This is a genomic window from Kineothrix sp. IPX-CK, from assembly GCF_039134705.1.
In the GTDB taxonomy this organism is placed as follows: Bacteria; Bacillota; Clostridia; order Lachnospirales; family Lachnospiraceae; genus Kineothrix; species Kineothrix sedimenti.
This window is the reverse complement of the sequence record NZ_CP146256.1, coordinates 2,825,905-2,941,247: the sequence shown is the minus strand read 5'-3', so window position 1 is coordinate 2,941,247 and position 115,343 is coordinate 2,825,905. Positions and strand designations below refer to the sequence as shown.

Annotated in this window: 99 protein-coding genes, 1 other RNA gene and 1 other annotated feature (2 of these 101 only partly in view); of the genes, 83 read left to right on the top strand and 17 right to left on the bottom strand. The window is 44.3% G+C overall.

The window, feature by feature from the left end; all coding sequences use genetic code 11:
- Together V6984_RS14125 and V6984_RS14120 are read left to right on the top strand one after the other, a co-directional pair.
- Positions 1-1,002: the final stretch of a glycoside hydrolase family 2 TIM barrel-domain containing protein gene (locus tag V6984_RS14125; RefSeq protein WP_342756257.1), read on the top strand. It extends 1,749 nt beyond the left edge of the window; only the last 1,002 of its 2,751 coding nucleotides appear in the window; its start codon lies off the left edge, out of view; the stop codon is at positions 1,000-1,002.
- 89 nt (positions 1,003-1,091) lie between these two features.
- Positions 1,092-1,364 (top strand): peptide deformylase, encoded by a 273-nt coding sequence (locus V6984_RS14120; protein ID WP_342760014.1) that lies wholly within the window; start codon positions 1,092-1,094, stop codon positions 1,362-1,364.
- Between the two features lie 69 nt (positions 1,365-1,433).
- Here the strand turns inward: V6984_RS14120 and V6984_RS14115 are convergent, their stop codons facing one another.
- On the bottom strand, positions 1,434-1,619 hold the full coding sequence (locus V6984_RS14115; protein WP_342756256.1) for a hypothetical protein: 186 nt from the start codon (positions 1,617-1,619) through the stop codon (positions 1,434-1,436).
- 262 nt (positions 1,620-1,881) lie between these two features.
- On the opposite strand from V6984_RS14115, the gene V6984_RS14110 reads away from it, so the two are divergent.
- Positions 1,882-2,634, top strand: coding sequence for an AraC family transcriptional regulator (locus V6984_RS14110; protein WP_342756255.1), 753 nt, complete (start codon positions 1,882-1,884; stop codon positions 2,632-2,634).
- Between the two features lie 15 nt (positions 2,635-2,649).
- Here the strand turns inward: V6984_RS14110 and V6984_RS14105 are convergent, their stop codons facing one another.
- Together V6984_RS14105 and V6984_RS14100 are read right to left on the bottom strand one after the other, a co-directional pair.
- Positions 2,650-3,075, bottom strand: coding sequence for a hemerythrin (locus V6984_RS14105; protein WP_342756254.1), 426 nt, complete (start codon positions 3,073-3,075; stop codon positions 2,650-2,652).
- Between the two features lie 277 nt (positions 3,076-3,352).
- Complete coding sequence (locus V6984_RS14100; protein WP_342756253.1) at positions 3,353-3,553, bottom strand: cold-shock protein; 201 nt, start codon at positions 3,551-3,553, stop codon at positions 3,353-3,355.
- 432 nt (positions 3,554-3,985) lie between these two features.
- Between V6984_RS14100 and V6984_RS14095 the strand changes: the two genes are divergently transcribed.
- The 10 genes from V6984_RS14095 to V6984_RS14050 all read left to right on the top strand — a co-directional run bounded on the left by V6984_RS14095 (position 3,986) and on the right by V6984_RS14050 (position 12,848).
- Complete coding sequence (locus tag V6984_RS14095; RefSeq protein ID WP_342756252.1) at positions 3,986-4,438, top strand: MarR family transcriptional regulator; 453 nt, start codon at positions 3,986-3,988, stop codon at positions 4,436-4,438.
- Positions 4,439-5,866, top strand: a complete 1,428-nt coding sequence (locus V6984_RS14090; protein ID WP_342756251.1) for an MFS transporter — start codon at positions 4,439-4,441, stop codon at positions 5,864-5,866.
- Between the two features lie 323 nt (positions 5,867-6,189).
- Complete coding sequence (locus tag V6984_RS14085) at positions 6,190-6,633, top strand: GNAT family N-acetyltransferase (RefSeq protein ID WP_342756250.1); 444 nt, start codon at positions 6,190-6,192, stop codon at positions 6,631-6,633.
- Positions 6,634-6,702: 69 nt separating this feature from the next.
- Positions 6,703-6,936 (top strand): hypothetical protein, encoded by a 234-nt coding sequence (locus tag V6984_RS14080; RefSeq protein ID WP_342756249.1) that lies wholly within the window; start codon positions 6,703-6,705, stop codon positions 6,934-6,936.
- Positions 6,937-7,009: 73 nt separating this feature from the next.
- Positions 7,010-7,894: a GGDEF domain-containing protein gene (locus V6984_RS14075; RefSeq protein WP_342756248.1), complete on the top strand. Its 885-nt coding sequence runs from the start codon at positions 7,010-7,012 to the stop codon at positions 7,892-7,894.
- Between the two features lie 86 nt (positions 7,895-7,980).
- Positions 7,981-8,208, top strand: coding sequence for a hypothetical protein (locus tag V6984_RS14070; RefSeq protein ID WP_342756247.1), 228 nt, complete (start codon positions 7,981-7,983; stop codon positions 8,206-8,208).
- Positions 8,209-8,377: 169 nt separating this feature from the next.
- A complete protein-coding gene (locus V6984_RS14065) occupies positions 8,378-9,139 on the top strand; it encodes a tRNA threonylcarbamoyladenosine dehydratase (RefSeq protein WP_342756246.1) in 762 nt (253 codons plus the stop codon).
- 18 nt (positions 9,140-9,157) lie between these two features.
- Positions 9,158-10,327, top strand: coding sequence for a rhodanese-like domain-containing protein (locus tag V6984_RS14060; RefSeq protein WP_342760013.1), 1,170 nt, complete (start codon positions 9,158-9,160; stop codon positions 10,325-10,327).
- 30 nt (positions 10,328-10,357) lie between these two features.
- Positions 10,358-10,939 carry a TetR/AcrR family transcriptional regulator gene (locus tag V6984_RS14055; protein ID WP_342756245.1) on the top strand — a complete coding sequence of 194 codons (582 nt, stop codon included), beginning with the start codon at positions 10,358-10,360 and terminating at the stop codon, positions 10,937-10,939.
- A gap of 133 nt (positions 10,940-11,072) precedes the next feature.
- Positions 11,073-12,848, top strand: coding sequence for an oleate hydratase (locus V6984_RS14050; RefSeq protein WP_342756244.1), 1,776 nt, complete (start codon positions 11,073-11,075; stop codon positions 12,846-12,848).
- Positions 12,849-13,044: 196 nt separating this feature from the next.
- On the opposite strand, the gene V6984_RS14045 is transcribed toward V6984_RS14050, so the two are convergent.
- Positions 13,045-13,668 carry a TetR/AcrR family transcriptional regulator gene (locus tag V6984_RS14045; RefSeq protein WP_342756243.1) on the bottom strand — a complete coding sequence of 208 codons (624 nt, stop codon included), beginning with the start codon at positions 13,666-13,668 and terminating at the stop codon, positions 13,045-13,047.
- 187 nt (positions 13,669-13,855) lie between these two features.
- On the opposite strand from V6984_RS14045, the gene V6984_RS14040 reads away from it, so the two are divergent.
- Both V6984_RS14040 and V6984_RS14035 read left to right on the top strand, forming a co-directional pair.
- Positions 13,856-15,709, top strand: a complete 1,854-nt coding sequence (locus V6984_RS14040) for a sulfite exporter TauE/SafE family protein (protein WP_342756242.1) — start codon at positions 13,856-13,858, stop codon at positions 15,707-15,709.
- Between the two features lie 216 nt (positions 15,710-15,925).
- The gene (locus tag V6984_RS14035) at positions 15,926-16,555 is read left to right on the top strand and encodes a DUF2318 domain-containing protein (protein ID WP_342756241.1); all 630 of its coding nucleotides are present in this window, start codon (positions 15,926-15,928) and stop codon (positions 16,553-16,555) included.
- Positions 16,556-16,584: 29 nt separating this feature from the next.
- On the opposite strand, the gene V6984_RS14030 is transcribed toward V6984_RS14035, so the two are convergent.
- Positions 16,585-16,929, bottom strand: a complete 345-nt coding sequence (locus V6984_RS14030) for a helix-turn-helix domain-containing protein (RefSeq protein WP_342756240.1) — start codon at positions 16,927-16,929, stop codon at positions 16,585-16,587.
- A 291-nt stretch (positions 16,930-17,220) separates the two neighbouring features.
- Here V6984_RS14030 and V6984_RS14025 point away from each other — a divergent pair, with 291 nt between their 5' ends.
- The 9 genes from V6984_RS14025 (at position 17,221) to V6984_RS13985 (ending at position 26,229) form a co-directional block, all read left to right on the top strand.
- The gene (locus tag V6984_RS14025; protein ID WP_342756239.1) at positions 17,221-19,707 is read left to right on the top strand and encodes a heavy metal translocating P-type ATPase; all 2,487 of its coding nucleotides are present in this window, start codon (positions 17,221-17,223) and stop codon (positions 19,705-19,707) included.
- 1 nt (position 19,708) lies between these two features.
- A complete protein-coding gene (locus V6984_RS14020) occupies positions 19,709-20,434 on the top strand; it encodes a hypothetical protein (RefSeq protein WP_342756238.1) in 726 nt (241 codons plus the stop codon).
- Positions 20,435-20,497: 63 nt separating this feature from the next.
- The gene (gene copZ / locus V6984_RS14015; RefSeq protein WP_342756237.1) at positions 20,498-20,707 is read left to right on the top strand and encodes a copper chaperone CopZ; all 210 of its coding nucleotides are present in this window, start codon (positions 20,498-20,500) and stop codon (positions 20,705-20,707) included.
- Positions 20,708-20,730: 23 nt separating this feature from the next.
- Positions 20,731-21,432 (top strand): response regulator transcription factor, encoded by a 702-nt coding sequence (locus V6984_RS14010; RefSeq protein WP_342756236.1) that lies wholly within the window; start codon positions 20,731-20,733, stop codon positions 21,430-21,432.
- Between the two features lie 4 nt (positions 21,433-21,436).
- Entirely contained in the window at positions 21,437-22,819 is a 1,383-nt protein-coding gene (locus tag V6984_RS14005) for a HAMP domain-containing sensor histidine kinase (protein ID WP_342756235.1), read from the top strand.
- A 336-nt stretch (positions 22,820-23,155) separates the two neighbouring features.
- Entirely contained in the window at positions 23,156-23,833 is a 678-nt protein-coding gene (locus V6984_RS14000) for an amino acid ABC transporter permease (RefSeq protein WP_342756234.1), read from the top strand.
- Positions 23,796-24,473, top strand: coding sequence for an amino acid ABC transporter permease (locus V6984_RS13995; RefSeq protein WP_342756233.1), 678 nt, complete (start codon positions 23,796-23,798; stop codon positions 24,471-24,473). The genes V6984_RS14000 and V6984_RS13995 overlap by 38 nt, the downstream gene beginning before the upstream one ends.
- A gap of 16 nt (positions 24,474-24,489) precedes the next feature.
- The gene (locus tag V6984_RS13990; RefSeq protein ID WP_342756232.1) at positions 24,490-25,242 is read left to right on the top strand and encodes an amino acid ABC transporter ATP-binding protein; all 753 of its coding nucleotides are present in this window, start codon (positions 24,490-24,492) and stop codon (positions 25,240-25,242) included.
- A gap of 21 nt (positions 25,243-25,263) precedes the next feature.
- Entirely contained in the window at positions 25,264-26,229 is a 966-nt protein-coding gene (locus V6984_RS13985; protein ID WP_342756231.1) for a cysteine ABC transporter substrate-binding protein, read from the top strand.
- 35 nt (positions 26,230-26,264) lie between these two features.
- On the opposite strand, the gene V6984_RS13980 is transcribed toward V6984_RS13985, so the two are convergent.
- Positions 26,265-30,494 carry an acyl-CoA dehydratase activase-related protein gene (locus V6984_RS13980; protein WP_342756230.1) on the bottom strand — a complete coding sequence of 1,410 codons (4,230 nt, stop codon included), beginning with the start codon at positions 30,492-30,494 and terminating at the stop codon, positions 26,265-26,267.
- A gap of 302 nt (positions 30,495-30,796) precedes the next feature.
- Here V6984_RS13980 and V6984_RS13975 point away from each other — a divergent pair, with 302 nt between their 5' ends.
- From V6984_RS13975 to V6984_RS13910, 14 genes are all read left to right on the top strand, one after another.
- Positions 30,797-31,657, top strand: a complete 861-nt coding sequence (locus V6984_RS13975; RefSeq protein WP_342756229.1) for a hypothetical protein — start codon at positions 30,797-30,799, stop codon at positions 31,655-31,657.
- A 29-nt stretch (positions 31,658-31,686) separates the two neighbouring features.
- Entirely contained in the window at positions 31,687-32,436 is a 750-nt protein-coding gene (locus V6984_RS13970; RefSeq protein WP_342756228.1) for an RNA polymerase sigma factor region1.1 domain-containing protein, read from the top strand.
- A gap of 205 nt (positions 32,437-32,641) precedes the next feature.
- On the top strand, positions 32,642-35,587 hold the full coding sequence (locus tag V6984_RS13965) for an insulinase family protein (RefSeq protein WP_342756227.1): 2,946 nt from the start codon (positions 32,642-32,644) through the stop codon (positions 35,585-35,587).
- 36 nt (positions 35,588-35,623) lie between these two features.
- On the top strand, positions 35,624-36,676 hold the full coding sequence (locus tag V6984_RS13960) for a DUF4349 domain-containing protein (RefSeq protein WP_342756226.1): 1,053 nt from the start codon (positions 35,624-35,626) through the stop codon (positions 36,674-36,676).
- 3 nt (positions 36,677-36,679) lie between these two features.
- A complete protein-coding gene (era, locus tag V6984_RS13955; protein ID WP_342756225.1) occupies positions 36,680-37,594 on the top strand; it encodes a GTPase Era in 915 nt (304 codons plus the stop codon).
- A gap of 88 nt (positions 37,595-37,682) precedes the next feature.
- Positions 37,683-37,898 (top strand): hypothetical protein, encoded by a 216-nt coding sequence (locus tag V6984_RS13950; protein WP_342756224.1) that lies wholly within the window; start codon positions 37,683-37,685, stop codon positions 37,896-37,898.
- Positions 37,834-38,487 carry a DNA repair protein RecO gene (recO, locus tag V6984_RS13945; RefSeq protein WP_342756223.1) on the top strand — a complete coding sequence of 218 codons (654 nt, stop codon included), beginning with the start codon at positions 37,834-37,836 and terminating at the stop codon, positions 38,485-38,487. Before V6984_RS13950 ends, recO begins: the two co-directional genes overlap by 65 nt.
- A gap of 124 nt (positions 38,488-38,611) precedes the next feature.
- The gene (locus tag V6984_RS13940) at positions 38,612-39,250 is read left to right on the top strand and encodes a hypothetical protein (RefSeq protein WP_342756222.1); all 639 of its coding nucleotides are present in this window, start codon (positions 38,612-38,614) and stop codon (positions 39,248-39,250) included.
- Between the two features lie 35 nt (positions 39,251-39,285).
- On the top strand, positions 39,286-40,674 hold the full coding sequence (locus tag V6984_RS13935) for a glycine--tRNA ligase (RefSeq protein ID WP_342756221.1): 1,389 nt from the start codon (positions 39,286-39,288) through the stop codon (positions 40,672-40,674).
- Positions 40,675-40,697: 23 nt separating this feature from the next.
- Entirely contained in the window at positions 40,698-43,337 is a 2,640-nt protein-coding gene (gene alaS / locus V6984_RS13930; protein WP_342760012.1) for an alanine--tRNA ligase, read from the top strand.
- Between the two features lie 139 nt (positions 43,338-43,476).
- On the top strand, positions 43,477-43,653 hold the full coding sequence (rpsU, locus tag V6984_RS13925; protein WP_016290398.1) for a 30S ribosomal protein S21: 177 nt from the start codon (positions 43,477-43,479) through the stop codon (positions 43,651-43,653).
- Positions 43,654-43,885: 232 nt separating this feature from the next.
- On the top strand, positions 43,886-44,479 hold the full coding sequence (locus tag V6984_RS13920; protein ID WP_342756220.1) for a putative ABC transporter permease: 594 nt from the start codon (positions 43,886-43,888) through the stop codon (positions 44,477-44,479).
- 68 nt (positions 44,480-44,547) lie between these two features.
- Positions 44,548-45,711: a D-alanyl-D-alanine carboxypeptidase family protein gene (locus tag V6984_RS13915; RefSeq protein ID WP_342756219.1), complete on the top strand. Its 1,164-nt coding sequence runs from the start codon at positions 44,548-44,550 to the stop codon at positions 45,709-45,711.
- 77 nt (positions 45,712-45,788) lie between these two features.
- A complete protein-coding gene (locus tag V6984_RS13910) occupies positions 45,789-46,658 on the top strand; it encodes a metallophosphoesterase (RefSeq protein WP_342756218.1) in 870 nt (289 codons plus the stop codon).
- A 231-nt stretch (positions 46,659-46,889) separates the two neighbouring features.
- Here the strand turns inward: V6984_RS13910 and V6984_RS13905 are convergent, their stop codons facing one another.
- Positions 46,890-48,113, bottom strand: a complete 1,224-nt coding sequence (locus V6984_RS13905) for a transposase (protein ID WP_342756217.1) — start codon at positions 48,111-48,113, stop codon at positions 46,890-46,892.
- A gap of 309 nt (positions 48,114-48,422) precedes the next feature.
- Between V6984_RS13905 and V6984_RS13900 the strand changes: the two genes are divergently transcribed.
- From V6984_RS13900 to V6984_RS13835, 14 genes are all read left to right on the top strand, one after another.
- Positions 48,423-49,181 carry a segregation and condensation protein A gene (locus tag V6984_RS13900; RefSeq protein ID WP_342756216.1) on the top strand — a complete coding sequence of 253 codons (759 nt, stop codon included), beginning with the start codon at positions 48,423-48,425 and terminating at the stop codon, positions 49,179-49,181.
- Between the two features lie 62 nt (positions 49,182-49,243).
- A complete protein-coding gene (gene scpB / locus V6984_RS13895; RefSeq protein WP_342756215.1) occupies positions 49,244-49,813 on the top strand; it encodes an SMC-Scp complex subunit ScpB in 570 nt (189 codons plus the stop codon).
- A gap of 64 nt (positions 49,814-49,877) precedes the next feature.
- Positions 49,878-51,140 (top strand): D-alanyl-D-alanine carboxypeptidase family protein, encoded by a 1,263-nt coding sequence (locus V6984_RS13890; RefSeq protein ID WP_342756214.1) that lies wholly within the window; start codon positions 49,878-49,880, stop codon positions 51,138-51,140.
- A 134-nt stretch (positions 51,141-51,274) separates the two neighbouring features.
- The gene (locus V6984_RS13885; RefSeq protein ID WP_342756213.1) at positions 51,275-52,705 is read left to right on the top strand and encodes an acyl-CoA carboxylase subunit beta; all 1,431 of its coding nucleotides are present in this window, start codon (positions 51,275-51,277) and stop codon (positions 52,703-52,705) included.
- A gap of 17 nt (positions 52,706-52,722) precedes the next feature.
- Positions 52,723-53,436, top strand: a complete 714-nt coding sequence (locus tag V6984_RS13880; protein ID WP_342756212.1) for an OadG family transporter subunit — start codon at positions 52,723-52,725, stop codon at positions 53,434-53,436.
- Positions 53,437-53,490: 54 nt separating this feature from the next.
- Positions 53,491-53,925, top strand: a complete 435-nt coding sequence (locus tag V6984_RS13875; RefSeq protein WP_342756211.1) for an acetyl-CoA carboxylase biotin carboxyl carrier protein subunit — start codon at positions 53,491-53,493, stop codon at positions 53,923-53,925.
- Between the two features lie 48 nt (positions 53,926-53,973).
- Complete coding sequence (locus V6984_RS13870) at positions 53,974-55,401, top strand: oxaloacetate decarboxylase subunit alpha (protein ID WP_342756210.1); 1,428 nt, start codon at positions 53,974-53,976, stop codon at positions 55,399-55,401.
- 141 nt (positions 55,402-55,542) lie between these two features.
- Positions 55,543-56,091: a helix-turn-helix domain-containing protein gene (locus tag V6984_RS13865; RefSeq protein ID WP_342756209.1), complete on the top strand. Its 549-nt coding sequence runs from the start codon at positions 55,543-55,545 to the stop codon at positions 56,089-56,091.
- A 46-nt stretch (positions 56,092-56,137) separates the two neighbouring features.
- Positions 56,138-57,079, top strand: coding sequence for a MurR/RpiR family transcriptional regulator (locus tag V6984_RS13860; RefSeq protein ID WP_342756208.1), 942 nt, complete (start codon positions 56,138-56,140; stop codon positions 57,077-57,079).
- A 22-nt stretch (positions 57,080-57,101) separates the two neighbouring features.
- Positions 57,102-58,340 carry an NAD(P)/FAD-dependent oxidoreductase gene (locus tag V6984_RS13855; RefSeq protein WP_342756207.1) on the top strand — a complete coding sequence of 413 codons (1,239 nt, stop codon included), beginning with the start codon at positions 57,102-57,104 and terminating at the stop codon, positions 58,338-58,340.
- A gap of 21 nt (positions 58,341-58,361) precedes the next feature.
- On the top strand, positions 58,362-59,057 hold the full coding sequence (gene cmk / locus V6984_RS13850) for a (d)CMP kinase (RefSeq protein ID WP_342756206.1): 696 nt from the start codon (positions 58,362-58,364) through the stop codon (positions 59,055-59,057).
- Between the two features lie 93 nt (positions 59,058-59,150).
- The gene (gene ispH, locus V6984_RS13845; protein ID WP_342760011.1) at positions 59,151-60,017 is read left to right on the top strand and encodes a 4-hydroxy-3-methylbut-2-enyl diphosphate reductase; all 867 of its coding nucleotides are present in this window, start codon (positions 59,151-59,153) and stop codon (positions 60,015-60,017) included.
- The gene (gene rpsA / locus V6984_RS13840; RefSeq protein WP_342756205.1) at positions 59,998-61,149 is read left to right on the top strand and encodes a 30S ribosomal protein S1; all 1,152 of its coding nucleotides are present in this window, start codon (positions 59,998-60,000) and stop codon (positions 61,147-61,149) included. The genes ispH and rpsA overlap by 20 nt, the downstream gene beginning before the upstream one ends.
- A 26-nt stretch (positions 61,150-61,175) precedes the next feature.
- Positions 61,176-61,952 carry a protein-glutamate O-methyltransferase CheR gene (locus V6984_RS13835; RefSeq protein WP_342756204.1) on the top strand — a complete coding sequence of 259 codons (777 nt, stop codon included), beginning with the start codon at positions 61,176-61,178 and terminating at the stop codon, positions 61,950-61,952.
- A gap of 113 nt (positions 61,953-62,065) precedes the next feature.
- On the opposite strand, the gene V6984_RS13830 is transcribed toward V6984_RS13835, so the two are convergent.
- Positions 62,066-63,169: a ribonuclease H-like domain-containing protein gene (locus tag V6984_RS13830; protein WP_342756203.1), complete on the bottom strand. Its 1,104-nt coding sequence runs from the start codon at positions 63,167-63,169 to the stop codon at positions 62,066-62,068.
- A 169-nt stretch (positions 63,170-63,338) separates the two neighbouring features.
- Between V6984_RS13830 and rsxC the strand changes: the two genes are divergently transcribed.
- The 7 genes from rsxC (at position 63,339) to V6984_RS13795 (ending at position 69,827) form a co-directional block, all read left to right on the top strand.
- Positions 63,339-64,691 (top strand): electron transport complex subunit RsxC, encoded by a 1,353-nt coding sequence (rsxC, locus tag V6984_RS13825; RefSeq protein ID WP_342756202.1) that lies wholly within the window; start codon positions 63,339-63,341, stop codon positions 64,689-64,691.
- On the top strand, positions 64,692-65,630 hold the full coding sequence (locus V6984_RS13820) for an RnfABCDGE type electron transport complex subunit D (protein ID WP_342756201.1): 939 nt from the start codon (positions 64,692-64,694) through the stop codon (positions 65,628-65,630). It begins immediately after the preceding gene.
- Positions 65,623-66,267 (top strand): RnfABCDGE type electron transport complex subunit G, encoded by a 645-nt coding sequence (locus V6984_RS13815; protein ID WP_342756200.1) that lies wholly within the window; start codon positions 65,623-65,625, stop codon positions 66,265-66,267. Before V6984_RS13820 ends, V6984_RS13815 begins: the two co-directional genes overlap by 8 nt.
- Positions 66,260-67,045 carry an electron transport complex subunit E gene (locus tag V6984_RS13810; protein ID WP_342756199.1) on the top strand — a complete coding sequence of 262 codons (786 nt, stop codon included), beginning with the start codon at positions 66,260-66,262 and terminating at the stop codon, positions 67,043-67,045. Before V6984_RS13815 ends, V6984_RS13810 begins: the two co-directional genes overlap by 8 nt.
- 7 nt (positions 67,046-67,052) lie before the next feature.
- Positions 67,053-67,628 carry an electron transport complex subunit RsxA gene (gene rsxA, locus V6984_RS13805; RefSeq protein ID WP_342760010.1) on the top strand — a complete coding sequence of 192 codons (576 nt, stop codon included), beginning with the start codon at positions 67,053-67,055 and terminating at the stop codon, positions 67,626-67,628.
- Between the two features lie 12 nt (positions 67,629-67,640).
- A complete protein-coding gene (locus V6984_RS13800; RefSeq protein WP_342756198.1) occupies positions 67,641-68,441 on the top strand; it encodes an RnfABCDGE type electron transport complex subunit B in 801 nt (266 codons plus the stop codon).
- 96 nt (positions 68,442-68,537) lie between these two features.
- A complete protein-coding gene (locus V6984_RS13795) occupies positions 68,538-69,827 on the top strand; it encodes a glycoside hydrolase family 25 protein (protein ID WP_342760009.1) in 1,290 nt (429 codons plus the stop codon).
- On the opposite strand, the gene V6984_RS13790 is transcribed toward V6984_RS13795, so the two are convergent.
- Positions 69,805-70,632 (bottom strand): hypothetical protein, encoded by an 828-nt coding sequence (locus V6984_RS13790; RefSeq protein ID WP_342756197.1) that lies wholly within the window; start codon positions 70,630-70,632, stop codon positions 69,805-69,807. The genes V6984_RS13795 and V6984_RS13790 overlap by 23 nt on opposite strands.
- A 219-nt stretch (positions 70,633-70,851) precedes the next feature.
- On the opposite strand from V6984_RS13790, the gene V6984_RS13785 reads away from it, so the two are divergent.
- From V6984_RS13785 to V6984_RS13775, 3 genes are all read left to right on the top strand, one after another.
- Positions 70,852-71,478 carry a cell wall hydrolase gene (locus tag V6984_RS13785; protein WP_342756196.1) on the top strand — a complete coding sequence of 209 codons (627 nt, stop codon included), beginning with the start codon at positions 70,852-70,854 and terminating at the stop codon, positions 71,476-71,478.
- A gap of 100 nt (positions 71,479-71,578) precedes the next feature.
- Positions 71,579-73,069 carry a threonine synthase gene (thrC, locus tag V6984_RS13780; protein ID WP_342756195.1) on the top strand — a complete coding sequence of 497 codons (1,491 nt, stop codon included), beginning with the start codon at positions 71,579-71,581 and terminating at the stop codon, positions 73,067-73,069.
- Between the two features lie 13 nt (positions 73,070-73,082).
- Positions 73,083-73,448 carry a hypothetical protein gene (locus tag V6984_RS13775; RefSeq protein WP_342756194.1) on the top strand — a complete coding sequence of 122 codons (366 nt, stop codon included), beginning with the start codon at positions 73,083-73,085 and terminating at the stop codon, positions 73,446-73,448.
- Between the two features lie 54 nt (positions 73,449-73,502).
- On the opposite strand, the gene V6984_RS13770 is transcribed toward V6984_RS13775, so the two are convergent.
- Entirely contained in the window at positions 73,503-74,879 is a 1,377-nt protein-coding gene (locus V6984_RS13770) for a citrate/2-methylcitrate synthase (RefSeq protein ID WP_342756193.1), read from the bottom strand.
- 248 nt (positions 74,880-75,127) lie between these two features.
- On the opposite strand from V6984_RS13770, the gene deoC reads away from it, so the two are divergent.
- From deoC to V6984_RS13700, 14 genes are all read left to right on the top strand, one after another.
- Entirely contained in the window at positions 75,128-75,793 is a 666-nt protein-coding gene (deoC, locus tag V6984_RS13765; RefSeq protein ID WP_342756192.1) for a deoxyribose-phosphate aldolase, read from the top strand.
- Positions 75,793-77,586: an aminopeptidase P family protein gene (locus V6984_RS13760; RefSeq protein ID WP_342756191.1), complete on the top strand. Its 1,794-nt coding sequence runs from the start codon at positions 75,793-75,795 to the stop codon at positions 77,584-77,586. The genes deoC and V6984_RS13760 overlap by 1 nt, the downstream gene beginning before the upstream one ends.
- 289 nt (positions 77,587-77,875) lie before the next feature.
- Positions 77,876-78,970 carry a siderophore ABC transporter substrate-binding protein gene (locus V6984_RS13755; RefSeq protein WP_342756190.1) on the top strand — a complete coding sequence of 365 codons (1,095 nt, stop codon included), beginning with the start codon at positions 77,876-77,878 and terminating at the stop codon, positions 78,968-78,970.
- A gap of 19 nt (positions 78,971-78,989) precedes the next feature.
- The gene (locus V6984_RS13750; RefSeq protein ID WP_342756189.1) at positions 78,990-80,003 is read left to right on the top strand and encodes an ABC transporter permease; all 1,014 of its coding nucleotides are present in this window, start codon (positions 78,990-78,992) and stop codon (positions 80,001-80,003) included.
- The gene (locus V6984_RS13745; protein ID WP_342756188.1) at positions 80,000-81,025 is read left to right on the top strand and encodes an iron chelate uptake ABC transporter family permease subunit; all 1,026 of its coding nucleotides are present in this window, start codon (positions 80,000-80,002) and stop codon (positions 81,023-81,025) included. Before V6984_RS13750 ends, V6984_RS13745 begins: the two co-directional genes overlap by 4 nt.
- Positions 81,022-81,774 carry an ABC transporter ATP-binding protein gene (locus V6984_RS13740; RefSeq protein ID WP_342756187.1) on the top strand — a complete coding sequence of 251 codons (753 nt, stop codon included), beginning with the start codon at positions 81,022-81,024 and terminating at the stop codon, positions 81,772-81,774. The genes V6984_RS13745 and V6984_RS13740 overlap by 4 nt, the downstream gene beginning before the upstream one ends.
- Positions 81,775-81,872: 98 nt before the next feature.
- Positions 81,873-82,064, top strand: a non-coding RNA gene (gene ssrS, locus V6984_RS13735) — 6S RNA.
- Positions 82,065-82,187: 123 nt separating this feature from the next.
- The gene (locus tag V6984_RS13730; protein WP_342756186.1) at positions 82,188-84,503 is read left to right on the top strand and encodes a SpoIID/LytB domain-containing protein; all 2,316 of its coding nucleotides are present in this window, start codon (positions 82,188-82,190) and stop codon (positions 84,501-84,503) included.
- A gap of 21 nt (positions 84,504-84,524) precedes the next feature.
- Positions 84,525-85,370, top strand: a complete 846-nt coding sequence (locus V6984_RS13725; RefSeq protein WP_342756185.1) for a YihY/virulence factor BrkB family protein — start codon at positions 84,525-84,527, stop codon at positions 85,368-85,370.
- An 86-nt stretch (positions 85,371-85,456) separates the two neighbouring features.
- Positions 85,457-85,710, top strand: a binding site (T-box leader).
- An 89-nt stretch (positions 85,711-85,799) separates the two neighbouring features.
- Positions 85,800-86,819 (top strand): phenylalanine--tRNA ligase subunit alpha, encoded by a 1,020-nt coding sequence (gene pheS, locus V6984_RS13720; RefSeq protein ID WP_342756184.1) that lies wholly within the window; start codon positions 85,800-85,802, stop codon positions 86,817-86,819.
- Between the two features lie 66 nt (positions 86,820-86,885).
- Positions 86,886-89,306 carry a phenylalanine--tRNA ligase subunit beta gene (gene pheT / locus V6984_RS13715; RefSeq protein ID WP_342756183.1) on the top strand — a complete coding sequence of 807 codons (2,421 nt, stop codon included), beginning with the start codon at positions 86,886-86,888 and terminating at the stop codon, positions 89,304-89,306.
- A 44-nt stretch (positions 89,307-89,350) separates the two neighbouring features.
- The gene (locus V6984_RS13710) at positions 89,351-90,775 is read left to right on the top strand and encodes an aminopeptidase (protein ID WP_342760008.1); all 1,425 of its coding nucleotides are present in this window, start codon (positions 89,351-89,353) and stop codon (positions 90,773-90,775) included.
- Between the two features lie 40 nt (positions 90,776-90,815).
- Positions 90,816-91,871: a tRNA preQ1(34) S-adenosylmethionine ribosyltransferase-isomerase QueA gene (gene queA, locus V6984_RS13705; protein ID WP_342756182.1), complete on the top strand. Its 1,056-nt coding sequence runs from the start codon at positions 90,816-90,818 to the stop codon at positions 91,869-91,871.
- A gap of 108 nt (positions 91,872-91,979) precedes the next feature.
- Entirely contained in the window at positions 91,980-92,327 is a 348-nt protein-coding gene (locus tag V6984_RS13700) for a PilZ domain-containing protein (protein ID WP_342756181.1), read from the top strand.
- Between the two features lie 98 nt (positions 92,328-92,425).
- On the opposite strand, the gene V6984_RS13695 is transcribed toward V6984_RS13700, so the two are convergent.
- The 4 genes from V6984_RS13695 to aroF form a co-directional block, all read right to left on the bottom strand.
- Positions 92,426-94,531 carry a methyl-accepting chemotaxis protein gene (locus V6984_RS13695; protein ID WP_342756180.1) on the bottom strand — a complete coding sequence of 702 codons (2,106 nt, stop codon included), beginning with the start codon at positions 94,529-94,531 and terminating at the stop codon, positions 92,426-92,428.
- 168 nt (positions 94,532-94,699) lie between these two features.
- Positions 94,700-95,974 (bottom strand): 3-phosphoshikimate 1-carboxyvinyltransferase, encoded by a 1,275-nt coding sequence (gene aroA, locus V6984_RS13690; protein ID WP_342756179.1) that lies wholly within the window; start codon positions 95,972-95,974, stop codon positions 94,700-94,702.
- Positions 95,975-95,988: 14 nt separating this feature from the next.
- The gene (locus V6984_RS13685) at positions 95,989-97,089 is read right to left on the bottom strand and encodes a prephenate dehydrogenase (RefSeq protein WP_342756178.1); all 1,101 of its coding nucleotides are present in this window, start codon (positions 97,087-97,089) and stop codon (positions 95,989-95,991) included.
- Complete coding sequence (gene aroF / locus V6984_RS13680; protein ID WP_342756177.1) at positions 97,086-98,114, bottom strand: 3-deoxy-7-phosphoheptulonate synthase; 1,029 nt, start codon at positions 98,112-98,114, stop codon at positions 97,086-97,088. The genes V6984_RS13685 and aroF overlap by 4 nt, the downstream gene beginning before the upstream one ends.
- A gap of 331 nt (positions 98,115-98,445) precedes the next feature.
- Between aroF and V6984_RS13675 the strand changes: the two genes are divergently transcribed.
- Both V6984_RS13675 and leuS read left to right on the top strand, forming a co-directional pair.
- The gene (locus tag V6984_RS13675) at positions 98,446-100,533 is read left to right on the top strand and encodes an elongation factor G (RefSeq protein ID WP_342756176.1); all 2,088 of its coding nucleotides are present in this window, start codon (positions 98,446-98,448) and stop codon (positions 100,531-100,533) included.
- Between the two features lie 203 nt (positions 100,534-100,736).
- A complete protein-coding gene (gene leuS, locus V6984_RS13670) occupies positions 100,737-103,154 on the top strand; it encodes a leucine--tRNA ligase (protein WP_342756175.1) in 2,418 nt (805 codons plus the stop codon).
- A 107-nt stretch (positions 103,155-103,261) separates the two neighbouring features.
- Here leuS and V6984_RS13665 read toward each other — a convergent pair whose 3' ends face one another.
- The 3 genes from V6984_RS13665 to V6984_RS13655 all read right to left on the bottom strand — a co-directional run bounded on the left by V6984_RS13665 (position 103,262) and on the right by V6984_RS13655 (position 104,555).
- Positions 103,262-103,534, bottom strand: coding sequence for a hypothetical protein (locus tag V6984_RS13665; RefSeq protein ID WP_342756174.1), 273 nt, complete (start codon positions 103,532-103,534; stop codon positions 103,262-103,264).
- Positions 103,509-104,063 carry a hypothetical protein gene (locus V6984_RS13660; protein ID WP_342756173.1) on the bottom strand — a complete coding sequence of 185 codons (555 nt, stop codon included), beginning with the start codon at positions 104,061-104,063 and terminating at the stop codon, positions 103,509-103,511. The genes V6984_RS13665 and V6984_RS13660 overlap by 26 nt, the downstream gene beginning before the upstream one ends.
- Positions 104,064-104,330: 267 nt before the next feature.
- Positions 104,331-104,555: a chorion class high-cysteine HCB protein 13 gene (locus tag V6984_RS13655; RefSeq protein ID WP_342756172.1), complete on the bottom strand. Its 225-nt coding sequence runs from the start codon at positions 104,553-104,555 to the stop codon at positions 104,331-104,333.
- 232 nt (positions 104,556-104,787) lie between these two features.
- On the opposite strand from V6984_RS13655, the gene srtB reads away from it, so the two are divergent.
- From srtB to V6984_RS13630, 5 genes are all read left to right on the top strand, one after another.
- Positions 104,788-105,951 (top strand): class B sortase, encoded by a 1,164-nt coding sequence (gene srtB / locus V6984_RS13650; protein ID WP_342756171.1) that lies wholly within the window; start codon positions 104,788-104,790, stop codon positions 105,949-105,951.
- 28 nt (positions 105,952-105,979) lie between these two features.
- Positions 105,980-110,881, top strand: coding sequence for a leucine-rich repeat protein (locus tag V6984_RS13645; RefSeq protein WP_342756170.1), 4,902 nt, complete (start codon positions 105,980-105,982; stop codon positions 110,879-110,881).
- 14 nt (positions 110,882-110,895) lie between these two features.
- Positions 110,896-113,463, top strand: coding sequence for a leucine-rich repeat domain-containing protein (locus V6984_RS13640; protein ID WP_342756169.1), 2,568 nt, complete (start codon positions 110,896-110,898; stop codon positions 113,461-113,463).
- 125 nt (positions 113,464-113,588) lie between these two features.
- A complete protein-coding gene (locus tag V6984_RS13635; RefSeq protein ID WP_342756168.1) occupies positions 113,589-114,521 on the top strand; it encodes a S8 family peptidase in 933 nt (310 codons plus the stop codon).
- Between the two features lie 102 nt (positions 114,522-114,623).
- On the top strand, positions 114,624-115,343 hold the 5' portion of the coding sequence (locus tag V6984_RS13630; protein WP_342756167.1) for a 2-isopropylmalate synthase. The gene runs 693 nt beyond the window's last position; 720 of the gene's 1,413 nt are visible here — the first part of the coding sequence; it begins with the start codon at positions 114,624-114,626; its stop codon lies beyond the right edge, outside the window.

The window sequence follows — 115,343 nt, the reverse complement described above, 5'->3', positions numbered from 1 at the left end:
GAGACGGCACTTCGCAGTAAGGAACTGGCAGGATTTCAGATTTTGGATCTTCAGGATTTTACTGGTCAGGGAACAGCGTGCATCGGTATCTTGAATGCTTTTATGGAGAGTAAAGGAATCATCACACCTAAAGAGTGGCGGCAATTCTGCTCGGAGCGGGTAATTCTGGCCATGCTGCCGGGACTGGTATATGAAGGGGGCGAGCAGATTGATTTAGGGATAACGCTAGCGATATTTCATCCACAGCCGGTTGTGGACCCTCAGGTGGAGCTTTGCATTTACAAAGAAGAAAAAAGCCTTGTCTCACGGAAAGAGGTCTCGTGGGGCGAATTTTTAAACGGAGTGTATGAGCTGGGCCGCATGACTGTTACCTTGCCGGAACTTGCGCAGCCGGAGAAATGGTCGATTCATATACGGCTGGCGGGAACAGAGATTGAGAACCGGTATGATATATGGGTCTACCCCAAGGAAGTACCGGCGCTTTCCGATAAAAAAGGGGATTCGGCTGTCATCGTTACAGGGAGTACAGAGGAAGCAAAACAGTATTTTGAGCAGGGACGAAAGGTTCTTTTATATCCGGAACATCTGGACGATACTAATTCCGTGTCCGGCACCTATTGCACAGATTTTTGGTGTTATCCGATGTTCCGCTCCATATCGGAAAGCATGGGCAAGCCGTTACCCGTTGGAACACATGGCCTTTATATCGAGAAAGACCATAAGGTATTTCAGTATTTTCCTACGGAATTCTATACAACGCCCCAATGGTATGACATGGTGTCTCATTCCCGGGCGCTGATACTGGATGCCAGTCCCGTGGAACCGATTGTGTGGACCATTGATAATTCCACAAGAAACCACAAGCTGGGCAATATGTTTGAACGGAAGGCAGGAGAGGGAAGACTGTTCGTATGTACCTGGGATTTGCGCAGGCAAAGAGACAGTGCTCCTGCCAGATGGCTGGAATACAGTATTATGAACTATATGGCAGGTACTGATTAATTTTCGAAGAAAGTGAGTGAAAATCCCGTGCAGATATCAGCAGGAGGTATGCATATGGCTATCAGAGAGATTAGAATGTTTGATGATTAATTTTACACAAAATAAGCAAACCGGTTGATAAGGTCGATGATCATATCAGAGAAATCCTTAATGATATGGCGGAGACAATGTATAGTACAGAAAATGGAGGCGGATTAGCCGCGTGTCAAGTTGGAATATTGCGTCGTTTAGTTGTTGCTAATATGGGACAGGGGTTATTAAAGTTGATAAATCCTCAAATTGTTGAATCCGAAGGAGAAGAACTTGTTATTGAGGGCTGCCTAAGCTATCCTGGTATATGGGGCAAAGTGTCTTTGTCATGAAACTGACCATTTAGATGGGATATTGTTTAGGGATAAAATAATTGAGTATGTGGATTATGTACCGGGAGATTAATCTTCTCCCGGTCTGTCTTTTTGAAGGGATTCGGGCCCTGGCAATGGTTCGGCAGGATAACCGTTGTTTTGCAGATCGGTTGTTAAAGATCCTGGGTTTTTAATATTTTGTTTGGATGGTGTGGCCTCCCAGATGCCGTGAGGTATGGTAGAGATGGATTTATCTTTATCAGTTGCTTTCATTTGAGTGACCTCCTGTTTTCTTGTTAGTATGTGCGGGAAAAGAAAAATTATGAGCATTTGAAACCCGTTATTATCCGCAACAAAAATATCAGGAAATTAATTGGAAACTTAGATATGATTATTCTGGAAGGAGGAATTAAGGATGAATGTATTGACTCAATTTAATGAAGCTATGGGGTATATTGAAAGGAATTTGATGTGTAATATTGAGTTAAATCAGATTTAGCACATTGCCGGTTGTTCAGAATACCATTTTCGCAGAATGTTTTCTTTTCTTGCAGGAATGCCGTTAGGGGAATATATTCGCCGCAGACGCCTGTCAGTAGCGGGGATATTATTGCAAACTGAACCGGTAAAAGTCATTGATTTAGCGTTACAACTTGGCTATGAATCACCTGAAGCTTTTAGTAAAGCCTTTCAAGCGATGCATGGAGTAACACCATCTCAGGCAAAAAACAAAAATATCGTCCTTAAAGTCTTGCCCCCAATGACTTTCCAATTAACAATTAAAGGAGGAATTGAAATGAATTATCGTATTGTCGAAAAGAACGCATTTTATATTGTAGGGTTTAAAAAGAGGATTACAATACAATTCAAAGGTATCAATCCGCATATGAACTCGCTGATACAGAAACTGACCCCACAAATTATTGCTGATCTGAAAAGCTTATGTGACATGGAGCCAAAAGGTATACTTAGCGTTTCTGCAAATTTTCAAGAGCGTACCGCAGAAGGCTCCGAGCTTGACCAGTATATTGGAGTTGCAACTTCCAAAACCGCTTCAAACGACTTTGACATCCTGCATGTCGAAGCCTCCACCTGGGCAGTATTCAAAGTGGTTGGTACTTTTCTGGATGCTATTCAGGATACATGGGCAAAAATATACGCCGAATGGTTCCCGACATCAGGATATGAATTGACAGGGGGACCTGAATTATTGTGGAACGAAAGTCCTGATACAAGCAGACCGGATTATAAAAGCGAGATATGGATTCCTGTTTGTAGAATGAATTGAGAAGTAAAGTTTCTTTTAATGTACACCGCATGAATTTAGATATCTGCCAAATTCACTTGATTCAATTAAAATATGATTAAACAGAAATGTTTGCAAATCTTCTTTCAGCCTGGTAAGAGCTATTTGCGGTGTTCTTCCAAGTTCATTTATGTCAATGGAAAGAATGCTTTCCTGTAAAGTATACAAAGATTTACGTTGGATATATGTTTTGGGATATCTGTATTCTTTCATCAATGCTTCTTTAGTGTATATCTGATAAGAAGCATAGTCTCTTAATGAACACACAATATTTAAAAGCTGGCTATCGGAGACATTAATACACTCATTCATTAATAATTGCTCTATGTCTCTGCCAATATGAAAAAACTCACGGTGCAACGCATCGATAATTTCAACCCCGCACTCAACTTCCTTGCTCCAATCAAATTTAAAATCGAACATTTCCTCTCCCATATTTTATGTATAACTAAAGTAACAGCATAATTATATATTACTAAAGTACTAGGAACAATAGTAAAAACGTAGAAGTTTAAGATAAATAAAGCGATAAAATTTATCAATACAGCATTTTGATAAAAATTGGGTCACATTATATCAGGAGCGAACATGGTTAACATAATATAATAATTGGAAGCGGAATAAGCTTTCAAAGTTAGATGAGGGCGTAATAAATGGAACAAAAAAAGACCACTTAGAAAGTGATCTTTTAGGATACTACTTATGCAATGACAACATTGATAGCTTGTAATCCGCGTGCACCTTTTGTAACATCAAATGTTACAGACTGTCCTTCGTCTAATGTTTTATATCCATCCATTGCAAGACCTGAGTAATGTACGAATACATCATCACCCTGCTCATCAGAGATGAACCCAAAACCTTTTTGTCCGTTGAACCATTTTACTGTACCTTTATTCATAAAAGATACCTCCTTTAATTTAATTATATTTTAAATAAAAAATCACATATCTTTTGTAAATCATCAATACAATAATGACTTACAAAAAATATGTGAAATCAAAACTTTATCAAAATACTATTATAATATAACACACTAGAGTTTAAATGTCAAATGATTTATTTTATATATTTAAACAATCACATGCATAAGAAAAAAGAGATAAAAGAAAATTATGGATTATATTATTTTATGGGAAAATCTTAATTTGCTTACCCAACCTCAATGGAATAAGGTTGACATGTCAACTAATTTGATTTAATATTTAGCTATTCTCAATATGTAATAAAAAAACATAGAGGAGAGCAAAATGATAATTAAGAAGAAAAACCCAAGGCCGTGAGTTTTGATCAAATGATGGAATGCATTAAGGAAAAATGAAAAGGAGTTAACATGCAGAAAGCAAGAATTCCTATTACGAAATTAACGGGAGGTATATATCGTAATACTTTGGAATACACCAATGAAGTTTTTAAAAAATATTCGCTGGGCAGCGGTACTTATCCCTATCTGATGATTCTATATAATAAAGAAGGAATCAGTCAGAATCAGATCAGTAAAGAGCTGGCAGTAGATAAAGCTCTATCGGCAAGAGTTATAAAAAAGCTAATTGATTTAGGTTATGTAAGAAAAGAAACCAATTCAAAAGATTCCAGGGCTTACTGTCTTTATTTAACGGACAAAGCAAAACTTATTATTCCTTCCATGAAGGAAGAATTAGCTAAATGGAATGGGATTATGACACAGAACCTTACGGAAGAAGAAAAAGATGATATTACAGATCTTTTGAGCAAGGTTTTGGGAAATATAAAAATATACAGATTAGAAAACGAGGAAAGTGACTAAATGGATCAGGCATACGATAAAGTTTATATGAAAAGAAATGTTATTTTATTTAATATTGCATTAATGACTTTTATGGCAACGTTAGATGGCAGTATCGTTAACGTTGCATTACCTACTATGGCAAAAAAAATGTCTATAAGTACGGAAGCAATTTCCTGGGTAGTTTCTATTTATCTGCTGGTAATTGCAGGTACCATATTAATTTTCGGCAGACTGGGCGATATCATAGGAAAAACCAAGATTTTTAACTTTGGTATTATAATTTTTACCATGGGCTCACTTATCTGCGGTATTGCAGGATCTTTTCCTTTTCTGCTCTTCGCAAGAGTCGTACAGGCTATCGGTGCCGCTGGAACCATGTCTGCTAATCAGGGTATTATAACACAGGTATTCCCTCCTCAGGAAAGGGGAAGGGCCCTTGGTATTAACGGCACCTTTGTAGCACTTGGTTCTTTGGCAGGTCCGCCTATAGGAGGTTTCATCGTAGGTTCTCTGGATTGGAATTATATCTTTTTGATTAATGTTCCTATCGGTATCATTGTATATTTCCTCTCATTCCGATTGCTTCCTAAATCAGTTGAAAATTCGGATGAAAAACTGGATATTAAAGGTGCAATACTCTTTGCCGTTGCCATCGTATCCTTATTCGGGTCCCTGTTAATAGGTGAAGATTATGGTTATAGACATCCATATATCATTGGCGGATTTATTTTATTTGTGTTATCATTTGTTACATTCATTATTGTTGAGAATAGGATGGAAGTACCTCTTTTGCAACTAAAACTGTTTCAGAATAAGCTATTTTCTCTCAGTATATTCTGCGGCTTTATATCCTTTATCGCCATCAACAGTTTAACGATTATTCAGCCCTTTTATCTTCAAAATACCCTGAAATTTTCACCCAGTTTTACCGGACTGATTATGATGGTATTTCCGGTAGTATTGGCTGTAGTGGCTCCTTTAAGCGGAGCATTATCTGATAAAATAGGTTCGGAAATTTTAACCTTTATAGGATTGTTGATAAACAGTGTCGGTTTATTTTTAATGTCTACTTTAACGGAACACACCAGTTTGTATATTCTGATTATTTATATTGTTATTATGTCCATTGGAAACGGCTTGTTTCAATCTCCTAATAATTCCTTGATTTTATCCAATGCTCCAAAGAACATGCTGGGTATTGTAGGCAGTGTAAATGCGCTGGTTAGAAATCTTGGAATGATTACTGGCATTGCCATGGCTATTCTTATTCTCTATGGCAGAATGAGCAGTATAATCGGTTATGATGTCTCAACTTATATTGAAGGCAGGGATGATGTATTTATCTATGGTATGAAAGGTGCTTATATTGCAGCTGCGAGTGTTTGTGCCGTTGGTGCTGTTCTAACAGCCATTCGCTTAGTCAAAAGGAAAAATGAAAAAAAATAAGCACTCTGTTAGAATGGCGGTCTGACAGAGTACTTATTTAATACAAACATGGAGTAATGGATAAACCAAATTACATACTTATTATATCAATCTAAAGTGGTCTGTTCAAGCCGGTTATTCTATAAAAAATATCAATAAAACTGCTTATGTTAATAATACTATATTCGGAAGGTTATACTCCTTTGAAAGAAGGGTTGTATTAATGTAAAAATATTGATTGAACCTAGTATCCCATAAATACCTCCAGATATGATTTCGTGCAAATATTATTGTTAATATGTTATATTTATGAATTCAAATAAATGAACGGAAGGGACTCCCATATGGTATCATTAAAAGAAATAAACGAAAATAATTTTAGAATAGTCGTGGGGATGAAAGTAAATGAAGAACAAAGTAAGTATGTAGCCTCTAATGTATATTCGTTAGCGCAGGCTTGGCTTTATCCTGAGGAAGCAAAACCGTATGCCATATATAACGATGAAGACATCATAGGGTTTATGATGTTTGATTGGAATGAAAAAGAACGAGAATGTGGCATATGGCGATTTATGATAGCTAGTAATCAACAAGGTAAGGGGTATGGCAGAAAAGCTTTGGCGTACGCTCTTAAGTTAATCAAAGAAACTGGTAAGTTTGACTATGTATCTTTAGATTATGTTCCTGATAATGTTGTTGGAAAGCATTTATACGAAAGTATGGGTTTTATAGAAACAGGAGAAATTGAAGATGGTGAAATTATTATGAAGTTAGATATAATTTCTTGATTAATACTAAAGTGTATTTTACGATGATAAATATAGAGATAAAATGGGCATTATATTTAGAATAAATAAATGGTGTTTTATGAAGATGAAGGGGTTAAAAGAATGCTGATTGAATTATTTTTAGACAGAGATGGAAATCAAATTGATACAGAAAAAGTTTATAAAGATATATGGAATGAAGTTTCTAATGTTAAGATTATAGAGTCAGAGGGAGTTTATTATGCTAGGCCAGATGGGTTTAATGCCGAACCACTAAGTCGTGTATGCGGTGGTCTGGTAGAACAGGCAAGAATGAAAGATTGATTACATGCCGATAGAATGGTATTGTATATAGTAAGACTTTATTATAATATGTCTTTAGGAGATAATATTATATATGATTGAAAAGATAACTTTAAATAAATTACAGAAAAATCTGGATTTTTTTCATAAGATGTATGATGTAGTTCGGCTTGTAGATCCAATCCATAAAAGAGTGATAGATTATCGCAGTAACGGCACAGAGCATACATGTGAAGCTTGTTATGATTACTGGGGGAATGGGCAGATTTGTGAAAACTGCGTTTCAATGAGAGCATACCGTGAACAGAAGAGTTTTATAAAATTGGAGCACAGTCCCGAAGCGGTTATGCTGGTTACGGCTTTACCGATAGATTCTGATCAGGAGCCTGTAGTTTTGGAACTTTTAAAAAATGCGACAGACACTATGATGATTGGCTCGGGTGACTATAACAAGGGGGAAATATTTTTTAATGCCATTCAGGACATAAGCAACATGATAATCCGCGATGAATTGACATCCCTTTACAACCGTAGATTTCTGGACGAACGTCTGCCCGCAGACATTGTAAATGCTGTAACCAGACAAAGGCCATTGTCTTTGATTTTTATCGATATTGATAATATGAAAACGGTAAATGATACGTTAGGTCATGCGGCTGGTGACAAACTTTTGGAGAGGGCATCGAAATTAATTCAGGGAAGTATCCGGACCGAAACGGATTGGGTAGCCCGCTACGGAGGAGATGAGTTCGTAGTATGTCTGAATAATGCCGACAAGGAAGCCGCACTTCGTATTTCTGAACAGATTGAGAATAATTTTAGCAACGAAGTATTTTCTGTACAGGATACTGAAATTACGATTAAAGCATCACTTGGTGTAATGACAATGCCGGATTCCGGATTGACGGCGGAAGAACTGATTGATTTGGCTGATGAAAATATGTATGTCTCCAAAAAACGGCACAAAAAAAATAAATAGCAGATGTAAGGTTGATTGCATATGTATATTTTCTCGAACCTGTCCATATATTATATAATAATTGAATTTATTATTGGAGGTAGAATATGGCAGGGAGACCGAAAAAACCGCTGGAGGATAGAATTGCGGAAAAAGAAGCATTAATATCGAGTTTACAGACAAGAATCAAGTCCGAGCAAAGTGAGTTAGAAGCCTTGTATAATGAAAAGAAGCTGAAGGATTTGGAAAGCCTGAGCGACCTACTTAATACGTCGGGCTTGAGCCCTGATGAAATAACGGAGGCGATTGAATCCTACATATCCCAGAAAAAGTAAATATGATAGATGTGCAATGTAAAACACACCTGGCACATCACATAAAAGTGAGCGAAAGCAGTATATCTGCTTTCGCTCATTTAATATCTACTTGACAAAGCGTGGGGCTATGTTTTAATCTTAAAGCCGACTAAGAATATAATGACAATATAGAAAGTAGATAAATAGAATGTTAAATCAATTTTCAAGAACACAATTATTATTGGGCGAAGAGGCGATGAATAAGCTGCAAAATGCCAGGGTTGCCATATTCGGTATTGGAGGAGTCGGAGGCTTTGCAGTGGAGGCCCTGGTTCGAAGCGGCATAAAGAGCTTCGACTTAATTGATGATGACAAGGTTTGTCTTACCAACCTGAACAGACAGCTTATTGCAACCTATAAGACGGTAGGACAATATAAGGTGGACGTGATGAAGGCGCGCATATTGGAAATCAATCCGAAGGCGGAAGTAAATGTACATAAATGTTTTTATCTTCCGGAGAATGCCGGTGACTTCGATTTCACGTCTTATTCGTACGTAATCGACGCTGTGGATACCGTGACGGCCAAGCTTGACCTTGTGGTTCGTGCCAACGAGTCGGGGATTCCGATTATAAGCTGTATGGGAGCAGGGAACAAACTGGATGCGACGAAATTCGAGGTGGATGATATCTATAATACATCCATGTGTCCCCTTGCCAAAGTAATGAGACGGGAACTGAAAAAAAGAGGAATCGGACGGCTGAAAGTAGTTTATTCCAAGGAAAAGCCCGTACGGCCAATAGAAGATATGGCGATCAGCTGCAGGACTCAGTGTATCTGTCCTCCCGGAGCAGCCCATAAATGCACGGAAAGGCGGGATATTCCGGGAAGCGTAGCTTTCGTGCCTTCTGTAGCCGGGTTAATCCTTGCGGGAGAAGTCATAAAAGATATATGCGGGATGGAAGCTTAGAAAGGCATGATTATTAATATGGGACAAGGATTAGATATCACAATCGCACAGCTGGAAGAAATGGAGAAGCAAGAGTATGTGTTGATTGACGTCAGGGATGAAATATCCTTTGGACACGGCTATATACCGGGAGCGGTAAATATCGGTATGAGTCAGATAGAACAGGGAGATTATGAGCTGCCGAAGGATAAAAAGATTATATTATACTGCGGAAAGGGAGTTATCAGCGCAGACGCAGCAGGTCTTCTGAATGCACGCGGCTTTGAAGCGTACAACCTTCAAAGCGGCTACGGCGCATGGCTTCTGTCCTCTTTAGAAAAAGAAGCGGACAGAGAAGGTGCGGAGGAAGTCAGATGTGAAGAAATTGAAAAAAGCATTAAAAAGAAATTCCACAAAGCGCTTTTTTCCAGATTTGCCAAAGCAATAAACACCTATGAGCTCGTAAAAGAAGGCGATAAAATTGCCGTATGTATATCCGGAGGCAAAGACTCCATGCTTATGGCTAAGCTGTTTCAGGAGTTGAAGAGGCATAATAAATTTCCCTTTGAGCTGGTATTTCTTGTTATGGACCCGGGATACAATGAGACGAATCGTAAAGTGATCGAGAACAACGCCGGATTGTTAAAGGTGCCTGTTACCGTTTTTGAAACGAATATTTTTGAATCCGTCTATGAAGTGGAGAAATCCCCCTGCTATCTTTGTGCGAGAATGCGCAGAGGTTATCTTTACAGCAAGGCGAAGGAGCTAGGCTGCAATAAAATTGCTTTGGGACATCACTATGACGATGTCATAGAGACGATATTGATGGGAATGCTGTACGGCGGTCAGGTGCAGACTATGATGCCGAAGCTTCACAGTACCAACTTCGAAGGCATGGAGCTGATACGTCCGATGTATCTCATTCGCGAGGATGACATTAAGCACTGGAGAGATTATAATAATCTGCACTTCATTCAATGCGCCTGCCGCTTTACGGACAATTGTACCACCTGTCGAAGCGACGGAAGCATGGGCTCGAAGCGAATGGAAATCAAGGAGCTGATTAAGCAGCTTAAGAAAGTAAATCCATATGTAGAGGGTAATATTTTTAAAAGTATGGAAAATGTAAACCTAAGTACGATCGTTGCATATAAAGAAAACGGCATTGTCCACAATTTCTTGGAAAATTATGATAAAATAGAGGAATAACGGTTACTGTCTCAGGAAAGGAGCTGCCTCATGTCGCAAACGACGAAACGGGCTCTGGAAGCATCGCTTAAAAACCTGCTTTTGAAGAAGCCTTTGGATAAAATTACGATTAACGACATTGCTGAGGACTGCGGTATAAACCGCATGACCTTTTACTATCATTTTAAGGATATTTACGACCTTGTGGAGTGGTCCTGCGTGGAGGATGCTGCTAAGGCATTGGAAGGGAAGAAGACCTATGACACTTGGCAGCAGGGCTTTTTGCAGATTTTTGAAGCTGTCTTAGCCAACAAGCCGTTTATTATGAATGTTTATCACTCCGTCAGCAGAGAGCAGGTGGAAATCTATTTATACAGACTGACCTATGATTTGATGATTGGCGTTGTGGAAGAAAAGGCTGACGGGATGGCTGTTCGGGATGAGGATAAGAAATTTATCGCCGATTTCTATAAATTTGCATTTGTTGGCCTTATGTTAGATTGGATCAAAAAAGATATGCGGGAGGGGCCGCAGACCATTATCGACCGTTTGGCGACTCTCGTACATGGAAATATTTCTTCCGCCCTGGAAAGCTACCGTACGGACAAAAATGCATCAAAGTCTGAAAAATGATAAAACTTTTTACAAATGATCCCTCTGTGATAAAAATCTTATCACGGAGGGATTTCTGTTTATTGTGAGATTGAAAAAGAATTGTTAGCATATAACTATCAAAAGGAAATAAAACATATAGGAGGTTATGATCATGTATTATTCAAGTGGTAATTATGAAGCGTTCGCCCGCCCGCTGAAGCCGGAGGGAGTCGACGGGAAATCGGCGTATATTGTTGGCAGCGGTCTTGCAGCCCTTGCAGCAGCCTGCTTTCTTGTCAGAGACGGACAGATGGCAGGAAAGCATGTCCATGTTCTGGAGAAAGACCCTATTCCCGGCGGCGCTTGCGACGGTTATCAGTATGAAAATGTCGGTTATGTCATGCGAGGCGGCCGGGAGATGGACAACCATTTCGAGTGTATGTGGGACTTGTTCCGTTCCATTCCATCCATTGAAACAGAGGGGATATCCGTTCTGGATGAATACTACTGGCTGAATAAAGCAGACCCTAATTATTCCCTTTGCCGGGCTACGCTAAACCGCGGAGAGGATGCCCATACCGAAGGGAAATTCGATATTTCGGATAAGGGCGCCATGGAGATCATGAAGTTGTTTTTCACGGCGAATGAAGAACTTCAGGATAAGCGCATTACCGATGTGTTCGACGACGAAGTGCTGGATTCTAATTTCTGGATGTATTGGCGTACTATGTTTGCCTTTGAAAACTGGCACAGCGCCCTGGAGATGAAGCTCTATATTCAGCGCTTTATCCATCATATTGGTGGTCTGCCAGACTTTAAGGCTCTGCGTTTTACCAAGTACAACCAGTATGAATCCATGATTCTTCCTATGGTAAAATATTTGGAAGGCTTTGGCGTACAGTTTCACTACGGTGTCAAGGTTGTAAATGTGAAATTTAACTGTGCCGGGAGTAAAAAGCAGGCTGCGAGTATAGAGGTAATTAGAGACGGCAAGGAAGAAAGCATAGATCTTACTGAAAACGATCTCGTATTTATCACTAACGGCGGCTGTGTGGAGAACTCCACCATCGGTGACCAGAATACACCGGCAATCTTTCAGTCCGAGATCAAAGCCGGCGGCGGATGGGATATGTGGCGTAAGATTGCGGCTCAAGACAAGTCTTTCGGCCATCCTGACAAATTTTGTTATGATCCTGAGCAGTCCAACTGGATGAGTGCTACTGTCAATACCCTCGACCAGCGCGTCGTTCCTTATATTCAGAATATTTGTAAGCGAGACCCCTTCTCAGGCAAAGTGGTTACCGGAGGTATTGTCACCGTAAAGGATTCCTCATGGCTCTTGAGCTGGACCATTAACCGTCAGCCCCAGTTTCGTAATCAGCCTAAGGATCAGCTCCTCGTCTGGGTGTACGGTTTATTTTCCGATCAGCCCGGCGATTATGTGAAGAAACCCATGCGGGATTGCACCGGCAAAGAAATATGTATGGAGTGGCTGTACCATATCGGTGTGCCCGAAAGTGAAATTGAGGATATTGCTGAAAACAGCGCAAACACCGTGCCCTGTATGATGCCGTATATCACTGCGTTCTTCATGCCCCGCGCATATGGAGACAGACCGGACGTAGTTCCGCAGGGAGCCGTTAACTTTGCCTTTCTCGGACAGTTTGCGGAAACGAAGCGTGATACCATCTTTACCACTGAGTATTCTATCCGTACCGGAATGGAGGCAGTTTATACTTTGTTGGATATCGATCGCGGCGTACCTGAGGTATGGGGAAGCGTATACGATGTCCGGGATCTGTTAAATGCTACTGTGCAGCTTCGCGACGGCAAAAAAGCCACCGACATGAAGCTGGGATTTGTGGAAAAGATAGTAGTTAAAGAAGTACTTAAAAAAATTGGAGGCACGGATATAGAAAAGTTATTGAAGGAATATCATGTGATTTGATAAAGAGAAAAACAGCGGCTTTGATTTTATTTATCGACAGCGCTGTTTTTTTCTTTTTTGACGGCGTTATCTCTGCGCTCTCTCATGCAGTATGGTTTTGATTTTTTTCTGGAATGCCGCACAATACACAGCTTACAATCAGAATGATTTTTGCATTTGACTTTTGGACACGGGCAACTATCGAATTCATTATTTATCATCTTGTGGTCTCCTTGCTATAGAGCAGTACGCCTTTGTCAATTCCCAGGATATTAGCCGTTATTTCAGGCAGTAACTGGAGATTCCCCGGTATGTTATCGATAGGGGCCTCTGCACCTGAACTCAATGAGCCTAATGCTCCGCTTATAATAAAGCTTGCATAAAAATGCGGATCATCCAAAGAAAACAAATCTTCTTCCATTCCCATTTTTAAAACTTCTTCCAAATAAGGAGTTATAACGGTGGCTATTCTTTTTGTCAGTTTATAAATCATAACACCGTTTGAGGGGTGAAAAAATGCTTCCATTCCCAATGTCTTACTTGACATTTGTTTAATTAAGTCCATCATTTTTGAAAACTTATCAACAAAAGTGCTATTAGCACTGTCCAGTATCTCAATGATAGCTTTTTCATAATCATCTGCCCATTTTTCAACAAGCGTTTCCAATAACAATTCTTTACTTTCAAAAAATTGATAAAATGTACCCTTCGCACCTTTTACGGCATCCATTATGTCACTTATGGAAGTTTCATCATAACCATTGGCAGTAAAAAGATTTTGGGCCGCATTTATGATTTCTTGTGTCCACTGTTCAGATGATTTTTTTGCAGGACGAGCCATAGAATTCACCTCACAAAATATTATTGACTTTAAGTCATTAATAATTATAATGCTCGCTTCAAATGATGTCAATAAATTAATGACCTTTGTTCAATAATTTTTTATTTATATTAAAATTTTCTATCTCCATAACTTCTACAAATTTGTTTCATATACTCATGCCATAAGATTAAAAGGAGGACGCCAAATGAAATCAGGTATAAAATCCAAAACATTGCGAATCGGCGGCATGACTTGTGTTAACTGTCAGAATAAAATCGAAAAAAAACTGCGAAATACCGCAGGCATACAATCCGCTACGGTAAGTTATAATGCAGGGACTGCCGACGTCACATATGATACGGACATTATTTCTTTAAAAGATATTATTTCAGTAATTGAACGACTGGATTATGAGGTGTTGATGGGAAATGATAAGGGGGCATCGGGAAACAGCCGCACAGTAGGGCTGCTTCTTATAATTTTTTCCCTCTATATTTTCATACAGCAGTTTGGTCTTTTGAATATGCTCGTTCCAAGCCAGCTCGCGGAAGCAAATATGGGATATGGGATGCTTTTTGTTATAGGCCTGATTACATCTGTGCACTGTGTGGCCATGTGCGGCGGCATTAATCTGTCTCAGTGTATTCCGGGGAGGCCTCTTGAAGAGGAAAGCAGTCGTTTCGCTTTTCTCAGACCGGCATTTTTATATAATTTCGGACGAGTAATCTCATATACAATAGTAGGATTTATTGTCGGAGCACTGGGATCGGTGTTTACTTTTTCCAATACGATGCAGGGAGCCTTGAAGCTGGCGGCTGGAGTCTTCATGGTAATTATGGGAATCAATATGCTGGGAATTTTTCCATGGCTTCGCAGACTCAATCCGAGAATGCCCAGGGTATTTGCCCGAAAAATCAATGCGGAAAAGGGAAAAAGTAAAAGTCCTCTTATTGTAGGTCTTTTAAACGGATTAATGCCTTGCGGTCCTTTGCAGGCGATGCAGATTTATGCCCTTTCCACCGGAAACGCTTTTGCGGGAGCGATGTCGATGTTCTTGTTCAGCATGGGAACCGTACCTTTGATGTTCGGACTTGGTGCGGTAGGAACGGCACTTGGCAAAAAGTTCACTAATAAGATAATGCCTGCCGGAGCGGTGCTGGTGGTGGTGTTAGGTTTGTCCATGTTTTCCCAAGGTGTGAATCTGGCGGGAATTTATCAGCCCTTGTCCTTTGCCAAGGAAGGCGGCAGCGAACAAACAGACGTCGTGGGCGAGAAAACAGAGGATGGAGAGCAGGTAGTAAACAGTACGCTTTCCTCCGGCAGGTATCCCGATATCACTGTTCAGGCAGGGATGCCGGTAAAATGGGTTATTGACGCACCACAGGGCAGTATCAACGGATGCAACAACGAAATATATATTCGGGAATATGGTATTCAGCACAAATTTACAGAGGGTGAAAACATTATAGAATTTACCCCTGAAGAAACGGGAACCTTCCAGTATACCTGCTGGATGGGGATGATCCGCGGTACCATTACTGTTGTGGAGGGAGGGGATGATGATTCTTCGGAACCCATCGCTTTTGACAGTACTCCGCCCGCCCCTGAGCCGGAAGTCTCCGACTATGTGATACCTGTAGAAAATATTGTCATAGCGGAGCCCATAATAGACGACTCAGGCAACGATATGCAGCAAATAACCATAACTTTGACGGACGACGGTTTTCAGCCGGCAGTTGCAATTGTTCAGACAGGCATGAATGTATTATGGAACATTGACAATCAGTCCGCGAGCGGACAGGGATTGGATCAAATAATTGCTCCGGCATATTACGCCCAGCTTTCATTAGCAAAGGGTGAGAATTCCTTGTACTTTTTGCCTTCGGCGGATTTCGAGTTCTATGACGGAAGCAATCAGTTCTTTGGATATATAAAGGTAGTGGACAGTCTGGATAATATTGATCTGGAAGCTGTAAAGGCGGAGGTCTCTTCTTACGAGACGCTTGTGTATCCGCAGGAATACTTTACGCAGGCGGCGGGTGCATCATGTTGTCAATGAGAATAGATGTAGCAGCTCTGATGACTGAACTGTTACGAATAGATACCACGGTAGAAAGGAGTTGACAGCATGGATTTATTATTGAGCCACTGGCACTGTATCGTACCGGCAGCAGCGATTTTAATCGGGATACTTCTGGTAGGACGCAATAAAAAGCAAGGCGATGACGAGACAACTTTAAAATGACAAAATAAGAAGTCAAAAGGAGAAAAGAGAATGTTTTCATTTAACAGGAAAGTAGCTATGAAATCCAACAGAAAAAATAATGAAATAACGGAAGAAAAAAAAGAAAAGAAATTCAGAAAAGGTGCAGCATGTATAGTTTTGATACTTTTACCCACACTTTTATTGGCGGCTTGCGGACAGAAAAATAATGCGGTTTCTGAAACCGAAACGGCAAAAGCGCAGCAGTCTGTAGAAGAAAGTACTCCGCAGGCTGTAGAAGAAAGCACTTCGCAGTCTGAAGAAACGGAAGCATCGACGGGTGAGGATTTGATCATTCCCGTGTCAGATATTACGGAGGAAGCTTCTTTTTACCCGGTTACGGTGGACGGAATCGACATGGAGATCATAGCGGTCAAGGCCTCTGACGGAAGCATCCGTACGGCTTTTAATACTTGTCAGATATGTTACAATTCCGGCAGAGGCTATTATAAGCAGGATGGTGACAAGCTGGTATGCCAAAACTGCGGTAATCAGTTCCCGATGGAGCAAGTGGAAGTAGAAGCCGGCGGATGCAACCCATGGCCGATTTTCGATGAAAACAAAACGGTAACGGATGACTCCATTACTATATCGTACAGCTTTTTGCAAGAATCAGAGCAAATATTCGCTAACTGGAAATAAGAATAATATTTCACTTTTTTTACAAAAGATTAAGGTTGAATGTGCATGGAACAGTTTACCTCAATACCGTTGTTTTTAAGATAATCGGAGCCCCAGCCATACATGGCCAGTAAAATAGGGCGAATGCTCATACCCAGTTCGGTAAGGGAATATTCCACTTTAGGAGGCACAACCGGATATACCTTGCGGCATATCAAATCGTCTTCCTCCAATTCCCGAAGCTGCTGGGTGAGCATTTTAGGCGTAGCCTGCGGAATAAGTTTACGCAGTTCCCCAAAGCGAAGCGTGGAATCGATCAAATGCCAGAGAATAAGAGCTTTATATTTTCCCCCAATCATTTTAAGGGTAATTTCTACGGGACAATTATAAACCATAACAGCATACCTCCTTTATTATTTAAATATAAACAATTATTTGAATTATGATACAACGCCGGCAAACAAAGGTCAAGTGCCGGAAAGCTGAAAAAAACATTACAGTACCTTTTTAGGTACTATTATACAATAAAGTGCGTAGTTGCAAAAAGAATTATTTGCGTTAAAATGAAATTATGATAAAAGCAACTGCCAAATGGTAATCCTGCAAATGCATGATAATTATGGGCTTTGTAATAGTCAAAAGTCTAAGATATGCAGATATGGATATAGAAAGGAGATAAATACAAGATGGAAAGTCGAGTATTAGACATACGTGGCATGACCTGTGCGGCTTGTGCCGGGAGAATTGAAAAAACTGTCCGCAAGCTGGACGGCATCGGTCAGGCGAATGTAAATCTTGCCAGCGAGAAGTTGTTTGTTGAGTATGACAACGCTTTGATCGAACTGGATGACATTAAGAACAGAGTGACGAAAATAGGCTATGAGGTGGTGGAAAAAGCCGCCAGCCAGAATGTAACAATCCCTATTGGAGGGATGTCCTGCGCAGCCTGCGCAAAGAGAGTGGAAAAGGCAGTTGGAAAGCTGGAGGGTATAGAAAGCGTATCGGTAAACTATGCCACCGAAAAAGCTTCTGTGTCCTATTTTCCCCATCAGGTACGGCTTTCCGCTATTCGTGAAGCTATTGAAAAAGCCGGATATCAGGCTTTGGAAGTGAATAAGGCGGATGCGGCCGACGAGGACAGAATACGAAAGCAGAAGGAGATACGTACTCTTTGGACGAAGTTCATCGTTTCTGCAGTGTTTTCTCTTCCGCTGTTATATATAGCGATGGCTCCCATGATTCAGTTCGTGCGCCTTCCATTTCCTGCAGCGCTGAACCCCATGCAGTTTCCTTTGATTTATGCGATGCTGCAAATCATACTGGTCGCTCCGGTCATCGGCGTGGGTTACAAATTTTATGTGATAGGATTTAAGGCTCTCTGGCAGAGAAGTCCGAATATGGACTCTCTTATCGCGGTAGGAACTACATCTGCAGTTATTTACAGCGCTTATAATGTATTTCTGATTGCAAAAGGAAATTCGCATGCGGTAGAGTCCCTCTATTTCGAGACAGCAGGGGTCATCATAACCCTGATTCTTCTTGGAAAATCGTTGGAAGCGGTATCCAAGGGACGTACCGGAGAGGCCATTAAGAAGCTGATGGGGCTGGCTCCCAAGACGGCGATTATTATTCATAATGGCGTAGAAAAGGAAATACCGATCGATGAAGTGGAAGTAGGAGACATCATTGTTGTAAAGCCCGGTGCGAAGATACCTGTTGACGGAACGGTAATCGAGGGTAACACAGCAATTGATGAATCGATGCTTACCGGCGAGAGTATGCCGGTTGATAAAAAGGCGAACGATGAGGTCTATGCCGCATCCATCAACACAACCGGAACCATTCGCTTCCGTGCGGAAAAGGTCGGAAGCAATACGGTGCTGGCACAGATCATCAAGCTGGTGGAGGATGCGCAGGGATCAAAGGCGCCCATCGCTCAGATGGCGGATATTGTATCCGGCTATTTCGTGCCGGTAGTCTGCCTCATTGCCCTTCTGGCAGGAACGGCATGGTTCTTTGGAACGGGCGGAGATGTGAAGTTTGCGCTGACCATTTTCATTTCGGTGCTGGTAATTGCGTGCCCTTGTGCGCTGGGTCTTGCGACACCGACGGCCATTATGGTCGGCACGGGAAAGGGTGCGGAGAACGGTATTTTGATAAAGGGCGGCGAAGCGTTGGAAATCGCTCATAAAATCAATACCATCGTATTCGATAAGACGGGTACGATTACGGAAGGAAAGCCCACCGTTACGGATATACTGGCGGCGGCGGGAACGAAAGAAGAGCAGCTTCTTCAAATCGCAGCTTCGGCGGAAAAAAGCTCCGAGCATCCTCTTGGGCAAGCGATTGTGTCCAAGGCAGAAGCAAAAGGGTATGATATTCTTAAAGTGGATAACTTTACGTCTATTACGGGGCGCGGCATCGAGGCACTGATAAGTGGCCAGACCGTTTTGGCAGGCAACCGTAAGCTGATGGAGGAAAAAAATATAGACTTAAAGGATTTCGAATCTGTTTCCGACCGTCTGGCTGAGGAAGGCAAGACTCCGATGTATATAGCGCTTGACGGTGAATTAGCAGGTATTATCGCCGTGGCGGACGTAGTAAAGCAAAGCAGCAGGGCAGCCATTGACAGCCTTCATAAAATGGGCATCGAGGTAGCGATGATTACCGGCGACAACAAGAGAACCGCTGCAGCCATCGCCCGTCAGGTAGGTATTGACCGCGTCCTTGCGGAGGTACTTCCTCAGGATAAGGCCAGCGAGGTGAAGAAGCTTCAGGAAATGGGGCGTAAGGTTGCTATGGTAGGTGACGGAATCAATGATGCTCCGGCATTAGCTCAGGCGGACATTGGTATTGCGATCGGCTCCGGTACGGACGTGGCGATGGAAAGCGCAGATATCGTGCTCATGCGCTCCGATCTTATGGATGTTCCTACTGCAATTCATTTGAGTAAAAAGACAATTTTAAATATAAAGGAAAATCTTTTCTGGGCCTTTGGTTATAACGTAATCGGTATTCCGGTTGCCGCCGGCTTACTCTACTTGTTCGGCGGTCCGCTACTTAACCCGATTTTTGCAGCAGCGGCCATGAGCTTAAGCTCAGTTTCCGTATTGACTAATGCCTTGCGATTAAAGCGATTCAAGCCGGTTACGGTGAAAGGAGAAGTGAATTAATATGAAGAAAAATGTAAAAATTATTATTGCAGCAGCGGTTGCTGTGGTGGTTGTAGCGGCCTTCCTGCTCGTTCTTGTTAACACGGCAGACAGCAGTCTGGATGTGATCGGAAAGGGCTCCAGCACTTCTTTTGCAGAGGTTTTGCAAAAGATACCGGAGCGTGTTAAAATAGATGATGAGAACAGCGGCTATAGTCTGGAAGCACCGGATGATACGGTACGTTTTATATGGAGCGGAGATTACAGCAGGAGTCCTCTCTACGATGCAATGCTTGAATTCGATGTACAGCCTTTTCTCGATGCGGGACTGGATGCAGGAAAGCTGCCGGACAATTATACCTTGTCCGGAGATAAGCTACTGGCCGGAGTGAAGTTCGAGGACGGGAACGTTAAGGAAGGCGCAGCGGCTACTCCCCTTGCTGCCTATGAGAGGATCGTGGATCAGCATAGAGACAGAATAAACTATCATTCCGCCATGGACCACTTCGGTGTGAAGCTGGATGGAGGAAATATGTTCGAGTGGGCGAAGGATATGGATACGAATACGGTAACGGGCGATGTTCAGGATAAGGATATTGTATTCGTATTGGATCCCGAGGCGCTGATAGAGGCAGGCGTTTCTCCTGAAAAAGTGGAAGGCTGGGCGTATGCTACGGTAAAGGTCGAAGAAAACGGGAAGATGGTAGAAGTGTACAAATTTTTAAAACCCTTTGACTTAAATGAATAAAAGCAAACTGAAAATAAACGAACTAAAAATGTACTGAAGTAAACAAATAGGAGGTTTTCCAAGATGGAAAAAGTGATTTTGAATGTGGATGGTATGTCCTGCGAGCATTGCGTAAAGGCTGTTAACGGCGCGGTAGGCGCTTTGCCGGGTGTATCCGGTGTAGTTGTGGATTTGGAAGGCAAGACGGTAGCGGTAGAATTCGATGCTTCCAAGGTGTCCGTAGATGAAATTAAAGCAGAAATCGAAGACCAGGGCTACGATGTAGTCGCATAATCGATTTGAGAAATGGAGCTGTTATGCCGGGCGCGAGCAAAAATATATTGGTTGTAGACGATGAACCTAAGATACTCGAGGTGATTTCCGCACTTTTGGAGAGCAAGGGCTTTCATGTATTTCCCGCCGAGAGCGGCGGGAAGGCCCTCGAGATATTCGATAGGGAGAATATTACGCTGGTAGTTTTGGATTTGATGCTGCCCGATATTTCGGGCGAGGAGGTCTGCAGGGCGATACGAAGGAAGTCGAGAGTACCGGTCCTGATGCTTACTGCCAAGGCGGAAGAGAATGATTTGCTGTATGGCTTGGAAATCGGCGCTGACGATTATATCACCAAGCCTTTCAGCTTAAAGGAATTATATGCGCGCATGGAGGCCATTTTGCGAAGGACGCAGAATGACCTTATGCCGTTAAACGTGAGAAATTCGTTTCATAACGGCGATTTCATTGTGGATTTTGAAAAAAATTTTTTTCAGAAGTCGGGACATACAGTCAGCCTGACGCCCAATGAAATCAAAATATTGTCGGCCCTCATCAAATATCCCGGGAAGGTATTTACCAGAGAAGAACTCATTGGAATTGCATTGGGCAGCGAGTTCGAGGGCTATGACAGGGCTATCGACAGTCATGTCAAAAACCTGCGCCAGAAGATCGAGGATGACCCGAAAAAGCCGGTATATGTCCTGACCGTTCACGGACTGGGCTACAAATTTGGAGGCGATTAGAATTATGCGGAGTTTAAGAACCCAGCTGTCTTTATCCATACTGCTGATCGTGTTGGTTACTGTGGCGCTCACCAGTGTATTTTCCAATTGGTTCATCAACCAGGAGTTCGAGGACTACATCGCCAGGCAGGAGCAGGTACGAAGCGAGAATATCGTAAGCGATCTGGGTGCCCAGTACAATGGGCTCACGCGCAGTTGGAATCAGGACTTCCTGCATACCATAGGTATGTATGCTTTATATGAAAGCTATATTTTAAAAATTTATGATGTGGACGGAAAGCTGCTTTGGGATGCGGAGAATCATGACATGTCCAAATGCTGGCAGGTTATGGATGAGATTTCTGCACGAATGGAGAAGCTGAAGAAGGACGGAGGCTTTGTATCCCATACCTATGATATCGAACAGGGCGGGGAGAAGGTGGGCTCTGTTTCCGTTACCTATTACGGACCTTTCTTTTTCAGCGAGAATGACTTCCGCTTCATTAAGACACTAAATATCCTCCTGCTCATAATCGGCGCTCTGGCAGGATTTTTTTCTATTGTGGTGGGAAGTCTGATGGCTCGCCGGATAGCGAGGCCTGTGACGAAGACCGCCTATATCGCCAAGGAGATTTCAGAAGGAAACTACGATATCCGCTTTGAAAGCGAGACGAATACCAGAGAGCTTAACGATTTGGTAACCGCTATCAACCAGCTTGCAGATGCGTTAAATGAACAGGAGAATCTGAGAAAGAGACTGACTACGGATATCGCCCATGAGCTTCGTACTCCTCTTACCGCAGTAGGATCCCATCTGGAGGCAATGCTGGAAGGAGTATGGGAGCCTACGCCGGAACGGCTTTCCGGCTGTCATGAGGAGATACTTCGCCTTGGTAATCTGGTTGCAGATCTGGGGCGCCTGGCCAAGGTGGAGGGAGATAACCTGAAGCTGCAAAAGCAGCAGACAGACCTACTGGAAATTGCTAAGGCGGCCTTCGAAACATTGGAGGCGGAAGGAGCAAAGAAGGAACTTACCATGTCTGTAGGGGGAGAATCCTCTGTGATATCTGCGGATAGAAGCAGAATGCTTCAAGTGATGATAAACCTCTTATCCAACGCCGTTAAATATACGCCGGAGGGCGGAAGTATTTCCATACAAGTGTCGGATGCTCCGGGAGAGGGCTGTATTCGGGTGAAGGATAACGGCATCGGGATTCCGGAGAAGGAGCTGGCTCTCATTTTCGAACGATTTTACCGGACAGACAAGTCACGCAGCCGCAAAACGGGCGGCGCAGGAATCGGCCTGACTATTGCCAAATCTATCGTTGCAGCTCATGGCGGTACGATAACTGTAAGCAGTAAGGTGAATGAAGGAAGCTGTTTTACGGTGACTATTCCAAAAAAATAAAAGTGCATACGGCATGTAAAAAATCTGCGAAGGCAGATTTTTTTTGTAATAGGATTAGAGCGTCAAAAGTACCTTTTGACACCCTAACGATAATAAGAAAAGTACTCTTATTACACAAAAATCAAGGTGGATTTTTTCCATAAAATATATAAAATTTAATTTCATAAAAAGTGTTGACAATATAAATGATCAATAATATACTAAACCTATAGAATTGATAGGAATTGATTTCAATCGTGCGGCATCGCTTAGAAGCGCCGAAGGATGGGAAGCAGGTACGAGCGTATATATGCTTCTTTTTTTGCGCCGAAACGAAAGGGAGAAGGAGAGAGACGGATGGATTTGGAATTTATGAGAACACATTTGCAGCTTTATACCGAGGCGGCGTGGTTGACATTAAGAATAGCTGCTGTGGGAATTCTGCTGGCATTTCTGATCGGTCTGGTAACGAGCATAGTAAAATATTTGAAGATACCGGTACTGACACAGATAGCGAATACTTATATAGAACTGTCGAGAAATACTCCGCTTTTAATACAGCTTTTTTTTCTATATTTTGGCCTTCCCAAGCTGGGAGTGGTGCTTAGCTCAGAAAGCTGCGGGATTATTGGACTGGCGTTTTTAGGAGGCAGCTACATGTCGGAGGCGTTTCGTTCGGGACTAGATAATGTGGCGCAGATACAGACGCAGTCGGGATTAAGTCTGGGTTTTACAAACAGCCAGATATTCCGGCATATCGTACTTCCGCAGGCAGTATCAACCTCTGTTCCTCTGTTTTGTGCCAATGTTATTTTTTTGATAAAAGAAACTTCGGTGTTCAGCGCGGTGGCGCTGGCGGATCTGATGTTTGTCGCAAAGGATTTGATCGGCATTTATTACAAGACGGATGAAGCGTTGTTTATGCTGGTGTCGGCTTATCTGGTGATTCTGCTTCCGATATCCGTCCTTGCATCACTCATAGAAAGGAGAGTGCGCTATGCAGGATTTGGGGATACAAGTGCTGTTTCAGGGTAGGAATTTTATAAGGCTGTGGGAAGGCTTGTGGGTAACCCTCCGCATCGCGGTAATTGCTATGGCGCTTTCTATTTTGCTTGGTTTCCTTTTAGGAATGGTCATGACGATGCACAATAGGGCGGTGCGATGTATTACGAGGCTTTATCTGGAAACTGTCAGAATCTTACCTCAGTTGGTTCTGCTTTTCCTCGTATATTTCGGCGCGGCGAAGCATTTGGGAATCAACATGTCGGGTGAGACAGCGGCTATTATCGTATTCACTTTTTGGGGCACAGCGGAAATGGGCGATTTGGTGCGAGGCGCTCTCATCTCCACACCGAAACACCAATACGAAAGCGCAGGCGGCTTGGGGATGAATAAGCTGCAGACCTATTTTTATGTAATCATCCCCCAAACGATAAGGAGATTGCTGCCTCCTGCCGTGAATCTGCTTACAAGAATGATAAAGACTACATCTCTGGTGGTGCTCATAGGCGTGGTTGAAGTAGTAAAAGTGGGAAAACAGATCATAGACGCCTCGAGGTATCAGACGCCCACCGCCGCGCTTTGGATATATGGAGTGATATTTATCATGTATTTTATCGTTTGTTATCCGTTTTCGAGGTTGTCGCTATGGCTGGAAAAGAAATACGAAATTTAGAGAGGCAAAATGAAAAATGAATGAAGTTTTACAGGTAAAGCATTTGACGAAATCATATGAAAAAAACGAGCCGGTTTTGAAGGATATCAATTTTAACCTGCAAAAAGGAGAGGTTGTAGTCATTGTAGGGCCATCGGGATGCGGTAAGAGCACTTTTTTAAGGTGCCTGAATCTGTTGGAACCTATCGATGAGGGAAGTATCGTTCTAGGCGGTGAGACCATAGACAGAAAGGATAAGAACGTTCATCAGCACAGACAGAAAATAGGTATGGTCTTTCAAAGCTATGAATTGTTTCCTCATCTTAGCATTATGAATAACATTCTGCTGGCACCGATAAAGGTACAGAAGAGAGACCGGAAGGAAGCGGAACGGGAGGCATCAGCCCTGTTAGAGAGGGTGGGTCTGTCTGATAAAAAGGATGCGTTCCCAAGGCAGCTGTCCGGCGGGCAGAAGCAGAGAGTTGCCATAGTACGTGCCCTTATCATGAATCCGGAGGTACTGCTTCTGGATGAAATCACCGCGGCGCTGGACCCGGAAATGGTCCGCGAGGTGCTTCAGGTAGTGCTGAAACTGGCACAGGAGGGTATGACGATGGCAATCGTAACCCATGAAATGGAATTTGCAAAGGCGGTGGCGGACAGAGTCATATTTATGGATCAGGGAGTCATCGTAGAGGAGAATACGGCGAAGGAATTTTTCGCCTATCCTAAGACGGAAAGAGCAAAGCAGTTTCTAAATACGTTTCATTATGAAGCGTTAGAAATATAAACAAAATGAAGGAGGATTATTATGAAGAAGAAATTATTAGGAGTTATCTTGACGGCAGGTCTGTTAGCAGGTGTACTGGCAGGCTGCGGACAGACACAGGAGGCGGCTTCCACGGCTGCGCCGACAGCGGAAGAAACAGCACCGGCAGCAGAAAGCGAAGCGGCGGAGGAAGAAAGTGCTGCAGAGCCGGTTGCCGCAGAATCGGAAGACGCTTCCGCTTCGGCGCAGGCGAGAAGTTTAGAGGACATTAAAGCGGACGGAAAGCTGGTAATTGGCGTATTCAGTGACAAAAACCCTTTTGGCTACGTAGATGCCAACGGTGATGTACAAGGATATGATGTGTATTTTGCAAAGCGCCTTGCATTGGATCTATTCGGCAGTGAGGATGCGGTAGAATTCGTATATGTAGAGGCAGCCAGCCGCGTTGAGTATTTGAAATCCGCAAAGGTAGACATTATCCTGGCTAACTTTACCGTGACGGATGAAAGAAGCGAGCAGGTAGATTTCGCATTACCTTATATGAAGGTAGCCCTGGGCGTAGTTTCTCCGGAGGGCAGTCTGATAACGGATGTAGAGCAGTTGCAGGGAAAGACGCTTATCGTAGTAAAAGGAACTACGGCAGAAACTTATTTCCAGGAGAACTATCCTGAGATCAATCTTTTGAAATTTGATGAGTATCAGGAAGCGTATGACGCTCTGGCAGACGGAAGAGGAGATGCTTTCTCCACGGATAATACGGAAGTATTGGCTTGGGCTTTGCAGAACAAAGGCTTTGCGGTAGGTATTGAATCTATTGGAAATCTGGATACGATCGCTCCGGCGGTACAGAAGGGCAATACGGAGCTGCTTAACTGGATCAATGAAGAAATTGAGGGCTTGGCAGCAGAGCAGTTCTTCCACAAGGATTTCGAAGAAACCCTGAAGCCGGTATACGGAGACAGCGTGGATGCTGACAGCTTGGTAGTAGAGGGCGGAATTGTAGATTAATGAAGCATATTCATAAAAAATAGGACCGAAAGGTCCTATTTTTTTAAGTTCTTCTGTGCGGTGGAAAGCATCAGTTTTATTCTGTTCAACTGGTTTACCTCACTGGCGCCCGGGTCATAATCGATGGCAACGATGTTGGAAAGCGGATATTGCTTCCGAAGCTCCTTTATGACACCTTTTCCTACCACATGGTTAGGAAGGCAGCCAAAAGGCTGGGTACATACGATATTGTTAACATCCCCGTGTATCAGTTCCACCATTTCGCCGGTTAAGAACCAGCCTTCGCCGGTCTGATTGCCGATGGATACGATAGATTTCGCATAATTCACGATTTTGTATATGCTTACCGGAGGATGGAAGTGTTTGCTCTTCTCAAAGGCTCTCCTTGCAGAAGCGCGCAGGAATTCGATGCCGTCGATACCCAGTTTGGAAACGATGGCTGCTTTCTTGCTCATGCCAAGTTCCTCCGCTTTATATATTTGGTTATAGAAGCAGTAAAGCATGAAATCGATCAAATCAGGAACCACAGCTTCCGCACCCTCGGACTCCAAAAGCTCCACAAGATGATTGTTGGCGGCAGGAGCAAATTTCACAAGGATCTCGCCTACGATGCCGACCTTCGGCTTCACCTCTTCTGTAATGGGAATCGCGTCGAAGTCCTCCACGATTAAGCGGCACATCTTCCTGAATTTAAAATAATTCATATGCTTTGCGGATACGAAGTCCTGACACTGCTTCAGCCATTTCGCATGCACCTTCTCCACCGAGCCGGGCTCTTTTTCATAAGGACGCATACGGTAGATGCAGCGCATGAAAATGTCCCCGAAGATAGCCCCGTAGGCGGCACGCATAAGCAAATCCGCATTCAGGCTAAAGCCCGGATTGGTTTCGATGCCAGCCATGTTGAGAGATATAACAGGAATCTGAGGCATACCGGCCTTTTCGAAAGCCCTTCGTATAAAACCTACGTAGTTGGTAGCGCGGCATCCGCCTCCGGTTTGTGACATGATGACAGCTACTTTATTTAAGTCATATTTTCCTGACAAGAGAGCATCCATAATCTGCCCTACGACCATCAGGGACGGATAACAAGCGTCGTTATTTACATATTTAAGCCCTACGTCTACGGCATGCTTGTTGTCGTTAGACAATACCTCGAAGTTATAGCCGCAGGATCTGAAGGCCGGTTCTAATATTTCGAAATGAATAGGTGACATTTGGGGGCAGAGAATTGTATATTCCTCGCGCATTTTTTCCGTAAACTGAACCTTACGGATAGCAGAGGAGCGAATTTCCCGCTCCTGCTTTTTGCTATCTCTGACACGGATCGCAGAGAGCAGGGAACGGACACGAATTCTCGCCGCTCCAAGGTTGTTTACCTCGTCAATTTTTAAGCAGGTATAAATCTTACCCGAACCGGAAAGGATGTCGCTTACCTGATCGGTGGTAACAGCGTCCAGACCGCAGCCGAAGGAATTCAGCTGGATCAGGTCCAAATCCTCCCGTGTTTTTACATAGCTTGCCGCAGCATACAATCTTGAATGGTACATCCACTGGTCGGATACGATGAGGGGACGCTCCGGGTTCGCTAAATGGGAAACAGAATCCTCTGTCAGAACAGCAACGCCATAGGAGGTAATCAGCTCGGGGATACCGTGGTTGATCTCAGGGTCGATATGGTAAGGACGCCCGGCAAGGACGATACCATGCCTGCCGTTTTCTTCCAGATACTTTATCGTTTCTTCGCCCTTTTTCATCATATCGAGCCTTGCCTGATTCATTTCCTTCCATCCGGCATCCACTGCGTCGATAATCTCCCCAGCAGGAATCTCCGTAAATTCCTTGATTAAAGCTTCCGATATGGTCTTTACATCGCGGAAGGACATGAAGGGATTTCTTAAAACAGCTTCACCGCGTCCGATTTCTTCAACATTATTTTTTATATTCTCCGAATAAGAGGTTACAATAGGACAGTTATAGTGATTGTTGGCCTCCTCGAACTCATTGCGCTCATAAAAAAGAGCGGGATAGAAGATGAAATCCACACCCTCGTGAATGAGCCAGCTCACATGGCCGTGGGCCAGCTTAGCCGGATAGCACTCGGATTCACTTGGAATGGATTCGATGCCGAGAGAATAAATGTTGTGGTTGGAAAGAGGAGAGAGGACCACCTGATAGCCCAGCTTCGTAAAGAACATATGCCAGAACGGATAGTTCTCGTACATGTTGAGTACTCTTGGAATTCCCACCCGTCCTCTTTTTGCCTCGTCGGCAGGAAGGGGCTCGTAGCCGAATATTCTTTTTAATTTATACTCGAAGAGATTGGGGATCCCGTCCTCATTTTTTGTTTTTCCAAGTCCTCGTTCGCAGCGGTTGCCGGAAATATATTGCCTACCACCGCTGAATTTGTTAATGGTCAGACGGCAGTTGTTCGTGCAGCCCTTGCATTTCGCCATGCTTGTTTCGAATTGGAGCGCTTCTATCTGCTCGATAGAGAGCATGGAGGTATCGTAGTCCTGAGTATAGCGTTCGCGGGCGATGAGAGCGGCTCCGAAAGCGCCCATGATGCCGGCGATGTCGGGACGAATTGCCTTGCAGTCAGCAATTTTCTCAAAGCCTCGAAGGATTGCATCGTTATAAAAGGTGCCGCCCTGTACCACGATGTGCTTGCCCAGTTCCGAAGCGTCTGCTACTTTTATTACCTTGAACAGTGCGTTTTTAATAACGGAATATGCAAGTCCGGCAGAGATGTCTGCCACTTTGGCGCCTTCCTTTTGTGCCTGCTTTACTTTGGAATTCATAAATACGGTACAACGGGTACCGAGATCGATAGGGTGCTCTGCGAACAATGCGGCCTGAGCGAAGTCCTCTACGCTGTAGTTCAGCGATTTCGCGAAGGTTTCTATGAATGAGCCGCAGCCCGCAGAGCATGCTTCATTAAGCTGTACGCTGTCCACGGTCTGATTTTTGATTTTGATGCACTTCATGTCCTGACCGCCGATGTCGAGAATACAATCCACGGAAGGGTCGAAAAAGGCAGCGGCATAGTAGTGTGCCACCGTCTCCACTTCGCCGTCATCCAGCAAAAATGCAGCCTTCATCAGCGCCTCTCCGTATCCGGTAGAACAGGAGCGCACGATGTTTACATCCTCAGGCAGCAGTGTGTAAATCTCCTTGATGGAGCGGATTGCCGTCTTCAGAGGGCTTCCATCGTTACTGCTGTAGAAGGAATACAGGAGAGAGCCGTCTTCGGCTACGAGAGCCACTTTGGTGGTAGTGCTTCCGGCATCGATGCCGAGAAAGCAATTTCCATGATAGGATGCCAGATCCGAGGTGGCTACGTGATGTACGGAATGTCTGCTCTTGAATTCCATGTAGGATGCTTCGTTTTCAAAAAGCGGTTCCATACGTTCCACTTCGAAGTCCATTTTTATGTCGGAGGAAAGCTTTAAAACCATCTCCTCCATGGAGTAAAACACCTCTTCCTTTGCATTCAAGGCGGAGCCGATAGCGGCAAAAAGATGAGAATGTTCTGTATTGACAATGTGATCTTCATCCAGTTTCAGCGTGCGGATAAAGGATTCCTTCAGCTCGGATAGAAAGTATAGAGGGCCTCCTAAGAAAGCTACATGTCCCCTGATCGGCTTACCGCAGGCGAGGCCGGAGATCGTCTGGTTTACAACCGCCTGGAAGATAGAAGCGGAAAGGTCCTCTTTGGTGGCACCTTCATTGATGAGAGGCTGAATGTCCGATTTGGCAAATACACCGCATCTCGCGGCGATGGTATATAGGGAATGATACTCCTTGGCATATTCGTTCAGGCCCGAGGCGTCCGTCTGTAATAAAGACGCCATCTGGTCGATAAAGGAGCCGGTACCTCCGGCACAGATACCGTTCATACGCTGCTCCACATTTCCTCCTTCGAAATAAATGATCTTCGCATCCTCTCCGCCCAGTTCTATCGCTACGTCGGTCTGAGGAGCCAGCTCCTGCAATGTGGTGGAGACAGCAATGACCTCCTGTACGAAGGGAACCTTCAGATGATTGGATAAGGTAAGTCCTCCCGAGCCGGTGATCATTGGATGCAGCTCGATATTTCCAAGCTGATCGTATGCCTTTTGCAATAAGCCTGACAGAGTTTCACGGATGTTTGCAAAATGCCTTTCGTAATCTGAAAACAATATTTCATGGGCATCGTTCAAAATAGCTATTTTTACAGTGGTTGAACCGATATCAATTCCCAAAGTATAGCGTAATTCACTCATAGTATCCGCCCTTTCCTTTTTTGATATTTAGGCATGTTAAAACCGGAGCTTTCCTATTTATAATATATAGCGGATAGTCCTCAGACATGCCCAATCATTATACGACACGTAACTACAAAATGCAATGTTGATGCCGGAATATTTTCATTATATTTTTTAGAACATTTTGTAAAAAAACTGGATAAGAAAGTTAAATTTTTATTATATCTCGTGAAACCTTCTCCAGTTTATTTACTTTTACAGATGGGAATGTTAGAATATACTCGCATGTTTTTAGGCATAGAATGGAGGAATACACAAAAATGAGTAATTTTGAAAGAAAGTTCGGCAAGTATGCGATTAAGAACATTTCGCTGATGCTGATCATGTGTTATGCGGTAGGGTATTTGATCAATTTGATAAACCCTTTGTTTTTATCTTATCTGACCTTGAACCCCTATGAGATTCTGCATGGACAGATTTGGAGAATCCTTACTTGGATCATCGTGCCGCCGGATACTTCCAATTTGTTTTTCGTGTTAATTATGCTTTACTTTTATTATTCTATCGGAACGACCCTGGAGCGGTCCTGGGGAACCTACAGATATAACGTCTATCTGCTTTCGGGAATGCTTTTTACGGTAATTGGAAGCTTCCTTCTGATGGGCTATTGCTATATATTTAACGGGGATCTGATGGCGGCTTATGGAGCGAAGGATTTCTTCAGCGCGATTTCCTTTTACTTCAGCACATATTATGTAAATATGTCCATTTTTCTCGCGTTTGCAGCGACTTTTCCTGAGGCTCAGGTACTTCTTATGTTCATCATTCCGGTTCGCATCAAGTGGCTGGGAATTATATACGCGGTGATGCTGGGAGCACAGTTCCTTACGGGTAGCGTTTACAGCAGATTTGCGATGGGAGCGTCCTTGCTTAACTTCCTTGTCTTCTGGTTCACCTCGAGAAACCATATCCATATGTCGCCGAGGCAGGTAAAGCGTCGTCAGGAGTTTAAAAAAGAAGTGAAAAGAAGTACGGGAGTGACAAAGCATAAATGCGCGATTTGCGGCAGAACAGAAGTGGACAGTCCGGGGTTGGAATTCCGTTTCTGTTCCAAGTGTGACGGTAATTATGAATACTGCCAGGAGCATTTATTCACCCATGAGCATGTGAAACTATACTAAGCGGCAGGAGACAGAAGGTTGAAAGGAGTATGGGTATAAAGATGAACAAGGAGATTCTGTTCGCAAATACTTTGGAGGGACTGAAGCGGACTGCGAAGGAGCAGGGGAATTGTATATCGCAGGAGCAGATAACGTCTGCTTTTAAGGAGATGGAACTATCCCCGGAGCAGATGGAACTGGTCACCGATTATTTAAAAAAGCAGAGGATAGGGATAGGGCAGCCGGCGGAAGCGGAGGAATACCTGACGAAAGAGGAAACCGATTATCTGGAAGCCTACCTGGAGGAACTTAAACTCCTTGAACAAGCCACGGCAGGAGAGAGGGATGCGGTTATCTTGTCTGCCATGGCGGGAGATGTCCAGGCGCAGTCCCGACTTGTTGAGATTTACCTTCCCGAGGTAGTGGAAATCGCCAAACTGTACGGCGGACAAGGAGTCTATCTGGAGGATTTGATTGGAGAAGGCAATCTGGCTCTGGCGACGGGTGTAACAATGCTTGGATGCATGGAGCACTCTGATGAAGCGCAGGGAATGCTGGGTAAAATGATCATGGATGCCATGGAGGAGCATATTGCAGGAACTCTCCAGGAAAAGCAGACGGATAAATTGGTATTGGATAAGGTCAATGAGGTGACCGACCATGCCAGGGAGCTCGCAGAGGTACTGCAAAGAAAGGTGACGGTGGCAGAGCTTTCGCAGGAGAGCAAGCTATCGGAAGAGATTATTCTGGAAGCAATTCGCATGAGCGGAGACAATATCGAATATATTGAAAAGCGGTAAAATATGCGGATCTTAGACAATCGACCGCTCTCTGTCTACTTAGCAGAGAGCGGTTGTTATATTACAAATGAGTTTTGTTCTGCATATGTTTTTCTATTTTGCTAAAAATGATAGAGTATGATATGATAAAATTGCTGTTAATATATTGAAAATGGAGAAAATAACGATAAAAGAAGTTGGCGGGAAAAGGAGAACGACATTTAGTATGAGAGATATAGAAGAACTGAAGCGAAATATAAAGGATTTGGAAAGCTATGAAATTATAGAGGCGAGAGAGGTAAAGGATTTGAATTCCCACGGAGTACTTCTTCGCCATAAGAAGACGAGAGCGAGAATTACCGTATTGTCAAATGAGGATGATAACAAAGTTTTTTATATCGGCTTTCGCACTCCGCCTGAAGACAGTACCGGAGTGGCGCATATCGTAGAGCATACTGTGCTTTGCGGCTCCAGAAATTTTCCGGCAAAGGACCCGTTTATAGAATTAGTGAAGGGTTCTTTGAATACATTTTTAAATGCGATGACCTATCCCGATAAGACCGTTTATCCGGTAGCGAGCTGCAATGACAAGGATTTTCAGAATTTAATGCACATTTATCTGGATGCGGTATTTTATCCTAATATTTACAAAGAGGAGAAGATATTCAGACAGGAGGGGTGGCACTATGAGATGGAAAGCGCAGAGGATGAGCTGACGCTTAACGGAGTGGTTTACAACGAGATGAAGGGAACCTTTTCCTCGCCGGACGACGTTCTGGACAGAGAGGTTCTTAATTCCCTTTTTCCGGATACGCCTTACGGCACTGAATCGGGAGGAGACCCGGATGTGATTCCATCTCTTACTTATGAGGATTTTCTGGATTTCCACAGAAAGTATTATCATCCTTCCAACAGCTATATTTATTTATATGGTGATATGGATATGGCGCAGAAGCTGCGTTTTATCGACGAGGAATATTTGTCCCGCTTTGAAGCGCTTAACATAGACTCCCAGATTAAGCTTCAGGAGTTTTTCGAAGCACCCAGAGAAATATTCAAGGAATATTCGATTATGGAAGATGAGTCGGAGAAGGAAAATACTTACCTGACCTATAATACCGTAGTCGGTGATAATCTGGACAGAAAGCTGTATATCGCCTTTCAGGTGCTGGATTATGCTCTTTGCTCCGCACCGGGCGCGCCCTTGAAGCAGGCGCTGACAGATAAGGGAATCGGCAAGGAAATATACAGTACCTATGATAATGGGATTATGCAGCCATTCTTTTCCGTAGTGGCTAAGAATACGGACCTTTCCCGTAAGGAGGAGTTCGTGCGGACTATTGAGGAGGTGCTGGAGCGGCAGGCAGAAAACGGAATAGATAAAAAGGCGCTGGCAGCAGGCCTTAACTACTTTGAATTCAAATATAGAGAATCGGATTTCGGCTCTTACCCGAAAGGGCTTATTCTGGGACTTCAGGTACTTGACAGCTGGCTTTATGACGAGAGAAAGCCGTTGATCCATGTGGAGGCGAACGATACTTTTGCGGCACTCAAAAAAGAAATAGAAACCGGATATTTTGAAGAACTGGTAAAAAAATATCTCCTTAACAACACTCATAAGACGGTGCTGGTGCTCTCACCCCAGAAGGGCCTGACCTCCAAAAAGGAGGCCGCACTGCAAAAGGAGCTTCAGGAATACAGGGAAACCTTAAGTGAACGGGATTTGGAGAGAATCATAGAGGAGACGAAGGCGCTGGAGCGCTATCAGGAGGAACCCAGTTCCAAGGAGGATTTGGAGAAGATACCTCTTTTAACGAGAGCGGATATGAAAAAGGAAGCGGAGGACTTTGTCAACGAGGAGCGGTATTCGGACGGCACCCTGATATTGTTCCACAATATATTTACAAATGGCATTGGCTATCTGCGGTTCGTCTTTGACATCGGCAGCGTACCGGAGGAGCTGTTCCCTTATATCGGCATATTGAAGCAGGTGTTGGGCATGGTGGATACGTTAAATTACAGCTACGGCGATTTATACCACGAGACGAATATAAAGACCGGCGGCATTGACATGGTAGTGAATACTTATTCCAATGCGCTGAATCTGGATGATTACAGTATGAAACTCGAAATCAAAGCAAAAGTACTGTATGAAAATTTGGAGGAGGCTTTCAAGCTGGTAGAAGAAATCGCACTCCATTCCAAGTTCGACGATACCAAGCGCCTGTATGAAATCATTGCAGAGGTACAGTCCAGAATGCAGGCTACTATGACCTCATCAGGCCATTCTCTGGCGGCAATAAGAGCATTGTCTTACATCTCGGGTACGGCGGCGGTGGCGGAACAGATAAGCGGCATTCCGCAGTATCGTTTGTTAGAAAAGCTGGAATCGCAGTTCGAAGATGAGAAAGACGATTTGATCGAGAAATTAAAGCAGCTTGCGGTATATATCTTCCGGCCGGAGAACCTCATGGTGGATTACACTGCAACTGAAAAAGAATATCCTGGAATTGAAACGATGGTGAGAGAATTTAAAAAAGGTCTGTATACTTTTCCTGTGGAGAAAAAGAAATTTGAGCCTAAGCTTGTAAGGAAGAACGAAGGGTACCTTACCTCCGCACAGATACAGTTCGTATGCCGTGCGGGCAACTTCATTCACGAAGGGCTTCCCTACACCGGTGCGCTTAAAGTGCTTAAGGTGATGATGGGTTACGATTTCCTCTGGAACAGAGTGAGGGTAAAGGGCGGCGCTTACGGCTGCATGTGCAATTTCAGTAAATCGGGAGACAGCTATTTCGTATCTTACAGAGATCCCAATTTGGAGAAAACAGTGGAAGTATATGAGAATGCGGCGGATTATATAAGCACCTTCGAAGCGGACGAAAGGACGATCACCCAGTTTATCATCGGAGCCATCAGCGATTTGGACGTACCAATGACACCGGCCACCAAAGGAATTTATTCCATGGGAGGTTATCTGACTAATTTGTCTTTCGACAGGGTGCAGCAGGAAAGGGATGAGTTGCTTGCCACGACGGCAGAAACCATAAGAGGGTTGTCGGAATATATCAGAGCTTTTATGAAAGAGGACTGCTTATGTGTGGTGGGAAATGAAGAGAAACTTAAAGAGAATGAAGCGATGTTCATGAATATCGAGCCTCTTTTTCATTAATTGATCATTGCAGCGATGGAAGGATAGGGGATTATTATGGAAAAATTACGGATAAAGAACTGGAAATATAAGCTGTGGGCAGCGATAATAGGTGTAGCTGTGCTCGGTTTTTCAGGCTGTGGAAGTGTAAGCTCTTCCACGGCGGACAGTGCGGCGGTGCCCCAGGAAGCCAGTGATGCCGATTATGGGGGATACGCCTCTGATGAAGTGTATGTGCAAGAATATGAAGTGGCCAGCGAGGAGTCTGCACCCGCAGAGGCAGGGGGAACTTCCGCAGAAATTTCCGTGAAATCCAATCGTAAATTGATTGAGACAGTGAGCATGGACGTAGAGACGGAGGTTTTCGACGAACTTCTTCCCAAGGTGGAAAGTAAGGTGTCGGAGCTTGGCGGCTATATGGAGAATCTGAATGTCTATAATGGAAGCAGCAGATACGGGCAAAACAACAGGTCTGCCAACCTTACTATTCGAATTCCGAGGGAGAGACTGAATGATTTTGTGACGGCGGTATCAGACATATCCAACGTAACAAGCCGCTCCGAGAGTACGCAGGACATCACCCTTCAGTATGTGGACACAGAAAGCCATAAAAAGGCTTTGGAGGTGGAGCAGGAGCGGCTGTTAGAACTGCTTGAAAAAGCGGAAAGTATGGAGGATATTATCGCTATAGAAGCACGGCTGTCGGAAGTGCGCTATCAGCTTCAGAGTATGGAATCTCAGCTTCGTACTTACGATAATCTGGTAGATTATTCTACCGTGTACTTAAATATCCGCGAGGTAGAGGTGCTGACGCCCTCCCTTCAGGTTTCTGCATGGGAAAAAATATCTGTGGGATTCATAAGCTCCATGAACAATGTAGGAAACGGAATCAAAAATTTCTTTATCTATTTCATTATCTGGTTGCCATATATTGTCTTATGGGCGATAGTTATTATACTGGCTGTGTTGCTTATTCGGCATTTCATTAGGAAAAAGGATAACAAAAGCAGCGGCTCCCTCTTTCACAGGTATAAGCAAAAGAAAGAGGATAAGACGGAGAGAATCGAGTCAAACAAAGCGGAAGCGAACGAAAGCAAAAGTGAGGAATAAAATGTGAACGATAATTATAAATCAGGATTTGTTACCTTAATAGGCAGGCCCAATGTAGGGAAATCAACGCTGATGAACCACCTGATCGGACAGAAAATTGCGATTACAAGTAATAAGCCCCAGACCACAAGAAACAGGATACAGACGGTCTACACCTCTAAGGAAGGCCAGATCGTCTTTGTGGATACGCCGGGAATCCATAAGGCGAAGAATAAGCTGGGAGACTATATGGTGCGTGTTGCGGAACGGACTATGTCCGAGGTGGACGTCATTCTCTGGCTGGTAGAGCCCACTGCTTATATCGGAGCGGGCGAGCGGCATATCATCGAGCAGCTGAAAAAGGTCCGGACTCCGGTCATTCTCGTCATTAACAAAACGGATACGGTGAAAAAGCCTGAGATATTGAATTTTATCGATGTTTATCGAAAAGAGATGGATTTTGCGGAAATCGTGCCGGTATCGGCGCTTAAGGGCGACAACACGGATGCGCTCATAAGCTGTATTATGAAATATCTGCCCTATGGACCGGCATTTTATGATGAGGACACCGTAACTGACCAGCCGGAACGCCAGATCGTGGCGGAGCTTATAAGAGAAAAAGCACTCAGGTGCTTAGAGGATGAGATACCTCACGGAATCGCGGTATCCATAGAAAGCATCAAATACCGGAGGAGCAGCAAGGAATCGATTGCCGATATTGAGGCCACCATCGTTTGTGAAAGAGAATCTCACAAAGGAATCGTCATAGGAAAGCAAGGCGCCATGCTTAAAAAGATAGGCAGCAAGGCGCGGCCTGAAATCGAAGATATGCTGGAATGCCGCGTGAATCTGCAGCTTTGGGTAAAGGTAAAAAAAGATTGGCGGGACAGCGATTTCCTTATGAAAAATTTTGGCTACAATCCAAAAGAATCCGAATAGGAAATCCAAAAAAAGCGAACCCTAATATTAATACTGAAAGTGAAACTAAAGTATAGCTTTTTAGTATCATTACGTTAGGGGGCACAAGATGAAAGAACGAAACTACTGGCAACAATTTTTTAATACCGGAAAAATTGAGGATTACTTAAGTTTTAAGAATGCACAGGAGGAAACGACGGCGTCCGGTTCGTCCGAAGGCTATGTACCGGACGGCAGTGCGACCATAGGAGATAATCCATATGCAGGAATTTGTGAAACTAACAGGAATGGTTTTGAAGACAGTGCCTATCGGGGAATACGATAGGCGCGTCGTTATTTTGACGAAAGAGAGGGGAAAGGTGTCAGCCTTCGCCAAAGGGGCGAGAAAGCCTAACAGCAGGCTTGTGGCTGCCGCCTCCCCCTTTTCCTTCGGAGAATTCAAAATGTATGAGGGTCGTTCTTCTTACAATATCGTGGAGGCGGATATATCCAATTATTTTGAAAAGCTCAGGGAAGATTTTGAAGCGGCATGCTATGGAATGTATTTTTTGGAAGTCATGGATTATTACACCAGAGAGAACAACGATGAGAAGGAAATGCTAAAGCTTTTGTACCAGTCACTCAGGGCCTTGCAGCTTTCCTCGCTGAATAAAAATCTGGTGCGCTGCATATTTGAAATAAAGGCGCTCGTTTTAAACGGGGAATATCCGGGAATACCGAATAAGAACAATTTCGTGGAATCCACCGTTTATACTATGAGCTACATAGAACACAGCCCGGTGGAGAAGCTATATACTTTTACTGTGACCGATGAGGTGCTTGGGGAACTTAGGGCGATTGCGGATATTTTTAAGAAAGAATACATGGATAGGGAATTCAAAAGCCTGACCATATTGAAGGACTTGACCGTATGAAATGCTTTGGCGTAATTTATATATTGAAAAACGAACTTAAGTCAGCTATAATATTGTGAATGTAAATGTAACGAGGAAAGAAAAGGACATGAAGAAAGATGTCCGGTGTCGGAGGACGAAGATAATGCGTAAAATAGGAGCGATAGCGGGAGTTCTTTTTGCGGGGCTCTCTTTATGGGGATGTGGGGAAAGCGATACAGACAGCAGGGCACAGGCGGCAGCCTCATCCAATACGGTGATGGAAGTCCTAAAAGACGGCAGCATAATGGAGACGATAACGGAGGATTTTTCCGCCGATTATTATAATGAAGATGATTTGCGAAGTATGATTCTTTCGGAGGTCGCGGAGTATAACCGGGATTCGGAGCGGGACATATCCGTAGATAAATTCGAAAATAAGAATGGAGTCATTACGGTAACGATGAAATATCCGTCTGCGGAGGCATATACGGACTACAATTCCAACCAATTTGACAGCAGGCAGCTATTTATCGGGACAGTGAAGGAAGCCTATGACGGGGGGCATTCGCTGGATGTAACCTTAACAAGCGCGGAGAATGAAGAGGAAAGCATAGGAAAACAAGAGCTTCTTGGCATGGGAGAAAATCACATATTGATTTCTGAGGTACCGTTTCGCGTGGAGACTTTCGGGAAAATCTTGTATTCCGGCGACAATGTAGTTTCCTTAGGCAGGAACGAGGCAGCTATGCAGACGGACGAAAATGGGGAAAGTTTGGGAAAGTATTATATAGTTTTTAAATAAAAAAGTACCGTAAAAACGGGCAGGAGGGTGTAATCATGGAAAAAACAATGGAGAAAATAGTAGCACTGGCGAAAGCGAGAGGATTTGTATATCCCGGCTCTGAGATTTACGGCGGGCTTGCCAATACATGGGATTATGGTAACCTTGGTGTGGAACTGAAGAACAACGTGAAACGCGCGTGGTGGCAGAAATTCATCATGGAGAACCAGTATAATGTGGGTGTGGACTGCGCAATACTTATGAATCCCCAGACTTGGGTGGCTTCGGGACATCTGGGAGGTTTCTCGGATCCTTTGATGGACTGCAAGGAATGTCACGAGCGGTTCCGGGCAGATAAAATTATCGAGGATTATGCGGCAGAATATAATGTTGCTTTGGATGGCTCCGTAGACGGTTGGTCTCAAGAGAAAATGAAGCAGTTTATCGAAGACAACAACATTCCCTGTCCTACCTGCGGCAAACATAATTTCACAGATATCCGCCAGTTCAATCTGATGTTCAAGACGTTTCAGGGAGTGACGGAGGATGCGAAGAACACAGTTTACTTAAGACCGGAAACCGCACAGGGCATCTTTGTGAACTTTAAGAACGTACAGAGAACATCCAGAAAGAAGATTCCCTTCGGTATCGGTCAGGTAGGGAAATCCTTCCGCAACGAAATTACACCGGGCAATTTCACTTTCCGCACAAGAGAATTCGAGCAGATGGAACTGGAATTTTTCTGTGAGCCGGATACGGATCTTGAGTGGTTCGCATACTGGAAGCAGTTCTGTATCGACTGGCTGAAGACACTCGGCATGAAGGACGAAGAGATGCGCGTCAGAGATCACGATAAGGAAGAGCTTTCCTTCTACTCCAAGGCTACCACGGATATCGAGTTTTTATTCCCCTTCGGTTGGGGCGAGTTGTGGGGAATTGCAGATAGGACCGATTATGATCTTACCCAGCACCAGAACACCTCGGGGCAGGATTTGACTTATTTTGATGATCAGAAGAACATAAGATACGTACCGTATGTTATTGAGCCGTCTCTCGGCGCGGACCGCGTAGTTTTGGCTTTTCTTTGTGCGGCCTACGATGAAGAGGAAATCGGAGAAGGCGATGTACGAACCGTACTTCATTTCCATCCGGCGCTGGCCCCGGTTAAGATCGGAGTGCTTCCACTGTCCAAGAAGTTAAACGAAGGTGCAGAGAAAATATTCATGGAGTTGTCAAAGAAATATAACTGTGAATTTGACGACAGAGGAAATATCGGAAAAAGATACCGCAGACAGGATGAGATAGGAACTCCGTTTTGTATTACTTATGATTTCGAATCCGAGACAGACAATTGCGTTACCGTACGCTTCCGTGATTCTATGGATCAGGAGCGTGTGGCCATTGCTGACCTCGACGCATATTTTGCGGATAAATTTACCTTTTAAGGACGAAAGAAAGGATTATGGAAATGAAACAGTATGGAGTAAACGAACTTAGAAAGATGTTTCTCGAATTTTTTGAAGGGAAAGAACATCTGGCGATGAAAAGTTTTTCCCTGGTGCCCCATAACGACAATAGTTTGTTGTTGATCAATTCCGGTATGGCGCCCTTAAAACCGTATTTTACGGGACAGGAGATTCCTCCGAGGAAAAGGGTGACGACCTGCCAGAAATGTATCCGTACCGGAGATATTGAAAATATAGGAAAAACTGCCCGCCACGGAACCTTTTTCGAGATGTTGGGCAATTTCTCCTTTGGCGACTACTTTAAGCATGAAGCTATTGCCTGGAGCTGGGAGTTTCTCACAGAGGTAGTAGGTTTGGAAGCGGATAGGCTATATCCTTCCGTATACATGGAGGACGATGAGGCATTCGATATATGGAACAAGGAAATCGGAATCCCGGCGGAGAACATTTACCGCTTTGGCAAGGAAGATAATTTCTGGGAGCACGGTTCCGGTCCCTGTGGTCCCTGCTCTGAAATTTATTATGACCGCGGAGAAAAATACGGCTGCGGAAAGCCTGACTGTAAGGTGGGCTGTGAGTGCGACCGCTATATCGAGGTGTGGAACAACGTGTTTACCCAGTTCGAAAGCGACGGTAAAGGCAATTATACGGAGCTTGAACAGAAAAATATCGATACGGGAATGGGACTGGAAAGACTGGCAACAGTTGTGCAGGATGTGGACTCTATTTTCGATATAGATACCATTCAGGCACTTAGCAGCAAGGTATGCGAGATTTCGGGCAAGGAATATAAGAAGAAATACGATTGGGACGTATCTATCCGTATCGTTACCGACCATATCCGTTCCGCGTCGTTTATGATTTCTGACGGAATTATGCCCACCAACGAAGGACGGGGCTATGTGCTGCGGCGTATTATCCGCCGTGCGGCAAGACATGGACGGCTTTTGGGAATTGAAGGACAGTTTCTTGCTGATTTAAGCAAGACGGTAATCGAGGGAAGCAAGGACGGCTATCCTGAATTGGAAGAGAAGAAAGATTTTATTTTCAATGTGCTCACACAGGAGGAAGCGAAATTTAACAAGACCATCGATCAGGGCCTTGTCATACTCGGAGAGATGCAGGCTTCCATGGAAAAGGACGGTGTGAAGGAGCTTGCCGGGGAAGATGCGTTCAAGTTATATGACACTTACGGTTTTCCTCTCGATCTGACGAAGGAAATCTTAGAAGAAAAAGGTTTTACCGTGGATGAAAAAAGCTTTGCGGAGGCGATGCAGGAACAGAAGGTAAAGGCTCGTGCGGCGCGCAAGGTTACTAACTATATGGGAGCCGACGTTACGGTATACGAGTCCATAGATCCTGCAGTTACGACTCAGTTCGTAGGCTACGACGGACTGGTGCACGATTCCAGGATTACCGTGCTTACCACGGAGGCAGAGCTGGCAGAGGCCCTGACGGACGGTGAGATGGGAACTATATTCGTGGAAGAGACGCCCTTCTATGCGACCATGGGCGGCCAGAGTGCAGATATCGGCATGATCTATGCCGGAGACTCCGAATTCGAAGTAGTGGATACGGTGAAGCTGTTTGGCGGTAAGGTAGGACATATCGGCAAAGTAAAAAAAGGCATGTTCAAAATAGGGGATAAAGTGACTTTATCTGTGGATGAGCAAAGAAGAGCGGATACATGCAAAAACCACAGCGCCACCCATCTGCTCCAGAAGGCTTTGCGAACGGTGTTAGGCACTCATGTAGAACAGGCTGGTTCTTTTGTGGACGGGGACAGACTCCGTTTCGATTTCAGCCATTTTTCCGCCATGACTGAGGAAGAAATCGCCAAGGTAGAGCAGCTTGTAAATGAGAAAATCGAACAGTCACTGCCCGTACTTACGAGCATCATGACGATAGAGGAAGCGAAGAAGAGCGGAGCGATGGCTTTGTTCGGCGAAAAATACGGAGAAACGGTGCGCGTTGTTAAAATGGGTGATTTCTCCACTGAATTATGCGGTGGTACTCATGTAGCTAACACAGGAGCGATATCTGCATTTAAAATCATATCCGAAAGCGGCGTTGCAGCGGGTGTAAGAAGAATCGAAGCGCTGACGGGAGCCGGTGTGTTCCATTATTATGCGGAGTTAGAAAAGACTTTGGAGGAGGCAGCAAAAGCAGTAAAGGCAACACCTGCTTCCCTTGTGGAAAAGCTGGAGCATCTGATGGCAGATATAAAAGCGCTGCAAAGCGAAAATGAATCCTTGAAGAGCAAGGCTGCCAAGGAAGCCCTTGGCGATGTCATGGATCAGGTGAAAGAAATTAAGGGTGTGAAGCTTCTGTCTGCCAGGGTGTCCGGTGTGGATATGAACGGTCTGCGCGATCTTGGCGACCAGCTGAAGACGAAGCTTAAGGAAGGCGTTGTTGTTCTCTTATCCGATGAAGCGGGCAAGGTGAATCTGGTAGCTATGGCGACGGAAGGTGCGGTAGCGAAGGGAGCACATGCGGGCAATCTGATAAAAGGAATCGCAGCCTTAGTTGGCGGTGGTGGTGGTGGTCGTCCGAACATGGCTCAGGCAGGCGGCAAGAATCCGGGAGGCATCGATGCGGCGATTGCAGAGTCCGAAAAAGTGTTGGAAACGCAAATAATTTAAAAAAATAGGTTGACTGCTCAAAAATATGTGATATAATCATTATTGTGCATAAGGATATGTAAGCATATTTATGCGTAAATAGAATAAACCCAATCAGTCGTGTTGCTAGGAAGGGACTGAAGGGAGGTCGGGTGTAGGAATGTCAAACGTAATCGTAAAAGAAAACGAGACTTTGGATAGCGCTTTACGTCGCTTCAAAAGAAGTTGTGCAAAAGCTGGAATTCAGCAGGAAATTCGTAAGAGAGAGCATTACGAGAAGCCAAGCGTAAAACGTAAGAAGAAATCCGAAGCAGCAAGAAAACGTAAATATAATTAATTGTGTGAACGGCAAGTCCTTGGTTTTTTAATCAAGGACTTTGTTATATAATAAGAAAATGATCCTATTATATAACAATGGATGCGTACGAATGCAAAAGGAAGATGTCACTGTGTGACTGCATTCGGCGCTAAAAAAGCAGCCAAGTCCCTTATGAGTGAGGGATTAGGGAGTTGATGCGGACTTGTCCGCTTTTTTATACTATGATATATCTTATAGCGGGGAATTCGATATGTGGACAAGAGAAATACTGGGAACGGATATTTATCATTTTGTTTCGGCATTCGTAATCTACAGCATGCTGGGCTGGCTGGTAGAATCCATTTACATGTCTTTTTGCAACAGAAGGCTGACGAACAGAGGGTTCGCGAAGAGTCCTTTTTGTCCGATTTACGGCTTTGGAGCGGTGATAGGATATACCATACTCCATCCTTTAAACGGCCATTTCTTCGGATTGTATCTGGCGGGAGCTGTTATGGCTACTATTTTTGAATTTTTAGTAGGAAAGCTCATGCTTAAGCTGTTCGGAGAAGTTTGGTGGGATTATAACGATAAGCCATGTAATTACAAAGGCATCATATGCTTGGAAAGTACGGCCGCATGGGGGTTGTATGCGGTATTCATCATAACTTTTTTGCATTCGAGAGTGATAGGTTTTATCGACAGCCTGAGCTTTTCCATGGGAAGCCGGGTATGCGGACTGATACTCGCTGTCGTTACTGTGGATTATATTATTCAGCTGACCCGCGCGTTTCGTATTGATATACGCGGACAGAAGGACAGATGGATGGATAAATATCAGAACTTTAAAACAAGATGGTATTAAAAAGCGGTTCTAAACAGAATCGCTTTTTTATATTTATAGTAGTAGAACACCTGACAGGAGTGTGTATTGTGAAGAAATTGGTGAAAGCTGCTATTTGCTACGGGTTCAGTATCTGCTTGTTTTTCTCCTCCATACTTTACGCGAGGGCGGTGCCGGAGGTATCCGCGCCTTCTTACATATTGATAGAAGCTTCTACAGGGCAGATCATCTGCGAACAAGAGGCAGATGCGGAAAAGAGTCCTGCCAGCATAACGAAGATTATGACGCTGTTGATTATTTTCGATCATCTGGGGTCGGGAAGAATACATTTGGATGATCAGATCATGACCAGCGCATATGCCAAATCCATGGGCGGTTCCCAAGTGTTCCTGGAGGAAGGAGAGGTACAGACCTTAGAGACCCTGATAAAGTGTATCGCTGTGGCATCGGGAAACGATGCCTGTGTGGCGGTGGCGGAGTACATTGCAGGAAGCGAGTCCGAATTTGTGAAGCTGATGAACCAGAGGGCGGAAGAACTGCGTATGGATCATACGCATTTTGAGGACAGCTGCGGACTTTCGGATTCGGATACTCATTATACTTCGGCCAGAGACGTGGCGATTATGTCGAGGGAACTGATAACCAAGTATCCCGAGGTACTGGATTATACGCAGATTTGGATGGAGGATATTTCTCATGTAACGAGACAGGGAACCTCGACTTTTACTCTGTCCAGCACTAACAAGCTTTTAAAGCAGTACGAATGGGCTACGGGACTGAAAACAGGTTCCACAAACAAGGCGAAATACTGTCTTTCCGCGACTGCCAATAAGGACGGGATCGAACTGATAGCGGTAGTCATGGCGGCTCCGGACAATAAGGTAAGATTTCAGGATGCGATGTCGCTGCTCAACTATGGCTATAGTGTGAGCAACATTTATGTGGATGAGAATAAAGATGCCCTGCCTGCACAGGTTATCAAGGGCGGTGTGGATGATACTGTCAACTTAAGCTATGCCGGAGAGTTCAGATATTTGGATACCAAGGGAAATAACCTGACGGAAATAGAAAAAACTATCAGCCTTCCGGCCCAGATAGAAGCTCCGATAGAGGAGGGGCAGGCAATCGGTGAGGCGGTATACCAGTTGGGCGGACAGAGAATAGGAAGCATATCCATCGTTGCAGCCAAGGCAGTGGATAAAGCCGGATATAAAGACTATGTGATAAAGACGATTCGGTATTTCCTTTTATAATTTGAGAAAATGTGGTACACTAAAGAATAGCTGGTATGAAAATGCCGGCAAAAAGGTCTGGTGGATGGAGGAATAAGATGCCGGAGATGGGATCAACTGTTATACGGGTGCTTGAAATAGCGCTTCTCGTGGCGTTTGTCATATCGATTATTTATGACAGCACTCGTTTTGTGAAGAGAGAATATGTGATACGTTCAGAGAAAATCTTAAAAAACACCAGGATTGTCTTACTGTCGGATCTGCATAATAAATGCTTCGGACATAAGAATGAAGATTTGATAAAGGCGGTGGAGGAGGCTTCGCCAGATTTTATTCTGATTGCCGGAGATATGGTGACGGCCGCTGAAAAGAAGACGAAATACGAGGAGCCGATAGAGCTTTTGAGATATCTGGCATCGAAACACCCTGTTTTTTATGCGAACGGGAATCATGAGTACCGTATTAAGACATATAAAGAGGCTTACGGGGATTTGTATGAGGAATACAAGGAAAAGCTGATCAGGTGCGGCGTCCGCCTTTTGGAAAATGACAAAGTCTATCTTTCTGATACCAACATCGAAATTTTCGGGTTGGAGATAGGGAAAAAATACTATAAGCGGTTTCAGCAAAGCACCATGGAGGAAGGTTATATTGACAATCTTTTGGGAAAAAAGGAAGATAGGGCTTTTAGGCTTCTGATTGCCCACAACCCGGATTATTTTAAAGAATATGTAAAATGGGGAGCGGACCTTACTGTGGCAGGACATTTGCACGGCGGAGTGATGAGACTTCCATGGCTCGGAGGAGTGATTTCTCCGATGGTCCGTTTTTTCCCTAAGTATGACGGCGGTATGTTCGTGGAGGATGATTCCGTAATGGTGGTGAGCAGGGGACTTGGAATGCATACGATTCCCATTAGGATATTTAATCCGGGAGAGCTTATTATCATCGATTTGTGCCGAAGATAGGAGTGGGATGGTTACTGCGAACGGAGTGAACAGTAACGCGGCATGCCGGGCGGGCATGCGGTATAAAATGATTACTTGAGTTTCCGTAAAATGTAATTTTTAAAAAATATAACTTCTCCTAAAGTACCAATCTGTCTTTTTTTTGAAAAATAAAAGGACAATACTTCGAATAGAGTCACCGAAACAAGCCCCGTGGGAACCGGACTTTGGGAGAAATATTATGTTATCTATTTATGCGATCAGCTTAAAGCAAAGTTGACGGTATGCAGGACGTTTTGTTCTGAACCAAAGCCTGACACCTTCTTTTGCATACGACAGTATACCAGAGATACCTTTCGCTAATCGGTAATAGCAGAATTGAACTTTTTCCTTTATAGGAGCTGCTGTCTGTATGATTGAAACTTTTAGGGCATTTGTTTCTGCTTTCATTGAAACCAGCGCAAGAAATGCCATACACATGGTAATGTAAAAATTTAGAGCATTGATTGCTTTCAGTTTCCGAACTCGGAAGTTTTCGAACTGGAAGACCTGTTTCTTGCAGCGGAAATATTCCTCGATGCGCCAGCGGGAGAAATAAAGTCTTGCAATCCGGATTACATCATCTCTGGATTTTAATTCTTTGTTCGTTGCGAGCATCATCGGATACTCTGTGATGCCATAGACAAGAACCAGAAAAATGTCTTTTCTGGATGCGGTGATCTGAACCTTCACATGGGATAGATAAGCCTCCCGTTTTTTACCTTTATAGAATACAGGTGTCGTGATTTTACCTTTCCGACGATTTCGAAGTTCTGTGGCAGCTACCCATTTGTTATGGAAAAGGAGCTTTCTTTTAGCAGTAAGCCGAATCACATAGTCCTGTTTTAATTCATCAAGCTTAAGGAACATCTTATTATCATCATAGCCCCGGTCCATAACAAAAGTAGCTTTTCCAAACATTGCTTTTCCACGCTCCATGGCATCGAAGGTAACGCTATTGACAGAGGTGAAGGTCTTTTCTTTTGAAGAATGGATTTTGGAGTAAATGCTGACAGGATGATTGTCTTTTGTCATGACACAGGCCTCTGTTACATGGTAGCCTTTCTCGTAGACATTTTTTGTTTTAGTACTTTTGGAACCATCCCTTACCATACCAAGAGCCTCAAACTTATATCCGTCAGGCTTGATGACGTCACTGTCATCGATATGGATTACCGGATCATCGGGCACCCATTTACGAACAGTTTGAAGATAAGAAAGTAAGGCTTGTTTGGAAGTCCCTTTATTTAAATGTCTGGTAAGGCGCTCAACACTGTTGACCTTTTTAGAGTCTTCGTGAAGTTGATCTGCAATATCAGTCAGAAGACAACTACCAGAAGCTAACATGCCATAGGTCATGTCCGAAGTAAACTTTTTGTCCGGTTTGGAAAGCTTACGGGATATTTTGTTTGAAAAAGATAAAATTTCACGTTTCAAAGTGTAGGTTTTTGTAGTAGAATTAAGCATGAGGAATCCCTTTCTTTATTGTTTAGTGTAGATTTTGTTTCGCAACTTAATTCTACTACAAAAGGACTGGTGATTCCTTATATTTTGGGCATTTTCTGAAAGTTGTTCATTGCATTACTAGTGAAACAAGGGGTTTGTGGATAAAACTACGAAAACTCAAGAAATGATTATGCTTGAAATTATTGGAATTTTTATGTAGAATTATAAATACGGTTTTTGAACGGACAAGATTTGTTACTGTTTACACAGTAACCATGATTTATAAGGTTGGGGTGGAATATGGCAATTCCGGTTAAGCTGCAAGTATTTGAAGGTCCTCTGGACCTGCTTTTGCATTTAATTGATAAGAATAAGGTGGACATATACGATATACCCATTGTGGAGATAACAGCCCAGTATTTGGATTATATCAAGAATATGGAAACCGAGGATATGAACATAATGAGCGAATTCCTCGTTATGGCTGCGACTTTGATAGACATTAAGTGCAGGATGCTCCTGCCTAAGGAAATCAACGAGGAAGGCGAGGAGGAGGACCCCCGTGAGGAGCTGGTCCAGAAGCTGTTAGAATATAAGATGTATAAATATATGTCCTTCGAATTGAAGGACAGACAGATGGACGCCCAGCGTGCGCTTTACAGACAGCAGCATCTGCCCAGGGAAGTGGCGGACTACAGACAGCCGGTGGACTATGAGTCGCTCCTTGCAGATGTCAATTTGAATAAGCTGCACGAGATTTTTCGGTTTATGATAAAGCGGCAGGAGGATAAGATTGATCCTGTCAGAAGTACCTTCGGGAAAATCGAAAAAGATGAGATCGATATGGATATTAAAACCGGATATGTGATCGAATACGTGAAAAACCATAAGCGCTTCGGATTCAGACAGCTTTTGGAGAAGCAAGGGAGCAAGATGGAAATCATAGTGACCTTTCTGGTCATACTGGAAATGATGAAACTGGGACAGATTGACATTGAGCAGCAGGATATATGCGACGATATCGTTATTACGTCCAAGCTGTTGGCAGAGGCCATGTAATACATAAAAATGAAGGCAGCGTTATACGATATAAGGGAAATTGTGAAAGACAGGGATGAACATTGGAGAGACAAAGTGCGCAAGCGATTATAGAAGCCATTCTTTTTACGATGGGAGATTCGGTGGAGATAGTGAGGCTCGCCGAGACCATAGAAGAGGATGTTAAGACAACGAAAGAGATTCTGACAGGAATGCAGGAGGGATATGAGAAGGATAACAGAGGGATTATGCTCCTAGAGCTGGAGGATTCCATTCAGCTTTGCACGAAGCCCGATATGTATGAATACCTCATTAAGATAGCCAAGACACCGAGGAAGTTCGTTCTTACGGACACCCTCCTTGAAACCTTGTCGATCATCGCTTATAAACAGCCGGTGACCAAACTGGAAATAGAGAAAATCAGGGGAGTGAGCTGTGACCATGCGGTGAACCGTCTCGTGGAGTTCAATCTGGTGACGGAGGTTGGAAGGCTGGATGCGCCGGGAAGGCCTCTTTTATTCGGCACCACGGAGGAATTCCTAAGAAGCTTCGGGGTGAAGTCATTGGGAGAACTTCCGGAGTTGAACTCAGTGCAAATGGAAGAGTTCAAACAGCAGGCGGAAGCGGAGGTGCAGCTTCAGCTGGATATTTAAGTGCGTTTCTATTTTCCGCTTGGATGGCATATATTTAAACGATGAAGGTTTATCGGGAAATCATATGAAGAAAGTGGAGAGGAAATATAGACGGATAGTATATCTTGTGATAGCGGTGCTTTATCTAAGTTCCGCGGTATTCGCGGGTGGAAGCCATGCCCTCGCAAAGGAAGGGAACGAAGAAGAAAATAGTACAAACATAAAGTTATACGCCCGTTCGGCAGTCCTTATGGATGCGGATTCCGGGCGTGTTTTATTTGGCAAGAACGAAGATGAAGCAATGCCGATGGCAAGCACCACCAAAATCATGACCTGTATTATTGCTCTTGAAAACGGCAATCCTGAAGATATCGTTACAGTATCCGACTATGCGGCGGCTCAGCCGAAGGTTCATCTCGGGATGCGGGCCGAGCAGCATTTCAGGCTGGAAGATTTATTGTATTCCCTGATGCTGGAATCCCATAACGATTCGGCAGTAGCCATAGCAGAGCACATCGGAGGCAGTGTGGAGGGATTTGCCAAGCTCATGAATAAAAAAGCGAGGGACATAGGCTGTGAGACAACTTTTTTTATTACGCCGAACGGGCTGGATGCTACGTCGACGAATGAGGCAGGGGAGGTGAAGGTCCATTCCACTTCGGCCGCAGACTTGGCTCGTATTATGAAATACTGCATCGGAGAGTCGAAAAAGACCGAGGAATTTCTGCGGATAACGAGGACCCAGAGCCATTCCTTTTCCGATGTGGAAGGGAAGAGGAGCTATTCCTGTGCAAATCATAACGCCTTTCTTTCCATGATGGACGGTGCTCTTTCGGGAAAGACCGGATTTACCAACAATGCGGGCTACTGTTATGTAGGAGCGCTGAAAAAAGACGGAAAGACCTTTATCGTAGCTCTTTTAGCTTGTGGCTGGCCTAATAACAAGAGCTACAAATGGAGCGATACGAAAAAACTCATGTCTTATGGATTGGAAAACTATGAATATCGCAACGTATATGAGCCGGTTACTTTTGAGCCTCTTTGGGTGGAAGGCGGAGTTCCTGAAAACGGAAAGCCCTATGGAAAGGCATACACAGAGGTGGAAATAAAGGGGGATGATTCAAAGGAGCTGAACCTCCTACTCCGGGCGGACGAAGAAGTAGAAGTAAAACAGACGTTGCCAAAGGAGCTTGAGGCACCTGTTACAGAAGGAATAAAGGTAGGAGCGGTAAGCTATTATCTTGGAGAAGAGCTTATAAGGGAATACCCCATCGTGGTAAAATCTGAAGTTATGGATATGGATTTTCCGTGGATACTGCGATATGTATTGACTTTATATGCAATATAAAATTACTGTAAATTTTCAAAATTATTCTAGGATAAATTTCCTTTTTGTGTTATACTACTACAGTATGATTATAGGGAGGGACTTCCCTGCTAAATTGTTTTTTTTTATTTAATATAAAATGGAGGACTGAAAAGATGAGTACTACTTCACAAGCGAGTCAAAGAATCAAAGCTTTACTCGATGAAAACAGTTTCGTTGAAATCGGAGCACTTGTAACAGCAAGAGCAACAGATTTCAATCTGAAACAGACAGAAACTCCTTCTGACGGTGTTATTACCGGTTACGGAGTAATTGACAGCAATCTTGTGTATGTTTACAGTCAGGATGTTTCCGTGTTAAACGGAACGGTTGGCGAGATGCATGCGAAGAAAATTGCTAACCTCTATGATCTGGCAATGAAGACAGGTGCGCCTGTTATCGGTTTGATTAATTCTGCCGGACTTAGATTGCAGGAGGCCACGGATGCTTTAAACGGTTTTGGTGAGATTTACATGAAGCAGGTGGATGCATCTGGAGTAATCCCTCAGATCACCGCTATTTTTGGCACTTGCGGCGGTGGACTCGCACTGGTTCCTACGTTGACCGATTTCACCTTTATGGAGGAGAAGAGCGCAAAATTATTCGTGAATGCTCCTAATGCAATCGACGGCAATGAAATTTCTAAATGTGACACTTCTTCCGCAGCATTCCAGAGCAAAGAAGTCGGTATCGTGGATGTGGTTTCCGACGAAGCGAGCGTTCTTGCACAAATCAGAGAACTTGTTTCTATCCTTCCTGCGAATAATGAAGACAACATGTCTTTCGACGAGTGTATGGACGACTTGAACAGAACATGTGAAGAGCTTGTAAACTGTGCGGGCGATACTTCTATCGCTCTTTCCCAGATTTCAGATAATGGTATTTTCTTCGAAACGAAGAGAAATTATGCAAAGGATATGGTGACCGGCTTCATTAAATTGAACGGAGCTACCGTAGGTGCTGTTGCCAACCGCACAGAGGTTTTTGATGCGGAAGGAAAGGCAGTGGAGAACTTCGATGCGGTATTATCTGCAAAGGGCTGTGAAAAAGCGGCAGATTTCGTTAATTTCTGCGATGCTTTCGATATTCCGGTGATGACCCTTACGAATGTAAAGGGCTTTGCTTCCAGTGAATGTGAAGAGAAAAAGATTGCAAAAGCAGCGGCGCGCCTTACATACGCGTTTGCAAATGCAACCGTACCTAAGGTAAACGTTATAACGAAGAAGGCTTTCGGAAGCGCATATGTTACGATGAATTCCAAGGCTCTCGGTGCAGATATCACGATAGCTTGGCCGGATGCTGAAATTGGAACGATGGATGCGAAACTGGCAGCTAAGATTATCTGTGATGGACAAGGCTCCGAGGCGATCGATGCTTGTGCGCAGGAATATGCGAAGCTTCAGACCAGCGCAGCAGGCGCAGCTGCCAGAGGATATGTGGATCAGATCGTTGAACCTTCCGAGACGAGAAAATATATAATCGGCGCTTTCGAAATGTTATATACAAAACATGAAGATCGTCCGGCTAAAAAACATGGTACAGTTTAGAAAGGATGATACTTAATATGAAAAAATGGTTATTAGTATTAGGTATGATTACCTGCATCTTTGGCGTGAGCTTATCGGCTGAGGCGGCGGAGACCACAGCAGCGGTTCCTGAAGTATCGGAAGAAGAGGTTCTGGCATATGGGGATCAGCTTGTGGAGTCCATTGCTACGGTCTGTGCTCAGAATATGCAGTCCCAGTATGCGTCGAACTCGGTAATTGCTGCGGCTCTCGACAGCTGGACGGTTGCGCTTGAGGATATGGGTAATTATGTAAAGATAGTGGAGCATACGGCAGACCTGACCGGTAACGGTGCTGTTGCGAACGTTAAGGTAGAAGGAACGAAGAGCGATGCGATGGTAAAAATCGTTATGGACGAAACGTATAACCTTGTAAGCATTACCACAACTCCAATCAGCCCCGTAGGCGAATGGGTCAAGACCGGTGCTATTATTGTATTGGCCGTTCTTGGAGTGGCATTCATAGTTCTTGTGATTGCTGGTTTTGCCAAATCCCGTTCCGGCTTCGTTCCGAAGATTAAAGCGGCGTTCTCAGACCAGCCGGAAGCGGACAGACAGCCGGATAATGCGATTGCTCAGATTGTAAGAAAAGAAGAATACTACGATGACCGCGAACTGGTGGCGGCTATAGCGGCAGCGATCGCTGCTTCATCGGGAGCTTCTTCTACAGATGGCTTCGTTGTCAGGTCAATCAGGAAAAGACGGGTATACTAAACAAAAATTTGATTTTTATTATAAGCTTATTGTATAAGTAGGAGGAAGATTGAAATGAAAAATTATACCATTACCGTTAATGGAAACGTATATGATGTAGTAGTAGAAGAAGGAAGAACCGCAGGCGCGTATGCAGCTCCCAGAGCAGCAGCACCCGTAGCGGCACCTGCTCCCGCGCCTGTAGCAGTGGCACCTGCTGCAGCACCTGCACCTGTGGCAGCACCGGCACCCGCAGCGGCACCTGCTCCCGCAGCAGCACCCTCCGGTACAGCTGGAAGCGTAAGGATCGAAGCTGGCGCAGCCGGTAAGGTTTGCGGCATCGAGGCGAAGGTTGGGCAAGCAGTTAAGGCCGGTGATCCGGTAGTTATTATTGAAGCTATGAAAATGGAAATTCCGGTTGTTGCACCTCAGGACGGCGTTGTTGCCAGCATCGATGCAACAGTAGGCTCACCTGTAGAGGCGGGAACCTTACTTGCAACCTTGAACTAATTGCAGGAATTCGAAGTAAGACAGCTAAAATAATAGGAGGAATAGAAAATGTCAGAACAGGTTAAAAAACCGATTGGAATTGTGGAAACCGTTCTTCGTGATGCGCATCAGTCCTTAATTGCGACGAGAATGCCTACCGAAATGATGCTTCCAATCATCGATACAATGGATAAAGTAGGCTATCACGCAGTGGAATGCTGGGGCGGCGCTACTTTTGATGCTTCTCTTCGTTTCCTGAAGGAAGATCCATGGGAAAGACTGAGAAAATTAAGAGACGGATTTAAGAATACGAAGCTGCAAATGCTGTTTCGTGGACAGAATATTTTGGGATACCGCCCTTATGCGGACGATGTAGTTGATTACTTCGTAGAAAAATCTATCGCAAACGGTATTGACATCATTAGAATTTTCGACTGCTTCAACGACCTTAGAAATCTGCAGGAGGCGGTCAGCGCTACCAGCAAAGTAAAGGCGAGAGAAGGCAGAGGACATGCGCAGGTTGCTCTTTCCTATACGTTAGGCGATGCTTATACGCTTGATTACTGGGTGGACATGGCGAAAAAGGTTGAGGAAATGGGCGCGGATTCCATTTGTATCAAGGATATGGCAGGCCTTTTGCTTCCTTATGAGGCTACGAAGATGATCTCTGCGATGAAGGGAGCTACCTCTCTTCCGATAGAGCTGCATACGCACTATACCTCTGGTGTAGCCAGCATGACATATATGAAAGCGGTAGAAGCGGGGGCAGACATTATCGACTGTGCAATCTCTCCGATGGCTATGGGTACATCACAGCCTGCAACGGAGGTTATGGTTGAGACCTTCAAGGGAACTCCTTATGATACGGGTTATGACCAGAACGTTCTTGCACAGATTGCAGATTACTTCAGACCTCACAGAGACGAGTGGCTGGCAAGCGGTCTTCTCAATCCGAAGGTTATGGGCGTTGATATCAAGACTTTATTATATCAGGTACCGGGCGGTATGTTATCCAACATGGTTAGCCAGTTGAAAGAGCAGAACGCAGAAGATAAGTACTACGATGTGCTTAGAGAGATTCCTGAGGTTCGTAAAGACCTCGGCGAGCCGCCTCTTGTTACTCCTTCATCTCAGATCGTTGGTACACAGGCTGTATTCAACGTACTTATGGGAGAACGCTACAAGATGGCTACGAAGGAGACGAAAGCTGTACTTCGCGGTGAATACGGCCAGACGGTAAAACCGATGAATCAGGCTGTAATCGATAAGGTTATTCCAGGTGAAGAAAGAATTACCTGCCGTCCTGCCGATTTAATCGAGAACGAGCTGGATAAATTGGAATCGGAAATGAAAGAATGGAAACAGCAGGATGAAGACGTATTATCCTATGCGCTTTTCCCTCAGGTTGCTGTTGACTTCTTCAAATACCGTCAAGCTCAGCAGGAAAAGGTCGATATGACTCAGGCTGACACGAAAAATGCAGCTTATCCTGTATAATATTTAAAAGTAATAAAGGGATTGCCGTTTTACGGCAGTCCCTTTTATTAGCATATAATACGTTTTTGTTCACTTGATTGACAGAGAAAGCAATCCATAGTAAGATAATAACGGTTGTTATTAACTAATGGGGGATGCGTTATGGCAAGAAAAGAGACGATTATACAAAGCGATATTTTGCAGGCAGCATTTGAAATGGTCAAAGAAGAAGGCTATGAGAACGTGACTGCGAGGAAACTGGCGGCGAGGGCAGGATGCTCCACACAGCCGATTTTTCGCATTTACCGCAATATGGAAGAGCTTATGGAAGAGCTTTTTGTCATGGCGGTGGATTATTTCGAGACCTACTACGAAAGCTTTCCGAAATATAATGATATTCCTTTTGTGGATTTGGGACTTACCTATATACGTTTTGCTGAAGAGAATAAGAATATTTTCCGCCTGCTCTTTTTGTCTGAACAAAGGCATGGAAGAAGCCTTTATGATTTATTGAACGGGAAAAAGGGTGCGGTAGTGAGAGAAATCAATTATGCTAAAGAATACGGCTGTATGTCCTCAGAGGAAATGTTCACCAAGATGTGGATATTTATTCATGGGGCGGCTTGTATGGCATTGACAGGGGATTATGATTTGCCGGAAAGCGAGACTGTGAATCTGCTGGAGGATTCTTTCCGGTCCTTTTTGAAATAAGTATAAATAATGATATGGGAAGTCAGAACGTAAAGGGAAAAAATAGATGGAGAAGCAAATAGGCGGCAAAAATGATAGTAGCATGAGCATCATATCGAGAATAGAGGAAGGTTATGGAAAGATGAGCAAGAGCCATAAGGCTATTGCGGCTTTTATTACAGACCATTATGAGCAGGCGGTATTTATGACTGCGGCTAAGCTTGGAGAGACGGTAGGTGTCAGCGAATCTACCGTAGTACGGTTCGCTTCGGGCATCGGCTACGACGGATACCCGGAATTCCAGAAGGAGCTAGAAGACTGGGTTAAGGACAAGCTGAATACTGTACAGAAAATTGGAGCGAAATATGGGAAGAGCACTCAGTCGGAGATACTGACTTCCGTGCTGCACGCTGACATAGAAAAAATTCAAGATACCATAGAGCATTTGGACGGCACTTTTTTTGAAATGGCGGTAGATACCATTTTAGAGGCCGAAACGATATATGTTCTTGGAATGAGAAGCTGTGAGCCATTGGCCAGCTTTCTTCATTTTTATTTGAATATGATAAGGGGAAACGTAGTCCTTCTAAGCAGTACCAGCATCAGCGAGATTTTTGAGCAGATGATCCGGATTGGCGAGAGGGATGCGATTGTGGGAATCAGCTTTCCCAGATATTCCATGAGGACTTTGAAGGCGATGGAATTCGCTAACGACAGAAATGCTAAGGTAATCGCCATTACCGACAGCGTGCATTCCCCTATGAACTTATATTCTTCCTGTAATCTGTTCGCCAGAAGCGACATGGTTTCCATCGTGGATTCTCTGGTAGCACCCTTAAGCGTTATTAATGCGCTGGTGGTAGCTCTCTGTCTGAAACGTCCGAAAGATGTGAAGAACAATTTGGAGCAGTTGGAGCAGGCGTGGAATAATTATCAGGTATATCTGAATGATGAGATCAATTTTATTGATGAGGAGCCTATGTTAAATAATCCTCTTATGAAGGAATAAATTTATGACCGGAGAAAAAACTATGAGCAGGATAATCGTAATCGGGGGAGGAGCCGCCGGGATGATGGCGGCCGTCGCCGCTGCGGAAAACGGAGGGCAGGTACTTCTTTTTGAAAAAAATGAGAAGCTCGGAAAAAAAGTATATATAACGGGAAAGGGCAGATGTAACCTGACCAATGCCTGTGACATGGAAAGTTTATTCGGTAACGTGGTGACTAACGGGAAATTCTTATACAGTGCTTTTTATGGTTTCGACAATCAGGCCGTCATCCGCTTTTTCGAGGAGGCGGGGTGTAAGACGAAGATAGAGAGGGGCGAGAGGGTATTTCCTGTCTCCGACCATTCTTCGGATGTGATTGCTGCATTGCACAGACAGATGAAGGGATTAGGTGTGGATATAAGGCTGAATACCTCTGTAAAGACGTTAGTGACCGAGGAAGACAGGGTAATCGGAGTGGTAACGCAGGACGGCGGGACGGAACTTGCGGAGGCGGTTATTGTAGCGGCGGGAGGGCTGTCTTATCCGGTCACGGGTTCCACAGGAGACGGCTACCGGATGGCTGAGGAAAAAGGACATTCCACAAAACCCTGTTATCCTTCCTTGGTGCCGCTTATAGTAAAGGAGGATTGGTGCAAAGAGCTTCAGGGACTTTCGTTAAAGAATGTAACTGTAGCCTTATGCCAGAATGGGAAAAAGGTATTCTATGAGGGCTTCGGAGAAATGCTCTTTACTCATTTCGGAGTGAGCGGACCGCTGATTCTTAGTGCCAGCAGTTATTATACGGGGAGAAAGAGCAAAGAAAACGTTTCTTTATATCTGGATTTAAAGCCGGCGCTTAGCGAAGAGCAGTTGGATAAGCGGGTGCTTAGAGACTTTGAGGAGAATAAGAATAAGCAATTTAAGAATTCCCTCGGCTCATTATTTCCGGCGAAGTTGATTCCGGTTATCATACGCTTATCGGGAATCGACGGAGAAAAGAAGATTCATGAAGTAACGAAGGAAGAAAGATTTCGTTTCGTTCATTTAATAAAACATATAGAAATGACTATAACGGGAACAAGGGAGTTCCAGGAGGCGATTATCACAAAGGGAGGAATCTCGGTGAAAGAAGTAAACCCCTCTACGATGGAATCCAAGCTGGTAAAGGGGCTGTATTTTGCCGGAGAGGTTCTGGATGTGGACGCACTGACGGGTGGATTCAATTTACAGATTGCTTGGTCTACGGGGTATCTGGCAGGGAGCAGTGCGGCAAAGATCTGAATAGGATAGGAGATGATTACGATGGGCTACAGCATAGCGATAGATGGTCCTGCAGGAGCGGGGAAAAGTACGATAGCGAAGATGGTGGCTAAAAGGAAAGGCTTTATTTATATCGATACGGGTGCGATGTATCGGGCTATGGCGCTTTATCTTCTGAGGAGAGGAATCGGAGAAGGAGAACAGGAGAAGATAAGCGAAAAATGTAAGGAAGCGGATATTACCATCCGGCATGAAAACGGAGAGCAGGTCATCCTTTTAAACGGGGAAAACGTAAGCCCTCTGATTCGCACGGAGGAAGTGGGAAATATGGCTTCTGCAAGCAGCGTCAATAAAGACGTGAGGGAAAAGCTGGTGGAGCTCCAGCGCAGACTCGCGGATAGTGCGGATGTGGTAATGGACGGAAGGGATATCGGTACTATCGTCCTGCCGGGAGCCGATGTAAAGGTGTATCTGACGGCGGATAGTTCGGTTCGAGCCAAGAGGCGCTTCGACGAGCTGACAGCAAAGGGAGAGCACTGCGATTTGGCAAAGATAGAAAGGGATATTGTGGAGAGGGATAAACGGGATATGAGCAGGGAGATTTCCCCCCTGCGCCAGGCCGAGGATGCGGTGCTTGTGGATTCTTCTTCTATGACGACAGAAGAAGTGGCGAAAGCTATTTTAGAGCTGTGTGAACCTTTTTCACTTCATGGGAAAGAATTTGTTACGTTGCAGTAGTAAAGTTTCGATTTCCTATGATATGGAATGAAAGCACTCCGTGCAGAATGCGCAGCACACTTTTGTTCGATGCGGAAAGGAAAGGATAAAAAGATGGAAGTGATTATGGCTAAAAGCGCCGGCTTCTGCTTCGGAGTGAAGCGGGCGGTGGAAAGCGTTTATGAGCAAATAGAAACGGGCAAGAAGATATATACTTTCGGGCCTATCATTCATAATGAAGAGGTCGTAAAAGACCTGGAGGAAAAAGGCGTTCAGGTAATTGAAAATATGGACGAGCTTGGAAGGATAACGGAAGGAACTGTTATCATACGCTCTCACGGAGTTTCCAAGGAGGTCTATGAGCTCATCGATAAGCAAGGTCTGGAGTGTGTGGATGCCACCTGTCCTTTTGTAAAGCGGATACATAGAATCGTGGAGAAGGAAAGCGGCGAAGGAAAGAAAATCATCATCATAGGAAATCCCGGACATCCCGAAGTAGAGGGAATCAGAGGCTGGGCGGTTACAGAAACTATCGTCATGGAGTCTGAGAAAGAGGTGGAGGATTTCCTGAACGATAAAAATAATGGTGTATTGAAAAACGAAGAATTATGTATTGTTTCTCAAACGACATTTAACTACAACAAATTTAAAGATTTAGTTGAAATTTTCTCAAAAAGAGGTTACAATGTTAGTGTTGTTAACACCATATGTAATGCAACAGAAGAACGGCAGACTGAGGCAAAACAGATTGCATCTCAGGTTCAAACCATGATTGTAATAGGGGGGACTCACAGCTCTAATACAAGAAAACTGTATGAAATATGCAAAAAAGAATGTGAGAACACTCATTTTATACAGACACTGGATGACTTGCATTTAGAACTACTTAAAGCTGCTTCACCGGTCGGTATTACTGCCGGGGCATCGACCCCAAATAATATAATTGAGGAGGTTCAAAATTATGTCAGAATTAACTTTTGAACAAATGTTAGAGGAATCATTTAAGACAATACATTCAGGAGAGGTAGTAGAGGGTACGGTCATCGATGTAAAGCCTGAAGAGATTATTCTCAATATCGGTTATAAATCAGATGGTATTTTAACGAGATATGAGTACACCAACGAACCAAACGTGGATTTGACAACAATCGCTAAGCAGGGCGATAAGATGGAAGTGAAGATACTAAAAGTAAATGACGGAGAGGGACAAGTTCTTTTAACCTATAAGAGACTTGCTGCTGACAGAGGCAATAAGAGAATCGAGGAAGCGTTTAATAACAAGGAGGTGCTCACCGCAAAGGTTGCCCAGGTTTTGGACGGTGGTTTGAGCGTAGTAGTGGAAGAAGTAAGAATCTTTATTCCGGCAAGCCTTGTATCGGATGTCTATGAAAAAGATTTGTCCAAATATGCAGGTCAGGAAATTCAGTTTGTTATCAGCGAATATAATCCTAAGAGAAGAAGATATATCGGTGACCGCAAGCAGTTAATCGCTGCTGAAAAAGCGGAGTTGCAGAAGAAGCTTTTCGAGACGATCAAAGAAGGCGACGTAGTGGAAGGCACGGTAAAGAATGTGACCGATTTCGGTGCATTTATCGATTTGGGCGGCGCAGACGGACTCCTCCATATTTCCGAGATGTCATGGGGCAGAGTGGAGAATCCGAAGAAGGTATTCAAAGTTGGTGATGTTGTAAAGGTATTGATCAAAGAAATTTCTGGAAATAAAATTGCATTGAGCCTTAAATTTGACGATGCAAATCCTTGGAAGGCAGCTGCACAGAAGTATGCGGTAGGCAACGTAGTAACCGGAAAAGTAGCCAGAATGACTGATTTTGGTGCGTTTATCGAATTAGAGCCCGGTGTGGATGCACTGCTTCACGTATCTCAGATTTCCAAGGATCATATCGAAAAGCCCTCCGATGTGCTTAAGGTAGGCGAAGAGGTGACGGCTAAGGTGGTCGACTTCAACGATGAGGAGAAGAAAATCAGCCTGAGCGTTAAAGCGATGTTTGCACCTGAACCGAAGGAAGAAGAGAAAGAGTCCGATGAGGATGTGGTATCTGTGGATATCGAGGCGGTGATTGCCGGCGAACAGGGAGAGACTTCCGAGGAATAAAAGAATAAATTACGGTAGGTAAGGCTATGGCTTATGACTATGAATGGTTCAAGACTGCAGTTTATAATTTAACTAAAATTGATTTGAGCTCTTATAAAGAAAAGCAGATGAAACGCCGTATCGATACGCTGATAGCCAAAAATAATGTGGTCGGATATGATAAGTATATCGCATATATCAAGGAGAATCATGTCAAGTTCGAAGAATTTGTCAACTATCTTACGATTAATGTATCGGAATTCTATCGCAATCCCGATCAATGGCAGGTCTTGGAGAAGGAGATTATTCCTGAGTTGATAACTAAGTTCGGCAGGAACCTGAAGATATGGAGCGCAGCGTGTTCTACCGGAGATGAACCCTATTCTCTCGTAATGGCTCTTTCCAGACATATTCCGTTAGAGCAGATAAAAGTGTATGCGACGGACTTGGACAAGCAGGTTATCGCTAAGGCAAAGATGGGCTTGTATTCGGACAAGAGTATATCCAATGTGCCGGAGGACCTGAAGAAGAAATATTTTACGAAGGTTGGTTTATCCTATCAAATATCGGAGGATATCAAGAAACGAGTGGAATTCGGTGAGCACAATTTGCTGAAGGACTCGTATCGCGAAGGATGGCATATGATTATTTGCCGCAATGTTCTCATATATTTTACGGAGGAAGCGAAGGACGAGGTATTCGTGAAGTTTCAACGGGCGTTGGCGAGTAAGGGGATTTTGTTTATTGGCAGTACAGAGCAGATTATCAATTATAAGGATATGGGATACGGCAGAAGGAATTCTTTCTTTTACGAAAAACCATAAAGATAAAACTACTGAATTAGCGGGAAGACATTGTTAATTCAGTAGTTTTTTATGTAAGCAGGAAAGTGCACCTATTATAAGATTAATGGATGAGCAGCGCACTTTTATTCATTTTAGTAAGACTGCGCAATCATATTAAGTATGTGGGAAGCATATTTCTCAAACAGCGGACGCTCCTTTTTCATTTCCTCGGTCAGCTCGAAAAAGGTTTCTTTGTCCTTATAATCTCTCTTGAAGAATGGTTCAAATATAATATCCCACTGGGGAAGATAAGAGGAAAGCTTGCGGGTATAGCAAGTTGCTGCGGTGGCTTGCACGCGGTGATTTTTGTCCACGAAGGAAGCCACGGATTTATGGATAGCGGTATCCTCTTCTGGAAGGTAGTAATAATTCTTATAATTGGAATAGTAATATTTCATCTCCTCTTCATAGAGAGGTATGCGAAGGGTGCCCTCCAAGCCTTCCCCCTTGAAATAGCAGCCTTTAGAGGTGCCGGAAAGAGCGTCTGGAAGAGGAGACGGCAGAGTCAGCTTCATAAGGATTTCCTGATGTTGCTTGCCGTTTATATCCCGGTAATAATTCGCCTGTACCTTTTTCGGCGTTATGGGCGAATGAAAGAGGTCGTAATAGGAAAGAATCGGGAGAATGCGGAGCATGCCCTTCATGTCATCGGCGTTGTGAAGCGTAAGGGCCTGCAAGGCATAGTCGGTAGGATTCTTTACATAGTTATGGTACACGCTTATCAGCTCTCCTCCGTCGAAGGTGTCTTCTCTGCCGACGCCAAGGTATTGCTCCAGCGTCTTCAATTTGCAGTTGGGCAGCTTTAAAATCCCCTTATAAGGAGAAACTCTTCTATAAATATCGATACCATCGAAATGATTAAAATGATAAGGCAAATGGTGCTGCTTGCATTTTTGCAGCAGATAAGGGAGGTCAAAATTATTCCCGTTAAAATGGATCAGATGGGTATACCTCCCGGCATGTTGAAAAAAGGCGGACAGAATATCCGCTTCCTCTTCGTAGGTATTAGCGAACCACTGTTTTACATACCAGCTTCCCGCTTCGTAATAGGCGGCGCCTATGAGGTAAAGTGAAGAACTTTTGACCGTGAAGCCGGTGGTTTCTATATCGATGAAAAGTATTTTTTCAAGGGGAGCGATTTTTTCGAGAGGATAATTAAAAGTATCGAAGTGAATAGTTTGACGTAAAATTCTCATATAGCTCCTTTCGTCTGAAAAGGATAGATTACTTATCTTCCTTTGGTTATAATAACATGTTTTTGCAAAATGCAGTAGCATTTTTTGTAGAAAAATAGTATATTTATAAGTGTCGGGAATGCGGTTTGAAAAAGCAGTCCTGCGAATTTAAGAGAAAGAAGGGTGACAAATGGCGAAATTAACATTTTCGGGTGGTATACATCCCTACGACGGTAAAGACATGTCCAAGGATAAACCGATGAAAGCGATATTGCCTAAGGGGGATTTGGTATATCCCTTATCCCAGCATATCGGAGCGCCGGCGGTGGCTATCGTGGAAAAAGGTGATAGAGTGCTTGCGGGGCAGAAAATCGCGGAGGCGTCCGGCTACGTGTCTGCTCCCGTTTATGCGACAGTTTCGGGTACAGTCAAAGTGATTGAGCCTAGACGGGTAGTGACCGGGGACAGCGTAATGAGCATCATAGTAGAAAATGATGAAAAATATGAAGAGATAGAATATTCTACAGTCGATTCCTACAAGGAATTGACGAAAGAAGAAATCGTTGAGCGGATAAAAGAAGCAGGAGTGGTCGGCATGGGAGGGGCGGGCTTTCCCACCTTCATAAAGCTTTCGCCGGGGGAGCCGGAGAAGATAGATTATATCATTGCCAATTGTGCTGAATGTGAGCCGTATCTTACCTCCGATTACCGGAGGATGATAGAGGAACCGGAAAAAATCGTAGAGGGGCTTAAAATCATATTGAGTCTGTTCGATAATGCACGGGCTATTCTGGCAGTGGAGGACAATAAAACGGACTGTATCGATATATTAAAGAAACTGACCAAAAACGAAAATCGTATCAGTGTAAAGGCTTTAAAAACAAAATATCCACAGGGTGCAGAACGTCAGATCATTTATGCGACTACCGGAAGGAGCATTAATTCCAAGATGCTTCCAGCGGATGCAGGCTGTATCGTAGACAACGTGGATACTATTGTTGCGGTTTACCATGCAGTCATGTGGGGAATGCCTCTGATGCATAGGATAGTAACGGTAACAGGAGATGCTGTTTCAGATCCGCGCAATTTCCTTGTGCGGATAGGGACGAGCTATAGGGAGCTGGTTGATGAGGCAGGAGGTTTTAAGAAGCTGCCGGCAAAGATCATCTCTGGCGGACCTATGATGGGATTTAGCATTTTTAATTTGGATGTACCTACTACCAAAACGGCCTCAGCTCTGCTCTGTATGACGCAGGACGAGGTTTCCCAGATGGAGCCAAGTGCGTGTATCAATTGCGGAAAATGTGTGGAGGTATGTCCCGGCAGGATTGTGCCCAAAATGTTGTCGGATTACGCGGAGCATTACAGCGAGGACGCATTTCTAAAGCATCAGGGAATGGAATGCTGCGAATGCGGCTGTTGCAGTTATGTATGCCCGGCCAGAAGGCCGCTTACTCAGACGATAAAGTCTATGCGTAAGATACAGCTTGCTAAGAAATCAGGAAAAGCAAATGAGAAAAAGAAAAAGCAGGAGGTAGGATAAGTGAGTGATTTGATGAAGGTATCCTCCAATCCCCATGTTAGGTCCAAGGTAACAACGAGCAGTATTATGCTCTCCGTATTAATTGCGCTGCTACCTGCCGCGGGCTTCGGTATCTATAATTTTGGAATGGACGCGCTGATTTTGATAGGTGTGACGGTGGGGTCTGCTGTTCTTACGGAATATACATACGAAAAACTGATGAATAAACCAGTGACAATAGGTGACTATTCCGCTGTGGTTACCGGACTTTTACTGGCACTTAACCTGCCTTCTTCCGTTCCTTGGTGGATTGGCATGATTGGTGGGATATTCGCTATTTTGGTGGTAAAGGTGCTGTTTGGGGGTCTGGGGCAAAACTTCATGAACCCTGCGTTGGCGGCGAGATGTTTTTTACTCATATCCTTTACTCCCATCATGAACAACTTCGAGGTGGATGCTTATAGCGGAGCTACTCCGCTTGCCCTGATAGAAAATGGAGAAGCCGTGAACATTCTGGATATGATTATCGGTAGGACAGCAGGAACCATTGGAGAAACCTCTATGATAGCTATTATAGCCGGCGCCTGTCTTTTAATTCTGCTGGGAATTATTGATTTAAGGGTGCCCGGCAGCTATATCATAAGCTTCGTGATATTTCTATGTTTATTTGGCAGCCATGGAGCAGATCCGGCATATATCAGCGCACAGCTTGCAGGAGGAGGCTTAATGCTGGGTGCATTTTTCATGGCGACGGACTATGTGACCCGTCCGATTACCAAGAAAGGACAGTATATTTACGGAATTATTCTGGGCGTTCTTACGGGCATCTTCCGTTCGTTCGGACCGTCGGCGGAGGGTGTTTCCTATGCGATTATTATAGGTAATCTCCTCGTTCCGCTTATTGAAAAAATGACCTTTCCTAAGGCGTTCGGTACAAAAGGAGGGAAAGTGCATGAATGATCATATAAAAGGAATGTTGAAAGACGCTCTTATACTCTTCGTCATTACGCTGTCGGCAGGCCTTATTCTGGGTGTGGTTTATCAGGTGACGAAGGAACCTATTGCTACGCAGAAGGCAAAGGTAAAACAAGAGGCCTGCAAAGAGGTCTTTTCCGAGGCGGAAAGCTTCGAAATCGTCCAGACAGCACAGGCGGAGGATGAATGGGTGTTACAAAAGAGCGAGCTCGGCTTTGAAGCCGTGGATATCGATGAGGTTATGAAGGCTTTGGATGCCGATAACAATATGTTAGGTTATGTCATTACAGTAACCGACCATGAAGGCTACAGCGGGGACATCCAGTTCATGCTGGGTATAGGAGAAGGTGGTACATTGAATGGAATCTCCATCTTGTCAATATCGGAGACTGCCGGACTCGGTATGCGTGCGGAGGAAGTGCTGAAACCACAATTTGCGGATAAGCAGGTGGATTTCTTCGAATATACGAAATCGGGTGCTCAGAGAGATAACCAGATTGATGCGATCAGTGGAGCGACGATTACGACCAATGCGGTTACGAATGGTGTAAATGCCGGACTTTATTATTTCCGTACGTTTCTTAATACGAACATCATGGAAGGAGGGAGCGGCAATGAATAGTGTAAATGAAAGGCTTTTTAACGGTCTGGTAAAAGAAAACCCAACCTTCGTGCTGATGCTTGGAATGTGTCCAACCTTAGCGGTGACGACTTCGGCGGTTAATGGTCTGGGCATGGGATTGACAACGATGGTGGTGCTGGCGCTCAGCAATATGTTTATTTCCCTGCTTAGGAACATTATCCCGGACAAAGTTAGGATTCCTGCGTTCATCGTTGTAATAGCTTCCTTCGTCACGATGATGGAGCTTCTTTTGGAGGGCTTTCTTCCGTCTTTATACGATGCGCTCGGAATATACATACCGCTCATTGTAGTTAACTGCATTATTTTGGGAAGGGCTGAGGCTTACGCCTCGAAAAACTCTGTTATTCCGTCTTTTTTTGACGGTGTGGGAATGGGACTGGGCTTTTCCTTTGCCCTCACTTGTATCGGTGCGGTGAGGGAGATCATAGGAGCAGGAGAACTGTTCGGATATCATATCATGCCGGAAGCCTATGTACCATGCACTATTTTCATCATGGCACCCGGAGCGTTCTTTGTTCTTGCGGCTCTTACGGCTATTCAGAATAAGATCAAGATAAAAGGTAAGAGAAAGGGCAGAGATGTTTCTAAGATTCAGTCGGGCTGCAGCGAAGACTGTATGAATTGTTCTGATACTGGCTGCGGTCACCGGTTTTACGATACCAGTAAGCGTGCTGAAAAGGAAAAAATAAAGGAGATAGAAATTACTGAAATAACGGATGATACTGCTGGAAAGGAGGATGAAGTGAATGATTATTGATATAAATATCAAGGATTTACTTACTATTCTGGTGGGCTCTTCCCTTGTGAGCAATGTTGTCCTTAGCCAGTTCTTGGGCTTGTGTCCGTTTTTAGGAGTTTCAAAGAAGACGGAGACGGCCGCAGGAATGGGAATATCGGTTATTTTCGTCATAACGCTGGCCTCTGCAGTATCGGGAGTGATTTATAAGTATGTTCTTCAGGCGCTTAATATTACGTATTTGCAAACCATCGTATTTATTCTTGTTATAGCGGCGCTGGTTCAGTTTGTGGAGATGTTCCTTAAGAAATTCATACCTTCCCTTTATCAGTCGCTTGGCGTATATTTGCCGCTGATTACGACAAATTGTGCGGTGCTCGGTATCGCCCTCGTGAACGTTCAGAAGAAATACGATATCGTTACCGGCATTGTCAATGGCTTTGCAACCTCGGTAGGATTTACAATTGCAATTCTGATATTGGCGGGCATACGAGAGAAGATGGAATATAATGATATACCGGAATCCTTTAAAGGAATGCCTATTGTGCTCGTAACGGCGGGGCTTATGGCAATTGCTTTTTGTGGATTTTCGGGTTTGCTGTAGGAGGTATGCGGGATGAGTACAGTAGGTGTTGTAATTGCTATGGCGATTGTGGGAGGAATCGGACTTTTTATCGGTCTGTTTCTAGGCATCGCGGCAATCAAGTTCAGGGTAGACGTAGATGAAAGAGAAGAAGCGGTGCTGGCAGCACTGCCCGGAAATAACTGCGGAGGCTGCGGCTTTCCCGGTTGCTCCGGTCTGGCTTCGGCCATTGTCAGGGGAGAAGCTGCAGTGGGTGCCTGTCCGGTAGGCGGAGAGGCGGTGGGCAAGGTCATCGCCGGAATCATGGGAGTGAAAGCTGAGGAAGCGGTTAGAAAGACGGCCTTCGTGAAATGTCAGGGCGACTTCGATAAAACTTCGGTGGATTACGAATATTTTGGAGTACAGGACTGCCGCATGCTGGCCTTTGTACCAAATGGAGGTCCTAAGTCATGTAACTATGGCTGCCTCGGCGGCGGAAGCTGCGTTACGGCCTGCCCTTTCGACGCGATTCATGTAGTGAAAGGGGTGGCGGTAGTCGACAAGGAGGCATGCAAAGCCTGCGGAAAATGCGTGGAGGTATGCCCGAAATCTTTGATTGAGCTGATACCTTACGATGCCCAATATATGGTGGCATGTAACTCCAAGGACAAGGGGCAGCAGACCACCAAGAACTGTACGGTGGGCTGTATCGGTTGCCAGCTTTGTAAGAGAAACTGCCCTTCGGAGGCGGTGGACGTTGTAGACTTTAACGCTGCTATCGATTACGAAAAGTGTATCGAATGTGGTGTCTGCATGGAAAAGTGTCCGAAAAAGACTATTTTGAAGAGAGCATAGGCTTCATCAGCTGACAAGGTCACACACGATGGGATATGGGAAACGTGCAGAGACTTGCGAACAGACCGATTTCATGTTAAATTGTTAGTGAAGCAAATGACGGAAGATATCAATGATATAAAATCATGGAAAAGAAGTGAAGCGATGAGATTACCGGGAGAAAATGACGATATAGGGGCGAAGCTTTCTGCGAAATACGTGGTGATAGGCGTCAGCCTAAGTGCTCTATTGATTCTTGGAGTAGTGTTTTTTGCGAAGCAGGAGCAGGCATCTTCAGCGAAGCTTAGGGCAGAGAAAGCACAGAATACAACTGTTATGGCGGTGGAGCACGGGGATTCAAGTGTAACGGGAGACAGTGCGCCGGTCGCTTCCGAGGGGGAGCAGGACCTTGCGGTGAACGGCAGCGCCAGCAGGATGAGGAATATCGAGAGGCTGTATGAGGAGAATAAGCTCACGGCTTCGGACTTGGATTTTTGGGATATGTATCCGAACGATGAGCCGAAATCTGTAAGCGGATCGGAGGACGAGACGTCTGAATTGAAGGATTTAGGGGACGCGCAGACAGAAGGCGATAAGTATTCCCAATATGACAGGGAACAGCAGGAATTGCCTGAAAACGATGGAAAGCATACATTGATTACATATGCCAACGGTTCAGAGGAATGGGTGCTGATCAATCCATATCTGGAGAAGAATATTTATGATTTTACAAATCTTACAATGAAATCTGACAAGATGGCTTATTATCAGGAAGGAAAAAGCGTTTCCTATTTGGGAGCGGATGTGTCCAAATATAACGAGGAGATAGATTTCGCCAGCCTAAAGGGGGCAGGAATCGATTTTGTTATGATACGCCTGGGAGCCAGGGGATATGGTAGCGGCCAGATCGTATTGGATGAGAAGTTCGCGGATAATATTGTGAAGGCTTCGGAAGCAGGGCTGGACATTGGTATTTACTTTTTCTCGCAGGCTATTACGTCGGACGAGGCGATAGAAGAGGCTAATTTCGTCATTCAGAATTTGCAGAATCTAAGCAATTATAAGATAACCTACCCTATCGCCTTCGATATGGAATATGTGAAGAATGATACTGCGAGGATAGAAGCGTTGTCCAGAGACCAGAAGACTACTATAGCCAAGGCCTTTTTGGACACTATAAAAAATGCAGGATATAAACCGATGGTTTATGGAACTAAGGAATGGCTGATTAAACAGGTTGATTTGACAAAACTGACCGGCTATGATATCTGGCTGTCTCAGCAGGAGGACGTGCCGGATTATCCGTATCAGTTCCAGATGTGGCAGTATACTCTGGAGGGCAAGGTAAGCGGAATAACAGGTGATATTGATTTGAATATCAGTTTTATTGACTATTCTGAGAAATAAGGTTACTATAGGTTGAAGAAAGCGCAGTTAATTTTGGAGAAATTTTAAGTTTTGAATATATATCGGCATAGACAGCAGGAGAAAGCCCTTCGATGTAGTTAAGGGAATAATTGCGGTCTATGCCGTTTCTTTTTAATACATCCACTGCCTTATTATAGGCGATAGCGGCTTCCTCCTCCGTATGATAGACACCCACGACATAATTGCCCTTCACATGGATGCGCACTTTGTATCTCATGCCTTTTGCGGAGGGAATATGGCTGATTCCATGAAATCGATTGAGGATTTCAATATTTTCATAACGGAAATCGGTAGGATCCCCATTGATAAACCGGTAATCTTTATCGGCCACCGCGTAATTTTTTATACCGTATCGGTTGAGTATATTGACCTGCATCCCGTAGTCGGCAACGAAAAGATGGCTTCCTCTCCGCATAATTTTGCGGGAGGAATAGTAGAATAAATCGTCGATATCGAATTTTAGAATGTAGGTAAGAGAATAGTAGTATAAAAAATATTTCTTCCGCATGTAGATAGGTGTTGCAAAATAAAGTCCGTTATCCCGGAAATTCAGCAGGCTGACCCATTTCCCGAAGGCTAAAAGGGAATCCGGAGAGTAATCCTCTACGTTTATGGAGTCGGATTTGATGAGAAACTGAGCCTCCTTATAGGCGAGGTGGGCTGTTTCTTCGAGGTCATAGCTTCCAAGGCTTATATGCTTTTCTCTGAAAGTGATAGAAGCACGGTAATAAATGGAGTTATTTTTTTTCTTTGCAGCATATACGCCGGGAAGTTTTTTATCCATGGCACCCCTCGTTTTATAGAATAAAAAATAATATTTTCTCAAATTTTGTCATTATTTTATCCTAAGTATAACATTTTAGAAAAAAGAATACAAATTTAGAAATATTTTCAGCACTCTTTGTATAAAATATTAAAGAACTGTTACATTTGTATGACAAAAATAAAGGTCATGAATCTTGGCAACTGAAGATTCATGAAAATAAAAAGAGGACTTGAAAATATGAAGACGTACAAAAAGAATATGACCATATTGTTGTTGTGTAATGTGATCCTCGCCGTCACGTGGTTTAATGTGAAGGAACTGCAGATTAACAGAATTGCTGCTACCCCGGCGTTTCAAATCCGTTTTATGGAGGATCAGGCGCGTCTGGACGCGGCCACATTTATCCGGTTGGTAACGCGAGCGTCGTCAGGACAGAGGGTAGTAGACTACAATGTCATCGAGAAAAAAGCGAAATACACGCTGGCCAAGGAAGATTATGAGGTACTTTTAAGAATCGTGGAAGCGGAAGCGGGAGGAGAGGATATTACAGGCAAGATGCTGGTTGCCGGAGTGGTAATGAATCGGGTGGAAAGCAATAAATTCCCTGATACCGTAAAGGAGGTCGTATTCCAGAGAGAGAATGGGGTCGCCCAGTTCTCCCCTATTTCGGACGGAAGGTATGAGAAGGTGAGCGTCAGTGAGGAAACGAAGGAAGCGGTGGACAAGGTACTGTATGGAGAGGACATTACGAAGGGTGCTCTTTATTTTGCATCGCGAAAGTATGCGGACCCCGAGAAAATGAAATGGTTCGATAACAGCCTGACTTTGCTGTTTTCTTATGGCGGACATGAATTTTTCTCATGACATGGCGTTGCACGGATATAAAATATATGTTATACTTATTAACCGATAACAGCGTCTCACGCAAGGGACTCTAAGATAAAAAGAGCTGAGAGGTGGCACAATGGAAGTATTATATAACAGTACGAGAAATAACGGTATACGGGTAAGGGCATCGGAGGCCATTTTAAAAGGTATATCCGAGGATGGAGGATTATTCGTTCCCGACCACGTTCCGGCACTTGACAAGAGCCTGAAGGAACTGGCAGGCATGACCTATCAGGAAGTGGCCTATGAAGTCATGAAGCTGTACCTGACGGATTTTACGGAGGAAGAACTGAAAAACTGCATCGGACGTGCTTATGATTCGAAATTCGATACGGAATCTATTGCTCCTTTAGTAAGCGCGGACAAGGCTTATTACCTCGAACTGTTTCATGGAGCTACCATTGCTTTTAAGGATATGGCATTGTCCATCCTGCCTCATTTAATGACCACGGCAGCGAAAAAGAACAATGTAACGAATGAAATCGTCATTCTCACAGCGACCTCGGGCGATACGGGCAAGGCGGCACTTGCGGGCTTTGCAGGCGTAGAAGGTACGAGGATTATCGTATTTTACCCTAAAAACGGTGTAAGTCCAATTCAGGAGAAGCAAATGGTTACACAGAAGGGCGATAATACATATGTAGTTGGTATCCACGGGAACTTCGACGATGCTCAGACCGGAGTGAAGTGCATCTTCGCGGATAAGGAGCTTGCAAAGAGGATGGACGGGCAGGGCTACCAGTTTTCTTCTGCTAATTCCATCAATATCGGCCGTCTCGTTCCTCAGATCGTATATTACGTGTATGCTTACGCAACACTGCTTGCGGAAGAGAAAATAACAGAGGGGGAGAAGATCAACGTAGTGGTTCCTACGGGCAATTTCGGCAATATTCTGGCAGCGTTTTATGCGAAGAACATGGGACTTCCTATCGATAAACTGATTTGCGCTTCTAATGACAATAAGGTGCTTTATGATTTCTTTAGGACCGGTGTATATGATAGAAACAGAGAATTTGTTCTGACCAGCTCTCCTTCGATGGATATTCTTATTTCCAGCAATTTGGAGCGGTTAATATATAAAATAGCGGAAAGTGACGGAGATAAGACGGCACAGCTTATGAAGGCTTTGGGCGGAGACGGCAAATATGAGATTACGGAGCCAATGAGAGCACTTCTTGCAGATTTCTACGGAAATTACGCTTCCGAGCAGGAGACGGCGGCCACCATCAAGGCCTTGTATGAGGAGACTGGATATGTCATCGATACGCACACTGCGGTTGCGGCCTGCGTATACGGCAAGTATAAGGAGGAGACCAAGGACGAGACGCCTACGGTCATCGCTTCTACTGCAAGTCCCTTCAAGTTTACGAGAAGCGTGATGAATGCAATCGATGAGAAATACGATAGAATGTCGGATTTCGAACTGGTGGATGAGCTGTCTGCACTGGCTAACGTAGCCGTACCCGAAGCTATTGAGGAAATAAAATCAGCACCGGTAATTCACGACTATATCTGCGATAAAGAAGCGATGCAAAAAACAGTGGAAGAGTTCTTAAAGCTTAAGTAAGGAGCAGAATACTATGGATACATCAAATATGTTTGACCTATTAATTATTATCAGCGGGATATACCTGATTTATTCCGCTATTACTATGAGGACGACAGGAAATATATCGGGCGGAGCGCTGGTCAGCAAAGACGTGGATGTGAATAAGATCCGCGATAAGGAAGGTTTTATTACTTATATGTTCCCCAAAGCGCTGTTCATGGGAATTCTTACATGTGCAATCGGTCTGATGGGCATTATAACCACTGAGTACGGCGGTCCCGCCTATATATCGCTCATAGCCTTCGGCGGCTTCATTATCGTTTTAGTCTTATTCGCGGTAGCTTCCAATAGGGCGAAAAAGATGTTCATAGACGGAGTAGATACGAAAAAAAAATAATTGTTCAAAAAAACCAGCAGACCAGTAATCTGTTGGTTTTTATATTTGCAACTTCTAAGATGATCCCTTTCTATCCGAAACTTCCGTATAGCTGCGGTTTTCGCCGATGGGTTTGTAGGCGGGACGGATAATCTTCCCGTTGTTGGCAAGTTCCTCCATGCGGTGAGCGCACCAGCCTGAAATGCGTGCGATAGCGAAAATTGGCGTATACAATTCCATAGGAAGGCCGAGCATGTGATATACGAAGCCGGAATAGAAGTCCACATTGATGCTGACGCCTTTGTATATCTGTCTTTCCCTTGCGATGACCTCCGGTGCCAGTTTTTCTACGAGAGAATAGAGCGCGAATTCTTTCTGCAGCCCTTTTTCTTCGGAAAGTTTTTCTACGAAAGATTTAAAAATGACAGCGCGAGGATCTGATTTGGAATAAACGGCGTGGCCGACACCGTAGATCAAGCCGGCATGGTCGAATGTGTCCTTATGCAGCAATCTTGTAAGATAGGCAGACACCTGTTCCTCGTCCTCCCAGTCGGAGATTTCTTTTTTCATATCTTCAAACATCTGTACTACCTTTATATTGGCGCCGCCATGGCGGGGACCCTTTAAGGAGCCGATAGCTGCCGCGATAACGGAATAAGTATCTGTCAGTGAAGACGTGACGACATGTGTGGTAAAGGTGGAATTGTTTCCGCCGCCGTGTTCCATATGTAATACGAGAGCAATATCCAGTATCCGTGCCTCTAAAGGAGTGTAGGAGCTATCCGGTCTCAAAATATGCAATATATTTTCAGCGGTAGATAATTCCGGCTTAGATGAATGAATATACAGGCTCTTGCCGTCATGATAGTGACTGTATGCCTGATAGCCGTAAATGGTTAGCAGAGGAAACAGGCTGATGAGCTGCAGGCTCTGTCTGAGCACATTTGGAAGAGTAGTATCGTCAGCCCTGTCGTCATAGGAATATAGCGTCAGAACGCTTCTTGCCAAAGTATTCATCATATCCTTGCTGGGAGCCTTCATGATGATATCGCGGACGAAGCTTGTGGGCAAGCTTCTGTAATAGGCGAGCAGAGCTGTAAAATCTGCCAGTTCTTTTTCTGTAGGCAATTTATCGAACAATAAGAGATAAGTTGTCTCTTCGAAACCGAAGCGGTTGTCTTTTGTAAATCCGGCAACGAGGTCTTTTACATTGTAGCCGCGATAAAACAGATCTCCGTGAATCGGCACCTGAACGCCGTCCACCATTTTGCTGGCACGCACGTCGGAAATCCGCGTGAGTCCGGCAAGCACCCCTTTTCCATTTAAATCACGAAGTCCTCTCTTTACATCATATTTCGTAAAAAGCTCGGTCTCGATAATGTCGGCTTTTTCGCTTAGCTTCGCCAACTGTACGATTTCCGGTGTAACTTCGGAATAAACATTGTGATCCATAAGATAGTCCTCCTTTCGCTGATACTCAATACCCCCCGCAAATGAGAGGCTGGAATTATAAACTGTCAACAGGTCAATAATATCATAAAAATACTTATAAAAATAGATAAAATGAAATATTTAACTAAAAAGTTGAAAAAAATCTATCTATTAACAGTATATTAAAAAACTGAAAAACAGATGCATCTTTCTTTTTTTTTCATTTCATATTAGAATAAGATTTATAGAAGAAAATGGAGGAAAGTTTTATGACGAACGAAGAAATCCTGCGGCATATAGATCATACGCAGCTAAAGGCATTTGCAACATGGAAGGATATCGAGACTTTATGCGAGGAGGCGCTGGAATACAAGACCGCTTCTGTGTGTGTTCCTCCTGCTTACGTGAAACGCATTCACGACGCATATGGAGAAAAAATCAATATTTGCACGGTTATCGGATTTCCCTTGGGCTACAGCGTGACGGCGGCGAAAGTGACGGAGGCTGAGGAGGCCGTAAAGGACGGTGCTCGTGAAATCGATATGGTGGTAAATATCAGCGATGTGAAAAACGGTCTGTTCGATAAGGTGGAGGGTGAAATCCGCACGATAAAGAAGGCTTGCGGTGAGAATATTCTGAAAGTAATTATCGAAACATGCTATTTGACTGAAGAGGAGAAAATCGCACTATGCAAGGCGGTGACAGCAGCGGGCGCAGATTACATCAAGACCTCTACGGGCTTCGGAACGGGCGGTGCGACGCTTGAGGATGTAAGGTTGTTCAAGGATCATATCGGAGCAGAGGTAAAAATAAAGGCAGCGGGCGGGGTAAAGACGAGAGAAGATTTGGAAGCATTCCTAAATGAGGGGTGTGAGCGAATCGGAACTTCCTCCGCAGTAGGAATATTAAATGCCGGAAAGGCAGAGAGCTATTGATGGTTCAGGACAGACTTACAAAACTACGCTACTGTATGAAGGAGAAGGGAATTGATTTTTATATGATTCCGACCTCGGATTTTCACGGTTCCGAGTACGTGGATGATTATTTTAAGGTAAGGGAATACTTTTCCGGCTTTACAGGTTCTAACGGCACCCTTGTAGTAGGGCACGACATGGCGGGGCTGTGGACGGACGGAAGATATTTCATTCAGGCCGAAAACGAGCTTGCAGGAAGCGGAATCGAGCTTTTCCGGATGATGGAAGAAGGTGTGCCTGATATTCCCGATTTTCTTAAGGAAAATATAAAGAACGGACAGACCCTCGGCTTCGACGGGCGGACGGTGAGCTGCAAAGAAGGAAAAGAGCTGGAACGGAAGCTGAAAGGTATGAATATCCGTATTTCCTACGAGGAGGATGTTGCAGGAAACTTATGGCAGGAGAGACCCTTTCTGCCGGCACACGAGGTCATAGTCCTTCCGGAGGAAATAAGCGGACAGAGCATGGAGGAGAAGCTTCTTACGGTCAGGGAAAAGATGAAAACATCCGGAGCAGCATACCTCATGCTGAGTAAGCTCGACGATTTGATGTGGCTTATGAATATAAGGGGTAATGATGTTGCTTGCAATCCCGTGGCACTTTCCTACGGCTTTCTTACGCCGGAGGAGCTGTATCTTTTCATACAGCCCCAGGAGATTACAGCAAAGTTCACAGAATATGCATCGAAAAACCATATCGTAATCGAGGACTATGAAAATACTGAAAGATTCCTCGGCGGTTATGACTATGAAGGGAAAGTGCTTCTGGACGAAGGGAATATCAATTATACTTTATATAAGATTTTGTCGGACAAAGCGGAATGTGTTTTTGAAAGCAATCCTACGGAAGCCCTGAAGGCAGTAAAAAATAAGATCGAGCTTTCCCGAATGGAAGAGATATATCTTAAGGACAGTGCAGCTGTTATAAAATTTATCTGCTGGCTTAAGAAAAACGCGGGAAAAGAGAAAATTACGGAGCTTACTGCGGCGGAATATTTAGACGGTCTGCGAAGAGAAATCCCTGGATTTCTCGATCTGTCCTTTCCGACCATCAGTGCTTATAAGGAAAACGCCGCTATGATGCATTATGAGGCGTTGCCTGAGAGCGCGAAGGAAATAAAGGCGGAGGGAATGCTGCTGGTTGATTCCGGCGGACAGTATATGGGCGGAACTACCGACGTGACGAGAACTGTCGTCTTAGGGGAAATCAGCCCCGAAATAAAGAAGCACTTCACCAAGGTCACTATCGGCATGTTACAGCTTACGCAGGCTCGATTTCTCTATGGCTGTACAGGAAGAAATCTGGACATATTGGCGAGACAGCCGTTATGGGATATCGGAATCGATTATAAATGCGGAACCGGACATGGAATCGGCTATATACTCAATGTACATGAAGGCCCTCAGAGTATTCGCTGGCGTTTTGCAAAGGGAGCAGCGGAAGCGATCATTGAGGAGGGGATGGTCATTTCTAACGAACCGGGTGTCTATATCGAAGGCAGCCATGGGATACGTACGGAGAATGTCATTGTGGCTAAGAAAGGAGAAAAGAATGCGGACGGTCAGTTCATGTGTTTTGATACCCTTACTTTTGTGCCTATCGACAGAGACGCTATCGATACGGAGTTTATGCAGCCGATAGATGTGGAACGACTAAACAGTTACCATGCAGAAGTTTATAAAAGAATGAAAAAGTATCTGACGGAAGAGGAGGAGGCGTGGCTGAAAGAGGCTACAAGGCCTATGGAAATATAAATATTTAAGATTAATAGCTTAAGAGAAGTTTCTCAACAAAGAAAGAGGGGGGGATCCCAAGTCATGTAATGGCTTGGAATACCCTTTCTTTTTATGTATCTAGAAAATATAATTTTAAATGCCGGTTGACAATAAGCATCTGTTTATAGTAAGCTATAATGAGTTAGTCCGGACTAACTTTTGTTTCTTCAAACTAAAAGTTGGAACTCGCTAATCTTAATTACATAGTAATTTTATATTGTATTTTATCATAGCGAGGAAAGCGAGCATATATACAAGGAGATTATATATGAAAAAATTAAATTTACTTAAAATAACTGTATTTACAACAGCTTTTGCCATGATGCTCATGGGCTGTGCAAATTCAAGCAATGAAACCGCCGCTCCAGAAACCAGCCAGGAGGAAAGTGAAACCGCCGCTCCTGAGGCAAGTCAGGAGGAAAGTGAAACTACTGCTCCCGAAACCAGTCAGGAGGAAAGTGAGCCTGCCGAAGTCACGACAGTTGAAATCACAGATGTTCATGGAACGGTTACTGTTCCCATAAATCCCAAGAATGTAGTGGCTTTGGATAATAGAACCTTTGAAACTTTAGCAGATTGGGGAATTGAATTAGCGGCGGTTCCAAAGGGAGTAATGCCTGCGGATTCGTCATATGTAAGTGATGATTCTGTTCAGGATATTGGGAATCACAGCGAACCAAATCTTGAAATTATAGCGGCGGTAGACCCTGAACTTGTTATTGTAGGTCAAAGATTTGCCGGTTATTATGAAGACATAAAAGCGTTAGTGCCAAATGCTGCTGTTATTGACCTTAATTTTGATGTCTCCGAGGAAGCGGAGGCACCGGGAGATAACTTAATAAACGGACTTAAGGACTCTACCATTGCATTGGGAAAAATTTTTGATAAAAATGATGAAGCTGAACAATTGGTAGCCGATTTTGATAAAGCTATTGAAGATGCAAAGTCTGCGTATAATGGCACAGACACCGTTATCAGTGTTGTAGTTTCCGGCGGAGAGATTGGTTTTTCTGCTCCTCGTTCCGGACGTGTCTGGGGGCCGATGTATGAAGTTTTTGGATGGGTCTCAGCATTAGAGGTTGACGGCGCTACTTCAGATCATCAAGGTGATGATATTTCTGTTGAAGCTATCGCGCAAAGTAATCCGGACTGGATTTTCGTACTGGATCGTGACGCGGCAATATCTTCTGCAGAGGATGCAGTTCCTGCTCAGGATGTGATCGATAATTCTCCTGCCCTTCAAAACACAACTGCCGTTACGGAGGGACAGATAATATACGCACCGAACGATACCTATACAAATGAGTCAATACAAACTTATTTAGAGTTATTTGGAGATCTTGCAAGCGCTTTGGCAAAGTAGTATAAAGGAGTGTAACAAAGTGCCTAAAAACACAGTACATAAATTCACAGGGGCTGAGATTTCTCAGCCCCAGCATTATAATTACAATAAAATATGGACAAAGCCTTTTATACTAGCAGTTATTATTGTTTTTATTTTAGGTATTATATCATTGTTTACCGGAGTTTATGATATACAAGGACAAGAAGATGGGATGGATATGTTTTTCATAACCCGTGTTCCAAGAACAGCGTCATTAATGCTTACCGGCGCAGCAATGTCGATGTCAGGACTGGTAACGCAGCTTATCACCCAGAATCGCCTGGTGGAACCTACCACAACCGGAACAATTGAATGGGCAGGCCTGGGACTTGTTTTTGTTTATTTGGTATTTCCTGCGCCGACTTTGGTTTTAAGAATGACGGGGGCGATTGTTTTTTCTTTTATAGGGACTATGATCTTCTTTTTGTTTTTAAGAAGGGTTAAACTTCGTTCGTCTTTAATTGTCCCGATTATAGGAATGATGCTTGGAGCAGTCATTTCTGCAATTTCCACTTTTATCGGACTCGTTTTTCAAATGACGCAAAATATTGAAACCTGGTTTGTAGGTTCTTTTGCGCCGGTTCAAATCGGAAGATATGAATATCTATGGTTAATCGTGATAGTTACTTTTTTTATTTTTATTTATGCGGATAGATTGACTCTGGCCGGATTAGGGGAAGATGTTGCAACAAGCCTTGGGGTAAATTATAACAAGATTGTTATTTGGGGCACCGGTCTTATTTCCTTTGCAGTTGGGATTGTTGCGGCTGTTATCGGAAACTTGCCTTTTTTAGGACTAATTGTACCGAATATTATTTCAATGTACCGAGGCGATGATCTTAGGAGTAATCTGCCTTGGGTATGTGTATTGGGAATGGGGGCCATCACCCTTTGTGACATCATTTCCCGCACGATCATAATGCCCTTTGAAGTTCCTGTCTCTTTGATACTTGGAACTGTGGGAGCGGTTATATTTATTGTTATTTTGTTGAAACAAAGGAGGCTGAGATGAGCGGGTTTGTTTATAATAAAAATAGATCGGCCAGAGCTTTTCGTTCTAAGAAAGAGGAAAAACGTTATTGGATTTTGCTGATAACGTTGATTGCGTTAGGGGTACTTGCTTCCTACGGGCTTTTGGTTTATGGGAACCCTGTGCCGTTAGATTCCCCTTCTTTTATTCCGGTTGTGAAGAGAAGGATGGTAGCGATTACAGCAATGATTATTTCTGCAATTTGTCAAAGTTTAGCTACAGTTGCCTTCCAATCGAGTACGAATAACAGGATTATAACACCTTCACTTCTAGGGTTTGAAGCACTTTATGGGGCAATAAATACCAGTACAATGTTTTTCTTCGGTGCCAGTGTATTTGTGAATTTCAGCGGCATTGAATCATTTCTATTTAAAGTTGCCATTATGATTTTGATGTGCCTGATGCTTTATGGATGGCTGCTTTCCGGAAAGTATGGAAATTTACAGCTCATGCTTCTGGTCGGAGTTATTATTGGAACCGGTCTGAAGTCTGTGTCATCTTTTATGAGAAGACTTCTGGCGCCATCTGAATTTGATGTTTTACAGGCGAGATTGTTCGGCTCTGTCAATAATGCGGAGGCTGAGTACTTTCCCGTTGCAATTCCCATTGTAATAATCGCGGCATTACTTATCCTTGCCTATTCTAAAAAACTAAATGTATTGTCACTTGGAAAAAATGCCAGTACTTCTTTGGGGGTTAATCATCAATTTGGGGTAATATATACCCTTGTATTAGTTTCTGTTCTGATGTCAATTTCAACCTCTTTAGTCGGTCCGCTTACTTTTTATGGATTTTTAGTTGCGACTTTAACTTATCAGGCAGCGCCGACTTATGACCACAGATATATTTTCCCAATGGCGCTTGCGATAGGATTTTTGATAATAACAGGCTCATATTTTTTTATGTATCATATTTTCAGGGCGCAAGGTGTTGTTTCCGTCATTATTGAAATGTTTGGGGGAATTGTATTTCTGATTGTAATGTTAAGGAAGGGAACTTTATGATAAAGATTCTTAATGCGAGAAAGCAGTATACGGATGAGGTGGAAATTGGCCCTTTAAATATCCAAATACCGAAGGCTGGCCTTACTTCTTTGATCGGCCCCAATGGCGCAGGAAAATCTACGGCCCTTTTGATGATCGGAAGACTTCTGAATATGGACGAGGGGCAAATAGAGATAGCCAATATGGATGTTTCTAAATCGAAATCAGAAGATTTGGCAAAAGTTCTGACTATTTTACGGCAAGAAAATCATTTTGTAACAAGACTTACTGTCAGACAATTAGCTGGCTTTGGACGGTTTCCTTATTCAAAGGGCAGATTAACAAAAGAGGATGAGTCGATTATTTCTAAATATATTGATTTTTTGGATCTGACTGATTTAGAAAATAGGTATTTAGACGAGCTTTCCGGCGGTCAAAGGCAAAGAGCGTATGTGGCAATGGTTTTGTGTCAGGAGACGGAATATGTATTGTTGGATGAGCCTCTGAACAACCTTGATGTTGCCCGTTCCGTTCAAATGATGGAGCATTTGAGGCATGCTGCCAATGAATTTGGGCGGACCATTCTCACGGTAATGCATGATATAAATTTTGCAGCCAAATATTCTGACAGGATCTGTGCTATGAAAGCAGGACGGATTGCTGCTTTCGGAACGGTTGAAGATATTATGGATCCGGAACTTTTGACAAATATTTTTGAAACAAAAATAGAAATCATCGATGGTCCTTATGGACCAATAGCGATTTATTGACATTCTTATATTTTTTATAGAGCGGATTGCAGGTCAGGTCAAAAAAGAGTATCAAAAAATTAACAGTTGTATTTTATATGTAGGTTGGATATAATAATAGTAGCCTGAAATGTTCGATAACTCTTGTTATTTTGAACCTACAGATACTTTAAACGGGATTCCTACATTGCCTTATCGCTGTCAAGCCCCCACTCGAAAGAGGATTGGAGGGGAAGGCAAAAGTAAGGTTGCGGTCACCCACCTAGCTTTGCTAGGAGTCAAAGTACAAGAACCGGCATTTTGGGGATTTATGTAGTATGCTACGAAGGAAAAAAGCAGCCGTATTGGCTGCTTTTTTCCAATAGAAAATTATGATTTATGAGGCGTCGTATTCCGGCGTTGCCGCGTGAAAATAGAAGACCGGGAGATTTTTAATGAATAAAAATGTCAGAATGTTTCTGAAAATGCTGTTTTGTATCGTTGGCCTGCTTATTATTGTTTACATATTGGCTGTAAGTATCCGCATGGGGAGGATAAAACAGCCCGAAGGAGAATACATAAGGCTTCAGGATGTGCTGCTTCTCAGCGAGGCACTGGAGGCAGGAGACGGGTTGGAAACGGCTCTTGCTGAGCTTAAGGGGGAGTTGGCTGCGAATCCGGAAGCAGTCTTAACCTACGAACAGTTTTTAAGCATATTTTCTGCAGCTATGCCGCAGGATGCCGCATCCGGGTATGAGAAGGAATATGAAGAGAAGTATAAAGACGGCTTCTTTTTTTTGAAAGAGGATTGGTATCGTCTTTACGACAGCCTGCTCACCTATTATGATATGAGAGAGAGAATCGCTTTTGAGAATATAGTTATATTGGGGACGGGGCTGGAGGTATGGGACGAAGAAGGAAATGCGTTTGCAGAGAAAGAAATGCTGACGGAGAAGGGGAGATTTTTTTATGCCTCGGATTCGTTTCCTCAATACAAATACCAGGTAATCAAGGCATATAAGAAGGATGATATATTCCTTGCCGTCTATCAGGCGGTGAGCCGCGGATATAGTCTGCATAATACATGGTTAGTAGAAGCGCAGGACGGTACGCTGCGGGCGTTCGTGCAAGGATACGAAATAGAAATTCCATATGAGAAGGCTGAGCAAGCGCAGAGGGAGCAGATTGCCGATATGGAATTTGCAGACGGAATCCTGCAATCGGTAAAAATCAAGAATGAAAAGATAAACGGGAAGTTATTAAGCTTCGGAGATGGCAGTATCGAAATCGAAGGATATGGAAAATATCCTTATGATGAAGGGCTGAAGATTTATAAACTGTACGGGACACTGAGCGAGTGCGGACAGGAAGACCTGCGGATCGGCTATAATTTTACGGATTTCGTTTTGGAGGATGGGATTGTATGTGCGGGACTTATCACCAGAGACGAAGCCATGGAAAATATCCGAGTGGTCATAAAAAATACGGATTTTGCCAGCGCTTATCATGAAAAGCTGGAATTTACGGCGGACACGGATTTTACGGTAAGCTATGGCAATTACAATGACTTGAAGAGAGAAGAACATAAGGCAGGAGAAAAAGTTGTTATCGATAGAGACAGCGAATTTTTTGCAGGAGAAAGGGTTTATATAGAGCCCACAGCTTTGACGGGAAGAATTCAGCTATTGTCCATAGGGCGTGCGCAGGGAACGCCTGCTTATCGGGGAAAGCTGGAGATATCCCGTACTTCGGAAGGCTTGGTGGCCGTGAATGAAGTCTTGTTAGAGGAGTATTTGTATTCCGTGGTTCCGAGCGAGATGCCGGCCTCTTATCCGTTAGAAGCGTTGAAGGCGCAGGCGATATGCGCCAGAACCTACGCCTACAGGCATATGTCCCATTCGGGTATCGCCCAGTTCGGAGCGCATGTGGATGACAGCGCAGGATATCAAGTATATAATAATATCGCTGAGAACGCCCAGACCACCAAGGCGGTGAAGGATACGGCGGGAGAACTGCTGTACTACGGCGAAGAGTTGTGCGGTTCCTATTATTATTCCACCTCCTGTGGTTTCGGTTCGGACACCAATATATGGAAATCAGATTCCGAAGAGGATACTTCCTATCTAGTAGCAAAGCGGATAGGAGAAGGTGGTGAGCAATATAGCGGAGAAGAAATGACGAAGGAGGATGTATTCGCTTCCTTCATCGGCAGGTCCTTCGATTCTGATTACGAAAAAGAAGAGGCTTGGTACCGGTGGAAATATGAAGTGGAACATGTGGACTCAGAGAAAATCCTTGCTTCAATTCAAAAGCGCTATGAAGCGAATGAAAAACTCGTTCTGACAAAGATAAAGGACGGAAGCTTTTCAAGTGAGCCCGTAAAAAAACTGGGAGAGATAAAGAATATCTATATCGAAAAAAGAAACAGCGGTGGCGCGGCGGATGAACTCATCATAGAAGGGACAAAAAATACATATAAAATCATATCAGAGCACAATATAAGATATGTGCTAAGCGATGGAGAGAGTATGGTAATCAGACAGGATGGAAGTGAGGTGGCGACACCCACGCTGCTTCCCAGCGCCTATATGACAATTACGACTAGCAAAGAAGGAAGCGTTGTGGTAGGATATACCTTAGTCGGGGGAGGATACGGACACGGCGTAGGAATGTCTCAGAACGGCGCGAAAGCTATGGCGAATACGGGCTTTGATGCGCAGGGTATTCTATCATTTTTTTACCAGACCTGCGAAATAAAAAATGCATATTAACAGGTGGAAGGGAGACGGTGAGTGTTTAAAAGAATCCTTTATATCTTCAATGACTTCAATAGACAGACGAACAGAAAAAATATCAGCGCTTTTGCAGCAAGTACGGCATTTTTCCTTTTTTTGTCGTTAATTCCCATGCTGATTTTGCTTTGCTCCATCATTCCGTATACGACCATCACGGAAGCGAATCTCATGACCTTTATGACGGATATGACGCCGGATATGGTGGATTCCCTTGTAGTATCGATTATAGAAGATGTGTATGATAAATCGGCGGGAGTCATTTCCATAGCGGCAATCGCTACGCTCTGGTCGGCGGCGAAGGGAATGCTGGCCCTTATCCGGGGATTGAATGAGATCAACGACGTAGATGAGGATAGAAATTATGTGGTGCTTCGGGGAATCGCCGCTTTCTATACGATACTCATGCTCTTAGTCTTGCTATTATCCCTGGTAGTAATGGTATTTGGAAATGCTTTGGTAAACGGCGTGATCAGAAATGTGCCGGAGACAAAAAAGATATTCGATTTTTTAATGAATTTCCGATTGTTGTTTTCCTTTGTAATTATGATTTTAGGGTTTACCATGATTTATGCCTATATACCCAATAAGAAACTGAAATTCACGCTGCAGATACCAGGGGCTGTTTTCTCCGCAATCGTTTGGAACTTGTTTTCATGGGCCTTTTCCATCTATGTGGGAGGAGTGAATGATTTCAGCACTTACGGCAATTTGGCGACTATCGTTGTTATCATGCTTTGGCTGTACATGTGCATTTATATCATTATGATAGGAGCTTATATCAACAGATATTTTGGGCCGGCCTATAAATTTCTGTTCGGCGTACGGCTTCATAACAACAATTGATGTACAGAAAAGAAGAGACTTGACATTTGAAAAAAGATTCACTACAATGGGAATCAGTTAGAATGCTATAAAATAAATATATAACAAGAAATGCTATGAAGGTGTTAGTAGAGTTACATTTTCTGTCAGAGAGAGGAAGTCACCGGCTGAAAGCTTCCCCCAGTTCAGATGTCGCTTGAGATTCCCACCGGAGCATCCTGAATGAAATATATTGCTTGGCCGTTTTGTGATTTTGGGAAGCATAAATTAGTTCAGGACGTAGATCACACGTTACGTGAGAAGAGAGTCTGTTATCTAACAGGAATTCGGGTGGTACCGCGGAATAAATTTCGTCCCTGACATTATGAGAGTAGTGTCAGGGATTTTTTATTTCAATAGGAAAGTGCTCCTAATAACCGCTTCCCTGACAGTTAGAAGAAAGGAAAAGCAATGAAAGAAAAATTAAACCAGATTAAAGAAGAAGCCATCAGACAGATAGAAGCCAGCGATGCGCTTGAGAAATTGAATGAGATTCGCGTGAATTACTTGGGAAAAAAAGGGGAACTTACGGCGGTTCTGAAAAGTATGAAGGATGTAGCACCGGAAGATAGACCCAAGGTAGGGCAGTTTGTCAACGAGACGAGAGAAGAGATAGAAAAAGTATTGGAAGAATACAGAGTGAAAATGGAACGTTCCCTGCGGGAGACCAGGATGAAAGCGGAGGTCATCGATGTGACTCTTCCTGCCGGGAAGAATAATATGGGACACCGTCATCCGAATACGATAGCGTTGGAGGAAGTGGAGAGGATCTTCGTAGGCATGGGGTACGAAGTTGTAGAAGGACCGGAAATTGAAAAGGATTACTACAATTTTGAGGCGCTGAATATTCCTGAGGGACATCCTGCGAAAGATGAGCAGGATACCTTTTATATCACCGGAGATATTCTGCTAAGGTCACAGACTTCGCCCACTCAGGTACACGAGATGGAAAAAGGACATCTGCCTATCCGCATGCTGGCTCCTGGAAGAGTGTTCCGCTCTGATGAAGTGGATGCCACCCACTCTCCGTCCTTCCATCAGATTGAAGGCCTGGTAATCGATAAAAATATTACTTTCGCTGATTTGAAAGGAACGCTTGCAGTGTTTGCAAAAGAATTATTCGGGGAAAGCACCGAAGTAAAATTCAGACCTCATCATTTCCAATTTACGGAGCCCAGCGCAGAAATGGATGTTTCCTGCTATAAATGCGGCGGCAAAGGCTGCCGGTTCTGTAAAGGCTCCGGCTGGATTGAAATATTGGGCTGCGGGATGGTACATCCTCATGTGCTTCGGATGAGCGGCATCGACCCCGAGAAATATACCGGCTTTGCTTTCGGCATAGGTTTGGAGCGCATTGCACTTTTGAAATATGAAATCGATGACATGCGTCTGCTTTACGAGAACGATATTCGTTTCCTGAAACAATTTTAACGGCGGCTTTTTTTAAAAGGCAGGAAAAAAGACGGCATACGTGTGTATAATGAAGGAGAATAAAAGATGAACACAGCATTATCATGGATCAAAGCATATGTACCGGAACTGGAATGTACCGATCAGGAATATTGTGATGCGATGACACTGTCGGGAACGAAGGTGGAAGGTTATGAAAGATTGGATAAGAATCTGGAAAAAATAGTAGTAGGTCAGATTGAAAAAATAGAGAGGCATCCCGATGCGGATAAACTGATCGTATGTCAGGTGAACGTAGGAAGAGAAGTGATACAGATCGTTACGGGCGCTCCTAATGTCAAAGAAGGAGATAAAGTACCGGTGGTATTAGACGGAGGTAAAGTGGCGGGAGGACATGACGGCGGTCCGCTTCCTGAAAATGGGATCGAAATCAAGGCAGGCAAGCTTCGCGGCGTTCCCTCTTACGGTATGATGTGCTCTATCGAGGAGCTTGGAACTACGAGAGAAATGTATCCGGAGGCACCCGAATACGGTATTTATATTTTCGGAAACGATGTGCAGGTAGGCTCCGATGCAGCAGAAGCCTTGGGGCTCAAGGATACTGTATTTGAATACGAGATCACCTCCAACCGCGTGGACTGTTACAGTGTGCTTGGCATTGCGCGCGAGGCGGCGGCAACTTTTAGAAAGCCTTTCGTCGTTCCGGCAGTGGAAGTGAAAGAAAATGACGAAAGGGTTGAGAACTATATTTCTGTGGATGTAAAGGACCCGGACTTGTGCTCCAGATATATTGCGAGAGTATGTACCAATATTAAAATAGGACCTTCTCCTAAATGGATGCAGAGACGCCTGGCGGCCAGCGGTATCCGCCCAATCAACAATTTGGTTGACATAACTAACTACGTGATGGAGGAATATGGGCAGCCGATGCACGCCTTTGATTTGGATACGATAGCGGGGCATAAAATTATAGTTCGCCGTGCGAAGGATGGAGATGAGTTCCAGACGTTGGACGGACAGATGAGAAAGCTGGACAAAGAAATGCTTATGATATGCGACGCTGAAAAGGAAATCGGCATTGCAGGAATCATGGGCGGCGAGAATTCTAAGATTACGGATGACGTAAAGACCGTTTTATTCGAGGCAGCAACTTTCAACGGCACGAACATCCGTAAATCGGCTAAGAGAATCGGACTTCGCACCGATGCTTCCGGCAAGTTCGAAAAGGGTTTGGACCCTCATAATGCGGAGGCGGCAATCAATAGAGCCTGCCAATTAATACAAGAGCTAGGCTGCGGAGAAGTAGTGGGCGGAATGGTAGATGTGTGCGTTCCGATGAAAGAGGATGTTCAGATACGTTTCGATCCGGAGAGGATCAATAAGCTTCTAGGGACTGATATTTCAAAAGACGAGATGCTTCGTATCTTCGAGATGCTAGAGCTTAAGTATGAGAAGGAAACGGATATGCTTGTAGTGCCGTCTTTCCGTCAGGATATTGTGTGTGGTGCGGACGTGGCGGAAGAAGTGGCTAGATTCTACGGATACGATAAGATTCCGGTATCACTTCCAAGCGGCGAAGCGACGACGGGAAAGCTTCCCTTCAAACTGCGAATCGAGCAGAAAGCGAGGGATATAGCACAGTTTAGCGGGTTCTCGCAGGGAATGTGTTATTCCTTCGAAAGTCCCAAAGTGTTCGATAAATTGCTGCTTCCTCTGGACAGCGATTTGAGGAAGGCGATTACGATAGCTAATCCCTTGGGCGAAGACTTTTCCATTATGAGGACGATTTCCCTTAATGGAATGCTAACGAGCCTCGCTACGAATTACAATAGAAGAAATAAAGATGTAAGGTTGTATGAGCTTGGAAATATCTATATTCCCAAGGCGTTGCCGCTTACTGAGCTGCCTGATGAGAGAATGCAGTTTACGTTTGGTATGTACGGTGAGGGAGATTTCTTCACGATGAAGGGTGTTGTAGAGGAATTCTTTGACAGCATTGGTCTGAGGAAGAAGCCTGTTTACGATCCGGAGGCTGGGAAGCCTTTCCTTCATCCGGGACGTCAGGCGGGAATAGTATATGAGGGCACATTGGTAGGCTATCTGGGTGAGGTGCATCCTGAGGTATGTGATAACTACGATATAGGAACAAAGGTGTATATCGCTGTTCTGGATATGCCGCAGATAGAGCCATTTGCTACCTTTGACAGAAAATACGAGGGTATTGCGAAGTATCCTGCGGTATCCCGCGATATTAGTATGGTGGTACCGAAGAATATTCTCGTAGGACAGATAGAAACGATGATCGAACAGCGCGGAGGAAATATTCTGGAGGCTTATAATCTGTTCGATATTTATGAAGGAGCGCAGATCAAAGCGGGTTATAAGTCGGTGGCTTATTCTATTACATTCAGGGCGAAGGATAGGACGTTAGAAGAGAACGATGTTGCTTCGGCTATGAAGAAGATATTGAATGGATTGGAGAGCATGGGAATAGAACTGCGTCAATAGACAAAAAAAGAAAGGAGAGGCCGCATATGCGGCTGGGATCGGTTATGGAGAATAAGAATATTTGGGGGACATATAGTGCAGAACAGCTTATAGAGCTTGAGGAGCACGCGAAGGAGTATATGGATTTTTTGGATAATGGGAAGACGGAGAGGGAGTGTATCGATACTATTGTCAACATGATTGAGAAAGAAGGGTATCAGGAGCTGCAATCTCTGATTAAGAAGAACAAGGCGCTGAAGGAGGGGGATAGGGTTTATTCGGTCTGGATGAATAAGTCTATCGTTATGTTCCAGATGGGAAAGAAACCGATGGCCGAGGGGATGAATATTCTCGGGGCGCATTTGGATTCCCCGAGGCTTGATATTAAGCAGAATCCGGTATATGAAGAGGGCGGATTCGCTTATTTAGATACGCATTATTACGGCGGCGTGAAGAAGTATCAGTGGGTGACGATTCCGCTTTCCATTCATGGCGTAGTGATTAAAAAAGATGGGACGACTGTAGAGATCAATGTGGGAGAGAATGAGGATGATCCGGTATTTTTTGTGTCGGATCTTCTCATTCACCTTGCGGCAGAGCAGCTTGAAAAGAAGGCTTCCAAGGTTATTGAAGGTGAGGCCTTGGATATTATTGTGGGAAATAAGCCTCTTGTAATAGAGAAAAAGGGAGAAAAAGGGGAAAAAAATAAAGGAAAGGATGGTAAGGATGCGGTGAAGAGGGGTATCCTTGCTATTCTGAAGGAAAGCTATGATATAGAGGAAGAGGATTTTATTTCTGCCGAGTTGGAGGTCGTTCCTGCCGGGAAGGCGAGGGAAGCGGGCTTTGATAGGAGTATGATTCTGGCATATGGGCAGGATGACAGGATATGCGCATTTTCCTCATTGAAAGCAATGCTTGAGGTGAAGGAAACGGAGAGGACTACCTGCTGTATTTTAGTGGATAAGGAAGAGATAGGCAGCGTGGGAGCTACGGGTATGCAGTCTAAATTCTTCGAGAATGCAGTTGCGGAAGTGATGAATCTGGCGGGAGATTACAGTGAGCTTAAGGTGAGAAGGTGTCTGGCATCCTCCTGCATGCTGTCTTCCGATGTGAGCAGTGCATTTGATCCGGCTTTCGCTTCCTGTTTTGATAAGAAGAACGTAGCATATCTGGGGAATGGAATGGTATTCAATAAATTTACCGGTTCCCGGGGAAAGTCCGGATCCAACGATGCCAATGCGGAATATATGGGACATATCAGAGCGATTTTGGATAAGGAAAAGGTACATTTTCAGACGGCGGAGCTGGGAAAAGTGGATGTTGGCGGCGGCGGAACCATTGCATATATTCTCGCACTGTACGGCATGAACGTTATCGACAGCGGGGTGGCTGTGATGAATATGCATGCTCCCTGGGAGGCGACCAGCAAGGCGGATGTATATGAATCCAAACGGGGATATGTGGCATTTCTGAACAATGCATCCCTGTAAATGAGATAAGCGGATATGAAAGAAAGATATGTGAAATATTATGGAAGAGTTTAAAAAATCGGATTTCTATTTTGATTTGCCTCAGGAACTTATTGCACAGGATCCGCTTGAGGATCGTTCCGGCTCCAGACTTCTTATGCTGAATAAGGATACGGGAGAGGTGATGCACCGGATTTTCCGGGATATTACAGATTATTTGGAACCGGGAGATTGCCTTGTGCTGAACGATACGAAGGTAATTCCGGCAAGACTGTTAGGTACGAAGGCGGATACCGGAGCTGCAATCGAGGTACTGCTCTTAAAGAGGCAGGAAAACGACATATGGGAAGCATTGGTAAAGCCCGGCAAGAAGGCGAGACCGGGAACGGTTATCAGCTTTGGCGATGGTATTTTGACAGGAGAGGTCTTGGATGTGGTGGATGAAGGCAACCGGCTGATTCAGTTTTGCTACGAAGGTATCTTTGAGGAGGTGCTAGACAGACTGGGAGAGATGCCTCTGCCTCCATATATCACTCATAAGCTTCAGGATAAGAACCGCTACCAGACGGTATATGCCAAATATGAAGGCTCTGCGGCGGCGCCGACTGCAGGTTTGCATTTCACGAAAGAGCTGATTGGTAAAATAGAAGAAAAAGGCGTGAAAATCGCCTATGTAACCCTGCATGTAGGCCTGGGCACATTTCGACCGGTAAAGGCGGATAATATATTGGAGCACCATATGCACTCGGAATATTATCAGGTGACGAAGGAAGCGGCGGATATGATAAATGGTACGAAGCGGAATGGAAAAAGGGTCATTTGTGTCGGGACTACCAGCTGCCGCACGGTGGAAAGCGCCGCGGATGAAAATGGTGTGCTGCACCCCGGCTGCGACAACACGGAGATATTTATTTATCCGGGATATCGCTTTAAGATATTGGATGGACTTATCACTAACTTCCATTTACCGGAGTCTACGTTAGTCATGCTCGTATCTGCTCTTGCCGGAAGAGAGCATGTACTAGGGGCATATGAGGAAGCAATAAGGGAAAAATATCGCTTTTTTAGCTTCGGAGACGCAATGTTTATTACAGATTCCTTTACAAAATCAATATAATGTTATATTGTTATATATAATATAGTTGTATATTTATAGTATACAATCATATTGATTTTTTACGAAAGGGAAAATGTGCCAAGGATATGGCGCAGGAGGACGGAAGACATGGATGTTGAAAAGCTGAGAAAGTGCAGACGTATGGATTTGAATTCGAATATTGTTGTTAAGAGGATCGACAATGGCGAGCATGAGTTGATTACTATTAATGTTTTTGATATTTCCAAATCCGGGATGGGATTTCATTGTCCGAAGATACTGGAAATGGATGCCGTGTACGATTCTCATATTATGATCTGGACGAAAGAAGTGATTCATGTTCTTCTTAGAATTGTTCGAATAGAAAAGCTTGAAACGGAATATGAGTATGGTGCAATATTTATGGGACTCTCGGAAGTGGATGCATTTAGAATCGAAGTATGGGATGCGATGGAGCAGGCAGCAGGCAAGTGCTGAACAATTATATAAGAAAAATAAAAAGGCACTTCACAGATAAATATCACGTGAAGTGCTTTTTTAATCAGTAAATCTCGAATTCAAAATCTTTATGACAGTTAATCGAGGGTAAAATTATTTACCATCTCCTTCAGCTTGTCCGATTGTGCGAGCGTTGTCTCAACCATATGATAAGTGTCCGCCGTGAGAACTGCCGTCTGAGCATTATTGGAAGCGACTACACCGACACCTTGACTGGTTTCGTTGATGGCAATATTAATTTGATGGATAGAATCGGCTATCTTTATCATCGTATTATTCAGCTCATCGATGGATAAATCGATATCGGACATCGTTCTGTTAATAAATCCGGCATCCTCCGAATATTGCTCGCTGACAGTAACGAAGCTTTGATAGTCCGCAAGCACCGTCTGATTCAGGAAATCTAAAGTCGCCGTTAGGCTGGAAGTCATCCTGTCGATTGCGGTATTGACCTCGGCCACTATAGCTGTGATGCTGGTAACTGTCTTGGAGGACTGGTCCGCAAGCTTTCCTATTTCACTCGCTACAACAGAGAAGCCTCTGCCCGCTTCGCCCGCTCTTGCAGCTTCGATGGAAGCATTTAAAGAGAGGAGACTGGTCTGACTTGAAATTTCCATGATTGTTTTAGTCATTTCGTTAATTTTTGAAACGGATTTGGAGCTGTCGATAGCCGACTGCGTATCCGTTCTTACCGTTTCATACATTGCTTTTGTCTTTTCAGTAGCTGCCAGAGTGCTTTCGCGAAGTGCGATGGCACGTTTCATGATCTCATCCGAAAAACCTACTCCCTGTGTTGCCTTTTCATTGATAGAAGCAGTATTTCCGCCCATAGCTTGAATCTGTCTGCTGATGGATTCCGTGTTCCGGGCAGTGGATTCCATGCTGGAAGAAAGCTGTTCTGCTGCACTGGAAGTAGTACTGGCGTTATCGTTCATCGTATTCGCTATTTCTAACAACCTCGATGAATTGGTATTGATTACGTCTGAGGTGGAAGAAATATCGTGCATCATGCTGCTGAAAGCCCGTCTCATCTTAGATACGGCGCGTCCCATAGATCCCGTCTCATCCTTCTTTTTCAAAAGGTAATGGTAGGAGTCGTCCTGTGAGATATCGAGATCTGCCGTCTTACGAACAATCCTGGTGATGACCTTGATGGGCGTTGTAATCGTAGTGGCAAATATATATCCCAGCACGGACATGATAATGACGATGATAATGCTGATATTTACCGAACTTTGACGCATCTCATCGATCGGGGCAAGTACGGAATCCTGATGAACGGCAATACAGAGAATCCAGTGGTTCAGATTGGAAATATTGTAAGCGATATACTGGCCTGTAGAGTTGTCGGTCACTACCTTAGCATCGGGAATCGTTCCTTTTTCGATGTCGGCTACAAGCTGATCGATCAGGGGCGTGTCCGCACGCTTGCCGATAAGCGCCTTGTCGGGATGATAAATATAAGTCCCGTTGGTATCGAGAAGATAAGCGTAGCTTGTATCGGAATTGAACACTCTGATATCGGATAAAGTATCCGAGAGGAGAGAAGCTTTAACGTTTGTAAACATCACTCCCGACAGGGTATTCTCATCGATATGGCTGGCTTGCGGCACTCCGATGGAAATAAGAGGTTCTCCCGTAGCGTCGTCCAAGAAGACATTGCTTTGCGCAGGCTTATGGTTTTCCATTATGTAACTGATAAATGCCTCGCCCGAATAATCGGCGCCTTCCTTATCGGTATCGGTACTCCCTAAAAGAGATAAGGTCTCGGCGTCCACGAAATTGATGCTTTCATGGGTGGGATTCTGGGTCATGTACTTGTTCAGGGCAGCATGAACTTCCTTGTAATACTTACTGCCGTGATTGGTGTTGTACACATAGAAATTTTCCGAACCGTTCAGGTAAGTGAGCGTAGAATTATATTTTTCGATGGACTGCTCGATATAATTATTCTGCGCTTCGACGATTTCCAGCAAGGTCGCTTCTGTGTAGCTCGTTAAAGTATCCTTCGAAAGGTTACTGAGATAATTGTAGTTAACAGAAACGGATAAAAGGATAAAAATAACGAGGATAAAAGTTATTTTTGTTCTGATGGAAAGAAAAAAATCTCGTTTTCTTTTTTTGCTTTCCGGCTGTTTTGTTTGGACATTCCTTTCTTTTTTTGCTCTTGTTTTAAGTTTCATTTTTGTAGTACCCCCTGTTCTAAAAGCATGATCAAGTTGTTCTACACCTATTATTATGTTGATTGTAGCATTCTTTGTCGAAAAAAACAATTATCCTAAACAAAATGAGCAAGTTGTACATGAAAACTGGAAAATAGTGGTGAATATGAACAAAGCCCCGCTGATCCTTTATTCGTACAGATTCCGTAAATCGGAGTAAAAGGATGGATAGCTGATAGATACGACATCACTGTTTAAAATCTCAGTTTCACCCTCTGCTATGAGAGAAGCAACGGCAAAGCTCATGGCGATGCGGTGGTCTGCATGAGGGTCGATAATGCTGCCCGTTAAGCGGCCGCCGCCCTCGATAACCATCCCGTCCTCAGTTCCTGTTATGTGACAGCCCATGGAGGAAAGCTGTTCCACTACGACGTCAATGCGATTGGATTCTTTAACTTTAAGTTCAGAGGCATCTTTTATCACAGTGGTGCCCTGAGCGGCAGCAGCCATGACAGCGATAACGGGAAGCTCGTCGATTAATGTAGGAATAATATCCCCTTCAATGGTAATTCCATGCAGCTGACTGTAGGTAACGTGAAGGTCAGCCGTGGGTTCGCCTACGTGGCTGACGTTCAGAAGCTCGATATTTCCGCCCATAGCCTTCGCTGCCTTCAGTATGCCGTCACGGGTAGGATTGATGCCCACATTTTTAATGAGGATATCGGAGCCTGGAACGATAAGTCCGGCAGCGATGAAATAAGCGGCGGAAGAAATATCGCCGGGAACGTTGATCTTCGCACCTTTCAAAGAAGGGCGGGGCTCGATGGAGGCAGTAGTGCCCGTTGTCCATACTTTCGCGCCGAAGGTGCCCAGCATGATCTCAGAATGATTCCGGCTGATTACGGGCTCTGTCACCTCGGTGACTGCGTCGGCGTAGAGTCCGGCCAGAAGGACAGCCGATTTTACCTGAGCAGAGGCAACTTTAGAGCGGTAGTGGATGCCGTGCAGTTTTTGGCCTGTAATCCGAAGAGGGGCACAGTCATTGCCGTTTAAGCTTATGATATCCGCTCCCATCATGGTCAAAGGCTCCATAATGCGTCTCATAGGACGACTCTTTATGGAATCGTCTCCGGTAAGTATACTTTCGAAGGGCTGCGCAGCCAGGATACCGGAGATAAGCCGGGTAGTAGTGCCGCTGTTACCTGCATCCAAAATAGAAGAGGGAGCGGACAGCCCGTCCAGTCCCTTTCCGTGTATTATGATCTTATCGGGTTCATTATTAATTTCGATGCCGAGACGGCGGAAGCAGTCGATGGTGGAAAGGCAATCCGCTCCTTGCAGAAAGTTGGTTATTTCTGTAGTGCCAAGAGCGAGAGAACCGAACATGACCGCCCTATGGGAAATGGATTTATCGCCGGGTACCGCAAGCTCTCCTTTTAGGCCCTTTGTTGTATGGAATTTCATGACTGGAATCCTCCTTATTTTTTTTCATAGATAACATAGCCGCGGCTTTTTAAAATTTCTCCGGCGGTTTGAATTGCGGCTTCTTCATAGAATTCTATGCGAAGGGCGCCCTCCTCCAGCTCTCTGTTGTGTACGATGCCGATATTCTTGATACTGATATTCTTGAGAGCGAGCATAGTGGCAATGGAAGCCAAAGCTCCTGCTTCATCAGCGATATCGATGGTGAGGGAATAGGATTTCTTAATGGGACCGCTTGAAGTCTCGATAAAGGAATCACGATATATACGGGCCTCATCGAAGAAGCGGTAAAGAAACTGCGCGTCCTTCTTGCTCAGCTGTTCTTTGATCCGTATGAGAGCCGCTACATAGTCCTCCAGCAAAGATGCGATGTTTTCCGTATTGGTCAGGCATATTTGCTGCCACATATCGGGAGAAGAGGAGGCTATTCTCGTGATGTCCTTGAATCCCCCTGCCGCTATCAGCTTCATGATACCGTCTTTTGAGTCGGAATCTCTGACTAGATTCACAAGAGAGGAAGCGATGATATGAGGAAGGTGACTGATTGCAGCAGTTACATAATCGTGCTGCTCGTCGTTCAGAACTAAGGGAATGGCACCCATAGCAGCGACCAGCTGTCTAAAGTCTTCCACTCTTTTCTCAGAAACAGAAGGAGCGGGAGTAAGGATATAGTAAGCATTTTCCAAAAGGATAGCTTTGGAATTAGTATATCCAAAGCGCTCGCTGCCTGCCATGGGATGACCGCCGATAAACTGGCCGGACAACCCTGCTTCCTCGATATGGCGGTGAATGTCTCCCTTTACGCTGCCTACATCCGTAAGGGTGCAGGCAGGCGAAAGGTATTGCTTTAATACTTTTAGATTCACATCGTTTTCGGCAACCGGCGCGCATAAAAAGATATAATCGCAGGCTGAAAAAGAGGCGTCGATAGAGGATGAGATGCGGTTCGTGATTCCTTCCTCCATGGCGAGAGCCAGAGTACTGCCGTTTACGTCATATGCGATTATGGAGGTCTCAGGGCATGCCGCCTTCATAGCCTTGGCGATGGAACCGCCGATAAGGCCCAGACCGATAAAGCCCAAGGTCAGTTGTTTCATAAAGTTATCCCCGCAAATTCCCGCCCCATTAAATCACAGAGCGGCTTGAGTTCCTTTGTCAGTTTGTCGAATTTCTTGAAGGTCAGGGACTGAGGACCGTCCGAAAGTGCGCAGGAGGGATTGTCATGTACTTCTATCATCAGTCCGTCTGCGCCGCATGCAACTGCCGCTTTCGCCATGGGCGGTACATACTTGTAAGCGCCTGTGGAATGAGAGGGGTCTGCGATAACCGGAAGGTGTGTTTTTTCTTTCAGAACTGGGACAGCACTTAAATCCAAGGTATTCCTCGTTGCAGTTTCGAAGGTACGGATACCTCTTTCACACAGTACTACGTCCGGATTGCCCTCTGCGATAATGTATTCCGCAGCATTAAGCCATTCATCGATGGTAGCGCATAACCCCCTTTTAAGCAAGACGGGAAGACCGGAACGTCCCGCTTCCTTAAGCAGGATAAAATTCTGCATATTTCTTGCGCCGATCTGAATCATGTCTACGTATTTGACGGCGGCTTCTATCGCTTCGTTGCTCACCACTTCGCAGATAGTTGAAAGGCCGGTTTCTTTTTTGGCTGTCTGCATGTAACGCAGGCCTTCCTCCTCCAGCCCCTGGAAGGAGTAAGGGGAGGTTCTTGGTTTGTAGGCACCTCCGCGCAGGATAGTGGCACCGGACTTTTTCACCGCCCGGGCAATACACATGAGCTGTTCCTCTGTTTCCACGGCGCAGGGACCGGCCATAATGGTCATATTTCCGGGACCGATATGAGTGTTGCCAACCTTTACAGTGGTGGGCTCGGGATGAAACTTCCGGTTACTCAACTTGTAGCTTTCCGTAACCGGTACGATACGGTCTACATCCTTGAAACTGATCAGGTTTTCCGTAGGAAGCTTCGTCTTATCCCCGACAATGCCGATAATGGTAACCTCCTCTCCCTTGGAGAGATGAGTTTGCAAGCCATTATTTTTGATATAAGAAACAACCGACTCGATACTTTCCGTCGCGGCATTCGGTTTCATTACAATAATCATATTTTTTTCCTCTTTTTTTTAAATTTTTATATTAATATCTGCATGCCCCGCATATACTTTTACCATGTATTTCGCACGTGGACATATACAGTATTTACATTGATAATATAACACTTCAACGTATGAAAGTCAACGCGGCGATCTGATATATTGAAGCGTAATTTTGCTGGATTTTGAAATATAATAAAAAACATGTGCAGAATGTTTAAATTGACTTGTAATATTTATGAGCTTTTAGTAAAATATACACATGGGAGTAAAAGGGCAGTGTATGACTCAAATTACGGCCTAGGGAAAATGCCCAAAAACTGCGAAAATTGGAGGAAATTATATGAATGTTTACACAACTGACAAGATTAGAAACGTAGTATTGCTCGGACACGGGGGAAGCGGCAAGACAAGTCTGGTTGAAGCAATGGCATATTTATCAGGTATTACCTCGAGAATGGGCAAGGTAACCGATGGAAATACAGTAAGTGATTTCGGAAAAGAAGAGCAGAAAAGACAAATATCCATTTCTTCTTCGGTAGTTCCTATCGAATGGGAAGGGATTAAGATAAATATATTGGATACGCCGGGATTTTTTGATTTCGTAGGAGAGGTGGAGGAAGCGGTCAGCGCGGCGGATGCGGCCATCATCGTAGTATCGGGTAAGGCCGGAGTGGAAGTCGGAGCGGAAAAGGCATGGGAGCTGTGCGATAAATATAAGCTGCCCCGTTTTGTTTTCGTAACGGATATGGATGTGGATAATGCTTCTTTCCGTCAGGTAGTAGAGGATATGACGAATACATATGGCAAGAAGATGGCGCCTTTCCATCTGCCCATTCGTGAAAATGAGAAGTTCGTAGGTTATGTTAATGTTATTACCGAGACCGGCTACCGCTGGCAGGGGAAGGATGTTGTGGAATGTGAGGTGCCGGAATACAGCAAGGCTAATCTCCAGCTTTACAGAGATACTCTGTTAGAAGCAGTAGCTGAGACGAGCGAGGAATTCATGGAGAGATATTTCGGAGGAGATACCTTCTCGGAGGCGGAAATAAGGGCAGCGCTTCGTACGAATGTCATTGACGGAACGATTGTTCCCATGACTATGGGCTCCAGCCTTTTATGTCAGGGAATCTACACCTTGCTGGATGACATTGTGAAATATATGCCCAGTCCGGAGAACAAGGAAATCGCCGGAATTAATTTGAAGACCAACGAGATTTTTCAGGCGAACTTCGATTTCTCAAAAGCGAAATCCGCATATATCTTTAAAACTATTGTGGACCCGTTTATCGGAAAGTATTCCCTGGTGAAGATATGCTCGGGTGTATTAAAGACCGATGATCTCATATATAACAGCGATAAGGATGTGGAGGAGAAGGTGGGCAAGCTCTATGTTCTTCAAGGAAGCAAGCCTTTGGAGGTAAACGAGCTCCATGCAGGAGATATCGGAGCGATCGCTAAGCTCACCGCGGCCAGAACGGGAAATACGCTCTCCACTAAGGCGACCACCATTAAATATGGTAAAGCAGATATTTCCGTTCCTTATACCTATATGAGATATCATGCGAAAAACAAAGGTGATATCGATAAGATATCCCAGTCCTTGCAGAAAATGATGCACGAGGATCAGACGCTCAAGGTAGTGAATGACGCGGAAAACAGACAGATGCTCCTATACGGAATGGGCGATTTGCATCTTGAGGTGGTTACCAGCAGGCTGCAGAACGAATACAAGGTAGAGATAGAGCTGACACAGCCTAAGGTAGCTTTCCGCGAGACGATCAAGAAGACCTCAGACGTAGAATATAAATATAAAAAGCAGTCCGGCGGACACGGTCAGTATGGCCATGTTAAAATGAGATTTTCGCCTTCGGGAGATTTACAGACTCCTTATGAGTTCTCACAGGAGGTCGTGGGCGGCGCTGTGCCGAAGAACTTCTTCCCTGCGGTAGAGAAGGGCTTGCAGGAATCTGTTCTGAAAGGACCTCTTGCGGCATACCCGGTGGTGGGAGTAAAGGGAGTTCTGTACGACGGGTCCTATCATCCGGTAGATTCTTCTGAAATGGCGTTTAAGATGGCGACCATTCAGGCGTTCAAGAAAGGTTTTATGGAAGCCGGCCCCATTTTGTTAGAGCCAATCGCATCCTTGAAGGTAACGGTTCCCGACGCTTATACCGGTGATGTTATGGGCGATCTGAACAAGAGACGCGGGCGTGTACTCGGCATGAATCCGGTAGGAGGCAAGCAGGTGATCGAAGCGGATATTCCTATGACAGGATTGTTCGGATATTGTACGGATTTGCGCTCCATGACAGGGGGAAGAGGTAACTTCGCCTATGAATTTGTCAGATATGAGCAGGCGCCCAGCGATGTCCAGGAGAAGGAGGTTGCTGCAAGAGCAGCCAAGGTAGCGGAAGGCAGCGAAGAATAAGACATGAAAAAGGGTTGATAATAAAAACGGGGTGTCGTTATGTGTAAAGCATGCGGCATCCCGTTTTATATAGAAAAGGGGGAGGAAACCTTGACATGACAAGGGAAAAAGTATAAAATTATCGGTGTTTTATAAAATAATGTATTTAAAATGTGTTTTGCGCCTTCTGGCGTGAAATTTTTGAAAAATGTGAGGAAGAGAAGATGGCACAACCGTATAACCACAGAGAGATTGAAGAAAAATGGCGCAAGGAGTGGGAAAATAAGCCTGTGAACGTAGACGATGGGAAGAAGCCTAAATATTACTGTCTGGATATGTTCCCGTATCCGTCGGGAAACGGACTTCACGTAGGGCATTGGAGAGGATATGTGATTTCTGATGTGTGGAGCCGTTATAAGATGATGAACGGCGGGCACTATATCGTTCATCCCATGGGCTGGGACGCTTTCGGCCTTCCGGCAGAGAATTATGCGATTAAGATGGGTGTGCATCCTGCGAAGTCTACGGCACAAAACGTGTCTAATATCAAGAAGCAGATTAATCAGATAGCGGCGCTTTATGACTGGGATATGGAGGTCAATACGACGGATCCTGATTTCTACAAGTGGACGCAGTGGATATTTGTGAAGATGTTCAAAGCGGGGCTGGCTTATCAGAAGGAAATGCCGATCAATTGGTGTCCTTCCTGTAAGACAGGACTCGCTAATGAAGAAGTGGTAAATGGCCAGTGCGAGCGCTGTGGTGCGGAGGTGACTAAGAAGAATCTGAATCAGTGGATGTTACGCATTACCAAATATGCGGATCGTCTTCTTGAGGATCTCGACAAGCTTGATTGGCCGGAGAAGGTAAAGAAGATGCAGTCCGAATGGATCGGGCGTTCATACGGTGCGGAAGTGGATTTTAAGGTAGATGGAAGTGACGAAGCGATCACTGTTTATACCACGAGACCGGATACTCTTTACGGAGCGACATTTATGGTGCTGGCGCCGGAACACAAGCTGGCAGCAGGCTTATCAACGCCGGAGACAAAGGCTGCTGTAGAAAAGTATATTCAGGATGCAGCCAACAAATCCAATGTGGACAGACTTCAGGATAAAGAAAAAACGGGCGTATTTACGGGATCTTATGCCGTGAACCCTCTAAACGGTGCCAAGACGCCGATCTGGCTCTCGGATTATGTGCTGGCAGATTACGGAACGGGCGCTATTATGTGCGTACCCGCTCACGATGACCGCGATTTCGAATTTGCAACTAAATTCAATATCCCGATTATTCAGGTTATTGCCAAGGGTGGAAAAGAAATTGAAAATATGACCGAGGCGTATACCGAAGCGGCGGGAACGATGATCAATTCCGGCGAATGGAATGGCATGGAATCCGCTGTTTTGAAGAAGGAAGCTCCGGCGATGATCGAAAAGCTCGGCTTTGGTCATAAGACGACGAATTATAAGCTTCGCGACTGGGTATTTTCACGCCAGCGTTATTGGGGAGAGCCGATACCGATCGTGCACTGTCCTAAGTGCGGCTGTGTGCCGGTACCGGAGGACGAACTGCCGCTGCTTCTGCCGGAGGTGGAGTCCTACCAGCCGACAGGAACCGGAGAATCTCCTCTTGCGGGCATTGACGAGTGGGTGAATACCGCATGTCCTGTCTGCGGCGAGCCTGCTAAAAGAGAGACTAACACCATGCCTCAGTGGGCAGGATCCTCATGGTATTTCCTGCGTTATGTGGACAGTAAGAATGATAAAGAGTTGGTGAGCAGGGAAAAAGCTGACAAATTTCTTCCGGTAGATATGTATATCGGAGGAGTGGAGCATGCGGTTCTCCATTTGCTCTATTCCAGATTTTATACGAAGTTTTTGTGCGATATCGGAGTCGTTGATTTTGACGAACCCTTTACCAAATTGTTCAATCAAGGAATGATTACAGGAAAGAACGGTATTAAGATGAGTAAATCCAAGGGGAATGTAGTGTCGCCTGACGATTTGGTGAATGACTACGGCTGCGATTCCTTAAGGCTATATGAGCTTTTTGTAGGACCGCCCGAATTGGATTCGGAATGGGACGACAGAGGAATCGACGGAGTTTACCGCTTTATTACGCGCTTGTGGAATCTCGTAACGGAAAATAAGGATAAAAACGTGGAAGCGACCAAAGAAATGCTGAAGGTACGCAATAAGATGATTGCCGACATTTCACAGCGCCTGGAAAGTTTCAGCTTGAATACAGTAGTATCCGGCTTTATGGAATACAACAATAAGATGATAGACATGGCGAGAAACGAAGGAATTGACAAGGATACGTTAAAGACAGCAGTTATCCTCCTGTCCCCCTTTGCACCTCATATCGGTGAGGAACTGTGGCATCAGTTGGGCGAAACAGATTCCGTATTTCATGCGGTGTGGCCTGTGGCGGATGAAAGCGCGATGGCGGATGACGAAAAGGAAATAGCCGTTCAGATGAACGGGAAGACGAAGATTGTTATTAAGGTGCCTGTAGACATCACGAAGGAAGCGGCGATTGCGGCTGGCAGGGAGGCACTGGGAGCGAAGCTTGCGGGGGAAATTGTAAAGGAAATCTATGTTCCCGGAAAAATCGTCAATATCGTAGTGAAGCCATAAATTAATAAATCAGGAGAAGCGCGCGTAGCTGCGCATCGTTTTCCGGAGGGCTTTTTATATTAAAGAAAACAGCGTATGCAGGAGATAAGGCCCGCATACGCTGTTTTCTAACGTTTTCTCTTTAAAGCCATGAGCTTACTTATCTTCTCAGCCTCCTCGGGGGAAGAGTATTTGCGAAGCGCGGCGGCTATGGCAGCGATTTCTTCATCGTCGAATAAAATATTATTCATCCTTCCCTTTTGCGATACATTCATAAGAAATGGAATTAACTGTTCGCGGGAGAGGTTCCGGCTCTCGAAGACGAGTGTCTGCAAGAATTGAAGCTTATTTCTATCGATGCCGGCAACGAGGGGATCATCCATCCATTCGTTCTGATTCATAGTTGTTACCTCCAAACATTTCGAACATCGCCTTCTGCTCGGGAGAAAGCATGTTCATGAGCATGTCGGCCATATTCATAGTCGCTTGATTATTCGCGGAATAACCGCCGGAATCCGGGTCAGGCTGAGGGGGTGCCCCAAAGGGGAAGCCGCCCTCGAAGCTTTCCGGAAACAGTTCTTTCATTACTTCAAAGGTACTGAACATTTCTTTATACATATCCATGGAGCGGAAAAGACCTGCGATTTGTTCTACCTTTTGTTTTTCTTCCTGCGTGCAGTAGGGAAGAATCTCGGAGCATATTTTACCGATATTTAATTCTTCTTTTTTAATGGCGCAGCTGCGCAGTTCATAAGAATGTGACTGATAATAAGAAAGGGTGTGCTGCAGTTCCAGAAATTTCACATAAATTGCTAATTGTTTCTGTATCTGGCTGTCGAAATAAGGGATAATAATTTTTAACATCTGTATATGATTGTTTGTAGATAGGACATCAAAAGCCGTTATTTTGTCTTGCTTTTTTTCTTCCATAAGATCCCTTACCCCTTTGTTATCATAAAATCTTATGTACATAAAAGTGAAAATATACGTATTTCCATGCTATTATGATAGCATTGCTATATGACAGCATTGTTATATAAATAATAGATTGCTATTACATAGCATACACACCGGTGCCGCGGGAGGTAAGTCCCTGGCGGACAAGAGAAAATAGGCTCGGGAGAGCCTATCTTCAAGATGTGTAGTTGAAATCAGAAAAGCTCTAACTTTGTATTTTTATCTGATTCCGTAGGGGCTTTAGCAGAAGGAATTTCCTCCGCAGCAGCAAAGGATAAGCAGGATAAATACGATGCTATCGCAGCCGCTTCCGCTATTTCCGCCAAAGATGCCGTTATTGCCACAGCCACTATTGTTTCCGCCGCATACGCAGAGCAAAAGAATTATCAAAAGTATAGAATTACATCCGGAGTTACTATCGCTTACTCCGCCACAGCCACATCCTGTTGCTGTTAAATCACTCATAAATTTTCCTCCAAAAAAAATTTTTTTATTTATGGTTTATACTATGATGGATAGCATGTTTTTGTTTCCTGAATTATAGAAAAGAAATATAGAAATTTTTAAAAATTTAGTACAATAAATCGACAAAATACTTGAATTAATTGCAAGGTATTAGTAATATGTTAATATATGTTGTTTTATAATTCAGGGAATATATGGCATAACGGATAATTGATACAAAGGAGACAGGTAAATGGCAGCGGAAAGGCAGACAGTTTCGGGCAGGCAATTCCGTACGAAAGCAGATTATGAAGCTGCACTCAGGGATAAGAAGAAGATAGACATCATTAGGTCCAAGACAGATTTGAAAAATCCAAAGGAGGTATTCGCCCTGTATGAACAGATGCGGGGAGGGACCTACCGGTTCGAGACAGCGGTCGGTAATGACTTCGACGATGAAGTATATGAACTGGTGGAGCGTTACAAGAGGCAGGAAAATAATGGAAAGGGGAAAAGTAAAAATAAAAAGAAAAGAAATAAAAGCCATAAAGCGATTAAGGGCGGCAAGAAAATTTCGCTGGAGGACTTCGATGAGGACATGCGCCGTGAGATAGAAGACCAGTTAAAGGCGGTGGAAAAGCGCAGGAAGTTGACAGTGATGTTATGCTCTCTATGTGCGGCGGCCTGTTTTGGATATTTCTTCGTATATTATTTTTTTGCGGAGAGAACCGGCGCAAATTATGCGCAGTTAGCAGAGCTTAAGGACAGTCAGGCGCTTGCGGACTTAGGAGAAAGGGTGATCGTAGTTCGGGGCGAGCAGGAAGCGGTTGAACTTCCGGATGTTCTTGCTAAATATAAAACTTTATATAATAAGAATAAAAAGCTAATCGGATGGCTTAAAATTGACGATACAATAATAGATTATCCTGTAATGCAGACATCCAACAACGAATATTATCTTACGTATAACTTTAATCAAGAATATGATAAGAATGGCAGTATTTTCATGGATTACCAGTGCGAGGCGTTTCCTCGCTCCCAGAACCTGATACTGTATGGACATCATATGAAGTCCGGCAAGATGTTCGGAGATTTGGAAAAATATGTGAAAGAGTCTTACTATAAAGAACATAGTGTGATACAATTTGATACGATATATGAAAAAGGCACCTACCAGATCATGTATGTGTTCAGGGCAAAGGTCTTGAAGGAGAACGATGTCTCTTTTAAATATTATCAATTCATAAACGCGAATTCAGTGGAAGAATTCAATTCTTATATGAAAGAGATGGCGGAAATGTCTCTGTACGATACCGGGGTAACCGCTGAGTACGGCGACGAATTACTGACGCTGTCGACTTGTGACAACTCGCAGACGGACGGGAGGTTCGCGGTGGTTGCCAAGAGGATTCAATAAAATCGTTTTACGGCGGAGGAGAGTAGCGATGGCTAAGGGTAAGGATACAAAGAAGAAGAATTTAAAATTACGGAGGCAGCTTAGGAAGACGCTGGGATGTTTGTTTATGGTTTCGGCGATCATTGTGACGACGATTCCGGTGACGCCGGCAGAGGCTGCGGGTGAGTGGGATACGGTAGGTAATCCGTGGGCTAAGTCTTTGACCAGTACGAAGAACGGGGGAGCAGTTCCTTTTTTGGATGCGAATGACCGGATATATCAGACGGAAGACGGTACCTTTCAGTTTGCTTATGTAGATGATAAAGGTGACAGCGAAAGTATCAATTCTAATAAATTTGCTGTCATTACGGGATATTTAAAAACGCAGTCTCTGACAGGCGGAAAGCTGACGATTCCCAATACCGTAGACGCTTATGTAAAGTATACGGATACGTTGGGAACTACTGGAGGTTATGCAGCGGCCGGTAAGAATGGAAAACCCTTGTATTATAAATCCACCAAGACGGTGTATGTGAATACAGAAAATCCTACTGACGTGTATCAAGCAGATGGAACATGGGCAAAAGAGGTTACGACGACTCCGAAGCAAGTGTTTGATAAATTAAATCCATGTAGTAAAGAATCCAAAGGGATATGGAGCCCGGACGGGGAACAGGATGTTGACTTATTTTATTACACGGGTAACACGACCGGGATTCCTGCCAGTGATGCAGATTTAACGGATGAGACTAAATGGGAACTCGCTTCGGGAAATACTACAGGCCGGATCATGGATGCTAAGGTTTCTTATATAGGAAATGAGTATTCGGCTTATGATTCCTCAAAAGGGGATTGGAAAATTCAAGGTTCTTCCACCAGTGCGGAGAGCGTATTTGGAGGAACCGGTGAAGGTAAAGTGGCGGCGAATATTACAAGCTTGATTATAGGCAGTAACTTATTAGGAATTGGTGATTACGCTTTTTATAATTGCTTCAATATTGAAGCTATATCCTTTTCCAATGGATTAAATACGTTGGGCAACTGGTCCTTTGCCAACTGCGGGAATCTGATTTCGGTGGAAATGCCTTATAATGCGATGATTGCTACAATAGGACATCACGCGTTTTACAATTGCGGAAACCTGAAGTCCTTTGCATTACCTACGGTCACGAATACGATAGGAGATTCGGCATTTGAGAACTGTACAAGCTTAACAACCATGGAACTGATAAGAACGGAAGAAGGAACCGATAAGAATTCTAACCTTCAGAAAATCGGATATAAGGCGTTCAAGAATTGCACCTCCCTGCAGTCCCTGACACTCCCCAAAAGCTATAATGGATTGGACGACAACGGCAATCCGTATTTTCATTTATCTACGGTGCAGGGCTGTAAAAGTCTTAAATTTATATCCACCCAGAGCGAAACGATGGACTTCGTAACGGATAAGGAGGAGTCTGATGGCGATATTGACGGAGCATATGGATTTAAGGAGTTTAAAGCTGATGTAGGAGAAACCTTCTATATCGAAGCACCGGGGTATGTGTCCGGATCGAACAATACGACAAAGACTCCTTCCCATAAGACCGCCAATACGACGAAAACAGAGGCGGGCAGTACGGTAAACCCTATTGCCTTTAAATATTATGGCGAGGATAAATATGAAATAGTAGTACCTTCGACGGGCACTAAGGATGGGACGCCCGTAGCTGTTGGACTTGTTTATGCCGTGAATTCAGGGGGAGATCTCATTGTATTCCGAGTGGAAGATGTTGATGGAAATTCTACAACAGGAATAAAAGTTCCGGAGCTTACCATGCCGGAGCAAATTGGACCATATGGGATTTATACCATTGCATACGGCAGCTTTAATGATAATTGCTGGGTAGAAAAGGTCACGATACCGGCATCGGTAAAAACGATCGCTGCCAAGGCATTCCAAGGCAGCCATAACCTGAAACATGTTATTTTTACAGAGGCGGCTAATATAGAGAGTATCGGTGCCGACGCATTTGCAACTCAGGAGATAAGAACTACTGCGCCTGCTCATTTAACAGGCGGACAAGATGGTTATTCTTGTAAGGATGAAGAATTTTTGGATGGAACGCCCTTCCTTAGTTTTTCGGGAACGGTTGAAAACTCTAAGGGAACCAATACGGCACCTTTTAAATATGCGATGAAGGCCGATGCCAATATTAATGAAGGAAGACAGCCGATTACATATATAACCTATTACAGCGGATTTCCCTCTAATTTGACGATTAAGTATAATCCGAATATAAGCGCTGCGGAATTGCAGGGATTTCCTACGAAGGCAGAGGTCGAGGGTGGATATAAAAATACAGACGGAACTGGAACGGGCACCGTTAGTGGAAATAGTAGCATAGAAGAATATTTATATCCTTATATTACCAGCGCAATAAGCTCTGAAGCAGAAAACGCTTTTACAGGTTCAAATCCTACGGAAAATCAGGTGAATATGAAAAATTCCGTATACAATGTTGTAATACCGACAGGAGTTACTGCGATTAAAGAAGGTTTGTTTTCTGGGCTGGATACGAATGGAAATACTCTAGGAACGACAACTACGCCGGCGAGTGATATTAAGAGCATAACGACAAAGAGTATTGCTACGATTGAGTCTTATACTTTCGCACAAATGCCGGAGTTGACCAGCGCTTATATAAGCGGAGCATCCGTCATAAGTGACTATGCTTTTGATGAAAGTGCCAAGCTTACATCGGCAGACATCGGTCCTGATACGGCCACCCTTGGGTTACGTCCGTTTAGAGGCTGTACCAGTCTGACAAATGTGACATTTACGGACAGCCAGTATTTTGCTTACAGCAACGGAATTATTTATGGCTTGACGAGCGGAGTGAAAACGAAGATCGTAGAATGCCTGGAGAGCAGGGGAAATGCGATAGGCTCCGGTTTGGTAGGACCCGATGAATTTTCCGGAATAAAAGAGATTGCAAAAGAAGCATTCATGGATTGTGACGATATCGGTGAAGTGGATTTGACTAAATCTTCAGTTGTCGAAATTCCGGAAAGATGTTTTGCGGAAAGTAAATTATTATATAAGGTAACATTGCCCGGTACCGCCAGAGCGATTAGGGGCGGTGCGTTTTGGAATACGCCGATACTTAAATTTGTGCAAATACCCAATGGTGTACAGCAGATTGCGGCTAATGCTTTTGCATATACTCCTTTCGAGGATGGAACCGGCGTGTACGGATCCGATTTCTGGCCGCAGAACGATCAGGCTGCTAAGCATAAGGTTGAAATTGTCTGTGATCCAACAAGTAATGCAGCACTATATGCAGCAGATTACAGCTATCTCATGCAGACGGACAGCGTTGACCTTTTAACGAAGTGGTCGGTAATGTTCTTCGATGCATCGGATGAAAGTAACCTTGTGCTTATCAAGGATACTCAGGTTACACACGGTCAGAATGTTGAATTGCCCACACCTCCGGATCATACTGCAAAGGGATTGACCTTCGATAGATGGTCGCCGAGTGAGACTATATTCAACCCGGTTACTCAGGATAGAGAAATATTAGCGCTCTATAAAGCGAAGGACGCTACGACTTATACGGTAAGATTTTTCGACTATAATAAAGCTGTAATGAGTGATTATACGCAGGAAGTAGTATCGGGCAAGGATGCCGTTCCGCCCTCAGCGGATAAGATGGCGGTAGACGGAAAGGTATTTACCGGCTGGGACAGAGCTTATACCAATATCACGGCGGCAGTAGATATTTATGCTACTTATACGGATAAGGTTGAGGGAACCTACACAGTAACATTCTGGGCTGATTCAGAAATGACGACCATGATAGGAAAGCCTCAGCAGGTGACGGCAGGGGAAAGTGCGATTGAACCGGCTCACCCGACCAAGACGGGATATAAATTCAGCGGGTGGTTCCCGGCAACATCTTGGCAGAATGTGACAAAGGATCTGGATGTAGTCGCGATGTTTACATCGGGCAGCAGTGACGATGATGACGATAACGGTAACAACAACGGTAATAACAATAATAATGGTAATAACGGGAGCAATGGAAGCAATGGAAGCAGCAGCGACAATTCGGTTTCCGGCAATACCACAAAATATACGGTTGTAGTGCACGGAGGAAGTGGAAGCGGTGATTATACACCCGGTACAATCGTTAACATCAATGCATATGCGACGGCCGATGGAAAAGTATTTGATAAATGGACGAGTTCTTCTGCCGGAGTAGGATTTGTAGATGCAAGTGCTATTTCCACTACCTTTACGATGCCTTCAAACAATGTAGATATTACAGCAAATTTAAAGACGGGAAGTTCCTCTTCCGTATCGAGCAATTCGAGAAATACGCTTCGCAATTCGACGACAAGCGTGGATGTGACAAAGAGCGGAATATCCAATACGGATCTGGCGTCGGCAAATGTGAACGGTTCTTCGGACAACTATGTAATCAGGATAACGGAGGACGCACAGGCGACGGCGGCTGTTATAGCGGCTTTGGAGGCGAAATACGGCGATCTCAGTAATATTGCTTATTGGCCGATGGATATCAGCTTGTACGATTCTACGGGGCAGACTAAGATAACGGATGTGAGCGGAATAACTGTAGATATTACGCTGCCTCTGCCGGACGAACTGGTTCAGTATGCCGGCAACAACAAAGCTGCAAGCGTGGTTAATTCCCAACTGGAGGAATTAGGAGCGAAGTTCACGACGATTGACGGAGTACCTTGTATTCAGTTTACGGCAACGCATTTTTCACCGTACACGATTTATGTAGATAAAGCGAACCTTACGGAAGGTCTGATCGATGCGACACCTAAGACAGGGGATCCGATTCATCCGAAGTGGTTCCTTGCAATAGGACTTGCATGCATTTCTGTTATTTTATTTGCGAAGAAGGATAAAGTACAGCCAAAAGTAAAAACGGCTTAATCGCAGGGGGACCTATGAATAAAAAATGTAAGATTCTTTTTGGCGTGTTGCTCCTTGTTGCAATAGCAGCACTCCGGCTTCCCCTGCTTCAGGTGGAAGCAGAATCATCATCAGCTTCCGATTTCCAGATGAAGGGTGATACGCTGGTAAATTATACGGGTACGGCTAGTGCCGTGTCTATTCCGGTATCGGTGAAACACATTGGAAAAGAAGCTTTTTCGGGACATACGGAACTTAAAAAGATCGAGATTCCGGGATATGTGGAAAGTATTGATTATAATGCGTTCAGCGGATGCAGTTCGTTGGAAAATGTAGTTATACCCGATACTGTTACGAAAATCGGCAACGGAGCGTTCAGCGGATGCAGCAGTCTGAAATCCGTAACAATAGGAAAGAAGTTAGATACTCTCGGCAATGGGGTGTTCGTGAATTGTACGGCTCTTAGCGAAATTAAGCTGAGCAAAAATAATACGGAGTTTGCCTACGATTCCGGTGTGATTTACAGTAAGGATAAGACCGTCGTGTACGCCATGATTCCGGGATATGCGCAGGAAACCTATAAGATGCCTTCCACAGTGAAGGAAATTAAGAATAATGCTTTTTGGGGATGTATGAATCTCAAAAAAGTAGAAATAGGAAGTAATGTTAAGAAGATACCGGATTATGCATTTGCCAATTGTCAGAATCTGGAAAAAATTTTGTTCCCGTATTCTGTTACCGCTATAGGAATTAAGGCTTTTTCGGATTGTATTAACTTGGGCGGCATCGAAATACCGGTATCCGTTTCCTCCATACATGAGACGGCTTTCGATGGTTGTCCGAAGCTTGTCATTACTGCAGAAGAAGGTTCCTATGCGGCGGAATATGAAGCTAAGCGCGATAAATCCCAGGTGGCCCAAAGCGAGTATCAGGAGGTGACTAAGACCTCAGATGAAAGAGGGCAGGATGGAGCTGACAGCTCGGATAATTCAGATACCGGGACTACATTGGGACAAAGTACAATTGTGGGCGGCAATGCGGTAGTGTTTATAGATAACAGCCGTTCCAAGGTGCTGTCTGGAAATGTGCAGACGGAAGATGAACAGAGCAGTGCCGCATCCTCAGAGGTGATGGGAGACGGACAGACTTCCGGCGGCTATTCCAAGTATACGATTGTAAACGGTAAGAAAATTGCGGCTCAGGCATATTATGGCAACACAGCTTTGACGGAATATGAGATGCCGGGGACGATAGAGGAAATAGGAGATTTCTCCTTTGCAAGGACGGGACTAACCTATGTTACGATACCTGAGGGTGTTACGACTATCGGATACGGAGCGTTTTACCATGCGGATAATCTGGCTTCCGTGTCCATTCCGGACACGGTAACGACGATAGAACCTTCGGCTTTCGATAAGACGAAGTGGATGGAGGATTGCCTGGTCAATAGAAGAGATCCGTTCACAGTAGTTGGAGACGGTATTTTGATTGCTTATGGCGGAGTCGGCGATAAGGTGGAAGTGCCGGAAGGGGTAAAGCAGATCGGTGCGGAAGTATTTAAAGGACACACCGAGATAACGGCGGTTACCCTGCCAGATACTTGTACCATTGTGGGAGAGGACGCTTTTGCCGGATGCAGTAATCTTACCGTCATATCCGGCGGCGATAATTTAAAGGAAATAAAGGACAGGGCATTTTCTGGATGTCCGATCAGTACCATAAAGATTCCCGCCTCTGTGGAGAAAATAGGTTTAAAGGCCTATGATATAACCGATACGATAAAAGAGGATGGAAGCGAGGTCGCTGTTTTCTTAGGCAAGAGCATACCTGGCGTATCTTATGAGAAAACGGCAACCAGATTGATAAATGAAGAGGATAGAGACTCCGTGCTAAAAGGCGTGAATGTTGCTATTGTAAATGACAGCGTGACGCCTGAGGCAGTGAGAGGTACCGCTTTGGACTATGATGGTGGATTCCGGGGACTTGTCTGCAGTGTTGAGAAGGCTGCAGAAGATGGCACGCAGGGACGGTTAAGAATTAAGTTTATCGTCATGCGCCAAGAGGATGTGAATGACAATACGATTCCAAGTGAGGTAACGGTATATGGTAAGCGCTATAAAATATCCAATCCGAGAGAAGCTGTAGAGTATGTTTCAGGCAGCAAAGCGGAGGTATCAGGACAAGGGACAGTATCTGTGGAAGTAAATAGCGCTACTTTATCAGGGACACCGGCAGCAACAGCGCAGCTATCAGGAATCAATGCAAATTATGTTTTAAATATCAGTGATAATGCCGGCGCCGGAAGTACCATAAGCGCTGCATATAAAAAGGCGGTGTCGGGCGGCAAGATTGTAAGCCTGCAGGTTTACGACCTCGCGCTGTACGATGCGGAGACGCTGATTCCTATCAGCAAGACGGGAAAACAGCAAATGACGGTAACTATTCCCAAGCCCATGGGAGTAGCGCAGGATGCTCTTCAGGTCGCATGCTTGGATGAGGATGGGCAGTTAGAAAAGGTGGATTTCCGTTTGGTAACAATAAACGGTGCAACCTGCGTACAGTTCAGTGCTCAGCGTTTTACCGTATATGGATTTTTTAATTGAAAGAGAATACCAGAATGGCAGGACCTGCAGGACAGGGTGAGGGCTTGCAGCTTGGAATATCTTCTGACAAAAAGTAACGAATAACGACTCCCGGCATAAATTAATTAAAAAGCCGGGAGCGTTTTATGTTTAGAGTCAGACAGCAAGTGGGCTGTACGGATGAGCTCGTAGCATCCTGCAATATTGGAAGAAATGGTGAGGTAGATGATATAAGGGTGGCGGTGCTGGATACCGGAGTAGGCAGTCATCCGGATTTAGAAGGCAGAGTAGAGGCTTTTTATGATTTTCTTCACGGGGGAAGGACTGCTTATGACGACAGCGGTCATGGAACCCACGTTATCGGCAGTATCGGAGGAAGCGGAAAAGCTTCCGGCGGAATGTATAAAGGGATTGCTCCTTATTGCCGTCTGATCGTAGGAAAAGTATTAGATGAGAACGGTGACGGTAATATAGATAATATGAGGAAGGGAATAGAGTGGGTACTGGATAATAGGGAGAGATATAAAATAAGAGTGCTTAATATTTCCATCGGAATAGGGCATATCGACGATAAAAGCAGAATGAACGAACTGATCCACACAGTAGATGCGGCCTGGGACAGCGGAATCGTGGTGGTCTGCGCCGCAGGCAATATGGGACCGGAACCTATGACAATATCGCCGCTTGGCGCCAGCAAAAAAGTAATAACGGTGGGATGTCACGAAGGAGGGTTCTTCAGCGGGAAGAGCTCGCTGTGCGAAGATTATTCGGGCAGAGGGCCGTCACCCTATGCGGTAAAGAAACCGGATGTAGTCGCTCCCGGCACGGACATCATATCCTGCAACGTAGCCTGCCGCTCCACGTTTCGGGGGTATAAGAACGCTTATACGAAAAAAAGCGGAACATCTATGGCCACCCCTATCGTTTCGGGGGCGGCAGCCTTGCTTTTGCAGAAATATCCTTTCCTGACCAATGAGCAGGTAAAGAGAAAAATCAATTACAGCGCTACGGATTTACATGAACCTTGGACGAAGCAGGGCTGGGGAATGGTAAATGTAGGAAGAATGCTCTCACTTTAATACAATTTATATATTGACATGAATCGTATGATTGTATACAATAATACCTAGCGTTTCAAAGAGGAAGCGGCTTGCCGTATGTTAGGGCAGAATGGAGGTACTATGAGAGAAAATAACAGCACATTTGAAAACCGTCCTGTGACGATGAATGAAAAAAATAATCTTCTTCAAATAGAGGAGCATATGTATATTTTGGATGACGTGGAAAAGCCCAATGTCTTCCGCAACATGTTCCCTTATTCGGAAATCCCCAAGATTCCGTTCAACGACAGAATCGTACCGCATAATGTACCCAAAGAAATATGGATTACGGATACAACATTTCGTGATGGACAGCAATCCAGAGCGCCCTATACGACGGAGCAAATTGTAACAATTTATGACTACCTCCACAAGCTCGGCGGCCCTAACGGATTGATTCGTGCCAGCGAATTTTTCTTATATAGCAAGAAGGATAGAGATGCTGTTTACAAATGTATGGAGCGGGGATATCAATTCCCCGAGGTAACCAGCTGGATACGGGCGAGTAAGGAAGACTTTAAGCTGGTAAAGGAAATAGGAATGAAGGAGACGGGGATTCTCGTAAGCTGCTCAGATTATCATATTTTCTTAAAGCTCAAGATGACGAGAAGACAGGCAATGGAACATTACTTAAGTGTTATCCGAGAGTGTCTGGAGGAGGGAATCAGCCCCAGATGCCATTTAGAGGATATTACGAGGGCTGATATTTACGGCTTTGTAGTGCCGTTTTGTGTGGAACTCATGAAATTGATGGAGGAATATAATATTCCTATTAAAATACGGGCTTGCGATACGATGGGA

What these genes read in the sequence shown, in the direction of transcription:
- V6984_RS14105 (WP_342756254.1), bottom strand. Translation starts at nt 3,075, where the DNA reads ATGTTCGATTTTAAATTTGATTGGAGCAAGGAAGTTGAGTGCGGGGTT.
- V6984_RS13970 (WP_342756228.1), top strand. Translation starts at nt 31,687, where the DNA reads ATGGGTATAAAGATGAACAAGGAGATTCTGTTCGCAAATACTTTGGAG.
- V6984_RS14030 (WP_342756240.1), bottom strand. Translation starts at nt 16,929, where the DNA reads ATGGTTTATAATTGTCCCGTAGAAATTACCCTTAAAATGATTGGGGGA.
- V6984_RS14100 (WP_342756253.1), bottom strand. Translation starts at nt 3,553, where the DNA reads ATGAATAAAGGTACAGTAAAATGGTTCAACGGACAAAAAGGTTTTGGG.
- V6984_RS13990 (WP_342756232.1), top strand. Translation starts at nt 24,490, where the DNA reads ATGAATGAAGTTTTACAGGTAAAGCATTTGACGAAATCATATGAAAAA.
- V6984_RS13900 (WP_342756216.1), top strand. Translation starts at nt 48,423, where the DNA reads ATGGCAATTCCGGTTAAGCTGCAAGTATTTGAAGGTCCTCTGGACCTG.
- leuS (WP_342756175.1), top strand. Translation starts at nt 100,737, where the DNA reads ATGGCACAACCGTATAACCACAGAGAGATTGAAGAAAAATGGCGCAAG.
- V6984_RS14090 (WP_342756251.1), top strand. Translation starts at nt 4,439, where the DNA reads ATGGATCAGGCATACGATAAAGTTTATATGAAAAGAAATGTTATTTTA.
- alaS (WP_342760012.1), top strand. Translation starts at nt 40,698, where the DNA reads ATGAAACAGTATGGAGTAAACGAACTTAGAAAGATGTTTCTCGAATTT.
- rpsA (WP_342756205.1), top strand. Translation starts at nt 59,998, where the DNA reads ATGTCAGAATTAACTTTTGAACAAATGTTAGAGGAATCATTTAAGACA.
- V6984_RS13635 (WP_342756168.1), top strand. Translation starts at nt 113,589, where the DNA reads ATGTTTAGAGTCAGACAGCAAGTGGGCTGTACGGATGAGCTCGTAGCA.
- V6984_RS13755 (WP_342756190.1), top strand. Translation starts at nt 77,876, where the DNA reads ATGAAAAAATTAAATTTACTTAAAATAACTGTATTTACAACAGCTTTT.
- V6984_RS13855 (WP_342756207.1), top strand. Translation starts at nt 57,102, where the DNA reads ATGAGCAGGATAATCGTAATCGGGGGAGGAGCCGCCGGGATGATGGCG.
- V6984_RS14035 (WP_342756241.1), top strand. Translation starts at nt 15,926, where the DNA reads ATGTTTTCATTTAACAGGAAAGTAGCTATGAAATCCAACAGAAAAAAT.
- V6984_RS14055 (WP_342756245.1), top strand. Translation starts at nt 10,358, where the DNA reads ATGTCGCAAACGACGAAACGGGCTCTGGAAGCATCGCTTAAAAACCTG.
- V6984_RS13980 (WP_342756230.1), bottom strand. Translation starts at nt 30,494, where the DNA reads ATGAGTGAATTACGCTATACTTTGGGAATTGATATCGGTTCAACCACT.
- V6984_RS14115 (WP_342756256.1), bottom strand. Translation starts at nt 1,619, where the DNA reads ATGAAAGCAACTGATAAAGATAAATCCATCTCTACCATACCTCACGGC.
- V6984_RS14075 (WP_342756248.1), top strand. Translation starts at nt 7,010, where the DNA reads ATGATTGAAAAGATAACTTTAAATAAATTACAGAAAAATCTGGATTTT.
- V6984_RS14080 (WP_342756249.1), top strand. Translation starts at nt 6,703, where the DNA reads ATGGTGTTTTATGAAGATGAAGGGGTTAAAAGAATGCTGATTGAATTA.
- V6984_RS13985 (WP_342756231.1), top strand. Translation starts at nt 25,264, where the DNA reads ATGAAGAAGAAATTATTAGGAGTTATCTTGACGGCAGGTCTGTTAGCA.
- V6984_RS13875 (WP_342756211.1), top strand. Translation starts at nt 53,491, where the DNA reads ATGAAAAATTATACCATTACCGTTAATGGAAACGTATATGATGTAGTA.
- deoC (WP_342756192.1), top strand. Translation starts at nt 75,128, where the DNA reads ATGACGAACGAAGAAATCCTGCGGCATATAGATCATACGCAGCTAAAG.
- V6984_RS13695 (WP_342756180.1), bottom strand. Translation starts at nt 94,531, where the DNA reads ATGAAACTTAAAACAAGAGCAAAAAAAGAAAGGAATGTCCAAACAAAA.
- V6984_RS13920 (WP_342756220.1), top strand. Translation starts at nt 43,886, where the DNA reads ATGTGGACAAGAGAAATACTGGGAACGGATATTTATCATTTTGTTTCG.
- cmk (WP_342756206.1), top strand. Translation starts at nt 58,362, where the DNA reads ATGGGCTACAGCATAGCGATAGATGGTCCTGCAGGAGCGGGGAAAAGT.
- V6984_RS13995 (WP_342756233.1), top strand. Translation starts at nt 23,796, where the DNA reads ATGCAGGATTTGGGGATACAAGTGCTGTTTCAGGGTAGGAATTTTATA.
- V6984_RS13950 (WP_342756224.1), top strand. Translation starts at nt 37,683, where the DNA reads ATGAAAGAACGAAACTACTGGCAACAATTTTTTAATACCGGAAAAATT.
- V6984_RS13700 (WP_342756181.1), top strand. Translation starts at nt 91,980, where the DNA reads ATGGATGTTGAAAAGCTGAGAAAGTGCAGACGTATGGATTTGAATTCG.
- V6984_RS14060 (WP_342760013.1), top strand. Translation starts at nt 9,158, where the DNA reads ATGGGACAAGGATTAGATATCACAATCGCACAGCTGGAAGAAATGGAG.
- V6984_RS13910 (WP_342756218.1), top strand. Translation starts at nt 45,789, where the DNA reads ATGCCGGAGATGGGATCAACTGTTATACGGGTGCTTGAAATAGCGCTT.
- pheS (WP_342756184.1), top strand. Translation starts at nt 85,800, where the DNA reads ATGAAAGAAAAATTAAACCAGATTAAAGAAGAAGCCATCAGACAGATA.
- V6984_RS13890 (WP_342756214.1), top strand. Translation starts at nt 49,878, where the DNA reads ATGAAGAAAGTGGAGAGGAAATATAGACGGATAGTATATCTTGTGATA.
- V6984_RS13745 (WP_342756188.1), top strand. Translation starts at nt 80,000, where the DNA reads ATGAGCGGGTTTGTTTATAATAAAAATAGATCGGCCAGAGCTTTTCGT.
- V6984_RS13870 (WP_342756210.1), top strand. Translation starts at nt 53,974, where the DNA reads ATGTCAGAACAGGTTAAAAAACCGATTGGAATTGTGGAAACCGTTCTT.
- V6984_RS13770 (WP_342756193.1), bottom strand. Translation starts at nt 74,879, where the DNA reads ATGGATCACAATGTTTATTCCGAAGTTACACCGGAAATCGTACAGTTG.
- V6984_RS13785 (WP_342756196.1), top strand. Translation starts at nt 70,852, where the DNA reads ATGAAGACGTACAAAAAGAATATGACCATATTGTTGTTGTGTAATGTG.
- aroA (WP_342756179.1), bottom strand. Translation starts at nt 95,974, where the DNA reads ATGAAATTCCATACAACAAAGGGCCTAAAAGGAGAGCTTGCGGTACCC.
- V6984_RS14045 (WP_342756243.1), bottom strand. Translation starts at nt 13,668, where the DNA reads ATGGCTCGTCCTGCAAAAAAATCATCTGAACAGTGGACACAAGAAATC.
- V6984_RS14010 (WP_342756236.1), top strand. Translation starts at nt 20,731, where the DNA reads ATGCCGGGCGCGAGCAAAAATATATTGGTTGTAGACGATGAACCTAAG.
- V6984_RS13935 (WP_342756221.1), top strand. Translation starts at nt 39,286, where the DNA reads ATGGAAAAAACAATGGAGAAAATAGTAGCACTGGCGAAAGCGAGAGGA.
- V6984_RS13815 (WP_342756200.1), top strand. Translation starts at nt 65,623, where the DNA reads ATGAATGATCATATAAAAGGAATGTTGAAAGACGCTCTTATACTCTTC.
- V6984_RS13665 (WP_342756174.1), bottom strand. Translation starts at nt 103,534, where the DNA reads ATGAATCAGAACGAATGGATGGATGATCCCCTCGTTGCCGGCATCGAT.
- V6984_RS13730 (WP_342756186.1), top strand. Translation starts at nt 82,188, where the DNA reads ATGAATAAAAATGTCAGAATGTTTCTGAAAATGCTGTTTTGTATCGTT.
- aroF (WP_342756177.1), bottom strand. Translation starts at nt 98,114, where the DNA reads ATGATTATTGTAATGAAACCGAATGCCGCGACGGAAAGTATCGAGTCG.
- V6984_RS14000 (WP_342756234.1), top strand. Translation starts at nt 23,156, where the DNA reads ATGGATTTGGAATTTATGAGAACACATTTGCAGCTTTATACCGAGGCG.
- V6984_RS14020 (WP_342756238.1), top strand. Translation starts at nt 19,709, where the DNA reads ATGAAGAAAAATGTAAAAATTATTATTGCAGCAGCGGTTGCTGTGGTG.
- V6984_RS14110 (WP_342756255.1), top strand. Translation starts at nt 1,882, where the DNA reads ATGTTTTCTTTTCTTGCAGGAATGCCGTTAGGGGAATATATTCGCCGC.
- V6984_RS13865 (WP_342756209.1), top strand. Translation starts at nt 55,543, where the DNA reads ATGGCAAGAAAAGAGACGATTATACAAAGCGATATTTTGCAGGCAGCA.
- pheT (WP_342756183.1), top strand. Translation starts at nt 86,886, where the DNA reads ATGAACACAGCATTATCATGGATCAAAGCATATGTACCGGAACTGGAA.
- ispH (WP_342760011.1), top strand. Translation starts at nt 59,151, where the DNA reads ATGGAAGTGATTATGGCTAAAAGCGCCGGCTTCTGCTTCGGAGTGAAG.
- recO (WP_342756223.1), top strand. Translation starts at nt 37,834, where the DNA reads ATGCAGGAATTTGTGAAACTAACAGGAATGGTTTTGAAGACAGTGCCT.
- V6984_RS14025 (WP_342756239.1), top strand. Translation starts at nt 17,221, where the DNA reads ATGGAAAGTCGAGTATTAGACATACGTGGCATGACCTGTGCGGCTTGT.
- copZ (WP_342756237.1), top strand. Translation starts at nt 20,498, where the DNA reads ATGGAAAAAGTGATTTTGAATGTGGATGGTATGTCCTGCGAGCATTGC.
- V6984_RS14070 (WP_342756247.1), top strand. Translation starts at nt 7,981, where the DNA reads ATGGCAGGGAGACCGAAAAAACCGCTGGAGGATAGAATTGCGGAAAAA.
- V6984_RS14085 (WP_342756250.1), top strand. Translation starts at nt 6,190, where the DNA reads ATGGTATCATTAAAAGAAATAAACGAAAATAATTTTAGAATAGTCGTG.
- V6984_RS13795 (WP_342760009.1), top strand. Translation starts at nt 68,538, where the DNA reads ATGACGGAAGATATCAATGATATAAAATCATGGAAAAGAAGTGAAGCG.
- queA (WP_342756182.1), top strand. Translation starts at nt 90,816, where the DNA reads ATGGAAGAGTTTAAAAAATCGGATTTCTATTTTGATTTGCCTCAGGAA.
- V6984_RS13810 (WP_342756199.1), top strand. Translation starts at nt 66,260, where the DNA reads ATGAATAGTGTAAATGAAAGGCTTTTTAACGGTCTGGTAAAAGAAAAC.
- V6984_RS14040 (WP_342756242.1), top strand. Translation starts at nt 13,856, where the DNA reads ATGAAATCAGGTATAAAATCCAAAACATTGCGAATCGGCGGCATGACT.
- V6984_RS13640 (WP_342756169.1), top strand. Translation starts at nt 110,896, where the DNA reads ATGAATAAAAAATGTAAGATTCTTTTTGGCGTGTTGCTCCTTGTTGCA.
- V6984_RS13885 (WP_342756213.1), top strand. Translation starts at nt 51,275, where the DNA reads ATGAGTACTACTTCACAAGCGAGTCAAAGAATCAAAGCTTTACTCGAT.
- V6984_RS13975 (WP_342756229.1), top strand. Translation starts at nt 30,797, where the DNA reads ATGAGTAATTTTGAAAGAAAGTTCGGCAAGTATGCGATTAAGAACATT.
- V6984_RS13965 (WP_342756227.1), top strand. Translation starts at nt 32,642, where the DNA reads ATGAGAGATATAGAAGAACTGAAGCGAAATATAAAGGATTTGGAAAGC.
- V6984_RS13790 (WP_342756197.1), bottom strand. Translation starts at nt 70,632, where the DNA reads ATGGATAAAAAACTTCCCGGCGTATATGCTGCAAAGAAAAAAAATAAC.
- rpsU (WP_016290398.1), top strand. Translation starts at nt 43,477, where the DNA reads ATGTCAAACGTAATCGTAAAAGAAAACGAGACTTTGGATAGCGCTTTA.
- V6984_RS13710 (WP_342760008.1), top strand. Translation starts at nt 89,351, where the DNA reads ATGGAGAATAAGAATATTTGGGGGACATATAGTGCAGAACAGCTTATA.
- V6984_RS13775 (WP_342756194.1), top strand. Translation starts at nt 73,083, where the DNA reads ATGGATACATCAAATATGTTTGACCTATTAATTATTATCAGCGGGATA.
- V6984_RS13880 (WP_342756212.1), top strand. Translation starts at nt 52,723, where the DNA reads ATGAAAAAATGGTTATTAGTATTAGGTATGATTACCTGCATCTTTGGC.
- srtB (WP_342756171.1), top strand. Translation starts at nt 104,788, where the DNA reads ATGGCAGCGGAAAGGCAGACAGTTTCGGGCAGGCAATTCCGTACGAAA.
- thrC (WP_342756195.1), top strand. Translation starts at nt 71,579, where the DNA reads ATGGAAGTATTATATAACAGTACGAGAAATAACGGTATACGGGTAAGG.
- V6984_RS13940 (WP_342756222.1), top strand. Translation starts at nt 38,612, where the DNA reads ATGCGTAAAATAGGAGCGATAGCGGGAGTTCTTTTTGCGGGGCTCTCT.
- V6984_RS13655 (WP_342756172.1), bottom strand. Translation starts at nt 104,555, where the DNA reads ATGAGTGATTTAACAGCAACAGGATGTGGCTGTGGCGGAGTAAGCGAT.
- V6984_RS13830 (WP_342756203.1), bottom strand. Translation starts at nt 63,169, where the DNA reads ATGAGAATTTTACGTCAAACTATTCACTTCGATACTTTTAATTATCCT.
- V6984_RS13740 (WP_342756187.1), top strand. Translation starts at nt 81,022, where the DNA reads ATGATAAAGATTCTTAATGCGAGAAAGCAGTATACGGATGAGGTGGAA.
- V6984_RS14005 (WP_342756235.1), top strand. Translation starts at nt 21,437, where the DNA reads ATGCGGAGTTTAAGAACCCAGCTGTCTTTATCCATACTGCTGATCGTG.
- V6984_RS13860 (WP_342756208.1), top strand. Translation starts at nt 56,138, where the DNA reads ATGGAGAAGCAAATAGGCGGCAAAAATGATAGTAGCATGAGCATCATA.
- V6984_RS13660 (WP_342756173.1), bottom strand. Translation starts at nt 104,063, where the DNA reads ATGGAAGAAAAAAAGCAAGACAAAATAACGGCTTTTGATGTCCTATCT.
- V6984_RS13675 (WP_342756176.1), top strand. Translation starts at nt 98,446, where the DNA reads ATGAATGTTTACACAACTGACAAGATTAGAAACGTAGTATTGCTCGGA.
- V6984_RS13800 (WP_342756198.1), top strand. Translation starts at nt 67,641, where the DNA reads ATGAGTACAGTAGGTGTTGTAATTGCTATGGCGATTGTGGGAGGAATC.
- V6984_RS14095 (WP_342756252.1), top strand. Translation starts at nt 3,986, where the DNA reads ATGCAGAAAGCAAGAATTCCTATTACGAAATTAACGGGAGGTATATAT.
- V6984_RS13685 (WP_342756178.1), bottom strand. Translation starts at nt 97,089, where the DNA reads ATGAAACAACTGACCTTGGGCTTTATCGGTCTGGGCCTTATCGGCGGT.
- V6984_RS13760 (WP_342756191.1), top strand. Translation starts at nt 75,793, where the DNA reads ATGGTTCAGGACAGACTTACAAAACTACGCTACTGTATGAAGGAGAAG.
- V6984_RS14050 (WP_342756244.1), top strand. Translation starts at nt 11,073, where the DNA reads ATGTATTATTCAAGTGGTAATTATGAAGCGTTCGCCCGCCCGCTGAAG.
- rsxC (WP_342756202.1), top strand. Translation starts at nt 63,339, where the DNA reads ATGGCGAAATTAACATTTTCGGGTGGTATACATCCCTACGACGGTAAA.
- V6984_RS13835 (WP_342756204.1), top strand. Translation starts at nt 61,176, where the DNA reads ATGGCTTATGACTATGAATGGTTCAAGACTGCAGTTTATAATTTAACT.
- V6984_RS13960 (WP_342756226.1), top strand. Translation starts at nt 35,624, where the DNA reads ATGGAAAAATTACGGATAAAGAACTGGAAATATAAGCTGTGGGCAGCG.
- V6984_RS13645 (WP_342756170.1), top strand. Translation starts at nt 105,980, where the DNA reads ATGGCTAAGGGTAAGGATACAAAGAAGAAGAATTTAAAATTACGGAGG.
- V6984_RS14065 (WP_342756246.1), top strand. Translation starts at nt 8,378, where the DNA reads ATGTTAAATCAATTTTCAAGAACACAATTATTATTGGGCGAAGAGGCG.